This is a genomic window from Bradyrhizobium sp. Ses1 (assembly GCF_059512365.1).
In genome coordinates this window covers 1-113,681 of record NZ_JCAMOQ010000010.1, presented here as the reverse complement: position 1 = coordinate 113,681, position 113,681 = coordinate 1, and the positions used below count along the sequence as shown (strand labels likewise).

The window sequence follows — 113,681 nt, the reverse complement described above, 5'->3', positions numbered from 1 at the left end:
GGAGACGATGAAGTCGGTGCGGGAATAGCCGCTGCAGGACAGCGCCCGGTGGGCGCGGAGCGCGAGGTCCATGATCGCGGCGCTGATATCAGGCGAAAAGCGCCCGGGGCAGATCTCCTGGGTCGATTTGAGCAGGTATTTTGCGGTGTAGTCGAACGCGCCCTCCGCCGGCACGATCTCGATCGGCGGCAGCGAGAAGATTGCGCCGTCGGAGCGCTCCAGCACGCCGCAGGTTGCCTCCACGCCCGCAACGAACGGCTCGATCAGATAGTCCTCCGTCCTGGCGGCGTTGCGGACGGCAACGATGTCCTGCTTCGCATTGACGAAGATCAGGCCGTAGCTCGATCCGTCGCGCGCAGGCTTGGCGATCAGCCTGCCATATTCGGCGAAGGCAGCGTCAATCTCGTCCAGCGCGATGCAGCCCGGCGCCGGCACGCCCGCAATCGCCGCGAATCGCTTCGCCGCGACCTTGTCGAAGGCAAGATGCGAGGACGCCGAACCCGAACCGGTGAAGGGGATGCCGCGCATCTCGCACATCGCCTGCAATTCGCCGTTCTCGGCGCTCCCGCCGTGCAGGCCAAGCACCAGCACGCGATCCTCGCGGGCAGCCTGGTCAAGCGCTTGCGCGAGCGGGACGCCGCGGGTGCCGGGCCTGAACTCGTCCTGGAAGGGCCTCGCATGTTCGAGAAGCTGCTCGGACCGCACGACATGGACATTGTCGGCCACGTCCCAGAACCAGAGATCGGCTTCCGGCAAAGCCTGGTGCAGTGCCTGCGCGCTTGCCACCGAGACAAGGCGTTCCTTGTTGCTGCCGCCGAAGAGAATGGTCGTTCGCATCAGCTTCGCTCGATTCCGATTCGCTTGATTTCCCAGTGTAGCTCGATTCCCGACGTCTCTTTCACCCGCTGCCGCACGGTTTCGCCGAGCGTTTCGATATCGTGTCCGGTGGCATTGCCGGTGTTAATGAGGAAATTGCAGTGCATCGCCGAGACCTGGGCGCCGCCGACGCGCAGGCCGCGGCAACCGGCGGCATCGATCAATTTCCAGGCGCTGTTGCCCGGCGGGTTCTTGAACGTCGAGCCGCCCGTCTTCTCGCGAATCGGCTGCGCGGTCTCGCGGTGGGTCTGCACCTCGTTCATGCGCGCGCGGATCGCCTCGGGCGCGGTGATCCTGCCGCGAAAGCGCGCGGAGGTGAAGATGATCGAGGGATCGACGCCGCTGCTCCGGTAGACGAATTTCATGTCGGCATTGGTGAAGACATGCCTAGTGCCGTCGCGGCCAATGCCGGTGGCGTCCAGCAGCACATCCTTGGTCTCGCCGCCGTTGGCACCCGCATTCATGCGCAGCGCACCGCCGACAGTGCCGGGGATGCCGAAGAAGAACTCCATGCCGCCGATATTTGCAGCCGCCGCCGTCTCGGCCACGCGCTTGTCGAGCGCAGCAGTGCCGGCGCTGACGATGTCGCCTTCGGCCCTGGTCTCGCCGAATGCGCGCGGCGCGAGGCGGATCACGACGCCCGGCATCCCGCCGTCGCGCACGATCAGGTTCGAGCCGACGCCGACGACATAAACCGGCAAATCCTGCGGCAGGCGCGCCAGGAAATAAGCGAGGTCGTCCTCGTCCGCCGGCGTGAACAGCACCTGCGCCGGTCCGCCGACGCGAAACCACGTCAGTTCCGCCAGCGACTGGTTCGCCAAGAGGCGCCCGCGCAAGTCCGGCATCGCGGCTTTCAGTTCGAGGGTGATGTCGGGGAAACCGGCCACGCTAGCCCAGCGCCTTCAATTCGCCGGGCAATGCGTAAGCCCATTGCGTGATGTTGCCGGCGCCGAGGCACACGACGAGATCGCCGGGCCTCGCAAGGCCGCGAACGATCTTCGCAAGCTCGCCGGCATTCGGCAGCGGGATCACATCGCGATGGCCGTGCGCGCGCAGGCCGAGCACGAAATGATCGCGGTCGATGCCCGGGATCGGCGCCTCGCCGGCCGGATAGACCTCGGCGACGACAACCGCGTCGGCATCGTTGAAGCAGGTGCAGAATTCCTCGAACAGCGACTGCAGGCGGGTGAAACGATGCGGCTGCACCACGGCGATGATCTTTCCGCTGTAGGACTCGCGCGCAGCTTTCAGCACCGCGGCGATCTCGACGGGATGGTGACCGTAATCGTCGATCACGATGACGCCGTTCCACTCGCCGGTCCGGGTGAAGCGCCGCTTCACGCCGCCGAAGCCAGCGATGGCCTTGCGGATCGCTTCGTCGGAAATGCCGAGCTCATGCGCGACCGCGATCGCCGCGGTGACGTTCGACGCATTGTGGCGACCCGGCATCGGCAGCACGATGTCCGATATCTCGTGCGTCACGTCGGTCTTGCGGTTGCGGAAGGCGACCTTGAACTTGGAGCCGCCGGGTATCGGCTGCAGGTCGACCAGTCGCGCATCGGCCTGCGGATTCTCACCATAGGTGATGATGCGGCGATCCTCGATGCGGCCGACGATCGTCTGCACCACGGGATGGTCGATGCACATCACCGCAAAGCCATAGAACGGCACGTTCTCGACGAAGGCGCGGAATGCGTCCTGCACCGCCTCGAAGGTCCCGAAGTGATCGAGATGCTCGGGGTCGACATTGGTGACGATGGCGACGTCCGTCGGCAGCTTCAGGAACGTGCCGTCGCTTTCGTCGGCTTCCACCACCATCCAGTCGCCGGCGCCGAGCCGCGCATTGGTGCCGTAGGCATTGATGATGCCGCCATTGATCACGGTCGGATCGAAATCGCCGGCATCGAGCAAGGCTGCAACCATTGAGGTGGTCGTGGTCTTGCCATGGGTGCCGGCGATCGCAACGCAGCTCTTCAGCCGCATCAATTCGGCGAGCATCTCGGCGCGGCGCACCACCGGAATGCGCTGCGCCCGGGCGGCCATCAATTCCGGATTATCGCGCTTGATCGCGGTCGAGACCACGACGACGTCGGCGCCGTTGACGTTCTCGGCCTTGTGGCCGACCGAAACCTTGACGCCCTTCTCGCGCAACCGCGCGACATTGCCGCTCTCGGAAGCATCAGAGCCCTGCACGGTGTAGCCGAGATTGCAGAGCACCTCGGCAATCCCGCTCATGCCGATGCCGCCGATCCCGATGAAGTGGATAGGTCCGATCTCGCGCGGCAGTCTCATGAGACAATCCTTCGATATTCTGCGCAGCCCGAGAGATTCAAATCGGCTCTGCAAATTACTGGATGCCCCGCTTTCGCGGGGCATGACAAGGGCAATTTCTGCAGAATCGCCTAAATTCCAGCCACTTTCACCACCAGATCGGCGAGTCGCTCCGCCGCGTCGAGCCGACCGGCGCCGCGCGCGGCGGACGCCATTGCCGTCAATTTCGCGGGTTCGCCCGCCAAAGCAGAGATTTCGGCCGCCACCCGATCCGGGGTGAACTCGGCCTGTGGAATCCGCAATGCGCCGCCGGCCTGCGACAGCACGCCGGCATTGGCGAACTGGTCCTGGTCGATCGCGCCGGGCAGCGGCACCAGGATCGAGGGCCGGCCGATCGCGGCGAGTTCGGCGACGGTGCCGGCACCGGAGCGCGAGATCACGAGATGGCTGGCGGCTAACCTTGCCGGCAGGTCGGTGAAGAACGGCGCGAGCTCGACATTGATCTTGAGGCGGTCATAGACCGCACGCACCCGCGCCATGTCCTCCTCCCGCACCTGCTGCGTGAGGATCAGGCGGCTCCACAGCGCCGGCTCGAGCTTTTCGATCGCACCGGGCACGATGTCGCTCATCACCCGCGCACCCTGGCTGCCGCCGACCACAAGCAGGCGCAGCGGGCCGTTCGGTTCCGGCGAGGCAAACGGTACCGCGGCGGCTGCGAGGACGGTGGGCCGCATCGGCGTGCCGACGGTGGTGGTCTTAGCGGCCAGTGCCGGATCGCGGTCGAGCACGCCGGGCAGCGATGTCGCGATCGCATTGACGCGGCTGGAGAGGAAGCGATTGGCGCGGCCGAGCACCGCGTTGGCGTCATGGATAATGCCGGGCACGCCGAGCAGGCGCGCGGCGAGCAGCGGCGGCACCGTGGGATAGCCGCCGAAGCCGACGACCGCGGCCGGCTTCAATCGGCGCACCAGATTGGCGGCAACCACGATGCCATAGCCCAGCGTGAACGCGGTGCGGGCGAGCGAGATCGGATTGCGTCCGCGCACCGTCTCGCTCGGCACCACATCGATATTGTCCTTGGAGAACAGTCCGCTGTAGCGCAGCGCGCGTGCGTCGGTCGCGAGCCGCACGCGCAGGCCACGTCTGTTCAGTTCCACGCCGAGCGCCTCGGCGGGGAACAAATGGCCGCCGGTGCCACCGGCCGCAAGCAGGATGAGGGGCGCGTTGTCCATATCGGAGCTTCTACTGGCATTTAGCCGTCATTGCGAGCGAAGCGAAGCAATCCATTTCGTCACTTGCGACACTATGGATTGCTTCGTCGCTTCGCTCCTCGCAATGACGGCGGAATGAGCTACGCGTAGCCCGGCGCTGCGCTGGCCGCGTTGGTCGATTCGATCTCGGTGCGTGGGCGCTGCCGGGTCAAGGCCAGCATCATGCCGACGCCGTAGGCGAGCGAGACGATCGACGAGCCGCCATAGGAGATGAACGGCAGCGTCATGCCCTTGGCCGGGATCAATTGCAGATTGACCGCCATGTTGATCGCAGCCTGCACGCCGAACAGGATCGCAAGTCCCGACGCCGCAAAGCGCGCGAACATGTCCTCGGTCGTGTAGGCGCGCGAGAGCGTGCGGATCACGACGAAGGCGAACAGCGCCAGCAGCGCAAGGCAAAGGATGATGCCGAACTCTTCCGCGGCGACCGCAAAGACGAAGTCAGTATGGCTGTCCGGCAGGCTGCGCTTTGCAATGCCCTCGCCCGGCCCGAGCCCGAACCAGCCGCCATTCCAGAACGCCTCCATCGCCATGTCGACCTGGAAGGTGTCGCCCGAGGCCGGATTCATGAAGCGCTTGATGCGGCCGGCGACGTGCGGAACGAACAGATAGGCGCTGAACAGGCCAAGGCCCGCGGCGCCCGCAAGCCCGGCGACCCAGATCATCCGCATGCCTGCGATGAAGAATAGCGCGCCCCACACCATCAGGATAAGCATGGTCTGGCCGAAATCGGGCTCCATCACCAAGAGCGAGACCAGCATCAACAGCAGCACCAGCGCCATCGAGGTCGCCGGCATCTCGGGGCGCCTGGTCGATTCCGCAAACAGCCAGGCCGCGAGGATGACGAAGGCCGGCTTTGCCGATTCGGAGGCCTGGATGTTGACGCCGACCAGCGTGATCCAGCGCCGCGAGCCCTTCACTTCCGGGCCGATCAGGAGGGTCATCACGATCAGCGCGATGCTGACAAAGAACACCACCATCGCGGCGCGCCGGATCTGGCGCGGCGACAGGAAAGAGACCGTGATCAGCACGATGAAGGACGGCAGCAGGAACATCACGTGCCGGCTGAAGAAATGGAACGGGTCGAGCCCGATCCGGGTCGCGACCGGCGGGCTCGCCGCCAGCGACAGGATGACACCGCCGAACATCAGCGCGATGACCGCCGCCAGCAGCGGCTTGTCGATGGTCCACCACCAGTCGGAGAACGGGGTGCGTTGATCACGGGCGAGCATGGGCGTCCCCAGAATGCCGAGGTAACGGCCATTGGTGGACGAGGATGGTTTCCGAAGGGTTAATGGATTGAGCAACTTTGGAGATAGAGCGAACCTCTCTCCCGTCGTCATGCCCGGCCTTGTGCCGGGCATCCACGTCTTTGCCGCCGCAACGAAGGGAAGACGTGGATGGCCGGGACAAGCCCGGCCATGACGGGCTACATCACCACCGGCTTGACGCCGGGCAGTGCCGTGACGAGGTCGCGGAAGGCGGCGCCGCGGATTTCGAAATTGCGGTACTGGTCGAAGGAGGCGCAGGCCGGCGACAGCAGGACGACCGCGTCAGTGAGGCCGGAGGCTTCCGCATCGCGCGCGGCGTTGGCGACTGCGACATCGAGCGTCTGCGAAATCTCGTGCGGCACGGCCTCGCCGAGCGTGCCGGCAAATTCCTGCGCCGCCTCGCCGATCAGATAGGCTTTGCGGATGCGCGGGAAATAACCGGTCAGGCTGGTGATGCCGCCGGCCTTCGGCTTGCCGCCCGCGATCCAGAAAATGTCAGTGAAAGACGACAGCGCATGCGCTGCCGCATCCGCATTGGTGCCCTTGGAGTCGTTGACGAACAGCACATTGCCGCGGCGGCCGACCTGCTCCATGCGGTGGGCGAGGCCGGGAAAGCTACGCAGGCCGTTCTGCAGCACATCCGTCGAGATGCCCATCGCCAGCGCGCAGGCCGACGCGCACGCCGCGTTCTGGGCATTGTGCAGGCCGCGGAGCGAGCCGATGCCGCCCAGCCGCGCGATCTCGCTGCGCGCGGCGCCGGACGCCAGCACGATGGTCTCGTGCTCGACATAGACGCCGTCGGGCAGCGGGTTCTTCACGGACACACGCACCACACGCTTGCCCGCCCGATCGAGGCGATCGGCGATGTTGCGGCAGAAGATGTCGTCGACGCCGACGATCGAGGTGCCACCCGGCTGCACGCCCGCGACCAGCCGCTCCTTGACCGCGGCGTAATTCTCCAGCGTGCCGTGGCGGTCGATGTGGTCCTCGCTGACATTGAGCAGGATACCGACGGACGGATCGAGCGAGGGTGTGAGGTCGATCTGGTAGGACGACATCTCGATCACATGCACGCGGCCCATCCGCGGCGGTTCCAGCGACAGGATCGCAGTGCCGATATTGCCGCCCATCTGGGTGTCGTAGCCGGCGACCTTCATCAGATGGGCGATCAGCGCTGTCGTGGTCGACTTGCCGTTGGTACCGGTGATGGCGACGAACGGCGCTTGCGGCGCGTGACGTTGGCGCTCGCGGCAGAACAGTTCGACATCGCCGATCACCTCGACGCCGGCCTGGCGTGCCAGCAGCACGCTCCAATGCGGCGCGGGATGGGTCAGCGGCGCGCCGGGGGTCAGGATCAGCGCGGCGAAATTCTCCCAGGAGACCGAGCGCAGGTCCGCGGTGACGAAGCCGGCCTGCGCGGCTTTGGCGACGTTGTCGGAGTTGTCGTCGCCGGCAATCACCTCCGCCCCACCCGCCTTCAGCGCATGGCAGCTCGCAAGCCCCGAACCGCCGAGGCCGAACACGGCGACCGTCTTGCCCGCGAAGGAGGTGACAGGGATCATCGCAGCTTCAACGTGGAGAGGCCGGCGAGCGCCAGCATCACGGCGATGATCCAGAAGCGGATCACGATCTGCGGCTCGGTCCAGCCCTTCTGCTCGAAATGATGGTGCAGCGGCGCCATCCGGAACACGCGCTTGCCGGTGAGCTTGAAGGAGGCCACCTGCACGATCACCGAAACCGCCTCCAGCACGAACAGGCCGCCGATCACCGCCAGCACGATCTCGTGCTTCACGGCGACCGCCGTTGCCCCGAGCATGCCGCCAAGCGCGAGCGAGCCGGTGTCACCCATGAAGATCGACGCCGGCGGCGCGTTGAACCACAGGAACCCGAGACCAGCGCCCAGCACGGCGCCGCAGAGCACTGCGAGCTCGCCGGTGCCGGCGACGTAGTTGATCTGCAGGTAATCGGAGAACACCGCATTGCCGGTGAGATAGGAAATCATGCCGAAGCTGGCGGCCGCGATCATCACCGGAACGATGGCGAGACCGTCGAGGCCGTCGGTCAGGTTCACCGCGTTGCCCGCGCCGACCATGACGAAGGCGCCGAAGATCACGAAGAACCAGCCGAAATTGAACACCACATCCTTGAAGAAGGGAATCGCGAGCGAGGTCGAGGACACGTCGCGCCCGAGCCGCACCAGCGCGTAACAGGCGGCGAGCGCGATGATCGCCTCGATCGCAAGGCGCAGCTTGCCGGCAAAGCCACTGTGGCTCTGCTTGGTGACTTTCAGATAATCGTCATAGAAGCCGACGAAGCCGAAACCCAGCGTCACCGCCAGCACGATCCAGACATAGGGATTGATCGGGTTGGCCCAGAGCAGCGTCGCCACCACCACGCCGGACAGGATCATCAGCCCGCCCATGGTTGGCGTGCCCTTCTTCGTAATCAAGTGCGATTGCGGACCGTCGGTGCGGATCGGCTGGCCCTTGCCCTGGCGCAGCCGCAAATGATCGATGATCCAGGGCCCGAACAGGAACACAAACAGCGCACCCGTCACCATCGCCCCGCCGGTGCGGAACGTGATGTAGCGGAACACGTTGAGCGCCCCCCTGAACACCCCGAAGCCGGGCACCGTGTTGGAAAGGTCGATCAGCCAATAAAACATTCAATATGCCTATACCGCTTCTTCATGCGCGGCTTTGCCGGGAAAGCGCTTTTCCAGCGCGTTGACGATCCGCTTCATCTTCGAACCCAGCGATCCCTTGACCATGATAGCGTCGCCGGGGCGGATGGCCGCGACCGCCTGGGTCTCCAGACTCGCCGAGCTATCGGCATAGCCTCCCCGCCTTCCCGTGGAAAGAGCGTCCCAGAGGTTGCGCATCAGCGGACCACAACAATAAACGAGGTCGATATTGTTGGCGTTGACAGCCTCAGCCAGACCGCGATGCAGCGCAGGGCCGGTCGGCCCGAGCTCGAGCATGTCGCCGAGCACCGCGATGCGGCGGCCCTGCGCACCCAGCTGCGCCTGCCCGAGCACGTTCAGCGCAGCCGCCATCGACGCCGGATTGGCATTATAGCTCTCGTCGATCAGCGTCGCCTCGCCAGCGCCGATCTCGAGGGTGCGCCGCGCACCACGACCCGCCGGAGCCTCGAGCTGCGACAGCGACAAGGCTGCACGCGCAAGATCCGCCCCGATCAGCGATGCGCCGGCGAGTACGGCGAGCGAGTTCATCGCCATATGGCGGCCGGGCATGCTGATCTTGTAGGTGACGTCGTGGCCGAGGATGTTGACATGTACGACGGAACAAGTCGCGTGCAGCGACACGTCGATAAGCCGCGCATCGGATTGCGTGTCCATGCCGAAGGCGACGATGCGTGAAATGCCGAGTTCCTTCGCGCGGGCTTCCAGCCTTCCAAATTGCGCATTGTCGCGGTTGAGCACCACGGCGCCATCGGGCTCAAGACCCAGAAAGATCTCCGCCTTGGCGTCCGCGATCTCTTCGATGCCGGAGAAGAACTCCAGATGCACCGGCTCCACGGTGGTCACGACGGCAACATGCGGCCGCACCAGCTTCACCAGCGGCGTGATCTCCCCGACATGGTTCATGCCGATCTCGAACACCGCAAACCGCGCCGACGCCGGACAGCGCGCCAGCGACAGCGGCACGCCCCAGTGATTGTTGAAGGAAGCAACCGAGGCATGCGTCTCGCCTTGCGCCGAGAGCACGTGCCGCAGCGCTTCCTTGGTCGAGGTCTTGCCGACCGAGCCGGTGACCGCGATGATCCTCGCGTTGAGCCGCGCGCGAGAGGCATCGGCAAGATCGACGAGACCCGCGAGCACGTCGTCGACGATCAAGAGCGGTGCATCGGCGGGGAACTTGTCGCGCTGCGCGCTTTCGACCACCGCGAGGGCGGCGCCCGCCTTCAATGCGGCCTCGACAAAATCGTGGCCGTCATGCACGTCGCCCTTGATGGCGAAATAGGCCTCGCTTGGCCGCAGGGTGCGGCTGTCGATGGAAAGGCCGGTGACGCCGGAGGGCAAGGTCCCTTGCGTTGCGGCGCGCATCGCATCCGCCATTGCCGCCGACGTCCACAGTGGTGTGCTCATGCGCCCCTCGCTTCCAGCGCCGCGGCCACGGCCTCATGATCGCTGAACGGCAGCGTCTTGTCGCCGATGATCTGCCCGACTTCATGCCCCTTGCCGGCGATCAGGAGCGCATCGCCCGGCTGCAATGCAGCTATGCCGGCCCTGATCGCTTCCGCGCGATCGCCGATTTCGCTCGCGCCCTTCGCGGCGGCGAGGATGGCAGCACGGATCGCCGCCGGATTCTCGCTGCGCGGGTTGTCGTCGGTGACAATGACGCTGTCGGCATTATCAGCGGCAATCGCGCCCATCAGTGGACGCTTGCCCGCGTCGCGGTCGCCGCCGGCGCCAAAAACGACGATCAGCTTGCGCTTCGCATAGGGCCGCAGCGCCTGCAGCGCCTTGGCGAGCGCGTCCGGCTTGTGCGCATAGTCGACGAAAATCGGCGCACCGTTGCGCTCACCGACACGTTCGAGCCGTCCCTTGGCGCCCTCGAGATGTTCGAGGTTTGCAAAGACGGCATCGGCATCGCTGCCGGTGCCGATCGCAAGGCCGGCGGCCACCAGCGCATTCTCGATCTGGAACTCGCCGACCAGCGGCAAATGGATAGCGCGCTTCCGGCCACGGTGTTCGATCGTCAGCTTCTGCGAAAAACCTTCGATCGAAGCGTCGAGCAGGCGAATGCCATCTCCGCCGTCGCCCTTGCGGCCAACCGTGATGGTCCTGAGCTTGCGCGTGCGCGCCGCATCGATCACCTCAGGCGAGCAATCATGATCAGCCGAAATCACGGCTGCCCCGTCGGGCATCACCAGATCACGGAACAGCCGCAGTTTCGCGTTGAGATAGTGCGCCACGTCGGGGTGATAATCCATGTGGTCGCGAGACAGATTGGTGAAGCCGCCGGCGGCAATGCGCACGCCTTCAAGCCGATATTGGTCGAGCCCGTGCGAGGACGCTTCGAATGCCAGATGCGTGACGCCATCGCGGGTGATCTCGTCGAGCTGGCGATGCAGCGCGATCGGATCAGGCGTGGTCAGCGAGCCGTAGACCGTGCGTTTCGGCGACACCAGGCCGATGGTGCCGATGCTCGCGGCATCGTGCCCCAGTCGCTGCCAGATCTGCCGCGTGAAAGCCGCCACCGATGTCTTGCCGCTGGTGCCGGTCACAGCTGCGATCGTCTCGGGCTGGCGCGGGAAGAACTTCGCCGCGGCCAGTGCCAATGCGCGGCGCGGATTTGCCGTCACGACCAAAGGCGCGCGCGGAGCGCCTTGCGGCCGATGATCGACGGCGACCGCGGCCGCGCCTGCGGCAATCGCGGCATCGATGAAGCGCACCCCATCGGTCTTGTAACCCGCGAGTGCGAAGAACAGATCGCCCGGCTTCACCGCGCGGCTATCAGCCGTCACCCCTCCGATCTCGATGGCTTCCGCCTGCGGATCGATCGTGGCATCAGCGCTGAAAAGGTCGCGAAGTCTCATGATCTTCCAGTCCGGCCGGCTGCTCGCACGCTTAGATCATGATCCTCGCGGAAACCCCGTATCCACGCTTCCGGATCATGCCCTGCCCCCACGCCTTACTGGGTTGTCCTCGATGCCGCAAGAATAAGGCGGTCGGACGGCGGCAGGTCGAACCGCGGCTCGAGCCCCAAAAGCGGCGCAATACGGGCGATCACCTTGCCGCCGGTCGGCACCGCGTTCCAGCCCGAGGTGATGAAACCATGGGTCTCCGGCAGCGCCTTCGGCTCATCCAGCATCACCAGAAGCTGGTACTTCGGATTATCGGCTGGGAGGATGGCGGTGAAGGAGTTCAGCACCTGTTTCTTGGAGTAGCGGCCATTGACCACCTTTTCCGCAGTGCCGGTCTTGCCGCCGATATAATAACCCTTCACGTCGGCCGACTTGGCGGTTCCGATCTCGGCATTGAGCCGCATCAGATACCGGATCTTGTCCGACGTCTCAGGCTTCACCACCCGCTTGGCGATCGCCTTGGCGTCTTCCTCCGAGCGCTTGAGGAAGGTCGGCGGGATCAGATTGCCGCCATTGACCATCGCATTGATGCCCATCACCGCCTGCAGCGGCGCAACCGCGATGCCGTGGCCGAAGGAGATGGTGATCGTGTTCAGTTCACCCCAGCGCTTCGGCACGATCGGCGATGCGCTCTCCGGCAATTCGGTGCGGAGACGGTCGAGCTGGCCGACCTTCTTCAGGAACGCCTTGTGCGCCTCGACTCCTTGCGCAAGCGCGATGCGCGCCGCGCCGACATTGGAGGAAAAGGTGAACACTTCCGACAGCGAGATCGCCCGGCCGAGCGGATGGGTGTCGTGGATCGCGAACTTGCCATAGTGCAGCGCGCCGCGCGCATCATACATGGTGTGGAGCGTGGCCTTGCCGGAATCCAGCGCCATCGCCAGCGTCAGCGTCTTAAAGGTCGAGCCCATCTCGAACACGCCCGTGGTCAGGCGGTTGATGCGATCGGGATCGTGCGCTTCCTTCGGATTGTTGGGATCGAAATCGGGCAGTGAGACCAGCGCGACGATCTCGCCGGTCCGAACATTGGAGACGAGGCCCGATGCCGCCTTGGCCTTGTACTTCTCCTTGGCCTTCAGGAGCTCGTCGCGCAGCGCATGCTCGACGCGCAGATCGATCGACAGTTCCACCGGCTTCTGCAAGCGGTCGGTGGCAAAGCCCGCGCGATGCAGATCGGCCAGACCGTTATTGTCCAGCCACTTCTCCATGCCGGCGATGCCCTGGTTGTCGATGTTCACGAGGCCGATCAAATGGGCAACGGTGGGGCCGGTCGGATAGATGCGCCTGTTCTCGCGCAGGAAGCCGATGCCGGGAACGCCGAGGCGATGGATATCCTGCTGCTGTTGCGGCGTGATCTCCCGCTTCAGCCAGACGAAACCTTTTCGCGACGACAGACGGTCGCGCACTTCGGCGGTGTCGAGATCAGGCAGCGTCGCGGTCAGAAGCTCGATCGCCTCGTCCTTGTCGATGATGCGGCGCGGCTCGCCAAACAGGCTCGGCGCTTTGACGTCGGTCGCGAGGATTGCGCCATTGCGGTCGATGATATCAGGGCGCGCGGTGGCGATCGCATCCTGCGAGGCGGTGCGGCGCGCGCCGTGGCTGTCGGCGCCCATCGCGAACATCACGAGCCGCCCGGCAATGATGGCGTAGACGGCGGCAAACGCGATGATCGCGAGACCGACCCGGGCGCGCGCCTTCGCGCTGCGGTCGACATTCCGCCCGTAGAGCAGGCCGCGGATCAGCCGCTGCCGCCACGGCTCGGCCGGCTTTGTGCTTGGCGCGCGGTCGGTCATTGCTGATCTCCCTGCTGCGCGGGATCTGGTACCGACCCGGTCACGCTCTCCTGGTCGGCGGCGGCCTCGATGGTGTTGATCATCGCGCCGATCGGGTCAGGCGCGCCCGGCCGCGCGAAGTTCGGCGGACGTTCGGGCAAGTTCTTCAACGAGTCATATTGATTGGCGATGAGCGGCTTCAACGCGAGATGACGCTCGGCCAATCCCTGCAGCCGAAGCGGCGAGTCGAGCTTGGCCCATTCGGCGCGCAGGGTCGCGATCGCATCGCGCTGCTCGCGGATTTCCGCATTCAGCCGCAGCACTCGCTCGGTACGGGCCGTCGATTCCATCTTGATGCGGTAGACATAGGCCGCACAGGCTACGAGGAAACCGATCACGAGGAAATGGAGGATGCGCATGCGCTAGCCTCCCCTCATCACGCGTTCGAGCGTCGGCCATGACGGCGGCTCACCCTCGGCATGCACTGGCGCTTCGGTGCGCTCGGCGGCGCGCAGTTTGGCCGACCGCGCGCGAGGATTGGCCGCGATCTCGTCCTCGGACGGCGTCAGCGGGCGCTTAGTCAAAATCTTCAAGCTCGGCGCCATCTGCGCCACTTCGGGCAGATGCCGCGAACCGCTGGAAACCTTGCCGCGCTCGCCGAAGAAATTCTTGACGATGCGGTCTTCCAGCGAATGGAACGAAACAACCACGAGCCGTCCGCCCGGCTTCAGCACACGCTCGGCGGCGGTGAGCCCACGCAGCAACTCATCGAGCTCTTCGTTGACGAAGATGCGCAGCGCCTGGAACGTCCGCGTCGCCGGATGGATCTCGTTCGGCTTGGAGCGGACGACCCTGGCGACGATGTCGGCCAGCGCTTGCGTCGTCTCGATCGGCGCTTCCTTGCGCGCGGCCACGATGGCGCGCGCTACGCCGCGCGAGTGCCGCTCCTCGCCGAAGAGATAGATGATGTCGGCAAGATCGCGCTCCGACGCGGTTGCGATCACGTCCGCCGCGGTCGGCCCCGCACGCCCCATCCGCATGTCGAGCGGGCCCGCCAGACGGAACGAGAAGCCGCGCACAGCCTGGTCGAGCTGCATCGAGGAGACGCCGATGTCCATCACCACGCCGTCGACGGCCTCCACACCTTGGGCGGCACAGATGTCGGCGAGATTGGAGAAGCGGTCCTCGACCAGCGTCAGCCGGCCTTCGGAGCGATCAACCAGATCGAAGCCGCCCGCGATCGCCGACCGGTCGCGATCGAGGCCGATGACGCGGGTTCCAGCCACGTCGAGAATCAGGCGGCTGTAGCCACCGGCGCCGAAGGTGGCATCGATATAGATGCCGCCGGTGCGCGGATTCAGCATGTCGACCGCCTCGCGGCCGAGCACGGAAATGTGCGGCGCAGCAGGCGTCATGCGCCGGCTCCGAATGTTGTCCGGCGTAGGGGATCGAAACTGGACACGGACCAGCCCATGGCGCCTCGAATAGTTACGCGTCACGCCGCGGTTCCGTCCGAGCAGCCGCGGCACGGAGCACGCGCCGGTTCCCATATCAGGTCGCAAATCCTGATTCCCGACTGGAGTTTGCTGGGCTGCCATGGGATTTCGCGCGCAAGCGGGCCTCGGCCGCCCCTCAAAAACCGGTTCGGCTATTCACCACTTAGTAACGGCACTTAGCGTTAAGAAAGCGTTGCCGAATCCTTCACGGTTTATTTTGCTTTTTAGTCACATGTGGAACTCGCTGATGCGCACCGTCCACAGGCGGACCTAAAATTCGCGGGATGGCGCCGATGTGATTGCACCCGCGACAGGGTAAAGGAATAGTAAATTGAAGGCTGTCCGGAAATTGCAGGACTGCCGTTTTGAATTTGAGATTTGGGATGTCGTCTGGTTCGTTCGCGTCTGCTGATTCGAAGCGTCAACGCGCCCTTCCCGTTCCGAGGGCCATCGCCGACATGAAGATTTTTACTCCGGACTCCTCGATCGTCTCCGACGTCATCCCTTCGGTGAATTTCGGCGAACGCGCCAACGACCGGCAGCCCGACATGATCGTGCTGCATTACACCGGCATGCCCGACGTCGAGGGCGCCATCGCCCAGCTCTGCACCGCCGGCACCGAGGTCTCCGCACATTACATTGTGCTGGAGGATGGCCGCATCGTGCAATGCGTGCCGGAGAGCAAGCGCGCCTGGCATGCCGGCGTCTCCTGCTGGGCCGGCGAAGAGGACATCAATTCCTGCTCGATCGGCATCGAGATCATCAACCGCGGCCATGACTGGGGCTATCCGGATTATCCGCTGCGCCAGATCGCAGCGGTGATCGCGCTGTGCCGCGGCATCATGCTCCGCCGCAACGTGCCTTCGTATCGCGTGCTCGCTCATTCCGACGTGGCGCCGGCGCGCAAGAAGGACCCCGGCGAAAAGTTCCCGTGGCATTCGCTGGCCAATTCCGGCGTCGGGCATTGGGTTCAGCCGGCGCCGATCGTACGCGGGGAGACGCTCCAGCTCGGCGCGATCAACGATAACGTCACCAACATGCAGCAGGCATTCGCCCGCTACGGCTACAACATCCCGACCAACGGCAAGTTCGACGGCCCCACCATGGAAGTCGTCACCGCCTTCCAGCGCCATTTCCGCCAGGAGCGCGTCGACGGCATCGTCGATCGCTCGACCATGACCACGTTGCATGCGCTGCTGGAGAGCCTGCCGCCGGAAGCAACCGCGACAGTGGTTGCGGAGAAGTAGGCAAGTCTCTCGTCATTGCGAGCGGAGCGAAGCAATCCATCTCGCCACTTGTTGAAGCATGGATTGCTTCGTCGCTACGCTCCTCGCAATGACGGAGGCCATCACCCCATCTCCGCGATGCGCCGCGCATAGAGCCGGCGCAGCGGCTCCAGTTGCGTCGCGGCGGTTGCCGCCCGATACGCTTGACGCGCGGCGTCGGTGCGGCCGAGGCGGCGCAGCAGATCGGCGCGGACAGCCGGCAGCAATTCGTAACCCTTGAGGCTGCCGCGCGCTTCCAGCGCGTCGATCAAATCGAGTGCGCGCGCCGGGCCGTCGACCATCGACACCGCCGCGGCATGGTTCAGCTCGATCACCGGTGAGGGGCTGATGCGGAGCAGCACTTCATAGAGGCCGGCGATCTGCGGCCAGTCGGTGTCATTATAACTCGGCGCGCGGGCATGCAGCGCCGCGATTGCGGCCTGCACCGTGTAGGATTGCGGCCGGCCGGGCATGCGCAGCGCTTCCTCCACCAATCGCAAACCTTCGGCGATCTGGCTGATGTTCCATAGCGAGCGATCCTGCTCCTCCAACAGCACGATGTCGCCGCCTGCGGTTTCGCGGCCGGCGCGGCGCGCGTCGTGCAGCAGCATCAATGCTAGCAGTCCCTTGATCTCGCCGCGGGCAGGCATCAGCGCATCGATCAGCCGCGCCAGCCGGATCGCCTCGCGCGCCAGATCCGGGCGCATCAGGTCCTCGCCGGAGGTCGCCACATAGCCTTCGGTGAAGACGAGATAGATCACCGCCAACACGCCGCGCAGCCTCGGCTCCAGCGCCTCGCGCTCCGGCACCTCATAGGGAATGCCGGCGAGGCGAATCTTCTGCTTCGCGCGCAAGAGCCGCTGCGCCATTGCGTCCTCGCTGACGAGGAAGGCGCGCGCGACCTGGGCCGTCGAGAGGCCGCAAACCGTGCGCAGCGTCAACGCGACCTGCACCTCGTCGGCAAATGACGGATGACAGCAGGTGAAGATCAACCGCAGCATGTCGTCGTCGAGCGTGGCATCGACGAGCTCGGAGGGAGCGGACGCGTTGAGCAGAAGTTCGTGCGTCAGCTCCTGCTGCTTGCCGCGGAAGACGGCGTTGCGGCGGATGCGATCGATCGCCTTGTTGCGGCCGACATTGACCAGCCACGCCCGTGGATTCTCCGGCAGCTCGCCCGCATACCAACGCTCCAGCGCCACCGCGAACGCCTCCTGCAGCGCGTCCTCCGCAAGATCGAAATCGCCGACGAGGCGGATCAGCGTCGCCAGCGCCCGGCTCGCCTCGTCGCGGAAGATCTTTTCGATCTGGGTTGGAGTCATACGGTGACGCCATTACCCCGGAGTGGCGGCGCTAGGCCATCACTTATCATACACCCAGATCGGCCTCACCTCGATCGCGCCGAGCCTCGCACTCGGGATGCGCGCGGCGATCGCGAGCGCCGTGTCGAGGTCCTTGGCTTCGATCAGATAGTAGCCGCCGAGTTGCTCGCGCGTCTCCGCGAACGGGCCATCCGTCGTCAGCGTCTTGCCGTCGCGCACGCGCACCGTGGTCGCGGTCGTCGTCGGCCGCAGCCGGTCGCCGGCCTTGAAATTGCCGCTCTGGATGATGGACTGGGTGAACTTGCCGTATTCCTCCATCATCTTCTGACTCGTTGCCGCGTCGAGTTTCGCGTACTCGACCTCATTCTGGTAGATCATCAACAGATACTGCATCGCGAAGTCTCCTTTTCATCGGCTGGATCGCCGACATCCAGTCGAGCGGGGCGGACGCAAAACGACATCTTCAGGATAGTTTATTTTAGTGAGGTTCCGCAGGCCGCTTTCGCCTTGACCTTGCGGCCACAAACCCCCATGCCTACTGGCGTCAGTCGGCCGGACGGCCGCTCCCGCAAGCGCCGAAAGGCCGCGGGGGAGGAAAGTCCGGGCTCCATCGACATGCGGTGCCGGATAACGTCCGGCGGGGGCAACCCCAGGGAAAGTGCCACAGAGAACGAACCGCCCGCCTTCGCCCTTCGGGGCTCCGGCGCGGCAAGGGTGAAAAGGTGCGGTAAGAGCGCACCGCGTTTCCGGCAACGGAGACGGCATGGCAAACCCCACCGGGAGCAAAACCGAATAGGGACGGCACCGCAGGCTGTTCGCGCAAGCGATAACGCTGCAGGGCGATGTCAGGCCCGCCGTCCGGGTAGGTTGCTCGAGGCCGTCTGCAAAGGCGGTCCCAGAGGAATGGCCGTCACGTACCATTCGCGAGAATGGTGCCCTACAGAACCCGGCTTACAGGCCGGCTGATGTTCTAAAGCGTTTTCAAGCGAAGTGGGTTTCCGGTTCGCGTGAAGAAAACGCCTCTTGGTGGACCAAATGAGGGGTTCGGCGCAACACGCCGGACCCCTCGCCATTTTTGGGGCGCCGTGAAATGACATCGCGAGTCACGGCCATGGTACCTACCGGGCACGTCGTGTAAACGTCGGGCCAATGACAATGAGAACAAGACGATGATGGGCGGATTCGCGCTGGCGGTGCTGTTTGTCGGCGCGTTGGCCGGGGGCTTCGTATCCGGCCTTGCCGGCTTCGGCACCGCGCTGATGGCGCTGGGGATCTGGCTCTACGTTGCGCCGCCTGCGGTTGCCGTGCCTTTGGTCCTGATCTGCTCGGTCGTCGGCCAGCTCACGACCCTGCCCTCGATCTGGCGCTCGATCGATTTCAGGCTGGTCTGGCCATTTGTGGTCGGCGGGCTGGCCGGCGTGCCGCTCGGCACGCTGCTGATTGCCCATGCCGATCCCAGCACCTTCAAGCTGACCATCGGCGTGTTTCTGCTGGTCTTTCCCACCGCGCTCTATTTTCAGCGCAGGCCAATGGCGATCAAGTTTGGCAGCAAGCCGTTCGACGGCGCCATCGGATTTGCCGGCGGCATCCTTGGCGGCCTCGCCGGCCTGTCCGGCCCACTTCCGATTCTTTGGGCCAGCGTGCGCGGCTGGACCAAGGAGCAGCGGCGCGGGATTTTCCAGACCTTCAACTTCACGGTGCTGGCGACGGCGCTGGTGCTTCAGGCATTCGCCGGCTTCGTCACAAAGCAAGTTCTCACGCTGGCTGTCGTGACCTTTCCGGCGACGGTGGCCGGCGCCTGGCTCGGCGCGCGAATCTATCATGCGCTGAGCGACCGGAATTTCACAAACATCGTGCTCGGGCTTTTGTTTCTCTCCGGCATCGGGCTGTTGTGGAGCGGAATTGCTCCGAGGTAGCGCGCGCATGGCTGCCATATGCACCGAGTAGATTGCTGTACGCGGGGCAGTGAACCCGCTATCCACGCCTATCATGTCCTCGTCCTCCTCGCGCGAACGTTTCGGCCTGTTGCTGGGCTTCATCGGCATGGCGATCTTCGGCGGCACGCTGCCGGCGACGCGGCTTGCCGTCGCGGAAATTGATCCGATTGCCCTGACCGCGATCCGCACCGCAGTCGCCGGTCTATGCTCGCTCGCGCTCCTGCTCGTGTTGCGGCGGCCGCTGCCGCGGCGGGCGCTATGGCCGCAGCTTGCGCTGGTGATGCTGTGCGTCGCCATCCTGTTTCCACTGCTGATGGCCGAGGGCATGCAGCGGGTTGATGCCTCCCATGGCGGCGTCGTGCTCGGCGTGCTGCCGATCGCGACCGCGCTGGTGGCGGTCGCCATCACCCACGAGCGGCCGCGGCCGTTGTTCTGGGTCGCCGCTGTCGTCGGCGCCGCGCTTGTGATCGCCTTTGCGCTGCGTGACGGCGGCGGCACGCTGTCGACGGGCGACCTCTTCCTGTTCGCCTCCGTTGCGGTTTCCGCCGTTGGCTATGCCTTCTCCGGACGGCTCACCGCGGAGATGCCGGGCTGGGAAGTCATCAGCTGGGTGCTTGTGATTGCGTTGCCGTTCGCGCTGCCGGCGGCGGCGCTGACGATGCCGGCCGATCCGATGCACATCTCGCTTAAACCCTGGCTTGGTCTGCTCTACGTCGCGCTGTTCTCGCAATGGATCGGCTTCTTCGCCTGGAATGCCGGCATGGCGATGGGCGGTATCGCGCGGGTGTCGCAGGTGCAATTGTTGCAGCCCTTCGTCACCTTCGTGCTCGCCTCGCTGTTCAATGGCGAGACGATCACTTGGCAAGTCGTGCTGTTCGCCGCCGCCGTGGTGGCGACGGTCGCGATCAGCGCGCGCACGCGGGGGCGAAAGGCTGTCGTTCCGGGGCGGCGCAAAGCGCCGAACTATGGTGCGCACTTGCGCACCTGAGAACCTCGAGATTCTCAGATGCGCAATTGCGCATCGTAGTTCGCGCTCACGCGCGCCCAGGAATGACGGCGACTACTCCGCCGCGGAGACCTCGTCGAACTCCATCGTCTGCCGCTCGAACAGGCTGCGATAGATGCCGCCCGGTCGCGCGGTCAGCGTGGCATGGGTGCCCTGCTCGACGATCTCGCCGCGATCGAACACCAGGATGCGGTCGAGGCCGCGCACCGTCGACAGCCGGTGCGCGATCACGATCGAGGTGCGGCCCTTCATCAGCCGCTCCATCGCCTCCTGGATCAACGCCTCCGATTCCGAATCCAGGCTCGAGGTCGCCTCGTCCAGGATCAGGATCGGCGCATCGGCGAGGAACGCACGCGCCAGCGCGACGCGCTGCCGCTCGCCACCGGACAGTTTGACGCCGCGCTCGCCGACCAGCGTGCCGTAGCCCTTCGGCAATCGCATGATGAAATCGTGCGCATTGGCAAGCCGCGCCGCGTGCTCGATCGCCGCCATGCTGGCGCCCGGCCGACCATAGGCGATGTTCTCGGCCAACGAACGGTGGAACAGGATCGGCTCCTGCTGCACGATCGCGATCTGGCTGCGCAACGATTGCTGCGTCGCGTGAGCGATATCCTGGCCGTCGATCAGAATTTGGCCGCCCGAGACGTCATAGAGCCGCTGCACCAGTTTCACGAACGTGGTCTTGCCCGAGCCGGACCTGCCGACCAGGCCGACACGCTCGCCGGCGCGGATATCGATCGACAGCGCGTCATAGAGCGGCGTGCGATGGCCGCCGTAGAGGAAGGTGACGTTGTCGAAGGTGATCCTTCCGCCCTGGACGTCGATCGTCTTTGCGTCAGGCGCATCGACGATGCCGAGCGGCTCGCCATGGATGGTGACGAGTTCCTCCATGTCGTTGACCGAACGCTGCAGGTTGTTGATGTGCATGCCGACGTCGCGCAAGTATGCGTGGATGACGTAATAGCTCGTCAGCACATAGGTGACGTCGCCCGGCGAGGCGCGGCCGGCGAGCCACAGCAGGATAGCGCCGCCGATCACCGACGCGCGAAAGCACAGGAGCACCGCGAGCTGCGCCATATTGGTTGCGTTGTAGCGCAGCCAGGTGCGCAGCACCCGCCTGCGCCAGCGGGCGATGACACCGGCAAGCCGCACATCCTCACGCGCTTCCGCGCCGAACGATTTCACCACCGCGTTGCAGGTGAGCGCGTCCGCCAGCGTGCCGCCGACCTTGGTGTCCCAGGCATTGGAGACGCGCGCGGCCGGTGCGATATAGTTCACCGAGAGCACGACGGTCATCACGACATAGATCACCGCGCCGACGCCGATCACGGCGCCGAGCACGGGCCAGTGCAATCCGAGCAGGATCATCGAGCCGACCAGCACCATCAGCGACGGCAACAACGCCATCAGAACGGTGTCGTTGAGCAGATCGATCGCCCACATGCCGCGGGTGACCTTGCGCACGGTCGAGCCGGCAAACGAATTGGCGTGCCAGTCGGTCGAGAACCGCTGCACCCGCGCGAACGCCTCGCGTGCCACGTCCGACATCGTCGTCAGCGTGAACGGCACGATCGCCTGCAATCCCATAAGCCGCAGGATGATCGACAACAGGCCGAGCGCGACGATGCCGCCGAATGCAACCATCGCCGCATGCCGCGCCGCCTGGTCCGCGGTGCCGAGCGTAAGCGCATCGACCAGATGGCCGGAATAGACCGGCATGAAAAGGTCGGCGACAGTGGCGCCGAGAAAGCCGACCAAGACGGTCGTGGCGCGATAGGGCTGCCTCAGCCAGTGGCGGAATACAAACGGGATCACGACGCGGATCGCGGCGGGACGTTTGCTAGTCGAAAGAGTCATGGCGCAATCCGGCCGCGCTCGTCGCGCAGGCGGCTCCATCTGAATTGACGCGCGACGGCGCAAAAGCGCGCGAGACGGACGTCTTTGAATGATCGGTAAGTTGTTGGAAGGCTTGGAGGACCGGGACGTCAGCCCCGATCAGAACCGGCGGTCAGTGGTGCGACCGAATACCCAGCACAAGCATCGAACGGGGGCGCGCGATCTGCGAATAAGCCAAAATCATGCAAATCTCCCCGGTTCGAGCGACGACGCGTTGCTTATAAATGCGTCACGCCTGATTTGCAAGATGACAAAGCCGTGAGCTGCGCCTTCGCGCTAATGCCCGCCGCCGCCAGGTGCCGCCGCCGACGGCTTGTTTAGGAGCAGCACGAGAAGACTGAGGCCGACATAGAACACCGTCAGCATGAAGAAGGCGTCGCCATAACCCATGACCGCGGCCTGGCGGTGCACGATCTGCGACAATTGCTTCAGCGCCATCATCGCGGAATCGCCCATGCCCTGCATGCGCTGGGTGAACATGTTGAGCGTCTCGACCGCCGTCGCATTGCCCCAATGCACCCGATCGTGCAGACGCGAAATGTGCAGGTCGGTGCGCTCGTTCAGCACCTGGTTGATGATGGCCAGTCCCACCGCGCCGCCGAGATTGCGCATCAGGTTGAACAGGCCGGAGGCATTCTTGACCAGATGCGGCGCCAGCGTGCCCAGCGCAATGTTGTTGGTCGGCACCATCGCGCACATCATGCCGATGCCGCGCAGGATCTGCGGCACCAAGAGTTCGTAGAAGTCATAGTCGCGCGTGATCCAGGTCATCTGCCAGGAGCCAAGCGCGAAGGTGACGAGGCCGAAGGCGATGATGTAGCGCAGATCGACCTTCTGCATCAGCTTCCCGACGACCGGCGCCATCAGGAACATCGTGATGCCGGAGACGAACATGGTCTCGCCGATCATCAGCGCGCTGTAGCCGCGGACCTCCGCGAGATAGCGCGGATAGATATAGGTCAGGCCGTAGAGGCCGATGCCGATGCAGAACTGCAGCACGCAGCCGATCGCGAAATTGCGGTTGCCAAACGTCCTGAGATCGACGATCGGCTCATCGACGCTGAATACCCGCCAGAAGAAAGCAATCGCTGAGACGAAGCATACCGCGGCGAAGATCGCGACCGACGTGTCCTGCAGCCACTCATATTGCGGTCCTTCCTCCAGCACATATTCGAGCGAGCCGAGGAAGCCCGCCATGAACAAGAGGCCCCACCAGTCGAAGCGCTCGAGCAATGCGAAATTCGGCTGGTCGAAGTCGATCAGCGCGAGCACGCCAAGCGTGATGCCGATGCCGGGCACGATGTTGATGAAGAACAGCCAGTGCCACGACATCAGGTCCGTGATGTAGCCGCCCACCGTGGGTCCCACGGTCGGCGCCAGCGTCGCCACCAGCCCGATGATCGGCGCGACGATGTGGAACTTCGAGCGCGGAAAGATCGTGTAGGCCGAAGCGAACACCGTCGGGATCATGCCGGCGCCGAGAAATCCCTGCAGGGCGCGCCAGAGGATCATTTGCTCGATCGAGGTGGCAAAACCGCACAGGAAGCTCGAGACGGTGAAGCCGAAGGCGGAGATCGCGAACAGCAGCCGCGTGCCGAGCGCGCGCGACAGGAAGCCGGACAACGGAATGGCGATGACCTCGGCGATCAGATAGGCAGTCTGCACCCAGGAGACTTCGGTCGAGCTCGCCGAGAGGCCGGCCTGGATGTCCGAGAGCGATGCGGAGACGATCTGGATGTCCAGGATCGACATGAACATCCCGAACACCATGATGACGAAGGCGACCACCCGCTTCGGCTCGATGCGCTCGCTGGCGGCCGCGGCATTCATCATGTTCGGCGAAGCGGTGGTGGCGTCGGCCATATCTGCTCACCTGCGCCCGGAGCGTTCTCCGGGCTCAAACTATCACTGCGGATGAATCATCATCGGTGCATCGAGATCGGCATCATTGTCGGCGTCGTGTGCGCCCTCGCTTGTATCCACGGTGGTGTAGACCGACATGCCTGCGCGCAGCAGGTTCTGTCGCGCGACACTCTTCGGCACGCGGATGCGGACCGGCAATCGCTGCACGATCTTGGTGAAATTGCCGGTGGCGTTGTCCGGCGGCAGCAGCGTGAACACCGAACCTGCGGCCGGTGAAATGCTGTCGACCACGCCCTTGAACTTGCGGTGGCCGTAGGCGTCGACCGAGATCGTCACCGGCTGGCCCGGGCGGACGCGCTTGAGCTGCGTCTCTTTATAATTGGCGTCGATGAAGACATCGTCGAGCGGCACCACATTGCCGAGCCGCTGGCCGACCTGGATGAAGTCGCCGACATTGACGAGACGGTTGGAGAAGGTGCCGTCGACCGGCGCGCGCACCGTGGCGAAATCGAGATCGCGCTCGGCCTTGGCGAGCTGGGTCTGCAGTTCGGCGAGCGTGGCGCGGGCCTCGTTCTGCTGCGCCTTGGTCACCTCGACATTGTCGCGCGCAGCGTCATAGGCGGCCTGCGCCGACTTCACCGCGGCAACGCCCTGGTCACGGTTTGCCTCCGAGACTTCGAAGGTGGCGCGCGAGGCAAAGCCCTTGGTGCTCAGCGCCTGCTGGCGGTCGAAATCGAGGCCGAAGCGCTTCAGGTTCGCTTCGGCGGAGGCGAGTTGTGCCTGCGCCTGCTCGACTGCGCTTTCCAACGCGGTGACCTGGCGGCCGATGCGCTCGATGGTCGCCTGCTGGGTGGCGATCCTGCTGCGCGCCGCGTCGACCGCGATCCGGTAGTCGCCGTCGTCGATCCGGAAGATCACTTCGCCGGCGCGAACGATCGCGTTGTCGGCAGGCAGGATCGCCGCCAGATGGCCGGAGACACGCGCGCCGAGCATGGAGTTGTTGGCGCGCACATAGGCGTCGTCGGTCGAGATGTAGAAGCGTCCGGCAACGAACCAGTAGACGCCGTAGCCGACGGCGGCGAGTGCGAGCAGGCCGAGCACACCCATCATGACGAATCTGCGCTTGGCGGGTTTTGGCGCGGCGGCTGGCGCTGCCGGCTGCTCCGGTGCTGGCGCGACCGGCGTTTCGGCAGGCCGGCGCTTGGCTTCTTCGGGAGCGGGGCCACGAAGCTGCTCTGCCGGCTGAGCTGATGTGTTGCGCACGGACTCGCCCTCGACCTCCGGCTCGGAGCGAACGACGCGTGCAGCCTGATCTCTCGCCGCGGCCATAGCCGGACTCCTCATTTACCCCGTCACGACGCAAGCGAGGCCCGGCGGCCGCTGCGGCATCGTGTCTTAACATCTATCATTGACCGAACGGTTCGGTCAAGTTACATTACTTTGGAGGAATCCTAAGGAGAAAATCGCTTCCGGACAGTAGCCCGGACGGAAATGTTCTCCGAGAGACTAAACCAATGGTTGCAGGCCGGACATCCCCGCTTCAGATCGTTGCCGAGGAGGACTCCTCCAAGCGGCGACAGATTCTCGACGGTGCCCGCAAGGTGTTCCTGGAATTGGGTTTCGACGGCGCCAGTATGGGCGAGATCGCCCGCGCCGCCGGGGTCTCCAAGGGCACGCTTTATGTCTACTTCGACGACAAGTGCCGGCTGTTCGAGGCGATCGTCGAGGAAGAGAAGATCGAGCAGAGCAAGGCGGCTTTCAATTTCGATCCGCAGCGCGACGTCGATACCACCCTGCCCGAATTCGGGCGGGCCTACATCGCCCTGCTGTGCCGGCCGGGCGGCGGCTCGGCGATCCGCACGGTGATGGCGATCGCCGAGCGGATGCCGGAGGTCGGCAGCCGATTTTACGAACAGGTGATCGCGAGCAACGTCAAACGCTTTGCGACCTATCTCGAAGCTCGCGCCGGGCACGGCGAGCTTGCGATCGACAATTTCGAGCTCGCTGCCTGGCAATTCATGCAGATGTGCCAGGCGACGCTGTTCCAGGCTTTCATCTTCCAGGCCAAGCCCTCGCCATCGCCCGAGCAGATCGCCACCGTCGTCGACAGCGCAACGCGCGTGTTCCTGGCGGCGTATCGGCCGAAGCCGGCGTAGCGGCGACGCCGGTTTTGCCCCTCATGGTGAGGAGCGCGTAGCGCGTCTCGAGACGATGCTTCGCATCGCTCGGAGAACCATGAGGCCCCGCTAGTGGCCTCGCCCTTCGAGACGGCCGCTGCGCGGCCTCCTCAGGGTGAGGAGATAGACTGGGATCACAACCCTCTCCATCGTCCCTGTTCGCAATCACCGAGAGCCGTCGTTCCGGGGCGATGCAAAGCATCGAGCCCGGAATCCATTTCGTCGCTTGCGCCTGTGGCCTGATGGATTCCGGGCTCGCGCTACGCGCGCCCAGGAATGACATCGGAGGTGCTCACGGCTTGAAGACGTAGCCCGGACCGATCGCCACGGCCTCCGGGATTGGCGGCAGGTCGGAGAACAGTTCGGGGTGATCCTTCATCACCTTCAGGATGTATTTCGGCTCGATATGCTTGTTGACGTCGAACGTCGCCTTGATGATGCCGAGCCGCGACAGACGGTCTTCGGCGCCAAAGAGCGCGCGATAATTGTTCGCTGACAGACGGCGGTCCGCCTGCTGGATGTTGAACTGCATCGCGGCTTCGGCGATTTCCTGCTTGAGGCCAGGGATCCAACGGGTTGCGACCTGCGCGGCCAGCTTCGGGTTCTTGCGCATCCACTGGTCGGCCTCGGAGACCGCAGCCAGGAATTTCTCGATGGTGTCGCCGTTGGCCTGCACCCATGGACGCAAGGCGACGTTGAAGCCGAGATAGGAGATGACGTCGCCGCCGCGGATGATCTCGACTGCACCCGGCACATCCTTGCCCGCCACGATCGGCCACGGATCCCAGCCGGAGAAGGCGTCGATGCCCTTGGCGAGCAGCGCGACGGTCATGTCCGGCGGCGGCGTGTTCACCAAGGTGACCTCCTCCGGCTTCAGGCCGGCCTTCTCCAGGATGCCAAGAATATAGAGGTGGTTGATCGTGCCGAAGGACGCCGCGATCTTCTTGCCCTTCAGGCTGGCAAGGTCGCCCTTGACGATCCCTGAGCCTTCGCGTGCGACGATCGCCATGGTCGCATCCGAGCCGGCCTTGGTTGCGTTGCCGCTGTAATTGCCGAGCGCAACGAGATCCATGCCGCGCAGCACCGCACCGATCATGGGCACGCCGACCTGCACGATCTCGCTCTCGCCGGCCTGCAGCGCGTTGAGGGCATCGACGCCTGTGGCGTAGGGCCGCGCGATGGTGACGTCGAGGCCGTATTTCTCGAAGAAGCCGCGCTCGAGCGCGATCGGCAATCCGATCTGGTCGATGCCGGTGACCATGCCGGCCTTCAGCTTGGTCAGCGTCTGCGCGCCCGACGGCGTGCAGAGCAGCGCGAACGCCATCGCGAGCAGCAATAATCGTTTCATTCTCCTACCCTCCCGGTTTTATCGGCCCCACCGCCGTCACCCAGTACGGCCGGGCGACGGCGTTGAGGTCCGTTCGTTTGACGCCACGCAGTTCAATGAAATGCTCATTAGTGCCCGAGACACGTCCATATTGCTGGAATGCGAGCACGTGGAAACGCTCGGGCGTGAATGGCAGCTCGATCTGCACATTGACCTTCTCGGACGTGCCGGCGAGCTCCGCCGAAATCTTGCCGGGCGCGGCCAGGGTCAGCCAAAGCTGAAAGCCGGCCCAGGCGGCGATGACGCCGAGCACGATGCGGCCCTTGGTCGAGCGGAAGGCTTGCGCGACGAGGCTCATGCGGCGCGCACCATCTGCAGCACGCGCGCGGAGAGCTGTTTGAACTTGTCGTCCTTGACCAGATCATCCCACACCCGCGGCCGCGGCAAATCGATCTCGATCTGGTCGAGGACGCGCCCCTTCGAAAGCACGACGACGCGGTTGGCAAGGAACACCGCCTCCGGCACGTCATGGGTGATGAACAGCACGGTCGGCTTGCGCTCCTGCCAGATCCGCGTCAGCTCCTCCTGCAAGGTCATGCGCGTCTGCGCGTCGACGCTGGCGAAGGGCTCGTCCATCAGCAGCACATCCGGATTGTTGGCGAGCGCGCGCACCACGCCGACGCGCTGCTGCATGCCGCCGGACAATTCATTGGGGTGGCGATGCGCCGCATGCGAGAGGCCGGCGAGCGCGAGATATTCGCGCGCGATGCGGTCGCGCTCGGCCTTCGGCACGCCGCGCATCTTCGGGCCGAAGCCGACATTGTCGAGCACGGTCTTCCAGGGAAACAGCGCAAACGACTGGAACACGACGCCGCGCTCCGGGCCCGGTCCCTTGACCGGCTTGCCGTCGAGCAGGATCTCGCCGCCGGTATAGGGAATGAAGCCGGCGATCATGTTGAGGATGGTGGTCTTGCCGCAACCGGACGGGCCGACGACGGAGACGAACTCGCCCTGCTCGACGTCGATCGAGACGTCGTGGACGGCGTTGACATGCGAGCCGGCATAGGGATCGAAATAGGTCTTTGCGAGGTTCTTGAGCGAAAGCGTCTTCATGATGTCACCAATCCCCAGCGCTGGCCGGTCGCGCGCTCGAGCGGCGCGAGGATCCAGGCGTCCACGATGTACCAGAGCAGTCCGAGAATGATCATGCCAAGCAGGATCTCGACGGTGGAGCCGGAACGGCGCGCATCGAACATCATGAAGCCGATACCGCTGGTGCCGACGATCATCTCGACCGCGATCAGCGCGCGCCAGCCATAGCCGAGGCCGTTGCGTAGGCCCGTAATGATGTTGGGCAGCGCGCCGGGCAGCGTCACCTCCCAGAGCACGCGCGCCGGCGAGGCGCCGAGACTGCGTGCGGCGCGCGCGAGATCGCGCGGCACCGATTCGACGCCGAGCACGGTGTTGAGCACGACCGGGAACAGCACGGTGTAGACAATGACGAAGGTCATCGTCGTGAGCCCGAAACCGAACCAGATCAGGAGGATCGGCAACCAGGCGATGTCGCCGATCGCTTGGAAGAACAACAGGATCGGCCAGCAGATGCGATGCGCCCAGCGGCTGGTGCCGATCAATACGCCCAAGGGAATCCCGAGCGCCATGCCGACGGCGGCGCCGGTGAACAGGCGGATCACGCTGTCGCCGAGATAATCCGGCAGGATGCCTTTGTAGGTCAGCGTGACGAAGGAGTTCACGACATCGACCGGGCCGGGGAAGAACACACGCGGAAAGATGCCGGCTGCGGCAACCGCGCTCCAGAGCGCCACCACCGGAATGAAGGGGATGATGGCCGCGAGCGCGGGCCAGCGCCGCGTCATCCGTGCGTAGCCGCTCCAGAATTGCAAGAGAACATTCATGCGCGCCTCACCATGCCCCAGCGCTCGATGGTCGCCCGCTCCAGCGGGACCAGCAGCAGACGGTCGATCAAGAGCCACAGCACGCCGATCACGATCATGCCGAACACGATGACCTCGGTGCGGTAGAAATCGCGGGCGACGAACAGCATGTAGCCGAGCCCGACATTGGTCGCGATCATCTCGGCCGCGATCAGGCCGCGCCAGGCAAAGCCGAGCCCGGTGCGAACGCCGGTGACGATGTTCGGCAGCGCGCCCGGCAGCAGCACTTCCGTCAGCAAGGCCCAGCGGCCGGCGCCGAGCGAGCTTGCGGCGTTACGCAGCGTGTGCGGGATGGTCTTGACACCGAGCAGCGTGTTGTAGGCGACGACGAAGAACACGGCGTTGAAGATCACGAAGACGATGGCGCCGAAGCCATAGCCGAACCAGAGCGTGGCGATCGGAATCCAGGCGATGCCGGCGAGCACGGAGAAGAAGCGGAACAGCGGCGTCAGGAACGCGGCAACCGTCGGGCTCACGCCCATCGCGATCCCGAGCGGTACGGCGGTGACGACGCCGATCAGCGTGCCGAGGCCGACGCGCAGCAGGCTCGCGCCGATATGGGCAAGCAGCGTGCCGTCGCGGATCGAATCCATCGCGGCCGTGCCGACCGCGCCAACAGAGGGGAAGACCCGCGGATTGATATCGAACAGCGGAACGACGATGGCCCAGATCGCAACCAGCGCAAGCAGCGGGGCAACGAACATCGCAGCCCCCGCGAGCGAATTGACGCTGCGCGCAAGCCACGGCGATCGCCGCTTCAGACTGCGCGTCACCTCCATGCCGCCTCCCCTGATATGATGCAGCCTTTGCCGGCCTTTATTGTCGTTTATCGCGTCCGTGCCGCCTTAGACACGCGACGCCATGCCTCATGTTGCGCAAATTGTGATGTCGCGCAATCGCCTATCCTGCGTAGATCACCCAGGCGGGAGCCGGACGCCCGGTAAACAACCAAAGGATGTGCGCAGCATCGGATCTCGGCGATCCCTGCACTGCCTCAGCGCGCTACCCTCACACAAGCGAGCAAAGGCTATTCGTCGGTGAATTCATCTTCTTCGTTGACCTTGGCCTTGCGGCTGAACCAGGAGGACTTCTTGCCGCCGAGCGAGCCCGTGACATTGGGGTCGCGCGAGGCATAGGGGTTGCGCGAATTGGCGCGCGCGGCGATCTGCTCGCCGGAGACGGCGGCGGGCTCGCAGATGACGCGGCGGCTGGCGCGGCGCATCAGGTCAACGTGAATGTGATCGTAGTGGAAGCGGTTGGAGCCCGGCGCCAGCACGGTGTTGAACTGCTGGCAGGCCCCGCCCTGGACGTCGCGCAGGAATCCCTGCTCTTCCGGCAGGCCGCGCCAGCCATCCTTCACCGAGATGCGGCGGCCGTCGGCGAGCGTGAAGCCGGCGATGTCGAGCGCATTGCCGAAGGCGTGCTCGGAAATATGCGCACTCGGATTGCCGTTCATGCCGCGGCAGGAATAGGCGGAAATCTGCTTGATCTCGACCACGCGCGCACCGAACCAGCGCGTCGCCGCGGGCTGCACGGAATCGGCAAGCCAGCGGTCGAGCGCGGAGACGATCGGACAGGCGAGCGTCGCGGTCGGTTTCAGCGTGACCGGGCCGACCGCGGTGACGGGATTGCCGCGCTCCGGGCCGAGCCGCGGCAACGGCCCGGCGGCGCCTTGCGACGGCGAATAAGGCCCGGGGGAATAAGGTGCGGAAGCGCGATCGCGCGGCGGATAGCCTTGCGGTGTGCCATAGGCCGGACCGCCCGGCGGCTCCGGGGAGCCCTCCGCCGGCAAATCGATGTCGTCCTGCTGCGGCGCGACGCCGGGAGCGCTCAGCGAGATCGGCCCGTTCGACGGCGCGCCGTAGCTCGGCTGGCTTGGCGTCGAGTTTGAATAATAAGGCGCCTGCTGCGGCCGCGGGGCCGGTTGCGGCGCGATCGGCCAGCGCGGCTGGCTCCGGCTCGAGCCAATATCGGCCGGCGGACGCAGATCGTCGGCAAAGCCAAAGCTCTGGCTGCCCTCACCGAGCGCAGCGACCTTAAGCGGGAATTGCGCACCGCACGCGCCGGGACCCGAGATCGGGTCGATGCGCACGAGGTCCGGCCCTTCCTTCACCGCTCCGGATTTCAGGCAAGCGACTTCGGCCTCGGCCCGCCAGGGTTCGCGCTCGGCCTGGAAGAAACCGCGACCGCAACCTACCAGCGAAACAAGGACGACGGAGCCGACGAGATACAAACGAACTCCACGCGTCATGCGCGGCAGATTCGGCGAATTTATTTAAGGACTCTTCAACGCGTTGTTTTTACACATCTTTAACCATACGGCCGCCGGCCCGGGACGCCTCAGGCAGGACGGACAGCATCGCTGGCTTTTTCGGCCGGGAACGGTTTGGTAAATTTCTGCGTTCTATGCGGGCAGGCGCAAACGCTGGGAGCGTTCTCGATGGCTATGAGTCTTCTCGTCAGCCGGCTGAGTGTCGTCGCCGCCTATGTTGCGCTCGCCTTTGTCGGCGCGATCGTGCTTGGCCTGCTATAGGCTTTCCCTGGAAACCTGGATTGGACTTGCGCCCGGCGGCTCTCCCGCCGGGCGCCAGCTTGATTGCTACCAGCTATAACGCACGACGCCCTTGCCGGCGTAGGAGCGCGTAACGTCGGAGAACTCGCCCTCGAAGGTCGCGGCTGCCGACCAGCCGTTCATCCAGTTCAATTCGGCAGACGCGGTGGTGAGCGCGGCATCATGCGCTAGCGCCGCGCCGCCTACGACAAAGGACGCGCCGGGCAGCGTCTGGAAGGTCGCTGCGACATTGCGATCGGTGTTGAAATCATGCGCCCAGGCAACGCGGCCGCGCAAGGTGAGCACCGCATCCGGTATCGCGAAGGACTTGTCGGTTCGCACGCCCAATTCGCTGCGCGGCGCGGTGACGGTCTTGGCGCCGTAGGCCAAGGCGAACGCACCGACGCCGGCCACGACCTGTTCCGTATAGGCCGGCAGATCGAACGTCGTGAACTGTGCGGCGGCATAGGGCGTGACCGCTCCGATCCACGGCGTCAGCAGCCGATAGCCGCCCTCGATGCGGCCCGAATAGGCATTGGCGTTGAACTCAGCGTGCAATCGATGGAGGCCGGCGCCGATCACGGTGCGATCGGTCGTGATGTCCTGCCAGCCATAGGCGAGCGCGCCCAGGACATAGGCCGCACCGACATCGTGGCGCGCGAAGACGCCAGCCTGAAACAGGTCGGAGCGACCGCTGCCGAGCGAATTGGCGACCGAGAAATTGGTGCCACCGCCGGCGAGCGTGAAGCCTACAAGCGTGTTCGGCGCGATCCGGTAGTCGGCGCCGACAGCCGCGCCGTAGATGCGGCTGGACGTGTTGTTCGATCCAAGCGCGGCGTTGCCGTCGGTCGTCTGCGAGCCGCCGAAGCCGGACGCCCAGACACTCCAGCGTTGCAGGGCCTGCACCGGCGGCGGCGCCTTCCGATACACGGCGGTATAGGCATCGCGTTCGGCGTGCGATCGCGGCTTCCGCGCCGACGCATAGGCGTTGGCGCTCTCGGAATCATCATCGGCGAACTGCGCGGCGCCGGGCGATGGAGATACCTTGTCGCCACGTCCGGCGATGGTGGGATCTGTCATGATCCCCATGAACATGTTCATCGCGTTGAAGGTGGTCTGCTGCGAGCCGGTCGACGTCTCGCCTGAGGCCTGCGTCAACCCAGCCGGCGTCAGGCCGCCGAAAGCGACGGGGATGCTGCCGCCGGCGTTGAAGAAGCCGGTCAGCACGTTCGCCAGCCTGGCCTGATTGATGTTGAGGCCGGAGTTGGGCGCAAAGTTGAGCGCAAGGTCCAGATAGACGTTGTTGGCGTCATAGTTCAGGCCGCCGCTGACCGAAGGCAGGTTCGTCGCGACTGATGAAGCAAAGGTGCCGCTGACGCCGCCGCTCGCGTTCAGGATGGTGTAGTGCTTCTGCAGGGACGCACCGAGCAAGGACACGTTCACAGCCGCGCCGCCCGGCGTTGCGGTGCCGGTGACGTTGGTTCGACTGGCGCCTGTGCCGTCGACCTGCACCAGATAGGTCGAGGCCGCCGTGAAGCTGAGATTGCCCTGCACCGTGAGCGTGCCTGACGTCGTGGTCCCGGGCGCGAGGACACCGCCGCTGACCGCGGTGTTGCCGACACTGCCGATGCCGCCGAGCGTACCGCCATTATTGACCGTCACGTCGCTGGCCAGCGCGCCGTTCACGAGCAAGGTGGCGCCGGCGAACACGCCGGTGCCGTTCTGATAGGTCTGTGCGTCGGTGATGGTCCACCTGCCGCCCTGCACGTTCAACGCCTGGAAGTTGATGACGTTCGACAGCGTGCCCGAGCCCGGGCCGAACAGGTTGATGGTGTTGGTGCCGACGCCGCCGTCGATCCGGCCGACGATGCTGGAACCGCCATACAGATTGAGCGTGTCGTTGCCGCCTTCCATGCTGATGGCACGGCCGGAATTGCCGATGATCACGCCGTAGTTGGAGAGAACGTCATCGCCCTCGCCGGTCTGGATCGCCGCGCCGTCGCCGCGAATGAAGCGGGTCGAGCCGGTGCCGGTATAGGTCACGCCATTGAGCGTGCCGACCGAACCGGGATCGGGATTGCCGTTCTGCAGCAGCGTCGTTCCGTTCGGGTCCGGGATCGTGCCATTGCCGATGATGGTGCCGTAGTTGACGATGGTGTCCTTGTCGGCGGCGGTACCGGTCTTGTTCTCGGAACGGATTGCATAGCTGTTGTTGCCGACAATTATGCCGCCGGCATAGTTGATCAGATCAAGTGCGGCCGATCCGCTGCGCGAACCACCGGGATTGGAATCATTGTTGACGACGATACCCGCAGCGGCCCCCGAAATGGTGCCATAGTTGCGGATCGTGCCGCCGCCGATCGCAAGGCCTTCGCTGTTGTTGAAGCGGAGGCCATCATCCGCGCCTTTCGCGCCCGTGCCCTGGATGGTGCCGTAGTTCGTCAACGTGAGCGCGAAGTCGACATCGATGCCGTCGCCGTCGCCGCGCGCCGACGTGGTATCGATCGCGCCCGTGATGGTACCGTAGTTGGTGACGACAGCATTGCCGCCGGACCCGACGCCCGAGCCGTCGCGGCCGATGATGGTGGCTCCGGCCTCGTTGTAGACTGTGATGTTACTGCCGACGTCGCCAGCGGTGCCACTCTTGGCGCCCGAGATCAGGCCGCCCGCGTAGTTGTAGACGGTGCCGCTATGCCCGAGCTGCAGGTCGATGCCGTCGGCGCCGGGACGGTCCGTCGGCTCTGGCGCCGAATTGGCGACGATCTGGCCGTAATTATAGACCGTGAAGTTCTGGCCCGGCCGCATCGCGTCGGCATTATCGGAAGTGATAAGGCCGCTGGCACGGTTGGTGATGGTGACCGTCGCAGCGCTCGAGGTCAGGTTGTCGAAGTCGAGCGCCTGGCCGGTCGCCGACTTGATGGTGCCGGCGTTGTCGATCGAGAACGATGCCCTCGTGCTCGAATTGGTGCTGCCGGAGCCGTTGATCTGGATGGCATCGTCAACCGACTGGATGATCGCACCGGCATTGTTGACGATCGCGAGCGAGGCGACGTTGTCGAGGTTGGTATTCGCGCGAATCGCGCGGGCGGAGCCGTCGATCAATCCGGAATTGGTGATGGTGGTGGTGCCCGCACCGATCCGCATCACGTCATTGCCGAGCGCCTTGAGCGTGCCGCCGGCTTCGTTCGTGATCGAGAACACCGCCGTATTCGAGGTGACCGAGTTGAAGTCGAACACACGACCGTTGTTCGTCGACTGGATGGTCCCGAAATTGTCGACCTTGACCGTTCCGCTGGTGAGACCGCTCTGGATCCGGAACGCATCGTTGGACGATGTGAACAGCGCATCCTTGTTGTTGATCAGCGTGAAGTTGCCACTGATCGCGCTGTTGGAGGTATCGATGCCGCGCGACGTCGCGGAAATCGTGCCGTCGTTGGTGATGACCACGCCGGGCGAAGCAAGCCCGGTGGTCCATGTGATCGCCGTCCCGATGACCGAGAGCGTGCTTCCATCCGCGACAAAACCGGTATCGGTATTCGAGACCGTCTTCGCGGTCGCCGGATCGTCCGGTGGCACACTGAAGCTTGCAGCTAAGGCAGAACCAAACGCGATAGACGACGCAGCAACAACCAATGCGAGCTTGCTCGCATGGCTCAACAATTCAACTTTCACCACCAGTCCCCTGAAACCTGCAGTGCGCGGCAATCTGGAGTCCGCATGTAACAGTTTGATAACAACGCATTTGCGTGTAAGACATGCGTGGGCACTTGTGATATAATTACAACGAGCGAAGATCTGACTTGTCTTCAAAGCCTGAACGACCCGGCGTCGCCGACCAGACGTTGCAGCGCGCCGCGTTGGCGCTGCAGATGCAGCGGCCCGACGAGGCCGAGAGATTGGCGGCAGCGGTGTTCAAGGCGAACCGCGGCAACGTGGCGGCCGCGGCGCTGCTTGGCCGCGCGCTGATGCTACAGAACCGCTTCGATGAGGCGATCACTCCGCTGCAGAAGGCCTCGCGTCGCGGCGACGACCCCGCAGCCGAGACCCTGCTTGCGGCGGCGTTTGCGGCCACCGGCCGGCGCGACGACGCGCTTGCTCTCCTGCGCAAAGCGATCACGCGACGGCCTGCCTTCCCGCCGGCTTTCCTTGAATATGCCGGCCAGCTCGCATCGGGCGGAAAGATCGACGAGGCGATCGCCGCGCTCCAACAGGGTCTTGCGCTCGCGCCTGGAATCGTCGAGCTGCAACTTCGTTTGGCAACCCTTTACATCGGCCGCAACAAGCGTGCCGAGGCGCGCGCGTTGCTGCAGCAGTCGGCAGCTGCCGCGCCTGCGCGCCCCGACGTGCTGGCCGAACTCGCCCGCGTGATGGTGCTGGACGGCGACTACGCCGCGGCCGTCGATGTCTTCCGCCGCGCGTTCGCGCTGCGCCCGGATGATACGCTAACGCGCGCCAACCTCGGCATCTGCCTGATGGAGATGAATGAACGCGCCGCCGGCGAGGCAAGCCTGCGCGAAGCCGCACGCGGCAGGCCGGACATGACCGGTCGGGCGATCATGTCGCTCGCCGCCGCCTCGCACGGCCGCTTCTTCCTGCGCCCCAGCGCCGCGGCGAAATTCTTGACCGGCTAGCGCCTGTACGGACAAATCCGGTTCTGCGCGTCAGAAACTCACCAATCGCACCATCGCTTGCTTGCGGCGTATGACCGATGAAACGATTGGTCCGAGCAAATGAAATACTTCAGCAACAGCATTTGTGCAAAAAGCAATAAAATCGGGAGCTCGGCGACAACTGCGGATATGCCGAGACGCTTTACGATGTGACGGCAGCGTTGGGGCGATATCTCGTCCAGATAGCCGCAATCAGCGATGAGGCAGGTTTTCTGTGAGCAGCTTACGAAACATCATCGACGTTCATTCGCATCCCATTCTGCCCATTGGCAAAAAATTACCCGTCGGCTCGCCAGAAAAGATGCCTCAGTGGTCGGTCGAACGCGCGCTATCTTTTATGCAGGAACACGGCATAGCCGCTTGCATTCTCTCAGTCCCGGATGCGGCCAACTACGCAACGGGCAAAGATGGGCGTGATATCTCGAGACGAATAAACGAAACCTTGGCAGACATTGTCTCGCGACATCCAAGCAGATTCGGAGCGCTCGCCACCATACCCGGCTTGGATGCTGAAGCAGCGTTGGCCGAGATTGAGTATGCGCTAGATGCACTGGAAATGGACGGTGTCGCGACGTCAACGAGCATCAATGACGTGTATCTCGGCGACCGGCTATTTGATCCTTGGTTCGCAGAGTTGGATCGGCGGGGCGCAACCCTGTTTGCGCACCCCACGTTCACGAAGGCGTCACAGCCGGTGCTGAATGGCTTGAACCCTAGCGTGCTTGAATTTGTGTTTGATACCACGCGCATGGTCACGAACTTGGTCGTTACCGGCACCAAGAAACGCTTCTCAGACGTCAAAATCATTGCGACACACGGCGGCGGCACAATTCCATTTCTCGCATCAAGGATTCAGGTACTTGAACACACGTTTGGAGTAGGACCCGGACTGCTTGAACTTTCCCCACAGGATGTGAACGACGGTCTTGCCTCATTCTACTATGACTTAACGGGCGCTACGTCCGAGGCTCAATTATCAGCGATTCTAAAGCTCGTTCCGGTCTCTCAATTGTTAATTGGCCTTGATTTTCCTCTGATGCCGCGGTCCAGCTTTGCGCCGGCGCTCGATGACATAGCCGGATATCCACAGTTCGACGCAGATGATTTGCAGAGTCTTTGTTTCGGCAATGCCGGACGATTGTATCCAGCCTTAAGGGCGCGGGTGGAGCGACAACGTTAGCGCGAAGCGAGCCTGCGAAGCATGCGCGGCAGGCCGGAGATGACAGACCGCGCGATCATGTCGCTCGCCGCCCCCTCGCGCGGCCGCTTGTTCCTGCGCCCCAGCGCCGCGGCGAAGTTTTTGACCGGCTAATCCGGGAAGCCTGCTGAGCCGAACCAGACCTGTTGCGTGCTCAGTGCAGCGGCGCGATCACACGAACGGGGCGCTCAAACCCAGCCCAGTTCCTTCAGCGCCAAGCCTGAATGCCATATCTTCGTCATATGGCTGATCTTGTCGCCAGTAAATTGCATCACGTAGACGTAGTCCGAATTCGTCTTTTTGCCGGTCGGCTCACATGGACCACCGGGACCGGTATGGGTGCCCGAAAAGACGGCATAGGCTGCGACGTTGTTCCGTTCGGTGTCGGTGGCGAAGGATTTCACCTGATAGCTGCCGTCCGGCAAGGTGGTCATTACCCCCTTCATCCAGTCAGTATATTCCGCAAGAGTCTTGATACCGGCAAGCGGTTCGGCCTGAGCGGCGAAAGTCGCATCTGGAGCACAGTAGATCTTGCAGATCTCCCAACCCTTTCCAGTTTCGCAAGCGGCAAAGAAATCCTTGGCAATTGCCGTGATGGACACCATGACTGCTTCCCCTGTGTGCTTGGATGGATGTCTCTTGTTTGGCACTTCGGCCGTTGCTGGCCGCGAACGAATCGAAGTCGATCAGCGTTTCGCGACTTTGTCGTACGTTGCAATGATGCGCTTTAAATCGTCATATTCGTTGCATTGTATCAGGCAGATTCGTTCCAGAGCCGCGAGATGCTCCTTGGCTTTGGCAGCATCGCCTTGGGTCAGGTAGGCTTCACCCAAATGTTCATGTGCGCTGCGGTGCCGGGGATTTAACGCCAGAGCCTGCTGATAATGCCGGATTGCCGGATCGAACTGCCGCAGGCGCCGATAGGCGTAACCAAGGTAGTTCTGAATGTCGGCATTGCGGTCATCACGGAGCGCAGCGGATGTAAGCGCCTTGATTGCTTCATCCCATTCGCCCGCGACGATCGCTCGTTTCCCCGCCGCGAAATCCGGATCGAGCACCGCCCAATCCGCGGTCTCCACCATCGATCCCATCGTCGAGCAGATCGGCCAGGCGTCGACTGCAATCGCCGCGTCGGAACGGACCGCGTCTCCGCGGACGGCCGCGACCTGATCGTGGCGACCGGATGCGGTCAGGATGTACGCCGCCGCCACTGCGGTCATCACGCCCATCACGGCGGCGATTAGGATTGATCGCATCATGGTCATCATGCCGGTTAGCCGGTTGCCGCACATCTGTGCGCGGCAACCGTCCCATTCACTGCTGCATCAACGATGCCTTGGCCTCGCTGATCTCCAGCCGATCCGTGTCCGCGTCTTTCGTCATCTCGGCAAGCTTGCGGTAATACCGCGCGGCTTTCTCCGGCTGATTTATGGCCTTCGCCGCGGTGGCTGCACCGTACAAGCCGCGCAGCCGATTGGGCGCCGACACCAGCGACGTCTCGTACTCCGTCAGCGCTGCTCCCGGTTGCTGCTGTTGAAGCAGCAGGTCGCCCAACAATTCCCGCATCGGATACAGTCGGTTCTCCATCGCGATGTGCTTTTCGCTGTCATCCTCCAGGTCCGCCGCCGTTCGCATCAGCTTCAGCGACATCTCCTTCTCGCCCTTGGCCTGCGCAAGCCAAGCCGATGCCGCCAACATCTGGATTTCGACTTGGCCCGCCCAATAGGACTGACTTGCGTTGTCCAGCGCAGCGTGAAGCTCCTTAAGTTTGGCGACATCGCGCTCGGCGGCGGCAAGTTCGCCGCTGCGGGCCGATCCCATGGCGCGGGCAAAATAGGTGATGGCCTCGGCCTGTGGAAATTGGCTGCCTCTCGGCTCGAGCGCTGCCGCTTCCGTCCATGCCTGACGTTCCAACGCAAAACGCGCCGGCACCGCCGCAAGAGCGGTATAGCTGGCGAGATAGTCAAACCCGAGCTTCTTTATCGCATTACTCTCGTCGCGTAGCTGCTTCGCTGGTCCCTCCTGTCCCATCTGCAGCAGGGCGTACTCCATGAAATCCAGATGGTGCGGCTGACCTGGATGTGCCGCCCCAGGCCAGAGCTTGGCGGCTTGCGCTTCGGCGAGCGCGAGCGATTTCGTGTTCGATGCGACCGATTGTGTCCACATCCCGAGCATGGAATAGGTGTGCGAAGGCATGTGCTGGGCGTGCTGAGACGCGGGGGCGACCTCGGCATATCTGTTGGCGGCATCAAGACCGCGCTGCGCAAGCGTCGGATAATCGTAGGTGTGGATCAGGTAGTGCAGCACGCCCGGATGCTCCGGCAGCTTCGCCTCGACCTTTTCGAGGATCGTGCCGGCCTTGAGCTGATTGGCAAAGGTCTTGTCGCTGTGCAGGGCCGTCTCGTTGAGGGCGAGCGCATAAAAAACGGCCGCCTCCGGATCATCCGGATATTTCTGCATCAGCGCTTCCATCGCCTTTTCGTAGGCAAGCCCGCGCTTGGTTTGATCGACTTTGTCAAAGTCCTTGTAGTAAACCTCGATCGCGTTGAGCCAGTCGCGCTCGCGCTCGGTCTTGGCACCGATCGCCTTGCCCTTCTCCACCGCCTCCCATCCATTCTTCAAAGCGGCGGCGGTGAGCGGCAGGATCAATGGGTTGGGACGGCTGCTTATGGCGATGCCCCAGTACGCAATGGCACATTGCGTATCGGCGGTCGCCGCTTCGGTGAAAACCTGGATGCTGTCCGGATAAAAGAATGAATGCACCATCGCCAGGCCGCGATCGAATTTCTCTTGCGCCTGCGGCGTACACGAGGTCTCGAAGTGCACGCGGCCAAGTCCTTGCGCCCAGGCCGCGGTGGCGAAGGTGCTTGCCAACAGCGCTGTGACGAACGTTCCCAAATTCGGTCTCATGGCGCTCTCTCCTTTGGGTCGAAATGGCAGTTTCAGCGCAATCACCGCCGCGCGGTCGTGCGCAGTGCAAATGCTCAGTGAGAGACCGGCATAAAAGGATTGTCGGTTTTAGGAGCGTGCGATGCCTGCCGACAGCATCTTTCGCTGCCCATTCGGCTCTAACGGAGACGTCGGCAAATCCCGTCTCGAAAGGCAGCTCTAGGAAAGGAGGGTACACGATCTCGCGCCCAGCCAAAAGAGGTTGCATGTCGTGCCGGGCGCGGCCTATTCGGCCGAACTGATAGCCGAAACGTCCATTGGGGCTCAAAAGGCGAAGCGGGCGGGCGCGTCTAACGAGCACAGTCTCTGATGTCGTGCATTCAGAAAATCGCAGCGTTCACTTTCGGAGTAAGCTTGATGATCCTGGCTGCCGGTCTGAGCGAGCTGGGCCTGTAGCACGACCGTCGCCTGCGAGTGGCTCACGATCGGGCGACGAAGATGAGCTTCAAGACATCCATCGAGTTCAACCGAAGGAGTTAGCATGTCCCCGCTCACCTCGCAGATCCTCTCACGGCGCGGCTTCTGCGTATGCTGTGCCGTCGCCGCCGGCTTCGCCACCAGTCGTGGTTGGTTGAGGCCCGCCGAAGCCTTCGCGGAGGCGCGCAACATCGTCGATACGATCCGTGACGCAGCCGCGACGATGCCCATCGAGGTCCACAAGCTGCGCGGCAATGTGACGGTCATCGAAGGCTCCGGCGGCAATATCGCCGTTCTCACCGGCGAGGACGGCAAGCTGTTCGTCGATGCCGGCATTACCGCGACGCGACCGCGCATCCTGGAGGCTGTCAACAGCCTAAGCCGCGATCCGATCAAGCACCTGATCAACACCCACTGGCACTTCGACCACACCGACGGCAATCAGTGGCTCAACGAGGAAGGGGCCGCCATCCTGGCTCACGAGAACACACACAAACATCTGCTGTCCACTCAGAGGGTGGAGGATTGGGACTACACGTTTCCTTCTCCGCCCTTGGCCGCGGTGCCGACCGAGGTGTTCTCTTCGGAAAAGCGCATCAGCATCAACCGCTCCACGCTCAATCTGAAGCACTATGGCCCGGCGCATACGGACAGCGACATCTCGGTCAGCTTCGCCGAGGCTGACATCCTGCATTGTGGGGACACCTATTGGAACGGCATCTATCCGTTCATCGACTATTCGACCGGCGGCAATATCGACGGGATGATCAAGGCGGCCGAGCAGAACATAGCCGCCGCCGGAAGCAACACCATCGTCATCGCCGGCCACAACCTGCCCAACCGTGCCAGCGCCGTGAGCAACAAGGACGAGCTGATCGCCTATCGTGACATGCTCGTCGCCATCAGAGAGAAGGTCGCAACGCTCAAGCATTCGGGCCGCGCGCTCGATGAGACTATCGCAGCCAAGCCAACCGAGCAGTTCGACGCGAAATGGGGCCAGTTCCTGATCACGCCGGCCCTGTTCACCCGGCTGGTCTACGAGGGCGTCTGATACCCCTCAGCGCAGGAGCGTTGCTAGCACGCTCGGCTCGCTTTGAGGTGCAACGAGCTCAAGCTCGGCGCCTCCTCGATGCGGATGGTTTGGACCTAAAGGCGATTTCGGGCGCACAAACTGTGACGTGCAGCGCTCGGTTGTTATCTTAGAATAGTTCTTATTTCTTTTCGCACTCCTCGCCAAAGCAACTTCGAACGATTCAAAATTTCGGAGGTGGAATTGCACCGTTCGCCTCGTGTTTAAGTGTTGGTCGCCGCGCGCCATGAAGCGCGCGGCCAACAAGATTATTGGGGCGTAGAGAAACATGATGAGAGTATCGCAGGCGAGGCTTCGGCTATTCGCCTCGGCTAGCTATGTCGCGTTCTGTCTGTCCATCGGCGCAGCGGACGCACAGGCACAGACAGCACCGAGCCAAGGGGGAGCATCCTCTCTGCCTGCAGTTACAGTCGACCCGCCAGAGGCGCGGCGACGTCCTGCGTCGCCGGCCGCGCGCAGTTCCACGAGCGCAGGACGGACGCGGCGGACCCAAGCCGCACGCCGGAACGAAACCGCGCCGGCCGCGAGCCCGCCGCCGGCGCCCAGTTTCGGCCCCAGCCAGGACGCTCGCACCGGCACGGTCGGCGTCTATGCCAACAGCACGTCGGTCGCCACGAAGACGAACACGCCTTTGATCGACATCCCGCAGTCCGTCAGCGTCGTGACCAAGGAGTTCATCCAGGACCAAGGATTTCAGACCCTGACCGATGTGACGCGCTACGTTCCCGGCGTGGCCATCCACCAGGGCGAGGGCAACCGCGACGAGCTTGTCATTCGCGGTGTGGACTCCAGCGCGAACTTTTATGTCAATGGCTTCCGCGACGATGTGCAGTATTTCCGCGACCTCTACAACGCCCAGAGCGTCGAGGTGCTGAAAGGGCCGAGCGCACTGACCTTCGGACGCGGCGCCGGCGGCGGTCTCGTGAACCGGACGCTGAAGGAGGCGGATGGCACGAGAATTTACCAGGCGGCGGCGCAGACCGGCTCCTACAACGACAGGCGCGTGTCACTCGACGCGGGACAGGCCGTGAACGAGAACGTCGCCGTACGGCTGAACACTTTCTACGAGAACAGCGATACGTTCCGCGACTATGGCCACTTCGAGCGATACGGTTTCAATCCGACCGTGACGCTGAAGCCGACCGACGACACCAAGATCAAGCTCAGCTACGAATACTACCACGATGAGCGCCTTGCGGATCGCGGTAACCCGTCGCTGGGTATTCCAGGCGGCGCCACGCGCTTCAACCCGACGGTACCGTTCGCGCCCAATGGCGATTTGACGACGTTCTACGGCAGCCCAATCTACAACCAGGCAAGGGTCGACGTGCAGACCGGCATTGCCGTGATCGAGCATGATTTCGGCAACGGACTGACGGCAAAGAACTCCACGCTCTACGCCGACTACAACCGTGGCTATCGCAACGTCTATCCCGGTGGCACCGGCGGCGGTCCAGGCGGCGGCGCGGTGACGCCGGATCTTACGCAGGTGTCGCTCAACGCGTACCAGAACGACACCCCCCGCGAGAACGTCTTCAACCAAACCGACTTCATCTACAAGACGGCGACGGGGCCGGTCTTTCATACGATCGCGTTCGGCACCGAATTCGGTCGAGAGACCGGCCTGTCCAGGCGCGACTCCGGCATCTTCCCGAACAACGGGAACAGGGCTTTCGATGTCGTCAATCCATTCAACCCGACCTATTTCGGACCGGTGCTGTTCACCCACCTTCCGAGCGACGCCAACAGCAAGTACCGGCTGAATATCGCCTCAGGCTATGTGCAGGACCAGATCGAGGCGACCCGCTGGCTGCAATTCTTCCTCGGCGCCCGCTACGACAGCTTTGACCTGTCAGCGTTCGATTTCAACACCAACATCAACCGCAGCAGGGTCGATGAGAAGGTCTCTCCGCGCGTTGCAGTTATCGTGAAGCCGATCGACAACCTTTCCGTCTACACCGCGTACAGCACCTCCTTTTTGCCCGCGTCCGGAGACCAGTTCAGCGCGCTGAGCCCGGGGACGCTAATCTTGCAGCCGCAGAAATTCGAGAACACCGAGGTCGGGGTCAAATGGAACATCCAGCCCAAGCTGCTGTTCACGGCGGCCCTGTATGAACTCAATCGTACGAATGTGCCGATTGCCGATCCGAACAACCCCGGGTTCTTCTTCGCCAACGGCGCCAACCAGATCCGCGGATTCGAGACTGCGGTCACGGGTTACATAACGCCCGATTGGCAAACAGTTTTCGGCTACGCCTATACCGACGCGCGCGTCACCAGCGCGACCTCGCCAACGATCGTGCCCGGCAATCGCGTACAGCTCGTGCCCTTCAATCAGTTCGCCTGGTGGAACAAGTATCAGATCGATCAGCGATGGGCCGCTTCTCTCGGCATCATTTACTTCTCGGATTCATTTGCCTCGTCCGACGATACCGTGCGGCTGCCGGGCTTCTGGCGTTTTGATGCGGGCCTGTTTGCAAAGATCGACGAGACGTGGAGCGCCCAGCTCAATGTCGAGAACATCTTCAACACGGGCTACTGGGCGACCGCCGACGGCAACAACAACATCTCGCCGGGCCAGGGTCGCACGTTCCGCGTGCTGGCGCGGGCGAGGTTTTAGGTTCGCTGCCGGTCGCATCGTGTTCACAGCCGCAATCCCGGCCGGCCGCGCCGCATAGCGGTCGGCAGGGGTGCGCATGACTCCTGTGCAACGCACACACGTTTGTACCAGCGAATCGGCGGGGCGTTGTGATAACATCGGCCCACAATCACGGGGAGTATCCAGATGCCCGAAGCAGAGATTGGCTGGATTGCAGCAATCATAATTGGTGGCTTGGCCGGTTGGTTCGCCGAGATGTTCATGAAGTCCGGCACCGGCATTCTGATGAACATCATCCTTGGTATCGTCGGCGCCGCGTTGGCAAACTGGCTGCTCGGCCTGTTTGGCATCGCGCTCGGCGGATGGATCGGCTATTTGATCGCCGGATTCATCGGCGCCTGCATCATCATCTTCCTGTGGCGGGCGATCAGGGGCCGCACCGTTTAGACGTGAGAGCGTGATGACTTTCTTCGAATCGTCATCCCGCTCTAGCTCTTTATTTGAGCATGATCTCCGCGCAAACGCTTCGCGTTTGTCGCGCGGGAAAACCGGTCTCCACTTTTCCGGATCATGCTCTAGGGCATCGGTTCTGGTTGAATCAGAGCCGAGCTCTGGATTCGTCTTTTGACGCGTTTCCTTCACGCGAACGGCCATCTACTTCGCTCGAAGCGCTCTAGCTCTGCATCTGAACAACTAAAAATCGTTCTGCGCAGCACTTAAGGGGAGGATTTCGTGGAGCAGATTCTTATCAATCTGGTCGCGGGTGCGATCGGCGGAAACGCGGTGGGAAAGGCGTCCCCGAACTTCGATTTGGGCACGCTGGGCAACACGATCGCCGGCCTCGTCGGCGGCGGTGTTCTGGGTCAGATCATCACGCTCGTATGGCCGGCGATCGCCACATCGATCCAGAGCGGGAATTTCGACATTGGGTCAGTCATTGCCCAGCTAGTCGGTGGCGGCGCAGGTGGTGCGATCCTCACGGCCGTCGTCGGAGCCATCAAAAACCGATCCGCCTGAAAGCTGAGGCCAACGGCGAGCGCGCGCTATTCTTCTGGCGCCAGACGGACGATCTGGCGCCCGCCATTCATCGCCTTGAGATTGTTGACGTACTCCTCAGGACGCTGCCAGCGGTGAGGAACTTTCAATCCCATGAAACTGGCGATTTCACCGATAAACCCGGTGCAATTGAATGTTTCAGCGTTCCAGACCGGTGAATTGGCCTGCAATTTCTTGATGTATGCGAACACGCGTTGTGCGTCCGCCTCATTCAGGTAAACCCGGTAATTCGCGGTCAGATAGTCCGGATCAAGATCGCCATAGCTTGCCCCGGTCTCTGCTGGCACCAAGGTCAAATGACCGAGGACATAGGCAAAGGTCTCTCCCGCAGGGGTCAGGCCCGCAACCTCGACCGCCCGCTCGCTCGTCTTTCCATACCAGACGAAAGCGTGCCCCCAGCTCGCCGCCGTTCGGGCTCTGAAATCAACGTAGTATGGACCCTTTTCGGATCTCGACGCCGACTTACGTGCCGACCGCGGCGCCGGTTGCGATTCTGTGACCGCGTCATTGGAAACAAGCGCATTCGCGTTGGCGGTGCGCTTGTAGGCCTCCTCCTGAGCAGAAGCCGATTGGATCGTGGTTGGGAGCAAAACAGCGAGAGCTAATCCCGCAAGTAAGCATCGTCCTGATCTCGTCAGGCTGTTTACCACGCTTTGCCCCCTTAACCGTCGACGATAAAGCTCAGGATTCAACGAGAGCCGAATCAGTAGCGCGGCGCGACGATAGGCGTCTTGCCGACGGGGGTCTTCCCGACCGGGGTCTTGCCAATCGGCATCTTGCCGATCGGAGCCGCCGGATAGGCGGGCACGGGCTCACGGCGCGGAAGGTCGGCCGCGCTGGCGGCGGTCACCAGGGCGAAGGTCGCGCCCACTGCAATCATAATCTTCTTCACGGTACTTCTCCCCAACTTAGAACGAACCAGGCGGTAACCTGCGCTCCTCCCGACCATGCACGACGGAATGCGACGGCAGTGCGGCAGATCGGACCGGATTGAGGAATAGCTTCATAGTGCGGCACATATGACACACACCCGATGCCATCCTGGCGCGGGCAAGACGCAGCAGCGGCACTCACGCAACAGTGAACGTGACGATTGGAGGGATTTCTGATCATGGGTGCCTCCGGATGAATGGAGGTTTGGAATGCCCCCCTACGCGGTCCTCGCGCTCGCTATTGTTGTCGAGGTTGTCGCAACGAGCGCGATGAAAGCCTCCGCGGGATTCACCAGGCTGGGCCCTTCTCTGTTGGTGGTAATTGGCTACGCTGTGGCCTTCGTGTTACTCGCCAAAACCCTTGATCGCATACCGCTCGGCATCGCCTACGCTGTTTGGGCAGGCGGCGGTATCGTATTGGTCGCGCTCATTGCGTGGGCGATCTATGGACAGCGCCCCGATTTTGCGGGTTTTGTCGGGATGGGCCTGATCGTGGCCGGCGTCCTGGTTCTGAACCTTCTGTCGAAGACATCCGTCCACTGACCGGCCGGGAGCTACTACACCTCAAGCCATTCCTTGCGGACGGCTTCGTTGGCCCGGAGCTCGTCCGGCGTGCCTTCGAACACGATCCGGCCATGGCCCATGATGTAGACCCGGTGCGAAATCCTGAGCGCGATGGACAGCTTCTGCTCGACCAGCAGGATGGCAACGCCCGCCTTTGCGATATGCGCGATCAGGTCACCGACCTGCTGCACGATCAGCGGGGCCAGTCCTTCCGTCGGCTCATCGATCATGATGAGCTCGGGGTCTCCCATCAGCGTCCGGCAGGTCGTCAGCATCTGCTTCTCGCCGCCGGACAGCACACCGGCGGGCGTATCGGCGCGCGCCGCGAGGTTGGGGAACATGTCGAGCATGTCCTGCAATCGCCATTTACCGGGTCGACGCGTGTTCTTGATGCCGAGCAGCAGATTCTGGCGGACTGTCAGCCCGGGGAAGATGTCGCGATGTTCCGGCACATAGCCGAGGCCTAAGCGCGCGATCTTGTGGCTCGGCAGCCCGGCAATGTCCTGGCCCTTGAAACGGATGGTCCCCTGCGGCGCCACCTCGCCCATGATCGCCTTGACGGTGGTGGAACGGCCGACGCCGTTGCGGCCAAGCAGGCTCACCACCTCACCGGCTGCGATGTCGAGATCGACACCCTGCAGGATGTGGCTCTTGCCGTAATAGGCGTGCAGATCCCTGACCTCGAGCATCAATGCGCCTCTTCGCCGAGATAGGCTTCCTTGACCTTCGGGTTGGCCCGGATCTCCTCGGGCGTGCCGGAGGCGATGATATGGCCGTAGACCAGGACCGAGATGCGGTCGGCAAGGCCGAACACCACGCTCATGTCGTGCTCGACGATCACGAGCGTACGCCCCTCGGTGAGGCGGCGGATCAAGGCGACGGCGCGTTCGGTTTCCGCGTGGCTCATGCCCGCGGTCGGCTCGTCCAGCATGATGACATTGGCGCCGCCCGCGATGGTGATGCCGATCTCGAGTTCGCGCTGTTCGGCATAGGTGAGCAGTCCCGCCGGGACGTCGCGGCGGTGGCTTAAGTGAATGTCCTCCAGGATTTCGGCGGTGCGTCGCCGAACCTCCGGCAGGTCGTCCACATTCTTCCAGAATGCGTAACGATGGCCCGTGGCCCAGAGCACGGCGCAGCGGACATTCTCCCACACCGTCATGCGGGCGAACACGTTGGTCACCTGGAACGAACGCGACAGGCCGCGCCGATTGATCTCGAACGGCCGCAATCCTGAAATCACATTGCCATTCAGCCGGATCTCACCCGAACTCGGGCTGAGATAGCCGCTGATCAGGTTGAATGTCGTGGACTTGCCGGCGCCGTTCGGACCGATGATGGCGTGGCGCTCCCCCTGCGCGACGCTCAGATTGAGGTCCTTGATGATGCTCACATTGCCGAAGTGCTTTTCGACGGCACGAACTTCGATGGCTGGCGTCACGCGAGATACCCCCGGTCACGGGCGATGCTGGCGGCACGGTCCCAGGCCTCGGCGATGCGCCGCCAGGTGATGCGGGCGACGATGAAGCCGCCGACGACGAGGACGGCCGCTATGCCCCAGGTCGCAGGCGCAGTGGTGTTGAAGGGAATGCCGAGCAGCTTGACGATGTTGCCTTCGCCGCCGGTGACCGTGTAACGCGCCACGGTCTCGATCGACAGGATCACGCCGCAGGCCAGTGCCAGCGTCGGCAGCGCCGCGACCAGATAGGACGGGATCACCATGCCGAGCGTCCCCGCGCGGATCAGCGGCCGGTGCATCATCAGGAGGCCGGCGATGCCGCCCGGCGCGAACATCACGATGCCGATGAAGATGATGCCGAAATAGAGCTGCCACACGCTGGTCAGGCTGGTCAGCCCGAGTTGCAGATAGGTGACGAGGATCGCGCCCAGGATCGGACCGAAGAAATAGGAAGCGCCGCCGATGAAGGTCGCGAACAGCACCATGCCGGACTGCACCGCGCCGAGATAGGCGGAGTTCGCGATCTCGAAATTGATCGCGGCGAGACCACCGGCGATGCCGGCGAAGAAGCCAGCGAAGCAATAGGCGAGATAGCGGACGACGTGAGGATCGTAGCCGATGAACTCGACCCGCCCGGGATTATCGCGGACCGCGTTGCAGATCCGCCCGAGCGGCGTGCGGGTCAGCGCGTACATCGCCACCGCCGACACTAGCACCCAGAACGCGATCAGATAATAGACCTGGATTTGCGGCCCGAAGGTCCAGCCGAAGATATGCGGCAGCGCCGTGCGATCAGTGCTGATCCCGGATTCGCCCCCGAAGACGCTGCGCAGGATCAGCGACGAGGATGCGACCAGTTCGCCGATGCCGAGCGAGATCATCGCGAACACCGTGCCGGCGCGGCGGGTCATCACCCAGCCGATCAGGAGCGCGAAGGCGAATCCGCCGAGGCCGCCGACCAGCGGAATCAGGGGCAGCGGGATCGGCCATCCATGCGCGGTGACCGCATTCATGGCATGGACGGCAGCAAAGCCGCCGAGGCCGTAATGAACCGCATGGCCGAACGACAACAGCCCGGTCTCGCCAAGGAGGATGTTGTAGGACAGCGCGAAGATGATCGCGATGCCGATCAGGCTGAACGAGGTGAGCGAACCGCCGGAGGAGAAGATCAACGGCAATACGACGAGCGCGATCGCGGCGATCACCCACAGGCCGTAGAAGCGCAGGTTTTGGCCGGATGGCTTCGGAGCGATATCAGACGCGGAGGTCACGGTGCTGGTCATGTTTCGCGCGTCCCGAGAAGACCCATGGGACGGACGATCAGGATGACCACCAGCAGCACATAGGGCAGAACCGGCGCGATCTGGGCGATGGTGACATTCCAGATATCGGTGAGGACCGAAGGCCCGATGCTTGGATCCAGCGGCCCGAACGTGCTGGCGAGCGAGCCGTTCAGCGCCACCGCAAAGGTCTGCACCAGCCCGATGAAGAGCGAGGCGATGAATGCGCCCGGTAGCGAACCGAGCCCGCCGAAGACGATCACGACGAACAGAATGGGGCCAAGAAGAGCGGCCATGTCGGATTGCGTCACCAGCGCCGGACCGGCGATGACGCCGGCAAGACCGGCAAGCGCGCTGCCGACGCCAAATACAAGCATGAAAATGCGACCGACATTATGGCCGAGATGCCCGACCATGTGGGGATGCGTCAGCGCCGCCTGCACGATGAGGCCGATCCGGGTGCGCTTGAGCGCGATCAACAGCGCGACGAAGATCAGCACCGAAATCGCCAGCATGAAAATCTTGTAGGCGGGATAGTTGGTGGAGAAAATCGTGAAGGCCGGAAAGTCGAGCGCCGCCGGCACGCGATAGTCCACCGGGCTCTTGCCCCAGATCATCGAGACGATTTCCTCGATGGCGAAGGCGAGCCCGAACGTCAAAAGCAATTCGGCGACATGTCCGTGCTTGTGGGTGTTGCGCAGTCCGTAACGCTCGACCGCCATGCCGACCGCACCCACCAGTAACGGCGCCAGCACCAGCGCAGGCCAGAACCCGATCCACTTCGTGAGCTGATAGCCGAAGAACGCGCCCAGCATGTAGAAACTGGCGTGGGCGAAATTGAGCACGCCCATCATGCTGAAGATCACGGTCAGGCCGCTGGACAACAGGAACAACAGCATCCCGAACAGGACGCCATTGAGCGTGGAAATCACGATCAGCTCAAGCACGGTTCATCCATTAGCATCTGTCCCAGCGTGATCGCTGGACAGAGACTCGAAGGCCCCCATTCACTCCGGCAAACAGCCGGCGGCGCAAACGTCCGTCCCGCTCCGATATCGGAACGGGACGGATGCGCCTATCACGGCCGCGTCATCTTGCAGGTGGTCGGCAGCATGGTCTGTGGCGTGTCGATCTTTGCCGCCAGCCGCCAGCCCCAGCCGGTGTTCTCCTCGTCGAACGGCTCCTTCTCGCTGCGGGTGCCGAACGAAGAGATGTAGATCGGCTGGAAGAACTGATGGTCGTCCTTGCGCATCACGCCGCTGCCGCCATCGAGAACATCGAACTTCAGGTCCTCAAGCGCGGCGGCGACCTTCACCGGGTCGATCGAGTTGGCTTTCTCGGCGGCGGCCTTGAACATGCGCATCTCGTTCACCGCGCGCGGATACCAGAGTGACAGGCCGACCTTGGCGCGGAACGCCTTCTCGAATTCCATCGCCGCCGGGTTGTCCGAGTTCGGGATGCCCTCGCTGATCTGGAACACCTGATGATCGAGACCGGTCTGCTTGATCGCAGTCGGGCCGCCGGCGCCGCCGGCATAATAGGTGTACCAGTTGACCTTGAGCCCGGCATCGGCGGCCGCCTTGAGCAGCAGCGCGAAATCCTGTCCCCAATTGCCGGTCACCACGCTATCGGCGCCCGAAGCCTTGATCTTGGCGATATAGGGCGAGAAGTCGGTGACCTTGAGCAGCGGGTGCAGCTCGTCCCCGACGACCTGGATGTCGGGCCGCTTCTCTCCCAGCATCTTGCGGGCCTGGGTCCGTACCGACTGGCCGAACGAATAGTCCTGGTTGATCAGGTAGACTTTCTTGATGGCCGCATTGCCCTTCATGTAGTTGGTCAGCGCTTCCATCTTGACGTCCGAGTTGGCATCCCAGCGGAAGTGCCAGAAGCTGCACTTCTCGTTGGTCATGCTCGGATCGACCGCGGCATAGTTGAAGTAGAGCACTTCCTTGCCGGGGTTGCGCGTGTTGTGCTTGGTCACGAAGTCCGCCAGCGCCGCGCCGACCGAGGAGCCGTTGCCCTGGGTGATGTAGTGGGCGCCTGCATCGATGGCCTTCTGGGCCTGGATGAGGCTTTCCTGCGGATTGGTCTTGTTGTCGAGCGGTATGATCTCGACCTTGTGGCCGAGAATACCGCCCTTGGCGTTCAGCTCATCGGCCAGATATTGGAACGTCTTCAGCCCGCCTTCGCCGACACTGGCGCCGCCTCCGGAGAGAGGATCGATGTAGCCGATCTTGACGGTCTCCTGCGCATAGGCGGCACCATTGAGCATCGGCAGGGCCAGGGCAATGACCCTCGTTATTTTGAGCATTTTTTGTTTCCTCGCTTGCGTCTACTCTAGCGCTAGCGCCTGTTGCGCAGCACAATTTCGGTCATACTGAGCAGAATGATCCTGCGTTGACAAGCCCGACGTCGGGCGGATTCCACTACCGCGGGCAGAATGGCTCGCGCGGGATCTAAATGGCGTAGCTCTATCGGTAGTTCGCGTGCCGTGACCTCGCAATCGCGAGGTGCGAGCGCCGCCCGTCCCGAGTGGATGACGTCAGCGGCAGCGGTTCAGGCGCGTGCCCCCAGTCTGGCTCACGCGCGAAACTGGCGTCGGTAGAGGCCGGGTTCGCGATCGATGCGGGTGGTGAGGTCGTGCGCCCGCTGCGTCTCTTCTGATGTGAACGGCACGGTGCGCGCCGTCCAGTTCTCGCGCCTCACCGGAATGCATTGCGCGATCGGCGTGCCCTTTGGCAGCACGCCGCAGAAATTCACGTCGTGCCAGTAAGCGGGAAAGTGAATCCAGTTGTCGTGATAGCGATCGCAATCGACGAGGCCCGTCAGCGTGGTGAACGGCAGGTCGGGGCGATTGAACGGATGCGTAAAGAGCACCGCATAGCCTTCCGGCGCTTCGATCGTCCAGAGATTGTGCAATTTGATCAGGAAGCGATCGGCCTCGAACAAGGGCGAGCCAGTCACCTGGCTCGCATCATGAAATCCGATCGGCGAACGCACGAAGCTGACCGAGCCGCCCGGTGGCAGCTCGTTGTCCCAGGTGATCTCGCCGTTCTCGAATCTGAGGTCGCACATCAGCGGGATCAGGAAGCCTGAGGTCATGGCATCGACAAAGGGCGGACAGCGCTTGACGGTGTTCTCTTCGCGCAGGTTGAGCGCGTTGAATGCCTGTGCCGGCATCGTCTTCAGCCAGTCCGGCAGCCCAAGCGCGGCCCGGATCGGCGGCGGCAGCACCCCCTCCAATTCCGCGGGGCAGCGGAAGGTCAGTGTCTGGGAGAGATCGGTATCGGGCACTTTTCTTGGTTATCGTTATGTGCGCTGTCGCTGGTTCGGCGCGCGACGAGGCTGCGCTGCTCCGGAAATCCGCGGCATACTGCCACACGCGGAACCGGACGGAAGATGGGGAGGCGTGAGGCCTGCCATGCGTGAGGCACGCCGAACATGAATTGTCGGTAATGAAATCCGCGGCAGCGGTCGCGCTTGCGGCTGGCGAGAGTCCGGTGAGAGGTAACGCAGGGTGGATGCGCATGGCCGCCGGCCGCATCCATGATCCGCACAGCGGCCGCAACTCGACGATCGCGATGAAGGGTGCAAACGCGCTGCGCGTCCAGGGCTGCGCCTTCGGCGGCATGTTCTGCGGCGGCCAGACCTGGAAGCGCGTGAGCTGATTGCTCCCACATCGTCATTGCGAGCGCAGCGAAGCAATCCATCTCTCCGCGCAAGTGCAAGCATGGATTGCTTCGCTGCGCTCGCAATGACGGCTGAGGGGTGGCGCGCCCATTCATCCGGCGTTCAGCCCCGCGCGGCTGATATCGCTGCCCTCGCCTGTGGTCTCTCGGGGATCTCTTGTGACGCCGCATCGGTTTTCTCTCGCACTCCTGTTTGCGATCGGCTTGTTGTTGGGCGGCACGGTGCACACGCCAGCCGCCGCGGCCGATTCGACGCAGCTCGCGCAGACGCAGCCCGTCCCTGCTCCAGCGCAGGCGCCGGCAACACAGGCACCGGACGCGCCGGCGGCAGATGCGCAGCAACCCACCGCCGAGCCGATCGGCAATGTCGCCGATCTCACCGGCAGCGCCAGCGTTATCAGAAACAACGCGACGACGGCGCTGCAGATCAGGGACGACATCTTCGCGGGCGACGTCGTGGAGACACGGGCCAAGTCGACGCTCGGCATCACCTTCAACGATGCCACGACGTTCAAGCTGTCGGCGAGCGCCAGGATCACGATCGACCGCTATGTCTATGACGAAGGCGGCAAGCAGAATGCCGGGATGTTCGACGTCGCCAAGGGCACGCTCGCCTTCGTTGCCGCAGGCGTCGCCAAGACCGGCGACATGCGGATATCGACGCCGACCGCGACGCTCGGCATTCGCGGCACCACCGGCCTGGTCGAGGTGCCCGAGGGCGCGACCGCGACGTCCAACAACGTTGCCATCAAACTCTATCCGGACGCCGACGGCCGCGTTGGCCGGATCGAGATCAATGACCGCGGCGGTGCGCAACTCGGCACGCTGACGCGCGGCGCCAGCGGTTTCACGATCCGGCCCGACGGAGTTGGTGGTGCGCGTTTCGCCGCGGTGCCTCTGACGATGTCGGCGCTGCAGATCCAGCGCGACCGCGGCTTCGTCCGCCAGCTCTACACCACGCAGAATTTCGGGCGGCAGCTCGTCAACGAGCAGCGCGCGTTCCGCCGTGCCAATCCCGGCGTGCCCTATCCGAACCGCGGCCAGCCGTTCCGGCCGGGTCCCCAGCGGCAGAACATGTTGCCGGGCCGGCAGCAACCCGGCGGGCCCGGCCGGCAGGGCCTGCAGCAGCGACCGGGCTCGCCGCAGCAGGCGCGGCCGTCGCGCGGCGACCAGCACGGACCGCCCGGTCAGCCCGGCGGCGCCGCCTTGCCGCGTAGCGGACAGCAAGGAGCTCCGCAGCAGGGTGGACAGCCACGCGCGCCGCAGCGCGTTGGTCAACCGCCATCGATCCGCCAAGGACAACCGCAACGCGGCGGATTCAGGCAGGGAGCACCCGGCGTGCAACGCCCCGGATTGCTGAACCGCCCCACGGTGCAACCACGACGGCAATTTCCATTGAGAGACGGCAGGAGAGAACGGCGCGGCGATTGAAATTCCGCTCGGAACTCAGCCCGGGTGCAGCGAACGCGTAACCTGGGACATCTGCGGCAACGTTTACGAGCGGTCCCGGGTTACGCTGACGCTCCACCCGGGCTACGGCGCAGTTCGTGTGGAGAGAGTTTGGCGCGCTCAGGCTGCGCGGCGGAGCCAGTCCCTGATGCGATCGATGAAATTCCTGCGCGGACGGTGGGCATCGATGACAACAGGCTCGATGTCAGGCGCAAACGACGGCTCGAGCTCGGCCTCGGGCGCTGGAGCCGACATCGCGGGCTCCACCGCCTCGGTGGCAGAGAGCGGCTCCTCCTGCGCGATGGGCGCATCGAGCTGCGCGGGCTCGGGCACAGTTGTCGGTTCGCTGACCGAAGGCGGCGTGACTGTGCGACGGGGCCGCCGCGTTGCCGGCTTGGCCGCCTTGCGTCGCGTGGCTTCGCTGAGGGCCGCGGCCTGCAGCGCGATCGGACCGACATTCTCGAGGAACGCACGCTCATGATCGCGCGACAGCCGCTCGAGAGCTTCGTCGAGCGGCAGCCAGTCGACCGCCTTGATGTCATACATCAATTCGTAAGCCTGCTCGTCGCCCGCTTCCATACGCCAGTAATGCACGACCTTGTAGCGACCGCCGGAATCGTAGACCAGCGTGCCCAGGAATTCGTGCACGGACACCGCATGCCCGGTCTCTTCCAGCACCTCGCGCTCGGCGGCCGCGCGCGGCGTCTCGCCGTCGTCGAGCTTGCCTTTGGGCAGCACCCATTCGTTCCGCTTGCGCAGGCGCACGACCGCGATCAGCGGCGTCGCTTGCCGCCGCAGCACAATGCCTCCCGCCGCCAGAACAGGCGCCCGTGCCATCCTTGCTCCCGAATTGCCCGAATGCCGAATCGTGTCGGGAGCATATAGGAGCTTCCGGCGGCAAAATCGAGATTGGATTCTCCGTCATTGCGAGGAGCGACAGCGACGAAGCAATCCACGTTTCCGCAAGTGGCGGCATGGATTGCTTCGCTTCGCTCGCAACGACGGGAGAGAGTGAGTGCCGCGGCTCTACGCCGAAGGCTTTCGTAGCAGCGGCTCGCCGGCGCGGATGCGGGCGCCGTCGGTAACGTTATCGCAAAATTCGAAATGATCGGGGGCGAGCACGATGATGGTGGAGCCGTGCTCGAACCAGCCGAGCTCGTCGCCCTTGTGCGCACTGGCGTCGCACGGGAACGTGACCGGGCCCTTGGTCTGCGCATTCAGCGTGCGATCCAGGAAATGCAGGCGGATGCTCGCGACCAGGATCGCGGCGACCGGCACCAAGGTCAGCGGCTCGCCGGTGGAGAGACGGGCCTCAAGCACCGCGCGCTCGTTCTTGCAGAACAGACGCTCGACCCGCTTCAGCGCGATCGGATTGACGTTCCAGACGTCGCCATGGATGAAGGTGACCTTCTCGATCCGGCAGTCCGCGGGCGCATGGAACCGGTGATACATGCTCGAGGTCAGCCGCAAGGTGATGAAGCGGCCGTTGCGGTGCTGCTCGACCAGAGCGGGATCGCCGAGCAGGTCGAGAAGCGCATAGGGCGCGCCCTTGATCTGAAATAGTTTGGAGTCCTCGATCCGGCCATGGGCGCCGATGATGGCGTCCGACGGGCTGGCGATGACCGCGGGGTCGGGATCGAACGGCCGCAGCCCGGGCCGCAACTCTCGCGTGAAACAGTCGTGCAGGCTCTTGAATTCGGTCTTCTTGGCCTCCGACAGGTCGAGGTCGGAGAACAGCCGCCAGCAGGCGATCGAGAGGTCACGCACCACCGGGTTCTCGATCTTGGAGAACCAGCCCATGAAACGGGTCACGGCCGCCCGGGGGATGCGGTTGGTCAGCAGGAAATTCAGGTCCTCCTGCTGGGTTATCGACGAAATCAGGCCTCTGGCTGTCATGAATCTGTTAGCTGCCGACGTTAGCGCTTCTGGCATGGAAACATCCCTTCCGATTCTCTCGCTGTCCGCCGCCGCGATTGCCGGCGCCGCTGCAGCTTTCCCCAAAATTCAGGCCCGCCTGGCGCTGTCGCGCGCCAAGCATCGCTCGCTGACCGGACATTCCAAGATGTCCAAGATGGTCGCGCGGCTGGTGCCTCATTACGAATTCGACATCGACAAATTCTTCGCGGTCGATGGCGCGCCGCGCGAGATCGCGATGCAGCGGCAGGACGGCTTCTTCCGCCTCGCCGGCCTCTACGGCCAGCGCTATGCCAAGGGCCGGCAGATGACGGCGGAGGCCGCGCAGCGCATCTCCGACCTGCAGTTCACCGAGAGCTACCGCGTGCCGTTCCAGTTCAGCCGGCTGGTGCGCGAGCATCTGAGCACCAGTTCCTTCATGCAATCGTCCTCGGGCGTCACCGTTACCGATGTCGACGGCAACGTGTTCTACGATCTCACCGGCTCCTACGGCGTCAACATCTTCGGCAATGACTTCTACAAGGAGTGCATCGCCGAGGGTGAGAAGCGCGCCCACGCGCTCGGGCCGGTGCTCGGCCCCTACCACCCTGTTATCCTCGACAACGTCAAACGGCTCTGCGCGATCTCGGGCCTCGACGAAGTCTCGTTCCACATGTCCGGAACGGAAGCCGTGATGCAGGCGGTGCGGTTGGCGCGCTACCACACCCGCCGCACGCATCTTGTCCGCTTCGCCGGCGCCTATCACGGCTGGTGGGGCGACGTGCAGCCCGGCGTCGGCAACCCGGTCTCGCCGCACGAGACCTATACGCTCGCCGACATGTCGGAAAAGACCCTGCATGTGCTCCGCACGCGGCGCGACATCGCCTGCGTCCTGGTCAATCCGCTGCAGGCGCTGCATCCGAATTCCAACGCGCCCGGCGATTCCGCCCTGGTCGACAGTTCCCGCAGCGGCAGGTACGACCGCGACGCCTATACCGAATGGCTGAAGAAGCTGCGCGAGGTCTGCACCGAGCGCGGCATCGTCTTGATCTTCGACGAAGTATTTGTCGGCTTCCGTATCGCCGCCGGCGGCGCTCAGGAATATTTCGGCGTCCGCGCCGACATGGTGACCTACGGCAAGAGCCTCGCCGGCGGCCTGCCGGTCGGCGTGGTCTGCGGCCGCAAGGATCTGATGCGGCGCTTCCGCGACGACAGGCCCGCCGACGTCTGCTTCGCCCGCGGCACCTTCAATTCGCACCCCTACGTGATGACGGCGATGGATGAATTCCTGAGCCGGCTCGCCAGCCCGAATTTCCGTTCGGTCTATAACGGGCTGGACGAGACCTGGAACGGCCGCGCCAAGCAGCTCAACGACCGGCTGACCGCAGCGGAGCTCCCGGTCCGCGTCTCCAATCTCTCGTCGATCTGGATGGTCCATTATACTGAGCCGTCCCGCTACAATTGGATGCTGCAGTACTACCTGCGGGCCGAAGGGCTGGCGCTGAGCTGGGTCGGCACCGGGCGCCTGATCTTCGGCCTGAACACCAGCGACGCCGATTTCACCGAAATCGCCGACCGCTTCGTCGCCGCCGGCGAGAAGATGAAGCGCGACGGCTGGTGGTGGCAGAAGCCCGGCGTCACCAACAAGGACATCAAGCGGCAGATCCTGCGCGAGATGGTCGCCGGGAAGTTCGGGCGCTAGGCGCCTTTCTCTCCCCCTTCGCTTGTCATTCCAGGGCGATGCGAAAGCATCGAGCCCGGAATCCATTGCGCCGCCCGCGCCTGCCGCCAGATGGATTCCGGGTTCGCGCTGCGCGCGCCCTGGAATGACGGTGCCAGTGACAGGGCCTGAGACAAGCATGCCCGGGACTGGCCCGGGCATGACGCGAGTGAACACAGCGAAGTCAATTTGTTATCGGCAGTAGGCGCTCAGGCGTGCTTCTGTTCCAGCTCGCCAGCGAGGTGCAGGCCGGGATCGATCAGCTCGCCCTTCAGGAGCGCCAGCGGCGCCTTGTGATAGAGCATCAGGTCGTGGAAGGGGTCGGTGATGATCTTGGTCATCCAGACCAGGCCGGTCTCGATGTCGCGGATGAAGAACAGGTGCACGGTGCGGAAGAGGAGACCGCCGAGGCCGACCGCTAGCCAGATCTTGGCGACCTGACGGGTGAAGTCGAACACCGTTTCCCAGGGCGCGAACAGGCCGAACAGGGTCGGATCGGCGAACAGCACCAGCGGCGACAGGGCCCAGATCGCCATCAGCACGACCTTGCGCTGCAGGTTGTAGCCGACCTTGATCTCTTCCTTGTGCTCATGGGTGGCCTGGTTGATGTGGTCGTAGCCCCGCGGCTCGAAGAAGAAATGACCGGCCTGGCGCGAGGTCATCGAGACCAGCCAGCCGACCAGCGCCGAGATCGCCGGATCGAAGAACAGCATCACATAGGCAAACAGGAAGCTCAGGGCGCTGACGAAGTGCAGGCTCTGATTGATGCGGCTGTGATGATAATAGCGGTGGTCGTCCCAGCGCTGGGTACGCAGTTCCTGCAGAAAATTCTTGATCATTCTTTCCCCCAAGAGGATTTCGGGACGTGCTTACAGAGATTCGATGTACGCCGTGTGACATCATCATAATGACATATGACACGACGCAGCGACGCGGTGACGCAATGAGGCGATGGACTCCCCTCATCAAGGACTGACTCTCTCCCCTCATCCTGAGGAGCGCGGAACGCGCGTCTCGAAGGATGAGGCCACCTGCGGGGCCTCATGGTTCTCTAGGCGAAGCGAAGCTTCGTCCGGAGACGGCGCCCAAAGGGCGCCTCCTCACCATGAGGGTCAGGCAAAGTCAGGCGGCCTTAGCCACTTCAGCCTTGCGGAAGCGGACCAGCGAGAAATGGCCGAGCGGCGGGATCAGGCGACGCTCCGCCAGCTCCACGCCCTTGGCGCCGGCAAGCCACTTGGTGTAGCGCGACCAGGCGAACTCGGCGGTGCGGAAGCCGAGCGGACGCACGACCGGCTGCAGCTTCTGCTCGATGAAGCGGCGTACGCCGGCATCGGCGCTGACGCGGGTCAGGATGATGAGCTCACCGCCCGGGCGCAGCACGCGCGCGAATTCGTCGAGCGCGGCTTCCGGATTCGGCACGGCAGTGACGACATATTGCGCCATCACCACGTCGAACGAGTTGTCGGGGAATTCGAGCTTCTCGGCGTCCATCACCGCGAGCCCCTCGATATTCTTCAGGCCGAGCTCAGCAACGCGCTTCTTCGCCTTGTCGAGCATCGCTTCCGAAATGTCGGTGCCGAAGATGCGGACATGCGGCGCGTAAAGCGGCAGCGAGATGCCGGTGCCGACACCGACCTCGAGCACACGGCCGCCGATCTTGTTGGTCGCCTGGATCGCCGCGGCCCGGCCCTTCTTGAACACGCCGCCGAACACGAGATCGTAGACCGGAGCCCAGCGGTCATAAGCCTGCTCGACCGTCTCGCGATCAAAATCCAACTGGCTGCTTCCGTCGAGTTTGATGATGTTGTCTGCCATCGAAGATACGCCTTCTAGTTCGAGAGCGGGGGTGACTCTTCTGCGAAACGTCGTCCCACTCTCTCCTCTTGTTTAAGCATGATCTCTTCGGAAAACCGGTTCCCGCTTTTCCGGATCATGCTTGAATTAACCTTGCACCGCACTCCGGCCGGCGACGCGCCGGGTCGAACGCAACACCCTGCTCGGCTGCAACGCCGAGAGATTGCCGATGAATTGCCGCGCGCTGTTCTCCCAGGAACGTTGCAGCGCGAAGTTCCTGCACGCCGCTCGCGACATCGTGAGCGCGCGCAGGCACGCGCTGCGCAGATCGTCATCGATCGCGCCGATCGGATGATCCGAGATCACGTCCTTCGGGCCGGTGACCGGAAACGCCGCCACCGGCGTGCCGCAAGCCAGCGCTTCGAGCTGAACCACGCCGAAGGTGTCGGTGAGACTCGGGAAAACGAACACGTCAGCCGCGGCGAGGTGCGAGGTGAGGTCCTGCCCGGTCTTCTCGCCGAGGAAGACGACGTTCGGATATTTGCGCGCGAGTTCCGCTCTCTGCGGGCCGTCGCCGACCACGACCTTGGTGCCCGGCAGATCCAGCGACAGGAACGCTTCGAGATTCTTCTCCACCGCCACGCGGCCCATGGCCATGAAGATCGGCCGCGGCAGATCGAGCTCGGCCGGACGATCGGGATTGAACAATTCGGTATTGACGCCGCGCGTCCAGAAGCCGAGCTTGCGAAAACCGCGTTCGGCCAGTTCCTGGCGGAGCGAGACCGTCGCCACCATCGTCATGGCGCCAGCCGCATGGAAGCGGCGCAGTATCCAGTAGCCGACGCTGGCCGGAAGCCCCGTACGGACCGACACATATTCCGGAAAGCGCGTCGTGTAGGAGGTCGTGAAAGCAAGCTTGTGGCGCAGGCAATAGCCGCGCACCGCCCAGCCGATCGGGCCTTCGGTCGCGATATGGATCGCCTCCGGCTCGGCCGCCTCGATCCGCCGCGCTATTTCGCGCCGGTTCGGCAGCGCCATGCGCAGCCCGGGATAGGTCGGCACGCCCAGGGACGGAAACCCTTCCGGTGTCAGGAAAGTGATCTCGGCGCCGAGGCCTGCCGCGCTACGCTGCAGCGACGTCAGCGTGCGCACCACGCCATTGACCTGCGGATGCCAGGCGTCGGTTGCAACTAATATCCGCATCTCGAAAACCCGAAGTGTTAATGATTCTTCGGGGCAGAAGTTCTGACATTGATATTTCAGGCGTATGACGTCATCGATATGTAAGGAAGGTTTTTCGGGCGGCTCACACGCTTTTTCGGCCAACATGACAGAACGATGTCAGAGACAAGCGAAGATCTGGCTCCAAAGCGCCCGCGGCGGAAGCGAAAAAACTATTCGCTGCTGATCCTCGCGGCCGGCCTCTTCCTGTTCGGCGTTGCCGCCAGCACGCTGTATTATTTTCTGCGGCCCGTGACGCTGACGATCGCGGTCGCCCCTCCCGGCAGCGACGACCAGAAGCTGATCCAGGCGCTGGCGCAGACCTTCGCCCGCGATCAGAGCCCGGTGCGCCTGTCGACGGTCGTGACCGAGAACGCCGCAGAAAGCATTGCGGCGTTGACCAGATCGAAGGTGGACATGGCGGTGGCGCGCGCCGACCTCAACCTGCCCGCCAACGCCGATGCAGTCGCGATCCTGCGCAAGAATGTCGTGGTGCTGTGGGCGCCTTCCGGCCTGCGCGCGAAGGGATCGAGGCGACCGCCGACGCCAAAGGTCAAGAGCCTCGACGATCTCGACGGCCATCGCATCGGCGTGATCGGACAGACGGACGCCAATGTCACGCTGCTGCGCGTGATCCTGAAGGAGTCCGGCGTCAATCCCGACAAGGTCGCGGTGACGCAATTCGCCGTCAACCAGACCACCGAAATGGCGCGCGATATGACGCTCGATGCCTACATGGCGGTCGGCCCGCTCGACAGCAAGATCACCGCGGGCGCGATCGCCGCGACGGCCGCCGCACGGGGCGCGCCGAAATTCCTGCCGATCGACGTTTCCGAGGCAATCGCCGCGAAGCATCCGCTCTATGAATCGGCGGAGATCGCGGGCAGCATCTTTTCATCCTCGCCGGCCTGGCCCGACGACAAGGTCGAGACCGTCAGCGTCGATCATCTCATCATCGCGCTGCACTCGTTCTCGGACACCTCGATCGGCGCTTTCGTCCGCCAGCTCTTCAACGTGCGCCAGCAGCTCGCGCGCGACGTGCCGGCGGCCGCGAACATCGAGAAGCCCGACACGGACAAGGACGCAGCACTGCCGGCGCATCCGGGTGCAGCCGCCTATATCGACGGCACCGAGCGCACCTTCCTGGACAAATACAGCGACTACATCTGGTTCGCGATCCTGGGCCTGTCGGGCCTCGGATCGGTCGGCGCCTGGCTGCGGCATGCCTGGCGCCGCAACGAGCGCGACCGCTATCTCGATCATCGCGACAGCCTGCTGGCATTGATCACCAAGGCACGGCAGGCAGAGACGCCGGACGCGCTCGAGAAGATGCAGAGCGAGGCCGATGGCGTGCTGCGCGAGGCGCTCGACTGCTACGACGACGGCGCTATCGAGGAAGGCGACCTTTCCGCGATCGGGCTCGCGCTCGACCAGCTTCACCACGCCGTCGCCGACCGCCGCGCCATGCTCGGCATCGCTCCGCCGGACGCGCCACGAATGCGCGACGCACTTCCCCCTCTCCCCGTTCTTACGGGGAGAGGGTCGGGGTGAGGGGCTCTCTCCGCGAACGCGGTTGGCGAATGGATTCGCGGAGGCCCCCTCACCCGAAATTCAAGCTGCGCTTGAATTTCGACCTCTCCCCGCAAGCGGGGCGAGGTGAAGCCGAGCTCGCCCCCTCGGCCTGCTCAAACACCCAGATACACCTGCCGGATATATTCGTCGCCGGCGAGTTCCTTGGCGCGGCCTTCGCGGACGGTGCGGCCGTGCTCGAGCACATAGACGCGGTCGGCGATGCGCAAGGTCGCGGTGGCGTCCTGCTCGACGATCAGGATCGCGGTGCCGTCCTTCCTGATCTTCTCGATGGCGTCGAAGATCAGGCCCTTCAGCCGCGGCGCGATACCGACCGAGGGTTCGTCGAGCAGCAGCAATTCCGGGCGGCCCATCATGGCGCGGCCGATCGCCACCATCTGCTGCTCGCCGCCCGACAGCGTGCTCGATTGCTGCTGCTGGCGTTCCTTCAACACCGGGAACAGCGCGAAGACGCGTTCGAGGTCTTCGGCGATCTCGGCCTTGTTGCTCCTGAGATAGGCACCGAGCTGCAGGTTCTTCAGGACAGATAGTTCCGGGAACAGCCGCCGCCCCTCAGGGCAGTGGCAGATACCGCGGGCGACGACGTCATAGGGCGGCAGACGCTCCAGCGTCTCACCCTTGAATTTCAGCGTGCCGGTCGAGCCGATCGCCCGCGAGATCGCTTTCAACAGCGTGGTCTTGCCGGCGCCATTCGGGCCGAGCACGCCGACCAATTCGCCCTTGTCGACGGTGACGCTGACCTGCTCGACGGCCAGCGCCTTGCCGTAGCGCACGCTGAGATCTCTGACTTCAAGCAGAGGCATGCGCGGCCTCCGTCTTCCCGATATAGGCCTCGATCACGCGCGGGTTCCGCACGATCTCGGCCGGCGGCGCGATCGCGATGATCTCGCCGAAATCGATCGCGATGACGCGAGAGACCAGCGCCATGAACTCGCGCAGCTTGTGCTCGATCAAAAGGATCGTCAGCTTCTGCTCGCGGTGCAGCCGCTTGATCAATTGCGCCAGCGGCTCGATCTCGCTGCTGCCGAGCCCCGCGAAGGGTTCGTCAAGCAGCAACAGGTTCGGCTTGGTCGCAAGCGCACGCGCGATCTCCAGCCGCCGCAGATCGCCATAGGGCAGCGTCTCGACCGGCTCGCGCGCCTTGGCGCCGAGCCCGACCTGGTCGAGCAGCTCCTGCGCACGCGCCTCCTTGTCATGCGCATCGCGCGCCCGCGGCGACAGGCAGGCGACGACGACATTCTCAAGCACCGTCATACCGAGGAAGGGACGCGTAAGCTGGAAGGTGCGGGCGACGCCGCGGTTGACGATCTTGTGCGGCGCCAGCCCGCGGAGTTCCTGCCCCTCGAACAGGACGCTGCCGGTGTCCGCCGCAATGAAGCCGGTGAGCAGGTTGAACAGCGTGGTCTTGCCGGCGCCGTTCGGCCCGAGAATGCCGGTGAGTTCGCCGGGCTCCAGCGAGAAGCTGACGTTCTTGGTGGCCGTGAGACCGCCGAAGCGCTTGGAGAGGTCTTTCACTTCAAGAATGGCGCTCATCGGAAGCGCTCCGTCAGCCGCCGCCACAGCGGTGCGATCAGCCCGTTGGGCAGGAAGAACAGGATCAGCATCAAGGTCAGCGTATAGACCCAGAGCCGGTATTCGCCGAACGTGCGCAGCAGCTCGGTCAAGAGCGTCAGCATGATCGCCCCGAGCGCCGGCCCATAGATCGAACCGATGCCGCCGACATAGACCATGATGATCACCGTGATCGACACCACGACGGAAAATAGCGGCGGGCTCACCTGCAACTGGTAATGCGCGTAGAGCGCGCCGCCGAGGCCGGCGAAGGCCGCGCTGATGGTCAGCGAAGCGATCTTGTAGAAGGTGACGTTGATGCCGGCGGCCTGACAGGTCGCTTCGTCGCCGCGGATCGCGCGCAGCAACAGTCCCCAATGCGACTGCGCAAGCGCGGTGAGGATCGCCACTGCCGCGACCAGGATCGCGAGCACAAACCAGTAGTAGTGCAGCGGCGACTGGATCAGCGGATCGAGGCCGTAAAGTCCTTCCTCGCCACCGCTATACTCCCAGAAGATCAGGCAGAGCCGCTGCATGATGGCGGAGGCCGACAGCATGGCAAGCGCAAAATACGGCCCGCGCAGCCGCAGCGTCGGGAAGCCGACGATCAGGCTGAAGGCGACCGCGACCACCACCGCCGTCGGCAGGCTGTACCAGGGATTGGCGTACCAGGCGGTGGCGAGAAAGCCCGCGGTATAGGCGCCGGCGCCGATGAACAGCGAGTGTCCGAAATTCTCGCGGCCGGTGAGGCCGGACATGAAGTCCCAGCTCGCCGCCCAGATCGCGTAGATCACGCAGACGGTGAGGACGCCGGTGAAATAGCTGCTGTTGAGCAGGACCGGCGCGAGCGCCAATAGCGCCACGACGACGATGGCGCCGGAAAGGTCGACGATAGAAAGCTGCTTCATCAGAACGCCGCCCGCCGACCGAGCAATCCGGACGGCTTGATCATCAATGTCGTGACGACGGCGACCAGCGACACCAGTTCGGTCCATGAGGACGAAATGAGGTAGGCGACGATGGTCTCGGAATAGCCGAGCAGGAGCGCGGCCAAGATGCTGCCCGGGATCGACCCGAGCCCGCCGACGATGACGATGGCGAAGGCCTTCACCATCGGCAATAAGCCCATGGTCGGCTGCACCGTGAGGAACGGCGAGACCAGCACGCCCGCCAGCGCCGCGGTCCCGGCCGAGATCGCCATCACCACCGAGAAGATGCGGTTGGTGGGGATGCCCATATATTGCGCGGCCTCCGGATCCTGCGACACCGCGAGGATCGCAGCCCCAAGCCGCGTGCGCTGGATGAACAGCCACAGCAGGAGGAGTACCAGCACGCCGGCGATCAAGGCAAGCAGCCGTTGCCCGCCGATGTCGACGCCACCGATGGAAATCTTGTCCGCCACGAAGGACGGCACGTTGCGGTATTCGGAACCGAAGGTGATGAACAGCCCCTGCTCGACCGCGAGCGACACCGAGAGTGTGATCATGAGGACCGCGAGCTGCGAATAGCGCAGCGGACGGACCAGGAAACGCTCCATCAACACGCCGAACAGTGCAACCACCAGCACCGCGAGCGGTGCCGCGATGAGCAATGGCCAATGCAACAGGCCGGTGAAGACATAGGCCGCATAGGCGCCGAGCGCGTAGAACGCGCCGTGGGCGAGGTTGAGGATCCGCGCCACACCGAAGATCAGCGTGAAGCCGACCGCGAGCATGGCGTAGATCGCGCTCGACACCGCGCCATAGATCAGAATTTCAAGCATGCTATCCCTGTCGAACGTCGCGAGTCAGGGCGACCGGCCACACCACTAGGTGAGCCGATCGACCAACGAGAACAGACGCGATCAGTTGCTCATCCAGGGCGGAGCGATCATCTTGCCGGTGGCCGCTTCCTTTGGCCAGACCACGACGCGCTCGCCGTTCGGCTGCCACTGCACGAACAAGAGGTTCTGCAGGCCGGGGCCGGTCTTGACATCATGCAACTCGTCGAACACCAGCTTGCCGGCGATGCCGACATGGTCGGTCTTCTCAAGTTCCTTGATGACGGCGTCGGCTTCGGTCGACTTGGCGCGGGCAACCGCGTCGGCATAGACGTAGACCGCATCATAGGCGCCGATGCCGGTGTAGACAGGCGCGGTGCCGTAGCGTTTGACGAATTCATCCCAGAACGGAATGGTCTTCGGCGTCAGCGGCGCGCGGATCGCGAACATGCCAACCGTTTCGCTGTTGGCCTTGCCGCCGACGCGGCTGAAGAAGTCGGCGTCCTGGCTCTTGACGTCGATACCGCCGATCGGGATCGGCACCTGCGCGTCATGCCACTGCTTGACGAACACGTCCGACGAGGCGTGCGAGAGGATCACGATCAGGTATTGCGCGCCGCTGTCCTTGACCTTGGCAAACAGCGGCGAGAAGTCCGCGGTCGAAGTGTCGAAGAATTCGGCGAGCTTCACCTCGGTGCCACCGTCGATCGCGCCCTTCTTGAGGATCGGCACCAGATCCTGCACCCATTTGGCGTTCTCGCCGACGATCGCGATCTTGGTGTACTTCATGTCACCCTTGAGCTTGCCGTTGATGAAGTCGACAAGCGCGCGGGCCTGGTGCGCCGCGTTGACCGGGAAGGCGCGGAAAATATATTTGTAATTGTCGTAGTCGGCCTTCACCTTCGCGGTGATTGCGGGCGAAGCGGCACCGACGCCGATATAGATGGTCTTGGCGCGGGAGATGTGCGGCAATTGCGCCAGCGTGACGCCGGAGGTGTAGCCGCCGATCAGCACGTCGACCTTGTCGTCGGCGGTGAGCTTCTTTATCGCGGCAATCCCCTGCTCGGGGTTCTCGGTTTCGTCGGCGACGACGATCTCGAGCTTGCGGCCGAGCACGCCGCCCTTGGCGTTAATCTCGTCGGCCGCCAGCTTCGCTGCATTCTGGGTGTCGCGCCCGACCTGGAGCTGGATGGAGGTCGGCACACCGATACGGATGGGCTGCTGGGCTAAAGCGGTTTGGGCGGAAAAACCGAGACCGAGAATGCTCGCGGCTGCGAGCCATTTCAAGAATGGCTTCATTTCTAAACTCCCTGCCGCAACAGGTCTTTTTGCCTGATGCGTTTGTTTTTCTTTTAATTGGACCAACAGTTTGCCCGCGACGCAAACGGCAAGTCAAGAACGTAGGTTGGGCAGCCGGCGCGCAGCGACGAAATCTTAACGAAACAATTCCTTACCCCCACGAAACCATTTTGGCGATTTCGTGCAAATGTCCCGAAACGCTTGACCTGTATTGGATCACATCAACGAGGCGCTAAACCGCAAGCGGCGCCACAGGGTGTAGTCAGACAGGGGTCGATAATGTTTAATTCCATTAAGCGAAACTCGCGTCTCGCCGCCGCCGCATTTGGCGCGCTGGCGATTGGCACCATTGGTTTTTCTACATCGAGCGCGGCCGCACCGCTGCCGTTCTTCCCGTTCCTCATGACGCCGCCGACCGAAGCCGCGCCGCCGCCCTCCGTCGAGGCTGCGCCGCCGCAGGGTGAGGGCCGGTTCGAACTGCCCGCGCGCCTGCGCCGTCAGGTGGTCAATTACGCAACGCGTGAAGCGCCCGGCACGATCATCATCGATACCCCGCACACCTATCTCTATTATGTGCTCGGCAACGGCCAGGCGCTGCGCTATGGCATCGGCGTCGGCCGCGACGGCTTCACCTGGTCCGGCGTCCAGACCATCACCAAGAAGGCGGAATGGCCGGATTGGACGCCGCCACCGGAAATGATCGCCCGCCAGCCCTACCTGCCGCGCTACATGGCCGGCGGCCCCGGCAACCCGCTCGGCGCCCGCGCCATGTATCTCGGCGGCACCGTCTATCGCATCCACGGCACCAATGCGCCGGAGACGATCGGCACCCACGTTTCCTCCGGCTGCCTGCGGCTGATCAACGAGGACGTGATCGACCTCTATTCTCGGGTCAACGTCGGAACCAAGGTGATCGTGCTGCCGATGACCGACCGCCGCGCCGATCTCGGTACGACGGTGCGATAAGCGCTGAAAGACTGGATTCAAGAGCGGCTCCGGCATTGGCCGGAGCCGTTTTCATTTCGCGGGCTCTCGTAGCCGGGGTGGAGCGCAGCGCAACCCGGGACGTCTGCATCCGCGCCGCAGGTCCCGGGTTACGCTGACGCTTCACCCGGGCCACGGACGGCCATGTTCAGCCAAACGGCGCGCGACCCAGAAACGCCGCAACACGGACACCGACCCGCCGCACTGGCGCATCTTTCCCCTTCCCTATAATAAGCGAATCGGGGGTTTCTCGATCCGGGGGAATGATGCGTCTGCCGATGCGTCCGAAGACGATAGTGATTGGCGTCGTGGTGATTGCGGCGTCGTTCCTGATCAGCCTGAAGGCTATGGACTGGCTGTCGCCGCATGCCGCGGTGCCGGCACCGCCGCTGGCCGAATTGCCGCCGCTGCCGCCGGCGCCGCGCAGCTCGGTGGTGATGGCGCCGGTCGCCATTGCGCTGTCAGCGATCCGCGACGTCGCCGACCGCGGTACGCCGAAGAATTTCAACGGCAAGGCCGACAATCCGGTGCCGCAGATCCTGCAGAATGCCGATATCGGCTGGACCGCCTCGCGTGGGCCGATCGCGGCGACCGGAGCAGAGGACGTGCTGTCGCTCACCACGCCGCTGACGGGTGCGCTGAACGTCACAGGCTCGCTGTCGGCGAAGGCGACGGGCGCGATCGGCGACGTGCTCGGTAGCCTGCTCGGCGCCAATGCGGCCAAGCAGATCGGCGACATCAACATCAAACAGATCAATGCCAACGCCGAGATCAAAGGCAATGTGGTCGTCACCTCGCGGCCCCGGCTGGCCGCAGCCTGGCGTATCGAGCCAAATCTACAGGCGCAGGTCAATCTCGGCGACACCGGCCTGTCGGTCGCAGGCGTCCGCGTCAACGTGCCGGCGCAGGTCAAGCCGCTGATCGATAAGACCGTCGCCGACCAGTTGACCGCCGTGCAGACGAAGATGCGCAACGATCCGACCTTCGAGCAGAATGCGCGCGCGCAATGGGCGAAAGCCTGCCGCTCGATTCCGCTGCAGGGCGCGGGTGCGGTCGCCAACATGCCGCCAATGTGGCTGGAGCTTCGCCCGATCCGTGCGCTGGCGGCGCAGCCGCGTGTCGACGCTTCCGCGGTAACGCTGACGCTCGGCATCGAAGCGGAGACCCGGATCACGGAGGCGCCGACCAAGCCGGACTGCCCGTTCCCGGCGACGATCCTGATCGGACCGCAGACGCCGGGCCATGTCAGCATCGGCATGCCTGTCGATATGTCCTTTGTGTCGCTGACAAAGCTTTTGGAGGCGCAGCTCGCCGGCAAGACCTTCCCGGAGGATGGCTCCGGTCCGGTCGACGTCACGGTGAAGCACGCGAGCGTGGCGGCCTCCGGCGATCGCCTTCTGATCTCGCTGCTGGTGAACGCGAAGGAGAAGAAGAGCTTCTTCGGCTTCGGCGCCGAGGCAACCGTGCACATCTGGGGACGGCCGGTGCTGGACCAGGCGCAGCAGATCGTGCGGCTGACCGATATCGAGCTGGCGGTCGAATCCGAGGCCGCCTTCGGCCTGCTAGGTGCTGCGGCGCGCGCCGCCGTGCCGCAGCTGCAGCGCGCACTCGCGGAGAAGATGACCGTCGACCTGAAGCCGTTCGCGAGCAACGCCCGCGAGAAGCTCGCCGCCGCGATCGCCGATTACCAGAAGAACGACGACGGCGTGAAGGTTTCGACCGAGATCACGAGCCTGCGACTCGCCGGCATCGCCTTCGACTCCAAGACGCTGCGCGTGATCGTGGAAACCGAAGGCGCGATCGACGTCTCAATCAAGAAGCTGCCGACCCTTTGAGGTTCTCCCTCGCCTCGCTCTTGTGGGGACCGCCGTAGCCCGGGTGGAGCGAAAGCGTAACCCGGGGCGCCGCTCGTCAGTGCTGATACAGCCGTCCCGGGTTGCGCTGCGCTCCACCCGACTACGGGCTGCGCGTGAGCAAACCTCCCCTGCGGCCTTGTTCTCGGTCCAGGGCTTTGCCGCCGTGATGGCACCGGATAGAACTGGCGGCGTTAATGATAATCCTCAACAAGAAGCCAGGGAGAAGAAACGATGAAACCGCTTGCGGCCGCCCTTGCGGCGGGTCTCGCGCTTGCCGCTTCCGGCGGCGCGGCCAACGCCCAGATTTCCGACGACGTGGTCAAAATTGGTGTGCTCACCGATATGTCCAGCCTCTATGCCGATGCCACCGGCAAGGGCTCGGTCGCCGCGGTGCAGATGGCGGTCGCCGACTACGGCGGCAAGGTGAAGGGCAAGCCGGTCGAGGTGGTCTCGGCCGACCATCAGAACAAGCCGGACGTCGGCGTCGCCATTGCCAGGAACTGGTACGATAACGAGAAGGTCGATGCGATCTTCGACGTGCCGACCTCCTCGGTCGCGCTGCCGATCTCGGCGCTGACGCGCGAGAAGAACAAGATCAATATCAATTCCGGCGGCGGCACGTCCGACCTCACCGGCGTTGCCTGCTCGCCCAACACCGTGCACTGGACCTACGACACCTACGCACTGTCGAACGTCGCCGGCAAGGCGATGGTCAAGCGCGGCGAGGACACCTGGTTTTTCGTCACCGCCGATTATGCGTTCGGCATGGCGCTCGAGCGCGACGCTGCCAACGTCGTCAAGGAAAGCGGCGGCAAGGTGCTCGGCGAGGTGCGCCACCCGCTCAACACCTCCGACTTCTCCTCCTTCCTGCTGCAGGCGCAGGCCTCGAAGGCCAAGGTCGTGGCGCTCGCGAATGCCGGCGGCGACACCACCAACGCGCTGAAGCAGGCCGCCGAATTCGGCCTCACCCAGGGCGGCCAGAAGATGATCGCGTTGTTGCAGGAGATCACCGACACCCATTCGCTCGGTATCCAGGCAACCCAGGGCCTGATCGTGACGGATGCCTTCTACTGGGACATGAACGACGAGACGAGGGCCTTCTCGAAGCGCTTCAATGAGAAGGTCGGGCACATGCCGACCATGATCCAGGCCGGGCTCTATTCGGCGACGATGCATTACCTCAAGGCGATCGAGGCCATCGGCGCCGACGAGGCGCCGAAAGTGATGGCGCAGATGCGGGCGACGCCGGTGAACGATTTCTTCGCCAAGAACGGCAAGATCCGCATCGACGGGCGGATGGTGCACGACATGTACCTGTTCGAGGTGAAGAAGCCCTCGGAGTCCAAGGGCGAATGGGACCTCTACAAGCTGCTCGCCACCGTGCCCGGCGACGAAGCGTTCCGTCCGCTCGACAAGGGCGGCTGCCCGCTGGTGACGCACTGACGCGCACGACGTAGGCGAATGGCGGATGGACCGCCCCATCCGTCATTTGCGCATCACGCCAACCGGTATGTTCCCCCGATCACCGGATCGCCGTCGGTCGTGACGATCCCTCGGGCGACCAGATCCTCCAGATGCGCCAGCACGGAATAGCCGGCAGCGCCGGTTAGCCGCGGATCGAGGCCGATATAGATCGCCCGCACCATGGTCGGGATGTCGGCTTCGCCCTTGGCGAGGCGATGCAGGATCGAGGCCTCGCGCGCCTTCCGGTGCCGCGCCAGGAAACGGACGTAGCGCGGCCCTTCGGTGATTTCGGGGCCATGACCCGAGAAATAGAGTTCCTCCGGCCGCTGCTGGAGCCGTTCCAGCGAAGCCATGTAGTCGATCATCGATCCGTCCGGCGGCGCCACGATCGAGGTCGACCAGCCCATCACGTGATCGCCGACGAAATTGATGCCGCGCTCGGGCCAGGCGAACGCGAGGTGATTGGCGGTATGGCCCGGCGTCGCCACCGCCTCCAGCGCCCAGCCGGAACCTTCGATCACGTCGCCGCTCTTGACCTCGATGTCCGGCCTGAAGTCGCGGTCGGCACCGGACTCCGGATTATGCTTCTCGCTCTCGAACCGCGGCCGCGAAGCGCGGTGCGGGCCCTCGGCATAAACGGGCGCGCCGGTCGCCTGCTTGATCCGCGCGGTGTTCGGCGAATGGTCGCGATGGGTGTGGGTGACCAGGATGTGCGTCACGGTCTCGCCGCGCACGGCATCGAGCAGCGCCTTGGCATGCGCTTCATCATCCGGGCCGGGATCGATGATCGCGACATTGCCCTGGCCCACGATGTAGCTGACCGTGCCGGTGAAGGTGAACGGGCTCGGGTTGTTGCAGAGGACGCGCCGCACGCCGGGGCGGGCTTCGTCGACCACGCCGGGCTGCAGCGGAAAATCGCGGTTGAACGGGATGTCGTCGTTGTCGGCCATGGCTGCACACCTGACGCTGATTCCGTCATGCCCGGGCAAAAGCGCGAAGCGCGTCTTCGCGCAGATGTCCCGGGCATCCACGCGCTTTCTTTCCGGAAGCTCACACGTGGATGGCCGGGACAAGCCCGGCCATGACGGAGAAAGGGGTTACATATCGCTCCACAAGATCAGCGCTTACGAAAACGCCTGGATGCCGGTGATGGCGCGGCCCAGGATCAGCGCGTGCACGTCGTGGGTGCCCTCATAGGTGTTCACGGTTTCCAAATTCGCGGCGTGGCGCATCACATGATACTCGATCTGGATGCCGTTGCCGCCGTGCATGTCGCGCGCCATGCGGGCGATGTCGAGGGCCTTGCCGCAATTGTTGCGCTTGACGATGGAGATCATCTCCGGCGCCATCTTGCCCTCGTCCATCAGCCGGCCGACGCGAAGCGAGGCCTGCAGGCCGAGCGCGATCTCGGTCTCCATATCCGCAAGCTTCTTCTGCACCAATTGCGTCGCGGCGAGCGGGCGGCCGAACTGCTTGCGGTCGAGCGTATATTGCCGCGCGCGGTGCATGCAGTCTTCCGCGGCGCCCATCGCGCCCCAGGAGATGCCGTAGCGGGCGCGGTTGAGGCAGCCGAACGGCCCCTTGAGACCCGAAACATTGGGCAGCAGCGCACTCTCCGGAACCACCACACCATCAAGCACGATCTCGCCGGTGATGGAGGCGCGCAGCGACAGCTTGCCACCGACCTTCGGCGCGGAGAGGCCCTTCATGCCCTTCTCCAGGATGAAGCCTCGGATCTGGTTGTCGTGCGCGGCCGACTTCGCCCACACTACGAAGACGTCGGCGATCGGCGCGTTCGAGATCCACATCTTGCTGCCCGTCAGCCGGTAGCCGTCGGAAACCTTCTCGGCGCGGGTCTTCATGCCGCCGGGATCGGAACCCGCATCCGGCTCGGTCAGGCCGAAACAGCCGACCCATTCTCCGGTGGCGAGCTTGGGCAGATATTTCTTGCGCTGGTTATCATCGCCATAGGCATAGATCGGGTACATCACCAGCGAGGTCTGCACCGAGTTCATCGAGCGATAGCCGGAATCGACCCGCTCGATCTCGCGTGCGACCAGGCCATAGGCCACATAGCTCGCATTCGCGCAGCCATATTCCTCCGGCAGCGTGACGCCGATCAGGCCGAGTTCCCCCATCTCGTTGAAGATCTCGCGATCCGTCTTCTCTTCCAGATAGGCGTTGATGACGCGGGGCAGCAGCTTGTCCTGCGCATAGGCGCGCGCGGTGTCGCGGATCATGCGTTCGTCTTCGGTGAGCTGGTCATCGAGCAGGAACGGATCATCCCACTGGAAAGAAGCCGCAGCCGGCTTGTCTTTGGCCTGGGGGCGCACGCTCATGAAGATCCCTTTCGTCTCGTCGTTTCGGAATTACCCGATAAATTAAAGCGCCGTGAGTGGAAGCGCAATTGCATTGGGTTCCCCTGGTCAGCTTTCGAGTTTCTCGTTGGAGACAATCTCGATGCCGAAACCGGACAATCCCTTGTAGTCATGCACGGATGAGGTGAGATTGCGGATCGAGGTGACGCCGAGATCGCGCAGGATCTGTGCGCCGACGCCGACCTCGCGCCATTGCCGGTTGCGATCTGCCTCCGCAGTCTGCGTGCCAACGGGCTCAACGGGAACACCGGCCGCGCCGTCGCGCAAGTAGACCAGCACACCGCGGCCAGCGTTCTTGAATTGGCGCAGAACGGCTTCCATGCGCGCCCCACCGGTGAAGATGTCCTTGACGATGTTCGGCTTGTGCAGCCGCGTCAGCACGTTCTTGCCGTCGCCGATGCCGTTATAGACGAAGGCGGCGTGCATGATCTCGTCGAATGGCGAGCGGTAGGCGTAGCCCTGCAGCGGGCCGATCGGGCTGTCGGTCGTGAACGTCGCGACCCGCTCGATCAGTTTCTCGCGGGCCTGGCGATAGGCAATCAGATCGGCGATCGTGACGTGCTTGAGCTTGTTGGCGGCGGCAAAGCGGGCGACCTGCTCGCCCTTCATCACCGTGCCGTCGTCGTTCATCAATTCGCTGATCACGCCGACCGGCGGCAGGCCGGCGAGCTTGCAGAGGTCGACCGCGGCTTCGGTATGGCCGGAGCGCAGCAGCACGCCGCCGTCGCGGGCGATCAGCGGGAAGATGTGGCCCGGCCGGGCAAAATCATTGGCGCCGGCATTGGGATTGGCGAGCGCGCGGCAGCAGGAGGCGCGCTCGTCGGCCGAAATGCCGGTGCCGCCATCGGGCTTGTAGTCGATCGAGACGGTGAAGGCGGTGGTGTGGCTGGAATCATTGTGCGCGACCATCGGGTCGAGCCGCAGCCGCTTCGCGTCGTCGGTGGTGATCGGCGCGCAGACGATGCCGGAGGTGTGACGGATGATGAAGGCCATCTTGTCGGCAGTACAGAGCGAGGCCGCGACGATCAGATCGCCCTCGCCTTCCCGATCCTCGTCATCGGTGACGACGACGAGTTCGCCCTTCGCAAAGGCTTGCAACACTTCCTGGATCGTATCGGCCATGTGTCAAAATCTCGCTTCTTGCTGCCAGTGCATTAGCCGGAACCGGCAGCCCGCGCCAGCATCAATCCGCATGGTAGCAGGCATACCAGCATGCATTCCGCCCACCAGCATCTAGGGCAACACCTCGCGCCGCTCGGCGAGCTGCACATCCATCTCGGCGCGCTTCTCTGCCAAGAGACCGGCGTCCGCCGCTTCGATCACCGAGAACAGCTCGCTCGCGTCGCTGATCCGCGTCACCGTCACGTAGTCGGCTCCGGCGGCGTAGAGATCGTTCACGTCAGCCAGGAAATCGGCGGTCGCGACGATCTTGGCGGTCGGATTGAGGCTCCGGACATGGCGGACCAGCTTCTCATTATTGGCGCCGACCAGGAGCGAATCCGGCACGCTCAGGATGATGATCTCGGCCTTGCCGATGCCGGCATGCACCAGCGTATCGACGTTGCTGATATCACCATAGATCACCTGCAGGCCGCGATCTTTCAAGGTCCTGAACACCAGCGGGTTGAAGTCGATGACGCTGATCTGCTCCAGCAGCGCCTCGTTCTGCCGCTCGATCTGGCTGAGCAGGGCGCTGGCGGCGCGAAAAAAGCCGAGGATGACGATCCGGCGGGGCGCGCCGTGGCCGCCCTCGGGGCCATCCGCTTCCACAGGGTGGGCCTGATCGAGGTCGCGAAGCCCGATCCGCTTCAATGGCCCGATCAGGGATCGGGTGATCTCCCCGCTCCTGGTGATCGCGAAGGTGCTGAGCACCGCCAACACCACGAAAGCGAAGGAGGCGGCGCTCGAGGTCGCGGTGGAGATGTGCCCGGCGGCAACGCCGGTCTGGATCACCACCAGCGAGAATTCCGAGATCTGCGCCAGGTTGATCGCCGGCAGCAGGCTGGCCCTCAAGCCCTGCTTCATCAGATAGAGCGGCGTGAACGTCGTGACCAGGCGGCTCACCACGGTGAACGCCGCGATCACCAGCGCAAGCCCGATCACCGAGAGACCGGGAACCGGGATCGTCATCCCGAGCGCGACGAAGAACAGTGTGATGAAGAAATCGCGCAAGGTGGTGACCTTGGCGGTGACGTCGAGCGCATACGGGAAGGTCGACAGCGATACGCCGGCGACCAGCGAGCCCATCTCGCGCGACAGATGCAGGCGTTCGGCAACCTCGCCGATCAGGAAGCACCAAGCAAGCGCGCCGAGCAGGATCAGCTCGGGGCGGCGTGCGATCTGCTGGAACAGCCGCGGCAGCACGTAGCGGCTGAGCACCAGCGCGGTCGCCACCAGCACGCCGACGCGCACGATCGAGAGCAGGACGATGCCGATCTGGAGGTTATCGAGGCTCGGCTGCACGGCGAGGAACAGGATCGCGAAGATGTCCTGCAGCACCAATACGCCCAGCGTGATGCGGCCGGGCAGCGTATCGAGCTCGCGCTTCTCGTAGAGCACCTTGACGATGATCACGGTCGAGGAGAGCGCGCAGGCGACGCAGAGATAGAGCGCGTCGAACTTGCCGCCGCCGCCCATCGACAGCCCGATGCCGACGAAAAACAGGATGCCGAGCAGGCAGCCGCCCAGGAGCTGGCCGCCGGCCGCGAACAGGATCACCTTGCCGGCGCGGACGATCTTCTTCAGGTCGATCTCAAGGCCGATCATGAACAGCATGAAGATCAGGCCGAGCTCGGATATGACGCTGATCGATTCCTGGGACTTGACCAGACCCGTGCCGAATGGACCAATCAAAAACCCGGCGATAAGGTAGGCCAGGATCAGGGGTTGCCGGGAGAAATGAGCTAACAGGCCGAGCACCCAGGCGAACAGGATGCTTAAAGTAATATCACCTATAAGTTCATGCATGTCTTGGCGCTTCTCCTCAGCGCAACCTAGAGACCCAAGCACGGGGGTCAAACGAGCAATCTGTCACATCCGCGCCCTTAGCCTGTTTCTGGCGATTCTGGCATCGCTGACCGCATCCCGCCCCTCTGTGGCGCAAAGCGGCAGCATCGAGCAGGGTTTTGCGAGTTCGCTGACGGCTGTTCCCGCCGAGAATCTCGTCGTTTCCGGCTCTTTCTACGTCCCAGTCTATTCCAGTGTTTCGATGAGCCAAGGCAGGCTCAGGGCCGATTTCTCGGTGACATTGAGTGTCCACAACACCTCCGAGACCAAGCCCCTTGTATTGAAGCGGATCGCCTATTTCGACACCGAAGGCAAGCCGGTTGAAAGCTACCTCAAGGCGCCGATCGCGCTGAAGCCGTTCGCAACCATCGAGGTCTTCATCCCCACCTCCGACGTGCGCGGCGGCACCGGCGCCAATTTCGTGGTGGACTGGGCGGCAGCCGGCGAGATCGCCGAACCCGCTGTCGAAGCGCTGATGGTTGGCAGCGTCGGCCCGGGGCACTATGCCTTCATCAGCCAGGGACGACCGATCAGGATCATCAGTAAGAACTAGCAAGAGGGCCATCGACTTTCTCCGGGCCTTCTCAACGACAACAACACGGGAGTGAATGTCCATGTCGTCAGCCCAATTCGATTTCGCGCCGCTGTTGCCCGCCGGCCTGCCGGCACCGGCCGCCAAGTGGACCGGGCTTGCCAAGTACAGCTTTGTCGGCGGCAACAACGATCCGGACGGGGTTCCGGTCGACGGGCTGATCGAGGCGGTCAACGCGGTGCTGAGGCGCGAGGGCAAGGCGCTCGCGACCTATAACCTCGCCCACGGCCCGCAAGGGTATCGGCCCTTGCGCGAATTCCTGATCCATAAGCTCAAGCGCGATGCCGGCATCGACTGCACGGCCGATGACATCTTGATCGTCTCCGGCTCGCTGCAGGCGCTCGACCTCGTCAACCACACGCTGCTGGCGAAGGGCGACACCGTGCTGATCGAGCAGGAGACCTATCAGGGCTCGCTGAACCGGCTCACACGGCTCGGCATCAATGCCGTCGGCATTCCCCTCGACCAGGACGGCATCCGGATCGATGCGCTGGCTGCCGCGCTCGCCGACCACAAGCGGCGCGGCATCACGCCGAAATATATCTACACCATCCCGACCGTGCAGAACCCGACCGGCACGATCCTGCCCGAGAGCCGCCGCGCCGAGATGCTGAAGCTGTCGCGCGACTATGGCGTGCCGATCTTCGAGGACGATTGCTACGCCGACCTCACCTGGAGCGGCGAGCGTCCGCCCGCGATCTATGCCATGAGCCAGCAGGGCGGCGTGATCCATATCGGCTCGTTCTCGAAATCGATCGCGCCCGCCTTGCGCGTCGGCTTCATCGTCGCGCCCTGGGAGGTGATGTCGCGGATGCTGGCGCTGAAGACGGACGCAGGCTCCGGCGCGCTGGAGCAGATGGTGCTCGCGGAATATTGCGCGCCCCGTTTTGCGACCCATGTCCCGGAGCTGACGCGCGGCCTGCGTGCCAAGCTCGATACGCTGATGGAGGCGCTGAGCGAGCAGTTCGGCACCGTCGCGGAATTCGAGGAGCCGAAGGGAGGCATCTTCCTCTGGGTCAAGCTGCCGGATCATGTCGATACGCTCAAGCTCTATCAGGCGGCGCTCGCCGCAGGCGTCTCCATCAATCCGGGACCGGAATGGTCGACCAACAAGGCGTGGTCCGGCAGCCGGCTGCGGCTGTGCTTCGCGAGCCCCTCGCATCAGCAAATCCGCGAAGGTGTGGCAGTCCTCGCCGATGTCTGCCGGCGCGAATTCGGCGTGCCGACGCGCAGCGGCAATATCGAGCGCGCGCAGCGCTGAACGCAGTTGCTTGCTGAACAGTTGTTCAGAATTCTCCCCGAATTCCCACGGAACGTTTCCGCAGCAAGTGCCGTTTAGTCTCGGCACATGGAGGAGGACATTATGAAGAAACTTGCTTACGTCTTTGCAGCGCTCGGCGCGATTGCCGTTGCAATTCCGTCGATCGCCAATGCGGAGACGGTCGTGATCAAGCGTGGCGACCATCATCGTCATTGGCGCGGCGCTCACGCCGAGATGCGCGGCCCCGGCTGGCATCATCGCCATCACGACAAGGTGGTGATCATCAAGAAGCACCATCACAATTACGGCTACTGAGGTGCGACAGGAATGGCTCCGCAAGGGGCCATTCTTTTTTTGCGGGCAACACGAAGTGCGATGCGCGTAGGATGGGTAGAGCGAAGCGAAACCCATCGCGATGGAGCAAGCCGCGCGAGTCAAGCCTGGGAGACGACGGGAGGAGAGATCATGCCTCAAATGTCCAACAGCTCTCCGCTGTCATCATCCGCGAAGGCGGATGATCCAGTATTCCAGAGGCAGTCGTGCTTGGACCGAGAGGCTGCCGGATACTGGATGCCCGCCTTCGCGGGCATGACGGTGGAGTGAGTGGATATGCATCCGCATTCTCGCGGCGCCTTGCGCCCGAGCTTTGCGTCTCGTTTCACCCTCCTCGAAATAAAGAGGGCGCAGGGAAAGCCGGGTGCTGGTTGCACCCGTGGGTCCCGTGCAACAAAAAGCACGGGGGTAGGACCACAGGTTCAACCGAAGCATTCCGGCTTTCCCTGCGCGATGGTGTTACGGTTTCCTTCGCGCTCTCCTTGGTGACCGGGCTTTCTTGCCACCATCACTCGCGGATCATTCTCCGCCAGTTTAGCGCCAGCGTCGGGGCGCCAGGACCACGCGACTTCGCCGTCCGCGAGTGTCACGCTCGTCAGTCGCAACACTCTCGTCCACCGCATCTCACCGCAACGTTCGTGACGATCGCGAGCCGCCCCTCATTCGGATGAGACGCGCGGAGTTAAATCACTGATTTGCCCGACGACGGAAGCGGAATGTTTATTGCGCGGGGACTGGACAGACTTTTGGCTGATTTGCCCGTCGGGTTGATGTGTCGCACCCGAAGCAGCCACATCGTCGTTGCGAGCACAGCGAAGCAATCCATAGCGCCGCAAGCCGAGAGATGGATTGCTTCGCTCCGCTCGCAATGACGGGGACTTGTCATTCCGGGGCGATGCGCCAGCATCGAGCCCGGAATCTATCTCTCCACCTGCGCCTGCGGCCTGATGGATTCCGGGCTCGTCCTTCGGACGCCCCGGAATGACGGAGAGAGTCAAATGGGCTCGGCCAGGATCTCAGCGCCAGTTGCAGATGCCGCCGGAGCGGCAGGGCCAGGTCTGGATGCGGGTGTCGCGAGCCTGGGCGTTGAGCGGGTTGCCATGGCGGCGGGCAAGCTTGGCGCGGGCGGGAACGCGGCGCTCGGTGCGCACCGACCGCTCAGGCGCAGGCGCAGCACGCGCCGCCCTGACCCTTTTCGTCTCTACCGGCTTCGGTTCCGTGACCACATGTGCAGCATCATTGTGATCGCTCTTGGCTTCGACGGGAACCGGCGCGAACTCGGTCGGCGGGCCGAGGCGCTTGGGCGACAGCACGGCCTTGGAGAGGTCGAGATTGAAATAGTCGCCGGGGCGATAATCGTCCGCCAGCGCCGGGACGCTCAGGACCAGGGCGGCGGTGGCAACGGCGGCCAGAACTGCATTTCTGGAGCTCACCGAACGCCTCCGAAATGACTCCAAGTGGACACGCCCATCATGTAGGAAGCCGGCCGGACAATTCCAGCCGATCCTGTGGGCACGGTTACCGGTCAACGAAAACAATGGCCGCAGGTTGCTTCCTGCGGCCCAAGAATAGGCTCAAGAATCAGCCCAAGCACCGGACCGGATCGGAACCTACTCGGCCGCCTGCGCGACCGGCTGACCGATCGCAGCTTCGAGCCGCTGGCACTCCTGGCGATAGCGAGCGACGTTCGCTTCCTTGACGTGGCCGTAGCCGCGTACCAACTCCGCAGCCTTCGCCAGCGCCACCAAGCGCGGCAAATCGAGCGGCTTGTTGCCGAGATGGCGCAGGATCATCGCCGAATATTCGCCCGGCAGCGCCCGCTCCATCCGCCGCTCGGCGGTGTAGCCGAAGATATCGAGCGCGGAACCACGCAAGCGTTTCAGCCGCGCCAGCAGCCTGAACGCGCTGAACACCCAGGGCCCGAACTCGCGCTTCTGCAGATGTCCGGTGACCTTGTCGCGACGCGCGAACAGCGGCGGGGCGAGCAGCACCTTCAACCCGGGCTCGCCGTCGAATTGCTCCTTCAACGCCCTCGCGAATTCGCCATCGGTATAGAGCCGCGCGACCTCGTACTCGTCCTTGTAGGCCATCAGCTTGAACAGGCCTTTTGCAAACGCCTCCGTCAGCTCATGTGAGCCGGGGGCCGCTGCCGTCTCGGCGGCCCGCACCCGCGCGACGTCGGCGAGGTAACGCTGCGAATAGGCCTCGTCCTGATAGTCAATGAGAAACTTGGTGCGGAAGGCGATGGTCTCGTCGAGCGTGCGCCGTGCCGGCGCCGCGCTCGACGTTTTGAAGCGCGCGGCGCTGACGACGCGCGCCAGGTCGTGCGCGGCGAGCCGGCCCCATGAGAAGGCCATCTTGTTCATCTCGACGGCGGCGCCGTTCAGCTCGATCGCCTTCATCAGCACCTCCAGCGACATCGGCACCGCGCCGCGCTGGAAGGCGAAGCCGAGCAGGAAGGCGTTGGTGGCGATGCTGTCGCCCATCAGCGCGGTGGCAAGGCCGGTGGCGTCGAGGATGTCGAGGTCGGACGAGGTGACGGCTTGGCTCAGCGTGTCACGCATCGCGCCCGCCTCGAAATCGAGGTCGGGATTCATCACGAAGCTCGCGGTCGGCAGCAGGTCGGCATTGACGATCGCGCGCGTCACGCCGCGTTCGGCCCGGCTGAGCGCCGCGACGCTGGTCGCGACCACGATGTCGCAGCCGAGGATCAGATTGGCGCCGCCCGCGGCGATGCGGACGCTGGCGAGATCCTCCGCACGCGGCGCAAGGCGGACATGGCTCATGACCGCGCCGTTCTTCTGCGACAGGCCGGTGAAATCGAGCGTCGAGCAGGCGAGCCCTTCGACATGGGCGGCCATGCCGAGCAGCGCGCCGATGGTGATGACGCCGGTGCCGCCGATACCGGTGACGAGAATATTGTAGGGGCCGGACAGCGCCTGCGGCTTCGGCGTCGGCAAATCCTTAAACAGTGCCGACGGATCGGTAGCGGCGCGGTCGGCCTTGCGCAGCTTGGGATTGTTGACGGTGACGAAGCTCGGGCAGAAGCCCTCGATGCAGGAGTAATCCTTGTTGCAGTTGGACTGGTCGATGCGACGCTTGCGACCGAATTCGGTCTCGAGCGGCTGCACCGAGACGCAGTTCGATTGCACCGAGCAATCGCCGCAGCCCTCGCAGACGCGCTCGTTGATGAAGACACGCTTGGGCGGATCGGGATAGAGCCCGCGCTTGCGGCGACGGCGCTTCTCGGCCGCGCAGGTCTGGTCGTAGATCAGGACCGTGAGGCCGGCGATGTCGCGGAGCTCGCGCTGTACGGCATCGAGCTCGCGGCGGTGATGGATGGTGGCACCGGCGGGGAAATAGTTGGCGGGATATTTGGTCGGATCGTCGGAGACGATGGCGATGCGCTTGGTGCCTTCGGCGGCGACCTGATGCGCGATCTGCGACACGTTGAAGCTGCCTTCGGCGGGCTGACCGCCGGTCATCGCGACCGCATCATTATAGAGGATCTTGTAGGTGATGTTGACGCCGGCGGCGGCCGCGGCGCGCAGTGCGAGCAGGCCCGAATGGGTGTAGGTGCCGTCGCCGAGATTCTGGAAGACGTGCTTCTCGTCGGTGAACGGCGCCTGCCCGATCCAGGCCACGCCCTCGGCGCCCATATGCGAGATGGTGGCGGTGCGGCGCGCCGGGATCGACAGCGCCATGCCGTGACAGCCGATGCCGGCCATGGCGCGGCTGCCTTCCGGGATCTTGGTCGAAGTGTTGTGCGGACAGCCCGAGCAGAAATAGGGCGTGCGCTGCAGTTTTGCGGCGCCGATGCCCTCGGCCGGCCGATCGAAGGCCTCCAGCTTGGCGAGGCGTTGCTCCAGCATCGGGCTGCGGTGGCCGAGCTTGCGCAGCCGCCCGACGACAGCGGCAGCGACCATGGTCGGCGTCAATTCCCCTTCGCTCGGCAGCAGCACCGCGCCGCTCTCGTCGCGCTTGCCGACCACCGACGGCCGCCTGGAAGCATCCACATTGTAGAGGATGCGGATGAGCTGGTCCTCGATGAAGCCACGCTTCTCCTCGACCACGAGCACGTCCTGCAAGCCCTCGGCGAAGGCGCGGGCGCCGGATTCCTCCAGCGGCCATGTCAGCGCGACCTTGTAGATGCGAAGACCGAGCGCTTGCGCCTCGGCGTCGGTGATACCAAGCTCAGCCAGCGCCTGTCGCAGATCGAGATAGGCCTTGCCGGTCGCCATGATGCCGAGCCGCGCCGGCTTGGAGTCGAGCACGATGCGGTCGAAGCGGTTGGCGCGGGCAAAGGCGGCGACGGCCTGCATCTTCGGGCCGTGCAGGCGGCGCTCCTGTTCGAGCGGCGCATCCGGCCAGCGGATGGAGAGGCCATCCGGCGGCATCTCGAAATCATCCGGCGTGACGATGCGGATGCGGTCGGGGTCGCTGATGATCGAGGCCGAGCTCTCCACCGTCTCCGAGATCGCCTTGAAGCCGACCCAGCAGCCGCTGTAGCGCGACAAGGCGAAGCCAAGGATGCCGAGGTCGAGATAGTCCTGCAGCGTGGCCGGATTGACGACCGGCATCAGCGCCGATGCGAACACCTGCTCGCTCTGATGCGCCAGCGTCGAGGACTGGCAGCCATGGTCGTCGCCGGCGAGCGCGATCACGCCGCCATTCCGCGAGGTGCCGGCGGAATTGGCGTGCTTCAGCGCATCGAGCGAGCGGTCGACGCCGGGTCCCTTGCCGTACCAGATGCCGAACACGCCATCGACCTTGGCGCCCGGAAACATGCCGACCTGCTGGCTGCCCCACACCGCGGTCGCGGCCAGATCCTCGTTGAGGCCGGGGACGAAGGCGATGTCGTGCTGCTTGAGGAAAGATTTCGCCCGCCACAATGTGTGGTCGTACATGCCGAGCGGCGAGCCGCGGTAGCCGGAGATGAAACCCGCTGTGGTGAGTCCCTGCGCACGATCGCGTTCGCGCTGCAGCATGGGAAGCCGCACCAGCGCCTGGGTACCGGAAAGAAAGATGCGTTTGACGTCCAACCGGTACTTGTCGTCCAGGCCAACTTCCATCAGCGACATGCTTCGCTCCCCGTTCGTGCAAGCTTTTTATGGCTGCATAAAATGCACCGTTTTGCTATGCGTTGAAGGGCCTGCATTCATGGCCTGACAGCATATCTCCCGCCCCCTTGCCGGCCCCGCGCATCTTTGAAACGCTATCGTCAACGGGGAGAACCCCGATGGACAAGAACGAAAAGCGGGAGTGAAGCAGAGATGCGCCTTCAAGATCGTGTCGCCATCGTCGTCGGCGCCGGCCAGAGCCCCGGCGAGGGCATCGGCAACGGCCGCGCCACCGCGCTCACTTTCGCGCGCGAAGGCGCCAAGGTGCTGTGCGTCGACCACCATTTCGAATCGGCGCAGGAGACCGTCGACATGATCGCGGCGAAGGGCGGCACCGCTGTCGCCTTCAGGGCCGACGTGACGAAGAACGCCGAGATCAAAGCGATGGTGGCGGACGCGCATCGGCGCTGGGGCAAGGTCGATATCCTGCACAACAATGTCGGCGTCAGCCTCGCAGGCGGCGATGCCGAACTGCTCGAGATCAGCGAAGAGGCGTTCGACCGCTGCGTCGCGATCAACCTCAAGAGCTGCATCCTCGCGGCCAAGCATGTGATCCCGATCATGCGCGCGCAGAACAGCGGCGCCATCATCAATATCTCCTCGATGGCGGCGATCACGACCTACCCTTACGTCGCTTACAAGGCGACGAAGTCGGCGATGATCGCCTTCACCGAACAGCTTGCCTATCAGAACGCGCAATACGGCATTCGCGCCAATGTGATCCTGCCCGGCCTGATGAACACGCCGATGGCAGTCGACACCCGCGCCCGCGAATTCAACAAGAGCCGCGCGGAAGTCGAGGCCGAGCGCGACAGCAAGGTGCCGCTGCGCCAAAAGATGGGCACCGGCTGGGACGTCGCCAACGCCGCGCTGTTTCTGGCGTCAGATGAAGCGAGTTTTATTACGGGTGTCACATTGCCTGTGGATGGGGGTGCCAGCGTACGGCGCGGTTGACTGCTTTACCTCGCCCCGCTCTTGCGGGGAGAGGTCGGCGCGCAGCGCCGGGTGAGGGGTCTCTCCGCGAACGCATTTCTCTCAAAACCTAAGATGCGGAGACTCCCCTCACCCCGCCCCTCTCCCCGCAAGAGCGGGGCGAGGGAGAAGGGGCAGCACGGCTGTATCATCTGGTTAAGATTCAATGGATGGCTTGAAAATATTGAAGAATTCCAGCCACACGATGATGTGACGGTCTATCCCCGTAATTCGAAATCCTGACTCGTTCTGGTCGCATGTTCTTCACGAGCGCTGGGTAATACGCGCCCCGTCGATGGTTAACGAATCCGAGGGACCATGAACGACGAATTCGACTACGAGCTGACGACGGATCAGTGGGAAGTTCTCAAAGCGTTGCGTGCACCTGCAGCAAACCCTTCGAGAATAAGCAGGTTTGCGGTCGAAAGCCTGATCACGCTCGGGCTCGCCGCGATGCGGGGCGATTCGCTCGCGTTAACACCTGCCGGACGCAAGGTGCTGGTGCGCGGCTCGTCGAAACTGCTGCAGGACCTCGCCGCTTGAGGTGAGGACCGCAGCGGGATGATTTTTCCTCGAAACCATCCCGCTTCATCTTTTTGTAATGCGTGATCACGCTCCGGGCCCGCGCGGCGTCATGCCGCGTGGGCCTTTGTTGGAATGGTCGCTTCGCCGTGATGCGTCAGCGGCTTCATGCCGGTGGCGCTGCGGAGCAACACATAGAAGACCGGCGTCAGGAACAGACCGAAGATCGTGACACCGATCATGCCGGAGAACACCGCGACGCCCATCGCGCGACGCATCTCCGAGCCGGCGCCGGTCGAGAGCACCAGCGGCAGCACGCCCATGATGAACGCCATCGACGTCATCAGGATCGGGCGAAGCCGCAAACGGCTCGCCTCGATCGCGGCGCGGATCGGCGAACGCCCGGCGAACTCCAACTCGCGTGCGAACTCGACGATCAGGATCGCGTTCTTCGCCGACAATCCCACCAGCACAATCAAGCCGATCTGGGTGAAGATGTTGTTGTCGCCGCCGGAGAGCCAGACGCCGAACATCGCAGCCAATAGTCCCATCGGCACGATCATGAGGATCGCGAGCGGCAGCGTCAGGCTTTCATAGAGCGCAGCCAGCACCAGGAAGACCAGGAGGATCGCGAGCGGGAAGACCCAGAGGCCGGAATTGCCGGCGATGAACTCCTGATAGGTCAGGTCGGTCCATTCGAAGGCAAAGCCCGGCGGCAGCACTTCGGCGGCGATCCGCGTCGCCGCTTCCTGCGCCTGGCCGGACGAATAGCCGGGCGCCGCAGCGGCGTTGATGTCCGAGGACAAAAAGCCGTTGTAGCGGATCGCGCGCTCTGGCCCTGCGCTCTGGCGGATCTTCAGCAGCGCCGATAGCGGCACCATGTCGCCGGAGGCCGAACGCACCTTCAACTGCCTGATGTCGTCGGCGCGGGCGCGGAACGGCGCGTCGGCCTGGACATAGACTGAGTACGTACGACCGAATTTGTTGAAGTCGTTGACGTAGTACGAGCCCAAATAGATTTGGAGCGTGTTGAACACCTCCGTCACGGGCACGCCGAGCTGCAGCGCCTTGGTGCGGTCGATGTCGGCATAGAGCTGGGGAACGTTGACCTGGAAGCTCGAGAACAGGCCGGCGATCTCCGGCGCCTTCGACATCGCCGCCATGAACGCCTTGGTCGCCTCGTTGAGCGCGTCATAGCCGAGGCCAGCGCGATCCTCGATCTGCAGCTTGAAGCCGCCGATGGTGCCGAGACCGTTGACCGGCGGCGGCGGGAACATCGCGATGAAAGCTTCCTGGATGCCAGCATATTTCTTGTTGAGCTCGGCGGCGATCGCATTGCCGCTGAGCGAAGCGTCCTTGCGCTCGTCGAACGGCTTCAGCGTCGAGAACACGATGCCGGCGTTGGAGGAGTTGGTGAAGCCGGAGATCGACAGACCCGGGAAGGCCACCGAGCTTTCGACGCCGGGCTGGGTCAGCGCGATGTCGCTCATCTTGCGGATGACCTCCTCGGTGCGATCCAGCGTCGCGCCGTCGGGCAGCCGCGCGAAGCCGACCAGATACTGCTTGTCCTGGCCGGGAACGAAGCCGCTCGGCACCTGCTTGAACAGCACGGCGGTGACGCCGATCAGGAGCACATAAACGCCCATCACGGCGGCCTTGCCGAAGATCACCTTGGTGACGCTGCGGCCGTAATTCTCCGAGGAGCGCGTGAAGACGCGGTTGAAGCCCCGGAAGAACCAGCCCAGCCCCTTGTCCATGATCAGCGTCAGCCTGTCCTTGGGCTCGTGATGGCCCTTCAGCAGCAGCGCCGAGAGCGCCGGCGACAGTGTCAGCGAGTTGATCGCCGAGATCACGGTCGAGATCGCGATCGTCAACGCGAACTGCTTGTAGAACTGCCCGGTGAGGCCGGAGATGAAGGCGAGCGGCACGAACACCGCGATCAGGACCAGCGCGATCGCGATGATCGGGCCGGACACTTCCTTCATCGCCTGGTAGGTGGCCTCCCGCGGCGACAGGCCGGACTCGATATTGCGTTCGACGTTCTCGACCACGACGATGGCGTCGTCGACGACGATGCCGATCGCGAGCACCAGGCCGAACAGGCTGAGCGCGTTGATGGAGAAGCCGAACACATGCATCACCGCGAAGGTGCCGACGATCGACACCGGCACCGCGAGCAGCGGAATGATCGAAGCGCGCCAGGTCTGCAGGAACAGGATCACCACCAGCACGACCAGCACGATCGCTTCCAACAGCGTGTGCACCACCGCCTCGATCGAGGAACGCACGAACTGCGTGGGATCGTAGACGATCTTGAAGTCGACGCCATCGGGCATGTTCTTCTTGATCTCGGCCATGGTGGCGCGGACCTTGGTGGAGATATCGAGGGCGTTGGAGCCGGGCGCCTGGTTGATCGGGATCGCGACCGCCTGCTTGTTGTCGAGCAGGGAGCGCAGGCCATATTCGGAAGCCCCTAACTCAATGCGCGCGACGTCACGCAGCCGTACCACCTCGCCGCGCGCGCCGGTCTTCACCACGATCTCACCGAACTGCTCTTCGCTGGCAAGCCGGCCCTCGGCGTTGACGGAGAGCTGCAGGTCGATGCCCTTGACGCTCGGTGAGGAGCCGACCACGCCGGCGGCGGCTTCGACATTCTGCGCCTGGATCGCCCTGACGATATCGCTCGCGGTCAGGCCGTGCTCGGCGGCCTTCTGCGGATCGACCCAGACCCGCATCGAATAGTCGCCGGCGCCATAGAGCTGGACGTCGCCGACGCCGTCGATCCGCGCCAGCCGGTCCTTGACATTGAGCACTGCGTAGTTGCGCAAATACGTCATGTCGTAGCGGTTGTTCGGCGACAACAGATGCACGACCATGGTGAGGTCGGGCGAGCTCTTCTTGGTGATGATGCCGAGCTGGCGCACCACCGCCGGCAGGCGCGGCTCGGCCTGCTGCACGCGGTTCTGCACGAGTTGCGTCGCCTTGTCGGGGTCGGTGCCGAGGCGGAAGGTCACCGTCAGCGTCATCGCGCCGTCGGTGGTCGCCTGGCTGCTCATATAGAGCATGTTCTCGACGCCGTTGATCTGCTCCTCGATCGGGGTCGCGACCGTTTCCGCGATCACCTTCGGATTGGCGCCGGGATAGGTGGCGCGCACCACGACCGAGGGCGGCACGACATCGGGATACTCCGAGATCGGCATCGCGAGCAGCGAGATCAGGCCGGCGAGGAAAATCAGGACCGACAGCACGCCTGCAAAGATCGGGCGGTCGATGAAAAATTTCGAGAGATTCATGGGTGTGCCCCCGCCTGTGCGGAGCCTTCCAATGCGATCAATTCAGGAGTTGGGGAGTTTCTCCTTCTCCCCGCACGCGGGGAGAAGGTCGGGATGAGGGGAGCTTCCGCAAACACGGTGAGAGATAGACTCGTGGTTCCCCCTCACCCGGATCGCATCTTCGATGCGATCCGACCCCTCCCCGCGAGCGGGGCGAGGTGGAGTCCGGCGGATCGATCGAGCGCCAAGTCATCACGCATCACTGCTGCGCCAGATGCTGATTGTTGCTACCGGCAGCGGCCTGCTGGGTGCCCCGCGCGCCCATTTCGGCGATCTCCAATTTCAGGAGAGCGCCGGGGCGCACGCGCTGCAGGCCATTGACGACGATGCGCTCGCCGGGCTTCAGGCCCGAGGTGACGATACGCAGGCCGTCGACGGTGCCACCGAGCGCGACCGGACGGTAGACTGCGCGGCTATCCTCGCCGACCACCATCACGAATTTCTTGTCCTGGTCGGTGCCGATCGCGCGCTCATCAACCAGCACAAGCGTCTGCTTCTGCGGCTGGCCCATGCGCACGCGGGCGAACTGACCCGGGATCAGGCGCCCGTCTTCATTGCGGAACACCGCCCGCACGCGGATGGTGCCGCTCTGGCCGTTGACCTGGTTGTCGATGAGCTGGATATGCCCCTTGGCGGTCGTGCCGCCGGACGTCGTCATCTCCACCGGGATCCGGTCGAGATTGCCGCGCGTGCCGGAGGCATCTGCGATCGAGTTCAGCGCGCGCAGCACCACCTCTTCGTCGGCGTCGAAGCTGGCATAGATCGGATTGACCGAGACCAGCGAGGTCAACACCGGCGACGCGGTACCGGCCGCGACGAGATTGCCGACGGTGACCTCGAACTTGCCGACGCGGCCGTCCACGGGAGCGCGCACTTCGGTGTAGTCGAGATTCAGCTTTGCGGTTTGCAGCGTCGCTTCGGCGGCCTTGACGTTGGCGATGGCTTCGCGATTGGCATTGTCGCGCTGGTCATAGTCACGCCGGGTCACGACCGCGTTGCCGACGAGCTGCGCGCCGCGTTCGAGCTCGCTTGTGGTGAAGACCACACGCGCTTTGGCGGCCTCGAGCTGCGCCTTGGCCTTGTCGACCTCCGCGGCGTAAGGCGCGGGATCGATCTTGAACAGGACATCGCCGGCCTTCACCAGCGAGCCCTCGGTGAAGTTGGTCGCCAGGATCGCGCCGGCGACACGCGGCCGCAGCTCGACACGGTCGATGGCCTCGAGGCGGCCGGAGAAATCGTCCCACAGATTGGCCTGTCGGGGCTCGATGGCCGCGACCGTTACGGCGACGGCCTGCTCAGGCGCCGTGGCCGCGCTGGTCGCCTGCGCGGCATAAAAATATCGGCCGGAAAGAACCGATCCGGCCGCCGCGACGGCGCCAACGATCACAATACCGCCAACGATGCGTCGGAATCGGCCGGAACGGGGGGTAATACGGGCGGGGGGCATTTGCGCGCTCCATAATGTAGTGAGCGCTACAAATGTGGATCTGGACGCCGGTCCGCAAGATACTTATGTAGCGGATGTTAAGAAATTTTCAGGGAGCACGCAATGGCGATGGGCAGGCCCCGGGCGTTCGACGCCGACGCGGCGCTGGACCAGGCGATGGAAGTGTTCTGGCGGCACGGCTATGAGGGCGCGACGATCGCGCAACTCACTGAAGTTATGGGCATAAATCCGCCGAGCCTGTACGCGGCCTTCGGCAGCAAAGAGGGCCTGTTGAAGGCAGCGCTCGATCGTTATAGCGCCAAACGCGCCTGCTGGATGGAAGAAATCGTGAGCGCGCCGACCGCCCGCGGGGTGGCCGAGCGCATGCTGATGGGCACCGCCGATACCCAGACCGACCCGGCCAACCCACCCGGCTGCCTGCTGGTCCAGGGCGGTCTTGCCTGCGGCACCGGCTCGGCAAACGTTCCATTCGAACTCGCCGCCCATCGGGCGCAGACCGAAAACCAGCTCCGCGAGCGCTTCGTCAGGGCGAAGGCCGAGGGCGACCTGAAGGAAACCGCTGACCCCGCCGCGCTCGCGCGCTATCTCTCCGCAGTCATCGCCGGCATGGGCGTGATGGCCTCGTCGGGCGCCGACCGCGAGGCACTGCGGCAGGTCGCCGCGGTATCGGTGAAGGCGTTCGAGGAGCAGAGTAATTCGTAAGTCGCCTGCCCCGCTCCGTCCGCTCAGCTTGAACCTCTGCCGGGTTTGATCTGAAAATGGTGCGAGCCTGACCGGGTTGGGGAGTGACCGGCGATGAAGCATTGGAGCCGCTGGCTGCCAGGTCTCGACGCCATCAGTCGATATGAAGGGGCGTCGCTCCGCCACGATGTCTTCGCCGGGCTCGTGCTGGCGACCATGCTGGTCCCGGTTGGGATTGCCTACGCGGAAGCATCGGGCTTGCCCGGCATCTACGGTCTGTACGCAACGATCGTACCGCTGCTGGTCTACGCGTTGTTCGGGCCCAGCCGCATCCTTGTGCTGGGACCGGACTCGGCTCTCGCAGCCGTCATCCTCGGCGTCGTCGTTCCGCTGTCGGGTGGCGATCCTCTGCGCGCCGCAACCTTGGCCGGCGCAATGGCGATCGTATCCGGGACGGTATGCATTCTGGCAGGCATCGCGCGTCTGGGTTTTGTGACCGAGCTTCTCTCCAAGCCGATACGCTACGGTTACATGAACGGAATTGCCCTGACCGTGTTGGTCAGCCAACTGCCAAAGCTGTTGGGTTTCTCCATCGAGAGCGAGGGACCGTTGCGGAGCTTGTGGGCAATCGGCGATGCGATCCTTGAAGGCAAGACCAACTGGATCGCCTTCGGGATTGGTCTCGGCACCCTGATCATTATTCTCGTGCTCCGGAACAACAAGCGGCTGCCAGGTATCCTGATTGCAGTGGTCGCGGCGACGCTCATCGTCGGTGCGCTGGGTCTCGGGCCGCATTACGGCGTCACCGTCCTGGGTCCTCTTCCGCAGGGGTTGCCGGGCTTCGCCGTTCCTCTGATCGGCATCAATGACATAGTGCCGGTCGTGCTCGGCGGCTCTGCCGTCGCGCTGATATCGTTCGCCGACACCAGCGTGCTTTCGCGCGCCTTTGCCGCACGATTGGACACACAGGCCGATCCCAACCAGGAGATGGTGGGGCTTGGCGCCGCCAATCTGGCAGCCGGCTTTTTCCAGGGCTTTCCGATCAGCAGCAGCAGTTCGCGCACGCCGGTTGCCGAAGCCGCCGGCGCCCGCACCCAACTGACTTGTGTCGTCGGCGCGCTGGCCATCGCCCTTCTGCTGCTGGTAGCGCCAAACCTCCTTCAGCACTTGCCCAACGGCGCGCTCGCCGCCGTCGTCATCGCCGCCGCGATCGGGTTGTTCGAGGTCACCGACCTCAAACGGATCTATCGCATCCAGCAATGGGAGTTCTGGCTGTCGATCGTCTGCTTTGTCGGCGTGGCCGTGCTCGGGGTGATTCCGGGAATTGGCCTCGCGATCGCCATCGCCATCGCCGAATTTCTATGGGACGGGTGGCGCCCGCATTCGGCCGTGTTGGGCCGCGCCGACCGCGTCAAAGGTTATCACGACATCACCAGATATCCGGATGCACGCCAGGTCCCGGGGCTGGTGCTGTTTCGGTGGGACGCGCCTTTGTTCTTCGCCAACGCCGAATTCTTCAACGAGCGCATTATGGATGCCGTGGCGAAATCACCGACGCCCGTGCGCTGGCTGGTCGTTGCCGCGGAGCCGGTCACCAGCGTGGACGTCACCGCCGGCGATACACTTTCCCAGCTGGACGAGACACTGCACGCGCGGGGCATCGAGCTTCGTTTTGCCGAACTCAAGGATCCCGTAAAGGACAAGCTGAAGAAATTCGGATTATTGGCGCAGCTCGGCGAGGACAGCTTCTTCCCGACTGTCGGCGCCGCCGTTTCCGCCTACCTGGACATCAACAGTGATGTGGAATGGGAGGACTGGGAAGACCAAGCCGGCCGCTAGAGTGTGTGCTCACAAAGGCGCACATGTCAGCTTCTGACGACCAAGCGGAAATCTTATGATCAGTCGGAGCATTACCGCTCGTGACCCAAAGCGGACGTAAACCTTCGCCAGCTACTGAGCTTCAACGTATCGGATGATGCTCTGATTCTGGACGTTCGCGACCAATTCATCCGTGCGGGATAAAAGCCGACGTAGCAAGGGCGACGGATTTGCCTGATTGTATCCCAAGGCCAAATCGACCGTTGGAGTGCCGCCCTCAAGCGCTCTGGCGACGACGTTCGGTGCAAGCATGTTCTGCGCATAGAGCGGGACGAGGCTAATTCCGCCCGTGGAGGCCACGAGCGACATGGCCGATGATATGTTTTCACCTTCATACTTCGCCTTGAGGGTAATGCCGACTCGGGCTGCGTAGTTCTGTATGACATCCTGCAAGACCGGCGATGTTCTTGCCGAGCTGACATAGATCTCGCGGGCGAGATCCTGCGGACGAATCTTCTTCCGTGATGCCAAGCGGTGTTCGGCCGGCAGCACGGCAATTAAGGGCTCCTTTGCCAATATCTTGAAAACGACGCCGTCGTTGTCTTTTTCCGGACGAAGGAAAGCGATGTCCAGCTTTCCCCGCATCAATGCCAGTGCGAGTTCTGGCGAAGATTGCGTACTGAGCGTCACGTCGACATCGGGTGCTTCCTCGCGGAGCATACGCAGCAGCTGAGGGAGCCACATCACCTCCAGCCCGACGAGAAAACCCATCGAAAGGACGGGCCGTTGCGGTTGCGCTGTTTGCCGGGCGCCCTCCGTTGCGGCCGCAACCTGCAGCAGCGCCAGCCGCGCGTGATCAAGAAATACCCTTCCGGCGGCCGTCAGCGTCACGCCTCGCGCCTGGCGCTCCAATAGCTGGACGCCGACTTCGGCTTCTAGATCGCGGATCTGTCGGCTCAGCGATGGCTGCGAAGTGTTCAGTCGCCGCTGGGCGGCGGTCAGCAGGCTGCCTTCTTCAGCGACGGCAATGAAATAGCGCAGATGCCGGAGCTCCATGATCCCTCGTATGTCTTCCAGGCATAGCTTGAAGCCTACAAGGTCTTGGTCAGGAGCCAAAGAGGGATTTACCGTTTCGTAGTCTTCAACCAAGAAAAGGACAACGAACAATGTCTTCGCCGAAGCCTCGTATCGTCTTCAGCAAAGTGATCCCAGCACTCCTGGCCGATAGGCACGGCGTGATCGCAATTCGGTACGGCCTCAACAATTCTGCAGCGCGATCGAGAGTGATTTCCCTCATTTAGCGGGAAATGCGCGCGAACGCGCAAAAGCGGCGAATAGCGCCGCGCCGGAGCCGCCGACAACGCGTCGGCGATCGGGTGTTGCCACGGCAACGGGTTCGCCGGCGAGGCCGCTGAACATCGTGTCTTTTGGAAAGCCAGGAGGCGCGATCTGTGGCCTGATCAGCTCGGGCTCGCTTGCTTTCTTTAGACACCCGTCCGCTAACCTTTGAATAAATCCAATAGCGCAGATGGAGCACCTCGATGCCCAAGATCACGACGACAGACGGCGTAAAAATCTTCTACAAGGATTGGGGATCGGGTCAGCCGATCGTTTTCAGCCATGGTTGGCCGCTGACAGCGGACGACTGGGATGCCCAGATGACGTTCTTCCTTCATCACGGGTATCGGGTGATCGCCCATGACCGACGCGGCCACGGCCGGTCCGACCAGCCCGGCACCGGCAACGACATGAACCATTGGGTTGCCGACCTCGCGGCTTTGACTGAGCATCTCAACCTGCGCGACGCGATCCACATCGGCCACTCCACAGGCGGCGGTGAGGTGGCTCGCTATGTCGCTCGGCACCAGGATCGCGTCGCGAAGGCGGCGCTGGTCGCTTCGCTGACGCCGAACATGTACCGGAGCAAGGACAACCCGTCCGGTCAACCGCCGGAGTGGTTCGAAGCGATTCGGGCAGGCGTGCTGGGCAACCGGTCGGAGTTTTACCGTTTCGTCCCTGAGAATCCGTTCTACGGCTACAACCAAGAAGGGGCGAAGCCTTCGGAGGCGATCATTGCGAACTGGTGGCGCCAAGGCATGGCCGGCGGTGCCCTCGCTCATTACGCAACCGTCGACTCTTGGCTCGAAGATTATACCGAAGACCTCAAGAAGATCACCGTGCCGGTGCTGGTGATGCACGGCCAGGCTGATCAAGTCGTCCCGTTCGCAAGTTCAGTGCCGCGTGCGGTCGATTTACTTAAGAACGGCTCGCTGAAGACTTATGCCGGCTATCCCCATGGCATGCTCACCACGCATGCGGATGTCCTCAACCCCGACCTACTCGCGTTCATCAGGTCTTGACCCGGCATCTCTCCTCCGTCAATCGCCTTCCCGCACGAAGGAGATGCCGTTTGTAAGGCGGCGTCTCCTTCCAGTTCACGACACGGTATGCGACTGCCGCTTTTGGCCCAACTCGGACCTCTGGTGAGGTCAGCTATCGCACCGCTATCAGGGGTACAGCGGACCTCAAAGCGCCTTGATCTGCGGCGCGGAGGTTTCGTCCTGGTGTCTCGCGCACCGATGCAGTTCGAGCTGATCCATGATTCAGACCGCCTGATCCAGTGCAGCCTCGTCGCCAGACCATTGCCAGCGTCCGCCGCCGGCGCGCTTGGCGGCGTAGAGCGCGCGGTCGACCTGCTCCAGCAACGATGCCGTGCCGACCGCGGACTCCGAGGCAAGCTCGGTCACCAGGATGCCGGCGCTGGCGCCGATCCGTGCCGGCTCGTGCGAGACAAAGAAGGGCAGCGACAGCGCCTCGACCACCCGCTTGGCGAGCGCCACGGCCGCATCCTTCCCCGCCGGCCCCTCTTCCACCGGACGCAGCAGCATGAATTCATCGCCGCCGAAGCGGGCAACGGTGCCCTGCGGTCCGATGCATTGGGTCAATCGTTCGGCGACCTGGCGGAGCAGCGCGTCTCCGGCGTGATGGCCGAGGCGGTCATTCACCGATTTGAAACCATCAAGATCGATGGCGATGATGGCGATGCGCCCCGCCGCCTGCTCCAGCGCCGAGAGAAACGCGACACGATTCGGTAATCCGGTGAGGAAATCATGATGGGCCTGGCGCGCCAGCGCCTGCTGGGCCTCCAGCCGCTCGATGAAGGCCTTGCTGAGATGGCGAGAGGCCTCGCGCAGTGTGATCCAGAACAGGAACAGCATGCAGGAGCCGAGCTTGTAGGCGAGCTCCGGCCGCAGCAGGCCCGCCACGATGGTCGGCGCAAACAGCACGGCCGATGCCGACAGCACGATCCAAGGACGCACTGCCGCGCGCGACACCATGCCGACGCAGAAGGACATCGACAGTCCGAAGCTGATCCACGCCCCGGCCGCATCGCCGAGCCGGAGCGCGCGGTATGACAGTAAGCCGAGCCCCACCGAGAACGCCACCGCGCCGATGCCGTAGATGTGCTCCCAGCGCAGCACGTCCTGGTCGGAAAAATTCGTCGATCGCAGCTTATAGAGATGCAGGCTGTACAGCCGGGCGCCAGCGGTGATCAGAATGAGACAGGAAATCAAGGCATAGCCGATATCGCCGCTGACCAGGGCAAGCGCGATCGCACCGGTGCCCGATGTCACGGTAATCGCCATGACTTGCGGCATCGACGTGTACAGCAATTTGATCAGTTCGCGGCGAATGCCTGGCTGCACGGCGCTGGACAAGGCTGTCAGTCTCATGGACCGGCACCATGCCGTGGAGTTGCTAAGAAACGGTGAGGCGGATTGGTCCGGTCGTGGCCAGCTTCATGACAGGCTTAAGGGAGCATCAAGGCGGCGGTAGCCGCAGCAGGAGCTCCGTTCTGGAACGCCGTCATTCCGGGGCGCGCAAAGCGCGAACCCGGAATCCATCGGGCCGCATACGCAGGCGGAGAAATGGATTCCGGGCTCGATGCTTCGCATCGCCCCGGAATGACGGCGAGCTTTGTGCGGGGCTACCTCACCACATCGTCTGGCGGGCGCGCTCTGGCCATTCGCGGTCGTAGGTTTCGCCGCCGACCTTGTCCTCGCTCATGCCGGCGAGGATCTGGCCCGGAGTCGGCAACGTCCTGGGATCGACGCGCTTGTCGGGATTCCAGAGGTCGGCGCGGACGATCGCGCGGGCGCACTGGAAGTAGATCTCGTCGACGGTCATGACGATGACGGAGCGCGGCGCCTTGCCTTCCATCTTGAAGGAGGCAAGCAAATCGGGATCGATGGAGAGATGGGCACTGCCGTTGACGCGCAGCGTGGTGCCGGAGCCGGGGATCAGGAACAAGAGCGCGACGCGCGGGTCGCGGACGATGTTGCGGAGCGAATCGACGCGGTTGTTGCCGCGGCGGTCTGGCATCATCAGCGTCTTCTCGTCATGGATGCGGACGAAGCCGGGCAGGTCGCCGCGCGGCGAGCAATCGATGCCTTCGGGACCGACGGTGGCGAGCGCCGCGAACGGCGACGTCTCGATCAGGATGCGATAGGGCGGCGTGACGCGATCGGCGACCTTGACGGTGGAAGCATCGTTGGGGAAGCCGTAGATCGCCTCCAATTGCTCGATCGTCGCGATATTTGTCATCGGCTTCCCTTGTTTACTCGTCCCAGCGGCTGCCCTTGATGATCCGCGCGAGCTGGCCCGCGTGATAGTCAGCGGTGCCGACATTGACGATGGTGAAGTCGGGAGCGGCCGTCGTCTCATCGACGGTGCGGCCGAGCCGATGCTCGATCCGTCCGTCGCTCACGCGTCCGCGCATTGCGAGCCGTTCGGCCAGCACGTTCGGCGGCGCGGTGATCTGGACCACGACGACATTGGCGTAGGCGCGGCGGGCTACCGATATCACCGTGCGCGAGACGTTGGCGATCACGGTGCGGCCGGCGCGCAGATCCTCGTCGACCGCGCGCGGCAGCGCATAGCTGTGGCCATGTGCCTCCCAATGCATGGCATAGTCGCCGCGCGCGACTGCCTCGGCAAACGCGTCCGCGCTGACCTCCTCATTGTCCTCGGAGGCCGAGGAGGCGCGCGTGATCACGCGGCGCGCGAAGACGGCATTGCCGTCTTCGGCACAGGCCGCCTTGGCGAGCCCGAGCAGCGTATCCTTGCCGGCGCCGCTCGGGCCGACCACCAGCACCAGGCGGCCGGGGCCGATGGCTATGGGTGTGTCGATTGCGATTGCCTGTGCTTCCGTCATGCGACCCGCTCCCCTTCCCGCCAGACACTGCGCACCACCGGGAGGTCGCGCGCGATGTGCACGCGGATCAGGTCGGCGCGCTTGCCGACCGCGATCTCGCCGCGGTCCGTGAGCCCCACCGCCTCGGCCGCCGTCTTCGTGACCGTGCGCACCGCGGAGGCGAGATCGATCGCCGGGACATGCCGCGGCAATTGCAGCGCCGCCATCAACAGGCTCGAAGGAATGTAGTCGGACGACAGGATATCGAGCAACCCCTCGCGGGCGAGATCGACGGCGGCGATATTGCCGGAATGCGAGCCGCCGCGCACCACGTTGGGCGCGCCCATCAGGATGTCGATGCCGGCCGCGTGCAGGCCGCGGGCGGCTTCCATCGTGGTCGGGAATTCCGCGACCGAGACGCGGTCGCGCACGGCGTCGACGACGTTCTCCTCGGTGGTGTCGTCGTGGCTCGCGAGCGGGATATTGTATTCATGCGCGAGCGCGACGATGGCACGCATGTTGGTGGCGGCATAGGCCTTTTGGTTGGCGAAACGCCGCGCGAAGAGCTCGTCGAGCTGGGCGTCGGTCATGCCGCCGCCCTTGCCGCGATAGTAATCGCGCAGCTTCACTTCGTCGCGGAACTGGCGCTGGCCGGGGGTGTGGTCCATCAGCGACATCAGGCGGACGTCGGGCCGGTCGATCAACTCTTTCGCCTCGGCCACCACATCGGGCATCGGGATTTCGCAGCGCAGGTGCAGGAAGTGATCGGCACGGAGCAGATTGCCCTCGCGGGCCGCCGAGATCGCCGCCGCCAGAATGCCGGCACGGCCATCGACGTCCTCTGCACCGTCCTCGCGCCAGACCCTGAGCGAGTCGAGGACAGTGGTGATGCCCGAGGTCGCAAGCTGCGCGTCATAGGAGATGACGGAGGCAACCGGATCCCAGAACACTTTCGGGCGCGGCACGTAATGGGCTTCGAGGTGATCGGTGTGCAGCTCGATCATGCCCGGCATGATGAGATCGCTGCCGGCATCCTCGCTGCCATCGGGGGCGCTCCCCTCACCGAATTCGGCAATGCGGCCATCGGCGAGCGCGACCCAACCGCGCTCGATGACGCGATCGGCCAGCACAAGGCGCGCATTGCCGATGATGGTCTCTCTTGCGGTCATCTCACCCCTCTCATGCCGCCGCAGCGAATGACGTGACATCCACGATTCGGTCTGCAATCAGATGACGGATTTCATCGTCATGCACGATCGCGACCATTGCGACGCCGCGGCGTTTCTTCTCGCCGATCAGTTCTACCACCACGGCGCGGTTGGCCGCATCGAGCGAGGCCGTCGGCTCGTCCAGCAGCAGGATCGGCAGATCGGACACGAAGCCGCGGGCGATGTTGACGCGTTGCTGCTCGCCGCCGGAGAACGTCGAGGGCGGCAGCCGCCACAGCCGCTCGGGGATGTTGAGACGGCGGAGCAGCGCGGCGGCCTTGTCGCGCGCCTCGGCACGCGGCGTGCCGCCAGCGACCAGCGGCTCGGCGACGACATCGATGGTCGCGACCCGCGGCACCGCGCGCAGGAACTGGCTGACATAACCGACGGTGGCGCGGCGCACGCTCAGGACCTGCCGCGGCTCGGCGCTGGCAAGATCGATCACCTTGCCCTGGTGGCGGATGCCGATCCGCCCGGCATCGCAGCGATAGTTGCCGAAGATCATCTTCAGGATCGACGACTTGCCGGCCCCTGACGGCCCGGACAGCACGACGCATTCGCCCGGTTCGACATGGAACGAGACGTTGCTCACGACAGGCAGTTCGACCCCGCCCTGCAGATGCATGGTGAAGGTCTTTGCTGCGCTGGAGATTTCGATCATCGCAGTCATCGGCGTCCTTATGGCGGCAGGATCGAGGAAACGAGCAGCTGGGTATAGGGCTCGCGTGGATCATCGAGCACCTGGTCGGTCAGACCGGTCTCGATGACGCGGCCGCCCTTCATCACCATCACCCGGTGTGACAAGAGGCGCGCCACCGCGAGGTCGTGGGTGACGACGATGGCGGCGAGGTTGAGCTCGCTGACGAGATTGCGCATGAGGTCGAGCAGGCGGGCCTGCACGGAGACGTCGAGCCCACCGGTCGGCTCGTCCATGAACACCAGCCGCGGCGCAGTGACAAGGTTGCGCGCGATCTGCAGGCGCTGCCGCATGCCGCCGGAATAGGTCTTCGGCGCATCGTCGATGCGGCCGATGTCGATCTCGACGCGCTCGAGCCATGTCGTTGCGGTGTCGCGGATGCGGCCATAGTGATTCCAGCCGATCGCCATCAGCCGCTCGCCGACATTGGCGCCGGCGGAGACCGCCATGCGCAGGCCCTGTGCGGGATCCTGGTGCACATAGCCCCAATCGGTGCGGAACAGGAAGCGCCGCTCGGCTTCGCCGAGCGAAGCAAGATCACGCAGCACGCCATCGCGCATGCGATAGGACACGCTGCCCGCGCTCGGCGCAAGCTGCGCCGACAATAGTTGCAGCAAGGTCGACTTGCCCGAGCCGGACTCGCCGACGATCGCCAGCACCTCGCCGGGATGGAGCGAGAACGACACGTCGCGGCAGGCGGCCAGCCGGCCGTAATTCTTCGACAGGCCGTCCGCAACCAAGAGCGGCTGATCGTCGTCGAGCGTGGTCACCGGCTCAGACATGCGCCCTCTCCTTGTGCGGCGCTGCGCTCTGGTGCCCGCGATGGCCTTCGGCCTGGCGCTGCTCGCAATAGTCGGTATCGGAGCAGACGAACATCCGCCCGCCCTTGTCGTCGGTGACAATCTCGTCGAGATAGGAATTCTCCGCGCCGCAGAGCGCGCACGGCGCGTCGAAGCGGTAAGGCTTGAACGGATGGTCCTCGAAATCGAGGGAGACCACCGTCGTGTAAGGCGGGATCGCATAGATGCGCTTCTCGCGGCCGGCGCCGAACAATTGCAGCGCCGCGCAATTGTCCATCTTCGGATTGTCGAATTTCGGCGTCGGCGACGGGTCCATTACATAGCGCGCGTTCACCTTCACCGGATAGGCGTAGGCCGTGGCGATATGGCCGAAGCGCGCGATGTCCTCGTACAGCTTGACATGCATCAAGCCGTATTCGGCGAGTGCATGCATGCGCCGCGTCTCGGTCTCGCGCGGCTCGAGGAAGCGCAGCGGCTCGGGGATCGGCACCTGATAGACCAGCACCTGCCCCTCATGCAGCGACGCCTCTGGGATGCGGTGGCGAGTCTGGATTACGGTAGCTTCCGTGGTCGACGTCGTAGTCGCGACGCCCGCGGTCTTGCCGAAGAATTTGCGGATCGAGATCGCATTCGTCGTATCGTCCGAGCCCTGGTCGATCACCTTCAAGACGTCATCGGGGCCGAGGATCGCGGCGGTCACTTGCACGCCGCCGGTGCCCCAGCCATAGGGCATCGGCATCTCGCGGCTCGCGAACGGCACCTGGTAGCCGGGGATCGCGATCGCCTTCAGGATCGCGCGGCGGATCATCCGCTTGGTCTGCTCGTCGAGATAGGCGAAATTATACGACGGCGCGTTCATTCGGCGGCCTCCTGCAGCGGCTCCGATGCGTTGGCCTCAGTGAATTCTGTGCGCAGCCTGCGCAGCAGGCCGAGCTCGGACTGGAAGTCGACATAATGCGGCAGCTTGAGATGCTCGACGAAGCCGGTCGCCTGCACATTGTCGGAATGCGACATCACGAATTCCTCGTCCTGCGCCGGCGCCCTCACCTCCTCGCCGAGCTCGCGCGCACGCAGTGCACGATCGACCAGCGCCATCGACATGGTCTTGCGCTCGCTCTGGCCGAAGGCGAGCCCGTAGCCGCGGGTGAAGCACGGCGCTTCCGTCGCCGAGCCCTTGAACTGGTTGACCATCTGGCACTCGGTGAGTTCGATTCTCCCCAGCGGAACGGCAAAACCCGCATCCTCGGCGAAGAATTCGACATCAACCTCGCCGAAACGGATCTCGCCGGCGAAGGGATGGTTGCGGCCGTAGCCGCGCTGGGTGGAGTAGCCGAGCGCGAGCAGGAAACCTTCGTCGGCGCGCGCGAGATTCTGCAGCCGCAGATCGCGGTCGGCGGGGAAGCTGAGCGGCTCGCGCGTGAGATCGCCGATCGGCGCGTCCGCTTCTGCTTGCGGCGACGCTTCGATCAGACCATCGTGAGCGAGGATGTCGGTGACGCGCGGCGTCTCGGCGGACGATGTTTCGCCGGTCGCAGGCGCCTCCGGCACAAAACCCTCGGCAAGCTGCGGGTCGAGCAGGCGATGGGTATAGTCGAAGGTGGGGCCGAGGATCTGGCCGCCGGGAATGTCCTTGAAGGTCGCGGAGATGCGGCGGCGGATCTGCATGTTGCCGGTATCGACCGGCTCGGTGGCGCCGAAGCGCGGCAGCGTGGCGCGGAAGGCGCGAACCAGGAAGATCGCCTCGATCAGGTCGCCGCGCGCCTGCTTGATCGCGAGCGCGGCCAGTTCGCGGTCATAGAGCGAGCCTTCCGCCATCACGCGATCGACACCGAGCGCAAGCTGTTCGGAGATCTGCGCCAGCATAAGCTCCGGCACCTCCCGGTCGCCGCGCCGTTCATGCGCGAGCAGGCGATGGGCGTTCTCGATGGCGCGTTCGCCGCCCTTGACCGCAACGTACATCGTCAGTCCTTCCCATGAGCGAGCCGCGTGGTGCGCGGGATCGCAACAATCTCATCACCCGCGACCAGCACGACGTCGATGCCGCGCGGGAACAGCGTGGCGTTGACGGCGAGTTGATCGAACAGATCGTGCGGCTCGATGGTCGCTGTCAGCACGGTGGAGCCGTCGATGCCCGGCCCGCGCAGTTCGTAGGCCGTGCCTTGCGAGAGGCTGCCAATCTGCAGGATCAGCGTGGTCGAGCGATCGGGATATTCGCCGCTGCCGAGCGCGAAACGATCGAGCGCGGGAAGATTCTGGGGATCGCCGATCAGCGCAAAGCTTGCAATCGCGGGATCGCCGGTGATGGCCGCCCCGGTGTGGAACTTGAGCCATTTGGCGACTTCGGGGGTCGACATCGCGCCGTCGAGCCAGATCGGCGTATCGTGATCGAACAGCGTCAGCGCGATCGCGGCCGCGCCGTGCATCACGCCATCAGGCGCGCCGGCCGACGCCGCGATTCGCTCGACCTTCCCCGGACGCGCCATCGCGTTCATTACGGAACGGAATGTCGCCTGCGCCGACAAGACCTTGTCGGATAAGCCCGGCGGCAGTTCGGCAATCGCCGTCATGTCTTCAGCCCTCACCGCGCACCATCGTATAGAAATCAACCCGCGTCGCCGCCGTCTCCGCGGCCACCCGGTCTCGCTTGGCGATCATGGCCGTGCGCAGCGGCGCGATCACCTCCTGCTCAACCGCATCGGCAAAATCGTCCGATTGCGCCATGGCGTCGCACAACGCGATCAGCCGTGCCTTCTCATGGTCGCGTCCGAGCGTGTAGCCGAAACCGACCTGGCCGGTCGAAAGCAGCACCGCCGCGCGCGAGACGGTCGCCTCGCCAATATTGAAGGGCGCGCCATCGCCGCCGACCCGGCCGCGCACCATGACGAGGCCGTTTTCCGGCTCGCGCAGGGTCTTGTGAGCGGGCAGCGCCATCTCGCTGAGCCGGGCCGAAATGTCGGCAGCGTCCGACTGGGCGAGCACCGCCATTCCCGCCCGGCGCTGCGCCCGCCTGCTGTCTTGCTCGGTCTTCGTCATCTCGCGGAACCTTGCCTGACTGAAGTTGTCTATGATACTAGACAACTTGATAAGCAAACGCCATGACTGTTTCATGACAGGGGCATGATTTTCGACAGGACTGGGTTTCCGATATGAGTGTGCAGGACACCGCCTCATCGGGCGTCGCGCTGTGGCGCTTGGTCGCCGACGGCATCGAGCGCGGCATCGCCGAGGGCCGCTTTGCCGCCGGCGAGAAGCTGCCGGGCGAGATGGAGATCGCGGAGACCTACCGCGTGAACCGGCACACGGTGCGGCGCGCCTTGGCGGCGCTCGCCGAGCGCGGACTGGTGCGCGCCGAACGCGGCAGCGGCACTTATGTCGAGGTGCAGAAAATCGCCTATCCGCTGCGCTCGCGCACGCGTTTCTCGGAGATCGTCGGCGCCGGCGGCCGCGAGCCACGCGGGCAATTGATCGATGCCTCGGAAGACGTGGCGAGCCGGGAATTGGCGCGGGAACTCGGACTGAAGGTCGGCGCGCCACTGGTCCGGATCGAGTCGCTGCGGTTCGCCGACCGCGCGCCGATCTGCGTCTCCACCTCCTGGCTTTCGGCCGAGCGCTTTCCGGGCGCGGGAGAGGTGTTCGCCAGCGTCCGCTCGATGACGAAACTGCTCGAACATTTCGGCATCCGCGACTATCGCCGCACCTCGACGCGGATCACCGCCGGCATCGTCGACGCTACCGACGCCGCGCGGCTCGACCTGGCGCTCGGCCGCCCGATCCTGGTGGTCGACTCGACCGACGTCGATCTGGACGACAAGCCGCTGGTGACAAAGCGCTCGCGTTTTGCGGCGGAGCGCGTGGAGTTCTTGGTGGAGAACGGGTAATCCAGTTCTTCCCTCTCCCCGCTCTTCGCGGGGGCGAGACGAGCAAAGCTCACTCTGCGAGGGTTAGGGTGAGGGGCTGCTTCTGCAAATTCGATAGGCGAGAGTGCGCGGAGGGTCCCCTCACCCGGCGCTTCGCGCCGACCTCTCCCCGCAAGAGCGGGGCGAGGTGACTCCTACGCCAGCGCGCGCTGGCCGATGATGGCGAAGCGGAGTTTCGTCGAAATCCAGTCGATCACGGCGACCGCGATCAGGATCATCAAGATCAGGAACGACACCTTCTGCCATTCCAGCACGCGGATTTGTTCGGCGAGCTGCAGCCCGATGCCGCCGGCACCGACGATGCCGATGATGGTGGCCGAACGCGTGTTCGATTCGATGAAATAGAGCACCTGACCCGCGATCACGGGCAGGACCTGCGGGATCAGGCCGAAGCGGATCTCGTGCAGCACGCCGCCGCCGGAAGCTCTGATACCCTCGACCTGCTTCTTGTCGGCGCCTTCAATGGCCTCGGAGAACAATTTGCCGAAGGCGCCGAAATCCGACACCGCGATGGCGAGCACGCCGGCAAACGGGCCGAGACCGACGACATTGATCCACACCAAGGCCCAGATCAGCGTGTCGACGCCGCGGATCGTATCCAGGAAACGTCGCACCGGGAAACGGAAGATGGCGGAGGGCACGATGTTGCGCGCGGCGAGCAGGCTGACCGGCAGCGCCATGAACGCGGCCAGCGTCGTGCCGAGCAGCGCGATCGACAGCGTCTCGCCGAGCGCGGAGAGATAGGTCGGCAGCGACGAGCCGGGATCGGGCGGGATCATCATCAGCGTGATCCAGCCGAGCTCACGCAGCCCGCTCACCAGCTTGGTCGGCGAGAAGTCGAGATCGAACAGGCCGAAGGCGAAGACCGCTAATGCCGCCAGCAGCATCAAGGGCGTGGCGAGGCGCGCCGAGACCGGGCGGTCGAAAACGTCAGGGTATTTCGTCCGCAGCGCCTGCGAATCCGGCTTCGGCAACTGGCTCATGCCCGCCCCTCCTTGCCGAACAGTTTTGCGCGCAGCCAGCCGGTGGTGATGTCGATCACGAACACGGTCAGGACGATGGTGACCAGGATGGCGCTGACGTCGGAATAATAGAATTTGCGAATCGCGACCACGAGCTCCTGCCCGATGCCGCCGGCGCCGACAAAGCCCATCACGGACGCTTCGCGCACATTGATCTCGAAGCGCAGCAGCGCATAGCTGGCATAGCCCGCCGAGACCTGCGGCAGCACGGCGAACCGCATGCAGGACAGCCAGCTCGCGCCGGTCGAGCGGATGCCCTCCACCGGCTTCATGTCGGCATTCTCGACGATCTCGGAGAACAATTTGCCGAGCGCGCCCGTGGAATGCACGGCGATCGCCAGCACGCCCGCCATCGGCCCGAGCCCGAACGCGATCACGAACACCAGCGCGAACACGATGGCGGGCACGGTACGCGCAAATTCGAGCAGGCGGCGGACAACAAAGCGCAGCCAGGGCGCGGGCGAGGTGTTCTGTGCGGCGAAAAAGTTCAGCGCAAAGGCAAAGACGGCGCCGGTCAGCGTGCCGACATAGCTGATCAAGATGGTCTCGGCGAGCAGCTTCAGCCAATTCTTCCAGCCCCAGAACCATTCGCCGAAATCGGTCCAGACCCGCTGGCCGTTATCGAGCGTGAGGATGCGGTCGAAATAGGAGACGAAGTTGCCGAAATAGGTGAAGAGCGTGCGCAGGTTCACCTCGGCGCCGATGCCGGCAACGGTCAGCGCCGCGATGAACACCGCCGCCGCCAAGGCCATCTTCAACCGCTTGCGCGCGACTGCCTTGCGATAGCCATCGTTCAGCGCGGCGAGCTGCTGGGCGGGAAGGATGGATACGGCGGTGGCCATCTGCTCTGCTTGGGATCTGCTGCTTGTCCTCAACGGAACAGGCCGGGTCGCGATCGATCCGGCCTGCGTATTCGCGTCGATCGATCAGGAGGCCTTCTTCTTGCGCAGGGCGTCGACGAACTTGATCAGCTCGATCGTGCCGTCCCAATCCTTGGTGGTCGCGGGATGGAAGCCCTTCTTCTGGCCGTCGGAGAGCTTGTCGAACGCCGCCTTGTCCTTCGTCGGCACGTCGAAGAAGGCCTTGGCGATCGCGGCCTTGAGATCGTCGGGAAGGTCGGAGTTGTAGGCATAGGGTCCGTTGATGATCTCGGCCGACTTATGGACGATGCGGAAATCATCCTTCTTCATCGGCGAGCCGTCGGCGTTCTTCAGCATGCCCTTGTGCAGCATCTGGGCGAGCGTGGAGTCATCGTCGCTGGTCCACTGGTTGGCGGCAACATCAACCGTGCCCTGCGCCAGCGCGAGCATCGCGTTCTCGTGGCTGCCGGTGAAGACAACCTTGCTGAAATAGGCTTCGGCGTCCGGAATGCCCTTCTTGTTGAGCTCGAAGCGCGGCACGTTGTTGCCGGAGGTCGAGTTCGGATCGACGAGGCCGAGGTTCTTGCCCTTCACGTCCTCGATGGTCTTGTAGGGGCTGCTCGCCTTGACGAAGAACATCGAGTAGTAGCCGGTGGAGCCGTCGGCGTTGATGTCGTTGGCGAAGGCGTCGGTCTTGACGCCGGTCAGCCGCGCGCGGGCGAAGGAGGCCGAACCGTAGCTGGCGATCTGGATGTTGCCGGAGCGCTGGCCTTCGATCACCGCAGCATAGTCGTTGGCGATGCGCAGCGTGACCTTCACGCCGAGTTCCTTGGAGAGATAGTTGACGAACGGCGTCCAGCGCTCGGTGACACCGGACGCGTTTTCAGCCGGCACGACCGCGAAGGTCAGCTCCGGATATTTGGCCTTCCAGTCCTGCGCCGACGCGGACGCGGTGAGCGCGAGCGCGGCAGCGCCGGCGAGAACGATGCGACGAGTGATCATGGTTTACCCCTGCTGTTATGGTAGCGCCTGGATCACGATCCGAGACGCAACGGGATCGTGATCTCATCTCTTGTTTGAACACGACCGGTTTCCACTTTTCCGGACCATGCTCTAAAGGCCGACTGCACCTGCAGCGGCTTTCCCTGCATAAGGTTACGGCGTTCAGGCCGCGGCTGCGGTGCCGAGCGCCGGAGCTGTTGCGGCACCGGGCGCGGGCATTGGCGCCCCGCCGATGACATCATTGGCCTCGAGATCGTAGAGCTCGCGGGCGATGTGATCGGTCAGCGTCGACGGCTGGCCATCGAACACCACGCGGCCCGCCGCCATGCCGATCAGGCGGTCGCAATAGCTGCGCGCCAGATCGAGCGAATGCAGGTTGCAGAGCACCGTGATGCCGAAATGCTTGTTGATGCGCAGCAGCGCATCCATCACGATCTTGGTATTGCGCGGATCGAGCGAGGCGATCGGCTCGTCGGCGAGGATGATATCGGGCTCCTGCACCAGCGCGCGAGCGATGGCCACGCGCTGCTGCTGGCCGCCGGAGAGCTGGTCGGCGCGCTGGGCGGCGAACTGCGCGATGTCGAACTGCTCGAGCGCCGACATCGCCAGCGCCCTGTCCTGCTCGGGCCAAAGCTGGGTCAACGAGCGCCAGGCCGGGATTTCGGCAAGGCGGCCCATCAGCACATTGGTCAGCACATCGAGCCGGCCGACCAGATTGAACTGCTGAAAGATCATCGCCGAACGCGCGCGCCACTGCCGCAGCGCCTTGCCGCGCAGCGCGGTGACATCGACACCTTCGAACAGGATGCGGCCTTCGGTCGGATCGGCGAGACGGTTGACCATCCGCAACAAGGTCGACTTGCCGGCGCCCGAGCGACCGATCACGCCGACGAAACTACCGGGCTGGACCGAGAACGAAGCATTGTCGACCGCGGCTTTTGTGCCGAAACGGCACGTCAAACCTTCAACCACCAGCATGCAGTGCTCCGAACCCGTCACGTCGCGTAACGGCTAACGCCGCTGAATTACAGTTGTGTGACAAACGCGCTGCAGTGCGGCGATCCTCCACACCGCCGGCGATGTCACGCATCTGTCACGCTACTGTTATGAAGCGCATCGAAGACATGCGCTCCCCCACAACAATTCGACGAGGCGAAGAAGAAGATGGCCGGCAAGATGCTTTCCGTTGTACCAACGGTCGATCCCACCGCCGCGGTGCGCGATAGCCAGCTTGGGGCCTATACCGAGGTCGGAGCGCGCAGCATCCTGCTCGACGTCACGATGGGTGACTATTCATATGTCGTGAACGACGCGCAGCTCACTTACACCACGATCGGCAAATTCTGCTCGATCGCGGCAATGACCCGGATCAATCCGGGCAATCATCCGATGCATCGTCCGTCGCAGGCGCATTTCACCTATCGCGCCAGCGCATACTTCCCAGGCGAACATGACGAGGCCGAATTCTTCGCATGGCGCCGAGAGCACCGCGTGCATATCGGCCATGACGTCTGGATTGGACATGGCGCGATCATCCTGCCCGGACGCTCGATTGGAACCGGCGCGGTGGTCGCGGCTGGCGCGATCGTGACCAAGGATGTTCCCGCCTACGCCATCGTCGCCGGCAATCCGGCGCGGCCGCTCCGCAAGCGGTTTTCCGATGGCATCATCAGCCGCCTTGCGGCACTCGCCTGGTGGGATTGGGATCACGAAATGTTGCGCCAGGCGCTGCCGGATTTTCGCAAGCTGGTTGTCGAAGACTTCCTCGCCAAGTATGAAGCGCTGAACGCGCCAACAACCCGCCGGAGTGCCATCACGTGACTGACATTGTTATCGAAGACGGCAAGGCGCTCGTTGAAGGCGAACTCGTCGAAACACGGCTGCGGACCGCGGGCCGCGACATCGCAGCCCTCGATGGAGATGGAGACGGTCGCGATGCACTTGGCATCAATGCACGTGATCTCCTGGTGCTGCCCGGGATCGTTGACCTGCATGGCGACGCCTTCGAGCGGCAGATGATGCCGCGCGCTGGAGTCGATTTCCCGATCGACGTGGCGCTCGCCGACAGTGACCGGCAGGCGATCTCAAACGGAATCACGACGGTGTTCCACGCCACCACATGGTCGTGGGAGCCGGGCCTGCGCAGCGCCGAGAATGCGCGGAGACTGCTGGAGGCAATCGAGCAGATGCGCCCGCAGCTTGCCGCCGACACGCGCTTCCATCTGCGCCACGAGACCTACAATCTCGACGCCGAACCGGAGATCATTGACTGGCTCGCGGAGGGCCGCGTCGACTTGCTCGCGTTCAACGACCACATGGATGGGACGATCGGGGACCTGGCAAGGCCGCGCAAGCGCAACCGGATGGTGGAGCGCACCGGCCTTTCGCCTGAAGACTTCGACAAGCTGGTCACGCACGTGGTGTCGCGCGCGAACGATGTGCCTGCCTCGATCGCACGTCTCGCCAGTGCGGCGCGCTCGGCCGATGTCCGCATGCTCTCGCATGACGACAACAGCCCCGAGATGCGCAAGTGTTTTCGCGACCAGGGCGTCGGCATCGCCGAATTCCCTGTCAACGAAGAGACCGCGCGCGAGGCGGCGACGGCCGGCGATCACATAGTGTATGGCGCGCCGAATGTCGTGCGCGGCGGCAGTCATACCGGCTGGACCAAGGCGTCCGACATGATCGCGAAGGGCCTCTGCTCGGTGCTGGCCTCGGACTATTACTATCCGGCACAATTGCTCGCAGCCTTCCGGCTTGCCGCTGACGGCATTCTGCCGCTGGAAAAGGCGTGGGACCTGATCTCGGGAGCACCGGCACGTGCTGCCGGACTCGACGACCGTGGCGTGCTCGCCGAAGGTCGCCGCGCCGACATGATCATCGTCGATGACAAGGTGCCGCTGCGGCCGCGCATTGTCGCGGTGATATCGGCGGGACGTCTCGTGCATCTGGCAGACGCCAGCCGGCTCACCTATTCCACAGCGCCGCGCATGGCGGTTGCTGCCGCCTGACGCTCCCAGGTCTTACGACGATGGCCAACTATCCGCGTTACGCTCTCTACTACGCGCCGGCACCAGGCAGTGCGCTTGATCGCTTCGGCGCCAAGATGCTCGGCTACGATGTCTATGGTGGCAGCGACCTGTCCTTTCCCGATGGCGTGCCGCCGGACTGGCGCGAGATCACGCAGGACCCGCGCAAATACGGCTTTCACGCCACGCTGAAGGCGCCGATGGCGCTGGCGGAGGGCAAGAGCGAAGCCGATCTGCTTGGGGCATGCGAGGCTTTCGCCGATACGCCGCGGCCAATTCCCGTTATCGAACCCATCATCGATTCGATTAGCGGCTTCATCGCGATGATCCCGGGAAAGCCGTCGACGGAGTTGCAGCAGCTTGCGGCCGACGTGACGCGCGACTTCGATTCATTCCGCGCGCCGCTGACGCCGACCGATCGCGCACGGCGAAATCCCGAGCGCTTGACGCCGCGACAGGTCGAGTATCTCGACCGCTGGGGCTATCCTTACGTGATGGAAGAATTCCGCTTCCACATGACGCTGACCGGGCGATTGGAAGCCGAGCGGCGTGAGATCGTGGTGCCGATGCTGCGGGAACGCTTTGCCTCTGTGCGGCTCGCAACGCTCGCGATCGACCGGCTCGCATTGTTCCGCCAGGATGATGCAGCATCGCGCTTCCGCATCATCGCGCATTGGCCGCTGCGAGCACTCTAACTCGTCGTCGCCCGTATTGTGCGTCCGCTTGCTCGGACCGGCCTCTCCCCTTGTGGGAGAGGCCGGAGCGCATGCAGCGAAGCGGAATGCGATCCGGGTGAGGGGTGCCGGTCTCTCGAGGGACTTGCGCTGTCGGATGGACCTGAACCCCTCACCCGGAATTCAAGCTACGCTTGAATTCCGACCTCTCCCACAAGGGGAGAGGTGGAGTTTGCCGCCCGGACCTCGCACCACAACCCACATCGGTGGTTATGGGTCCTGGCGTTCGCCGGGACGACGTGGAGAGAGCGTCCCACGCGAAGGGTGGGCACGCTGCGCTTTGCCCACCCTACCGTTCTTCGCTTACTCGTCCGTCTCTTCCGGCCTTGTGCGGGCGATGATTTCGGCGGCGCCCTTGTCGAGCAGGTCCAGTCCGACGGCGCGGCCGAGTTCGCGGGGGCGGTCGGCGGGGCCGGTGCGCGAGGCCTCGATGAAGCGGTCGCCGGTTTCATCCAGCACCGAGGCGCGCAGAATCATCTCGCTGCCGGCAAGCGTGGCATGGCCGGCGATCGGCGAATTGCAGTGACCGTTCAGGATCCACAGCACCTCGCGCTCGGCTTCGGCCACAAGGCGCGATTGCGCGTCTTCGATCTTGGCAAGACGGGCGCGCGTCGCGAAATCGTTTGCCGCGCATTCGACGGCGACGATGCCCTGCCCGACCGCAGGCAGCATCTCGTCGACCGGGAAGTCATAGGCGATGCGCGATGCACGCCCGATGCGCTCGAGCCCCGAGCGCGCCATCACCAGCGCATCGGCCGGGCCGACCTCGCCGCCATCAGGCAGGCGCTGCTTGTCGCCACGATCGAGCTTGGCAATCCGGGTATCAGCGGCGCCGCGGAAATGGATCACGCTTGCTTCCGGAAACAGCCTGCGCAAGTAAGCCGCGCGGCGCACCGCGTTGGTGCCGATCTTGAAACCCTTGCCGCGGCTGGCGCGAAAGCTTTCCAGCGAAAGGCCGGGACGCAGCACCAGGCTGTCGGTTGCGGCGTCGCGCGGCAGGGTCGCGCCGATCACGAGGCCCGGCGTCTCCTCATTGCCCGGCACATCCTTCAGCGAATGCATCGCGGCCTGCAACTCGCCCGCACGCATCGCCTCGCGGATCTCGGCGACGAAGGCGCCGCCCTTGCCGCCATGACGCAGCAACTTGCTGGTCTGGTCCTGATCGCCGCGGGTCTCGAACCTGACGATCTCGACGGTCAGGTCGGAAGCCGACGCACGTAACAGGCGCGCAACTTCCTCGGTCTGCGCCATCGCCATGGCCGTCTTGCGCGTGCCGATGCGTAACGTCTGTCCCGCCACAATGTCTCCGTTCAAGCCGTCGATAAAGCCGAGGGATTAGGGTCTGTACCTAATTAGCGCACTCTGATTCCCTTGGACCGAACTGATTCGGCACGGGGGACTTCGATGCGCAAA

At 64.0% G+C, this 113,681-nt stretch carries 98 protein-coding genes, 1 other RNA gene and 1 pseudogene (1 of these 100 running past the window's edge); 31 read left to right on the top strand and 69 right to left on the bottom strand.

Going from position 1 to position 113,681, the window contains the following annotated elements; genetic code table 11:
* The 12 genes from AC5ZG5_RS14725 to rsmH form a co-directional block, all read right to left on the bottom strand.
* Positions 1 to 837 carry the 5' portion of a D-alanine--D-alanine ligase family protein gene (locus tag AC5ZG5_RS14725; RefSeq protein ID WP_456642446.1) on the bottom strand. The gene continues 156 nt to the left of window position 1, outside the view, so 837 of the gene's 993 nt are visible here — the first part of the coding sequence; the start codon lies at positions 835 to 837; its stop codon lies beyond the left edge, outside the window.
* Entirely contained in the window at positions 837 to 1,721 is an 885-nt protein-coding gene (murB, locus tag AC5ZG5_RS14720) for a UDP-N-acetylmuramate dehydrogenase (protein WP_456642509.1), read from the bottom strand. The genes AC5ZG5_RS14725 and murB overlap by 1 nt, the downstream gene beginning before the upstream one ends.
* A gap of 43 nt (positions 1,722 to 1,764) precedes the next feature.
* Positions 1,765 to 3,168 carry a UDP-N-acetylmuramate--L-alanine ligase gene (gene murC, locus AC5ZG5_RS14715; RefSeq protein WP_028167498.1) on the bottom strand — a complete coding sequence of 468 codons (1,404 nt, stop codon included), beginning with the start codon at positions 3,166 to 3,168 and terminating at the stop codon, positions 1,765 to 1,767.
* Positions 3,169 to 3,278: 110 nt separating this feature from the next.
* Positions 3,279 to 4,379, bottom strand: coding sequence for an undecaprenyldiphospho-muramoylpentapeptide beta-N-acetylglucosaminyltransferase (gene murG / locus AC5ZG5_RS14710; protein ID WP_456642445.1), 1,101 nt, complete (start codon positions 4,377 to 4,379; stop codon positions 3,279 to 3,281).
* Positions 4,380 to 4,498: 119 nt separating this feature from the next.
* A complete protein-coding gene (ftsW, locus tag AC5ZG5_RS14705) occupies positions 4,499 to 5,650 on the bottom strand; it encodes a putative lipid II flippase FtsW (RefSeq protein ID WP_028167500.1) in 1,152 nt (383 codons plus the stop codon).
* Between the two features lie 197 nt (positions 5,651 to 5,847).
* Complete coding sequence (gene murD, locus AC5ZG5_RS14700; RefSeq protein ID WP_456642444.1) at positions 5,848 to 7,251, bottom strand: UDP-N-acetylmuramoyl-L-alanine--D-glutamate ligase; 1,404 nt, start codon at positions 7,249 to 7,251, stop codon at positions 5,848 to 5,850.
* A complete protein-coding gene (gene mraY / locus AC5ZG5_RS14695) occupies positions 7,248 to 8,354 on the bottom strand; it encodes a phospho-N-acetylmuramoyl-pentapeptide-transferase (RefSeq protein WP_028167502.1) in 1,107 nt (368 codons plus the stop codon). The genes murD and mraY overlap by 4 nt, the downstream gene beginning before the upstream one ends.
* A 9-nt stretch (positions 8,355 to 8,363) precedes the next feature.
* The gene (locus AC5ZG5_RS14690; protein WP_456642443.1) at positions 8,364 to 9,797 is read right to left on the bottom strand and encodes a UDP-N-acetylmuramoylalanyl-D-glutamyl-2,6-diaminopimelate--D-alanyl-D-alanine ligase; all 1,434 of its coding nucleotides are present in this window, start codon (positions 9,795 to 9,797) and stop codon (positions 8,364 to 8,366) included.
* Positions 9,794 to 11,251 carry a UDP-N-acetylmuramoyl-L-alanyl-D-glutamate--2,6-diaminopimelate ligase gene (locus AC5ZG5_RS14685; RefSeq protein ID WP_456642442.1) on the bottom strand — a complete coding sequence of 486 codons (1,458 nt, stop codon included), beginning with the start codon at positions 11,249 to 11,251 and terminating at the stop codon, positions 9,794 to 9,796. The genes AC5ZG5_RS14690 and AC5ZG5_RS14685 overlap by 4 nt, the downstream gene beginning before the upstream one ends.
* A 95-nt stretch (positions 11,252 to 11,346) precedes the next feature.
* Complete coding sequence (locus AC5ZG5_RS14680) at positions 11,347 to 13,092, bottom strand: peptidoglycan D,D-transpeptidase FtsI family protein (RefSeq protein ID WP_130227673.1); 1,746 nt, start codon at positions 13,090 to 13,092, stop codon at positions 11,347 to 11,349.
* Positions 13,089 to 13,490, bottom strand: a complete 402-nt coding sequence (gene ftsL, locus AC5ZG5_RS14675) for a cell division protein FtsL (RefSeq protein ID WP_130227674.1) — start codon at positions 13,488 to 13,490, stop codon at positions 13,089 to 13,091. The genes AC5ZG5_RS14680 and ftsL overlap by 4 nt, the downstream gene beginning before the upstream one ends.
* 3 nt (positions 13,491 to 13,493) lie before the next feature.
* Entirely contained in the window at positions 13,494 to 14,669 is a 1,176-nt protein-coding gene (gene rsmH / locus AC5ZG5_RS14670) for a 16S rRNA (cytosine(1402)-N(4))-methyltransferase RsmH (protein WP_456642441.1), read from the bottom strand.
* A gap of 281 nt (positions 14,670 to 14,950) precedes the next feature.
* On the opposite strand from rsmH, the gene AC5ZG5_RS14665 reads away from it, so the two are divergent.
* Positions 14,951 to 15,814 carry an N-acetylmuramoyl-L-alanine amidase gene (locus AC5ZG5_RS14665; protein WP_456642440.1) on the top strand — a complete coding sequence of 288 codons (864 nt, stop codon included), beginning with the start codon at positions 14,951 to 14,953 and terminating at the stop codon, positions 15,812 to 15,814.
* Between the two features lie 101 nt (positions 15,815 to 15,915).
* Here the strand turns inward: AC5ZG5_RS14665 and AC5ZG5_RS14660 are convergent, their stop codons facing one another.
* Both AC5ZG5_RS14660 and AC5ZG5_RS14655 read right to left on the bottom strand, forming a co-directional pair.
* Positions 15,916 to 17,151 carry an RNA polymerase sigma factor gene (locus AC5ZG5_RS14660; RefSeq protein WP_456642439.1) on the bottom strand — a complete coding sequence of 412 codons (1,236 nt, stop codon included), beginning with the start codon at positions 17,149 to 17,151 and terminating at the stop codon, positions 15,916 to 15,918.
* A gap of 39 nt (positions 17,152 to 17,190) precedes the next feature.
* Positions 17,191 to 17,544, bottom strand: a complete 354-nt coding sequence (locus AC5ZG5_RS14655) for a YciI family protein (protein ID WP_456642438.1) — start codon at positions 17,542 to 17,544, stop codon at positions 17,191 to 17,193.
* Between the two features lie 151 nt (positions 17,545 to 17,695).
* Here AC5ZG5_RS14655 and rnpB point away from each other — a divergent pair.
* The 3 genes from rnpB (at position 17,696) to AC5ZG5_RS14640 (ending at position 20,076) form a co-directional block, all read left to right on the top strand.
* Positions 17,696 to 18,121: RNase P RNA component class A (gene rnpB, locus AC5ZG5_RS14650), an RNA gene on the top strand.
* Between the two features lie 202 nt (positions 18,122 to 18,323).
* Positions 18,324 to 19,067, top strand: coding sequence for a sulfite exporter TauE/SafE family protein (locus AC5ZG5_RS14645; RefSeq protein WP_456642508.1), 744 nt, complete (start codon positions 18,324 to 18,326; stop codon positions 19,065 to 19,067).
* 49 nt (positions 19,068 to 19,116) lie between these two features.
* Positions 19,117 to 20,076 (top strand): DMT family transporter, encoded by a 960-nt coding sequence (locus tag AC5ZG5_RS14640; protein WP_456642437.1) that lies wholly within the window; start codon positions 19,117 to 19,119, stop codon positions 20,074 to 20,076.
* A gap of 72 nt (positions 20,077 to 20,148) precedes the next feature.
* On the opposite strand, the gene AC5ZG5_RS14635 is transcribed toward AC5ZG5_RS14640, so the two are convergent.
* The 3 genes from AC5ZG5_RS14635 to AC5ZG5_RS14625 form a co-directional block, all read right to left on the bottom strand.
* On the bottom strand, positions 20,149 to 21,990 hold the full coding sequence (locus tag AC5ZG5_RS14635) for an ABC transporter ATP-binding protein (RefSeq protein ID WP_456642436.1): 1,842 nt from the start codon (positions 21,988 to 21,990) through the stop codon (positions 20,149 to 20,151).
* 276 nt (positions 21,991 to 22,266) lie between these two features.
* On the bottom strand, positions 22,267 to 23,853 hold the full coding sequence (locus AC5ZG5_RS14630) for a DHA2 family efflux MFS transporter permease subunit (RefSeq protein ID WP_130227678.1): 1,587 nt from the start codon (positions 23,851 to 23,853) through the stop codon (positions 22,267 to 22,269).
* Between the two features lie 42 nt (positions 23,854 to 23,895).
* Positions 23,896 to 25,182 carry an HlyD family secretion protein gene (locus AC5ZG5_RS14625; protein WP_456642435.1) on the bottom strand — a complete coding sequence of 429 codons (1,287 nt, stop codon included), beginning with the start codon at positions 25,180 to 25,182 and terminating at the stop codon, positions 23,896 to 23,898.
* Between the two features lie 185 nt (positions 25,183 to 25,367).
* Here AC5ZG5_RS14625 and AC5ZG5_RS14620 point away from each other — a divergent pair, with 185 nt between their 5' ends.
* On the top strand, positions 25,368 to 26,009 hold the full coding sequence (locus tag AC5ZG5_RS14620) for a TetR/AcrR family transcriptional regulator (protein ID WP_456642434.1): 642 nt from the start codon (positions 25,368 to 25,370) through the stop codon (positions 26,007 to 26,009).
* 313 nt (positions 26,010 to 26,322) lie between these two features.
* Here the strand turns inward: AC5ZG5_RS14620 and AC5ZG5_RS14615 are convergent, their stop codons facing one another.
* The 7 genes from AC5ZG5_RS14615 to AC5ZG5_RS14585 all read right to left on the bottom strand — a co-directional run bounded on the left by AC5ZG5_RS14615 (position 26,323) and on the right by AC5ZG5_RS14585 (position 35,535).
* A complete protein-coding gene (locus tag AC5ZG5_RS14615; RefSeq protein WP_456642433.1) occupies positions 26,323 to 27,378 on the bottom strand; it encodes an ABC transporter substrate-binding protein in 1,056 nt (351 codons plus the stop codon).
* Between the two features lie 4 nt (positions 27,379 to 27,382).
* Complete coding sequence (locus AC5ZG5_RS14610; RefSeq protein WP_456642432.1) at positions 27,383 to 27,715, bottom strand: hypothetical protein; 333 nt, start codon at positions 27,713 to 27,715, stop codon at positions 27,383 to 27,385.
* Positions 27,712 to 28,470 carry an ABC transporter ATP-binding protein gene (locus AC5ZG5_RS14605; protein ID WP_456642431.1) on the bottom strand — a complete coding sequence of 253 codons (759 nt, stop codon included), beginning with the start codon at positions 28,468 to 28,470 and terminating at the stop codon, positions 27,712 to 27,714. The genes AC5ZG5_RS14610 and AC5ZG5_RS14605 overlap by 4 nt, the downstream gene beginning before the upstream one ends.
* The gene (locus AC5ZG5_RS14600; RefSeq protein ID WP_456642430.1) at positions 28,467 to 29,273 is read right to left on the bottom strand and encodes an ABC transporter permease; all 807 of its coding nucleotides are present in this window, start codon (positions 29,271 to 29,273) and stop codon (positions 28,467 to 28,469) included. Before AC5ZG5_RS14600 ends, AC5ZG5_RS14605 begins: the two co-directional genes overlap by 4 nt.
* The gene (locus AC5ZG5_RS14595) at positions 29,270 to 30,091 is read right to left on the bottom strand and encodes an ABC transporter permease (protein ID WP_456642429.1); all 822 of its coding nucleotides are present in this window, start codon (positions 30,089 to 30,091) and stop codon (positions 29,270 to 29,272) included. Before AC5ZG5_RS14595 ends, AC5ZG5_RS14600 begins: the two co-directional genes overlap by 4 nt.
* Positions 30,092 to 30,339: 248 nt before the next feature.
* Complete coding sequence (locus AC5ZG5_RS14590) at positions 30,340 to 31,563, bottom strand: extensin-like domain-containing protein (RefSeq protein WP_456642428.1); 1,224 nt, start codon at positions 31,561 to 31,563, stop codon at positions 30,340 to 30,342.
* 348 nt (positions 31,564 to 31,911) lie between these two features.
* Positions 31,912 to 35,535: an autotransporter outer membrane beta-barrel domain-containing protein gene (locus AC5ZG5_RS14585; protein WP_456642427.1), complete on the bottom strand. Its 3,624-nt coding sequence runs from the start codon at positions 35,533 to 35,535 to the stop codon at positions 31,912 to 31,914.
* Positions 35,536 to 35,663: 128 nt separating this feature from the next.
* Here AC5ZG5_RS14585 and AC5ZG5_RS14580 point away from each other — a divergent pair, with 128 nt between their 5' ends.
* Positions 35,664 to 36,494: a tetratricopeptide repeat protein gene (locus AC5ZG5_RS14580; RefSeq protein ID WP_456642426.1), complete on the top strand. Its 831-nt coding sequence runs from the start codon at positions 35,664 to 35,666 to the stop codon at positions 36,492 to 36,494.
* Between the two features lie 253 nt (positions 36,495 to 36,747).
* The gene (locus AC5ZG5_RS14575; protein WP_456642425.1) at positions 36,748 to 37,713 is read left to right on the top strand and encodes an amidohydrolase family protein; all 966 of its coding nucleotides are present in this window, start codon (positions 36,748 to 36,750) and stop codon (positions 37,711 to 37,713) included.
* 206 nt (positions 37,714 to 37,919) lie between these two features.
* On the opposite strand, the gene AC5ZG5_RS14570 is transcribed toward AC5ZG5_RS14575, so the two are convergent.
* The 3 genes from AC5ZG5_RS14570 to AC5ZG5_RS14560 form a co-directional block, all read right to left on the bottom strand.
* The gene (locus tag AC5ZG5_RS14570) at positions 37,920 to 38,336 is read right to left on the bottom strand and encodes an ester cyclase (RefSeq protein WP_456642424.1); all 417 of its coding nucleotides are present in this window, start codon (positions 38,334 to 38,336) and stop codon (positions 37,920 to 37,922) included.
* An 81-nt stretch (positions 38,337 to 38,417) separates the two neighbouring features.
* Positions 38,418 to 38,999, bottom strand: coding sequence for a tetratricopeptide repeat protein (locus AC5ZG5_RS14565; RefSeq protein ID WP_456642423.1), 582 nt, complete (start codon positions 38,997 to 38,999; stop codon positions 38,418 to 38,420).
* A 46-nt stretch (positions 39,000 to 39,045) separates the two neighbouring features.
* Entirely contained in the window at positions 39,046 to 40,641 is a 1,596-nt protein-coding gene (locus AC5ZG5_RS14560; protein WP_456642422.1) for a hypothetical protein, read from the bottom strand.
* Positions 40,642 to 41,161: 520 nt separating this feature from the next.
* Between AC5ZG5_RS14560 and AC5ZG5_RS14555 the strand changes: the two genes are divergently transcribed.
* The 4 genes from AC5ZG5_RS14555 to AC5ZG5_RS14540 all read left to right on the top strand — a co-directional run bounded on the left by AC5ZG5_RS14555 (position 41,162) and on the right by AC5ZG5_RS14540 (position 45,803).
* Entirely contained in the window at positions 41,162 to 42,148 is a 987-nt protein-coding gene (locus AC5ZG5_RS14555; protein WP_130226440.1) for an MBL fold metallo-hydrolase, read from the top strand.
* A gap of 670 nt (positions 42,149 to 42,818) precedes the next feature.
* Entirely contained in the window at positions 42,819 to 44,807 is a 1,989-nt protein-coding gene (locus AC5ZG5_RS14550; RefSeq protein WP_456642421.1) for a TonB-dependent receptor, read from the top strand.
* A 165-nt stretch (positions 44,808 to 44,972) separates the two neighbouring features.
* Positions 44,973 to 45,233, top strand: a complete 261-nt coding sequence (locus AC5ZG5_RS14545; protein ID WP_028168090.1) for a GlsB/YeaQ/YmgE family stress response membrane protein — start codon at positions 44,973 to 44,975, stop codon at positions 45,231 to 45,233.
* A 285-nt stretch (positions 45,234 to 45,518) separates the two neighbouring features.
* Entirely contained in the window at positions 45,519 to 45,803 is a 285-nt protein-coding gene (locus AC5ZG5_RS14540) for a hypothetical protein (RefSeq protein ID WP_130226462.1), read from the top strand.
* 26 nt (positions 45,804 to 45,829) lie between these two features.
* Here AC5ZG5_RS14540 and AC5ZG5_RS14535 read toward each other — a convergent pair whose 3' ends face one another.
* Together AC5ZG5_RS14535 and AC5ZG5_RS14530 are read right to left on the bottom strand one after the other, a co-directional pair.
* Positions 45,830 to 46,492 carry a hypothetical protein gene (locus AC5ZG5_RS14535; RefSeq protein WP_456642420.1) on the bottom strand — a complete coding sequence of 221 codons (663 nt, stop codon included), beginning with the start codon at positions 46,490 to 46,492 and terminating at the stop codon, positions 45,830 to 45,832.
* A gap of 53 nt (positions 46,493 to 46,545) precedes the next feature.
* Positions 46,546 to 46,734 carry a hypothetical protein gene (locus AC5ZG5_RS14530; protein WP_028168093.1) on the bottom strand — a complete coding sequence of 63 codons (189 nt, stop codon included), beginning with the start codon at positions 46,732 to 46,734 and terminating at the stop codon, positions 46,546 to 46,548.
* A gap of 250 nt (positions 46,735 to 46,984) precedes the next feature.
* Between AC5ZG5_RS14530 and AC5ZG5_RS14525 the strand changes: the two genes are divergently transcribed.
* The gene (locus AC5ZG5_RS14525) at positions 46,985 to 47,317 is read left to right on the top strand and encodes an SMR family transporter (RefSeq protein ID WP_028168094.1); all 333 of its coding nucleotides are present in this window, start codon (positions 46,985 to 46,987) and stop codon (positions 47,315 to 47,317) included.
* A 14-nt stretch (positions 47,318 to 47,331) separates the two neighbouring features.
* Here AC5ZG5_RS14525 and AC5ZG5_RS14520 read toward each other — a convergent pair whose 3' ends face one another.
* The 6 genes from AC5ZG5_RS14520 to AC5ZG5_RS14495 all read right to left on the bottom strand — a co-directional run bounded on the left by AC5ZG5_RS14520 (position 47,332) and on the right by AC5ZG5_RS14495 (position 53,368).
* Positions 47,332 to 48,027: an ABC transporter ATP-binding protein gene (locus AC5ZG5_RS14520; RefSeq protein WP_028168095.1), complete on the bottom strand. Its 696-nt coding sequence runs from the start codon at positions 48,025 to 48,027 to the stop codon at positions 47,332 to 47,334.
* Positions 48,027 to 48,776, bottom strand: a complete 750-nt coding sequence (locus AC5ZG5_RS14515) for an ABC transporter ATP-binding protein (protein ID WP_028168096.1) — start codon at positions 48,774 to 48,776, stop codon at positions 48,027 to 48,029. Before AC5ZG5_RS14515 ends, AC5ZG5_RS14520 begins: the two co-directional genes overlap by 1 nt.
* Positions 48,773 to 50,077, bottom strand: coding sequence for a branched-chain amino acid ABC transporter permease (locus AC5ZG5_RS14510; RefSeq protein ID WP_456642419.1), 1,305 nt, complete (start codon positions 50,075 to 50,077; stop codon positions 48,773 to 48,775). Before AC5ZG5_RS14510 ends, AC5ZG5_RS14515 begins: the two co-directional genes overlap by 4 nt.
* Positions 50,074 to 51,021, bottom strand: a complete 948-nt coding sequence (locus AC5ZG5_RS14505) for a branched-chain amino acid ABC transporter permease (RefSeq protein WP_456642418.1) — start codon at positions 51,019 to 51,021, stop codon at positions 50,074 to 50,076. The genes AC5ZG5_RS14510 and AC5ZG5_RS14505 overlap by 4 nt, the downstream gene beginning before the upstream one ends.
* Positions 51,022 to 51,152: 131 nt before the next feature.
* Positions 51,153 to 52,385 (bottom strand): branched-chain amino acid ABC transporter substrate-binding protein, encoded by a 1,233-nt coding sequence (locus AC5ZG5_RS14500; protein ID WP_456642417.1) that lies wholly within the window; start codon positions 52,383 to 52,385, stop codon positions 51,153 to 51,155.
* A 269-nt stretch (positions 52,386 to 52,654) separates the two neighbouring features.
* Positions 52,655 to 53,368, bottom strand: a complete 714-nt coding sequence (locus AC5ZG5_RS14495) for a hypothetical protein (protein WP_456642416.1) — start codon at positions 53,366 to 53,368, stop codon at positions 52,655 to 52,657.
* 239 nt (positions 53,369 to 53,607) lie between these two features.
* On the opposite strand from AC5ZG5_RS14495, the pseudogene AC5ZG5_RS14490 reads away from it, so the two are divergent.
* Positions 53,608 to 53,742: pseudogene (locus tag AC5ZG5_RS14490) on the top strand (DUF2147 domain-containing protein); the annotation flags it as partial.
* A 180-nt stretch (positions 53,743 to 53,922) separates the two neighbouring features.
* The gene (locus tag AC5ZG5_RS14485) at positions 53,923 to 55,194 is read left to right on the top strand and encodes a FecR family protein (RefSeq protein ID WP_456642415.1); all 1,272 of its coding nucleotides are present in this window, start codon (positions 53,923 to 53,925) and stop codon (positions 55,192 to 55,194) included.
* A gap of 138 nt (positions 55,195 to 55,332) precedes the next feature.
* Here the strand turns inward: AC5ZG5_RS14485 and AC5ZG5_RS14480 are convergent, their stop codons facing one another.
* Together AC5ZG5_RS14480 and asd are read right to left on the bottom strand one after the other, a co-directional pair.
* Positions 55,333 to 56,049: an NUDIX hydrolase gene (locus tag AC5ZG5_RS14480; RefSeq protein ID WP_456642414.1), complete on the bottom strand. Its 717-nt coding sequence runs from the start codon at positions 56,047 to 56,049 to the stop codon at positions 55,333 to 55,335.
* A 189-nt stretch (positions 56,050 to 56,238) separates the two neighbouring features.
* On the bottom strand, positions 56,239 to 57,108 hold the full coding sequence (gene asd, locus AC5ZG5_RS14475; protein WP_456642413.1) for an archaetidylserine decarboxylase: 870 nt from the start codon (positions 57,106 to 57,108) through the stop codon (positions 56,239 to 56,241).
* Positions 57,109 to 57,142: 34 nt separating this feature from the next.
* Between asd and AC5ZG5_RS14470 the strand changes: the two genes are divergently transcribed.
* Positions 57,143 to 58,807 carry an aminotransferase class III-fold pyridoxal phosphate-dependent enzyme gene (locus AC5ZG5_RS14470; protein ID WP_456642412.1) on the top strand — a complete coding sequence of 555 codons (1,665 nt, stop codon included), beginning with the start codon at positions 57,143 to 57,145 and terminating at the stop codon, positions 58,805 to 58,807.
* 227 nt (positions 58,808 to 59,034) lie between these two features.
* Here the strand turns inward: AC5ZG5_RS14470 and AC5ZG5_RS14465 are convergent, their stop codons facing one another.
* The 3 genes from AC5ZG5_RS14465 to AC5ZG5_RS14455 form a co-directional block, all read right to left on the bottom strand.
* Entirely contained in the window at positions 59,035 to 59,664 is a 630-nt protein-coding gene (locus AC5ZG5_RS14465) for a hypothetical protein (protein ID WP_456642411.1), read from the bottom strand.
* 283 nt (positions 59,665 to 59,947) lie between these two features.
* Positions 59,948 to 60,640 carry a class I SAM-dependent methyltransferase gene (locus AC5ZG5_RS14460; RefSeq protein ID WP_028168106.1) on the bottom strand — a complete coding sequence of 231 codons (693 nt, stop codon included), beginning with the start codon at positions 60,638 to 60,640 and terminating at the stop codon, positions 59,948 to 59,950.
* Between the two features lie 126 nt (positions 60,641 to 60,766).
* On the bottom strand, positions 60,767 to 61,822 hold the full coding sequence (locus tag AC5ZG5_RS14455) for a glycosyltransferase family 4 protein (protein ID WP_456642410.1): 1,056 nt from the start codon (positions 61,820 to 61,822) through the stop codon (positions 60,767 to 60,769).
* 135 nt (positions 61,823 to 61,957) lie between these two features.
* Between AC5ZG5_RS14455 and AC5ZG5_RS14450 the strand changes: the two genes are divergently transcribed.
* On the top strand, positions 61,958 to 63,391 hold the full coding sequence (locus tag AC5ZG5_RS14450; protein ID WP_456642409.1) for a TAXI family TRAP transporter solute-binding subunit: 1,434 nt from the start codon (positions 61,958 to 61,960) through the stop codon (positions 63,389 to 63,391).
* 134 nt (positions 63,392 to 63,525) lie between these two features.
* On the opposite strand, the gene AC5ZG5_RS14445 is transcribed toward AC5ZG5_RS14450, so the two are convergent.
* The 5 genes from AC5ZG5_RS14445 to AC5ZG5_RS14425 form a co-directional block, all read right to left on the bottom strand.
* The gene (locus AC5ZG5_RS14445; RefSeq protein WP_028168965.1) at positions 63,526 to 64,233 is read right to left on the bottom strand and encodes an ABC transporter ATP-binding protein; all 708 of its coding nucleotides are present in this window, start codon (positions 64,231 to 64,233) and stop codon (positions 63,526 to 63,528) included.
* Positions 64,220 to 64,963 (bottom strand): ABC transporter ATP-binding protein, encoded by a 744-nt coding sequence (locus tag AC5ZG5_RS14440; protein ID WP_456642408.1) that lies wholly within the window; start codon positions 64,961 to 64,963, stop codon positions 64,220 to 64,222. Before AC5ZG5_RS14440 ends, AC5ZG5_RS14445 begins: the two co-directional genes overlap by 14 nt.
* Positions 64,960 to 65,889 (bottom strand): branched-chain amino acid ABC transporter permease, encoded by a 930-nt coding sequence (locus tag AC5ZG5_RS14435; protein WP_028168963.1) that lies wholly within the window; start codon positions 65,887 to 65,889, stop codon positions 64,960 to 64,962. The genes AC5ZG5_RS14440 and AC5ZG5_RS14435 overlap by 4 nt, the downstream gene beginning before the upstream one ends.
* Positions 65,889 to 66,743 (bottom strand): branched-chain amino acid ABC transporter permease, encoded by an 855-nt coding sequence (locus tag AC5ZG5_RS14430; RefSeq protein WP_028168962.1) that lies wholly within the window; start codon positions 66,741 to 66,743, stop codon positions 65,889 to 65,891. Before AC5ZG5_RS14430 ends, AC5ZG5_RS14435 begins: the two co-directional genes overlap by 1 nt.
* Positions 66,744 to 66,824: 81 nt before the next feature.
* Positions 66,825 to 68,039, bottom strand: coding sequence for an ABC transporter substrate-binding protein (locus AC5ZG5_RS14425; RefSeq protein WP_456642407.1), 1,215 nt, complete (start codon positions 68,037 to 68,039; stop codon positions 66,825 to 66,827).
* Positions 68,040 to 68,318: 279 nt separating this feature from the next.
* On the opposite strand from AC5ZG5_RS14425, the gene AC5ZG5_RS14420 reads away from it, so the two are divergent.
* From AC5ZG5_RS14420 to AC5ZG5_RS14410, 3 genes are all read left to right on the top strand, one after another.
* Entirely contained in the window at positions 68,319 to 69,005 is a 687-nt protein-coding gene (locus tag AC5ZG5_RS14420; RefSeq protein ID WP_028168960.1) for a L,D-transpeptidase, read from the top strand.
* 284 nt (positions 69,006 to 69,289) lie between these two features.
* Positions 69,290 to 70,858: a DUF4403 family protein gene (locus AC5ZG5_RS14415; RefSeq protein ID WP_130226463.1), complete on the top strand. Its 1,569-nt coding sequence runs from the start codon at positions 69,290 to 69,292 to the stop codon at positions 70,856 to 70,858.
* A gap of 252 nt (positions 70,859 to 71,110) precedes the next feature.
* Positions 71,111 to 72,322 (top strand): ABC transporter substrate-binding protein, encoded by a 1,212-nt coding sequence (locus tag AC5ZG5_RS14410; protein WP_456642406.1) that lies wholly within the window; start codon positions 71,111 to 71,113, stop codon positions 72,320 to 72,322.
* Positions 72,323 to 72,375: 53 nt separating this feature from the next.
* Here the strand turns inward: AC5ZG5_RS14410 and AC5ZG5_RS14405 are convergent, their stop codons facing one another.
* The 4 genes from AC5ZG5_RS14405 to AC5ZG5_RS14390 form a co-directional block, all read right to left on the bottom strand.
* The gene (locus AC5ZG5_RS14405) at positions 72,376 to 73,293 is read right to left on the bottom strand and encodes an MBL fold metallo-hydrolase (RefSeq protein WP_456642405.1); all 918 of its coding nucleotides are present in this window, start codon (positions 73,291 to 73,293) and stop codon (positions 72,376 to 72,378) included.
* 174 nt (positions 73,294 to 73,467) lie between these two features.
* Positions 73,468 to 74,682 carry an acyl-CoA dehydrogenase gene (locus AC5ZG5_RS14400; RefSeq protein ID WP_028168956.1) on the bottom strand — a complete coding sequence of 405 codons (1,215 nt, stop codon included), beginning with the start codon at positions 74,680 to 74,682 and terminating at the stop codon, positions 73,468 to 73,470.
* Between the two features lie 87 nt (positions 74,683 to 74,769).
* Positions 74,770 to 75,843 (bottom strand): 3,4-dihydroxy-2-butanone-4-phosphate synthase, encoded by a 1,074-nt coding sequence (ribB, locus tag AC5ZG5_RS14395; RefSeq protein WP_028168955.1) that lies wholly within the window; start codon positions 75,841 to 75,843, stop codon positions 74,770 to 74,772.
* Positions 75,844 to 75,954: 111 nt separating this feature from the next.
* Positions 75,955 to 77,688: a cation:proton antiporter domain-containing protein gene (locus tag AC5ZG5_RS14390; RefSeq protein ID WP_456642404.1), complete on the bottom strand. Its 1,734-nt coding sequence runs from the start codon at positions 77,686 to 77,688 to the stop codon at positions 75,955 to 75,957.
* Positions 77,689 to 77,815: 127 nt separating this feature from the next.
* On the opposite strand from AC5ZG5_RS14390, the gene AC5ZG5_RS14385 reads away from it, so the two are divergent.
* From AC5ZG5_RS14385 to AC5ZG5_RS14375, 3 genes are all read left to right on the top strand, one after another.
* Positions 77,816 to 78,280: a DUF3124 domain-containing protein gene (locus AC5ZG5_RS14385; protein WP_456642403.1), complete on the top strand. Its 465-nt coding sequence runs from the start codon at positions 77,816 to 77,818 to the stop codon at positions 78,278 to 78,280.
* A 61-nt stretch (positions 78,281 to 78,341) separates the two neighbouring features.
* Positions 78,342 to 79,580, top strand: coding sequence for an aminotransferase-like domain-containing protein (locus tag AC5ZG5_RS14380; RefSeq protein WP_456642402.1), 1,239 nt, complete (start codon positions 78,342 to 78,344; stop codon positions 79,578 to 79,580).
* 102 nt (positions 79,581 to 79,682) lie between these two features.
* On the top strand, positions 79,683 to 79,895 hold the full coding sequence (locus AC5ZG5_RS14375; RefSeq protein ID WP_456642401.1) for a hypothetical protein: 213 nt from the start codon (positions 79,683 to 79,685) through the stop codon (positions 79,893 to 79,895).
* A 1,034-nt stretch (positions 79,896 to 80,929) separates the two neighbouring features.
* Here the strand turns inward: AC5ZG5_RS14375 and AC5ZG5_RS14370 are convergent.
* Both AC5ZG5_RS14370 and AC5ZG5_RS14365 read right to left on the bottom strand, forming a co-directional pair.
* On the bottom strand, positions 80,930 to 81,346 hold the full coding sequence (locus AC5ZG5_RS14370; protein ID WP_456642400.1) for a hypothetical protein: 417 nt from the start codon (positions 81,344 to 81,346) through the stop codon (positions 80,930 to 80,932).
* A gap of 177 nt (positions 81,347 to 81,523) precedes the next feature.
* Positions 81,524 to 84,994, bottom strand: a complete 3,471-nt coding sequence (locus AC5ZG5_RS14365) for an indolepyruvate ferredoxin oxidoreductase family protein (protein WP_456642399.1) — start codon at positions 84,992 to 84,994, stop codon at positions 81,524 to 81,526.
* A 192-nt stretch (positions 84,995 to 85,186) separates the two neighbouring features.
* Between AC5ZG5_RS14365 and AC5ZG5_RS14360 the strand changes: the two genes are divergently transcribed.
* Entirely contained in the window at positions 85,187 to 85,987 is an 801-nt protein-coding gene (locus AC5ZG5_RS14360) for an SDR family NAD(P)-dependent oxidoreductase (RefSeq protein ID WP_456642398.1), read from the top strand.
* A gap of 336 nt (positions 85,988 to 86,323) precedes the next feature.
* Positions 86,324 to 86,548, top strand: a complete 225-nt coding sequence (locus AC5ZG5_RS14355; protein WP_130226165.1) for a hypothetical protein — start codon at positions 86,324 to 86,326, stop codon at positions 86,546 to 86,548.
* An 89-nt stretch (positions 86,549 to 86,637) separates the two neighbouring features.
* Here the strand turns inward: AC5ZG5_RS14355 and AC5ZG5_RS14350 are convergent, their stop codons facing one another.
* A complete protein-coding gene (locus tag AC5ZG5_RS14350; protein WP_028169158.1) occupies positions 86,638 to 89,820 on the bottom strand; it encodes an efflux RND transporter permease subunit in 3,183 nt (1,060 codons plus the stop codon).
* A gap of 238 nt (positions 89,821 to 90,058) precedes the next feature.
* Entirely contained in the window at positions 90,059 to 91,306 is a 1,248-nt protein-coding gene (locus AC5ZG5_RS14345) for an efflux RND transporter periplasmic adaptor subunit (RefSeq protein ID WP_456642397.1), read from the bottom strand.
* Positions 91,307 to 91,408: 102 nt separating this feature from the next.
* Here AC5ZG5_RS14345 and AC5ZG5_RS14340 point away from each other — a divergent pair, with 102 nt between their 5' ends.
* Together AC5ZG5_RS14340 and AC5ZG5_RS14335 are read left to right on the top strand one after the other, a co-directional pair.
* Positions 91,409 to 92,008: a TetR/AcrR family transcriptional regulator gene (locus AC5ZG5_RS14340; protein ID WP_130226168.1), complete on the top strand. Its 600-nt coding sequence runs from the start codon at positions 91,409 to 91,411 to the stop codon at positions 92,006 to 92,008.
* 93 nt (positions 92,009 to 92,101) lie between these two features.
* Complete coding sequence (locus tag AC5ZG5_RS14335; protein ID WP_456642396.1) at positions 92,102 to 93,826, top strand: SulP family inorganic anion transporter; 1,725 nt, start codon at positions 92,102 to 92,104, stop codon at positions 93,824 to 93,826.
* 111 nt (positions 93,827 to 93,937) lie between these two features.
* Here AC5ZG5_RS14335 and AC5ZG5_RS14330 read toward each other — a convergent pair whose 3' ends face one another.
* Positions 93,938 to 94,861, bottom strand: coding sequence for a LysR substrate-binding domain-containing protein (locus AC5ZG5_RS14330; protein WP_130226202.1), 924 nt, complete (start codon positions 94,859 to 94,861; stop codon positions 93,938 to 93,940).
* 485 nt (positions 94,862 to 95,346) lie between these two features.
* On the opposite strand from AC5ZG5_RS14330, the gene AC5ZG5_RS14325 reads away from it, so the two are divergent.
* Positions 95,347 to 96,165 carry an alpha/beta fold hydrolase gene (locus AC5ZG5_RS14325; protein WP_130226170.1) on the top strand — a complete coding sequence of 273 codons (819 nt, stop codon included), beginning with the start codon at positions 95,347 to 95,349 and terminating at the stop codon, positions 96,163 to 96,165.
* A gap of 243 nt (positions 96,166 to 96,408) precedes the next feature.
* Here the strand turns inward: AC5ZG5_RS14325 and AC5ZG5_RS14320 are convergent, their stop codons facing one another.
* The 10 genes from AC5ZG5_RS14320 to phnG all read right to left on the bottom strand — a co-directional run bounded on the left by AC5ZG5_RS14320 (position 96,409) and on the right by phnG (position 104,737).
* Entirely contained in the window at positions 96,409 to 97,539 is a 1,131-nt protein-coding gene (locus tag AC5ZG5_RS14320; RefSeq protein WP_456642395.1) for a diguanylate cyclase domain-containing protein, read from the bottom strand.
* A 259-nt stretch (positions 97,540 to 97,798) separates the two neighbouring features.
* The gene (locus AC5ZG5_RS14315; protein WP_456642394.1) at positions 97,799 to 98,410 is read right to left on the bottom strand and encodes a pyridoxamine 5'-phosphate oxidase family protein; all 612 of its coding nucleotides are present in this window, start codon (positions 98,408 to 98,410) and stop codon (positions 97,799 to 97,801) included.
* 13 nt (positions 98,411 to 98,423) lie between these two features.
* Positions 98,424 to 99,020, bottom strand: a complete 597-nt coding sequence (gene phnN, locus AC5ZG5_RS14310) for a phosphonate metabolism protein/1,5-bisphosphokinase (PRPP-forming) PhnN (protein ID WP_028165313.1) — start codon at positions 99,018 to 99,020, stop codon at positions 98,424 to 98,426.
* Positions 99,017 to 100,168 carry an alpha-D-ribose 1-methylphosphonate 5-triphosphate diphosphatase gene (locus AC5ZG5_RS14305; protein WP_456642393.1) on the bottom strand — a complete coding sequence of 384 codons (1,152 nt, stop codon included), beginning with the start codon at positions 100,166 to 100,168 and terminating at the stop codon, positions 99,017 to 99,019. Before AC5ZG5_RS14305 ends, phnN begins: the two co-directional genes overlap by 4 nt.
* Before the next feature lie 10 nt (positions 100,169 to 100,178).
* Entirely contained in the window at positions 100,179 to 100,877 is a 699-nt protein-coding gene (gene phnL / locus AC5ZG5_RS14300) for a phosphonate C-P lyase system protein PhnL (protein WP_456642392.1), read from the bottom strand.
* An 8-nt stretch (positions 100,878 to 100,885) separates the two neighbouring features.
* A complete protein-coding gene (gene phnK / locus AC5ZG5_RS14295) occupies positions 100,886 to 101,686 on the bottom strand; it encodes a phosphonate C-P lyase system protein PhnK (RefSeq protein WP_456642391.1) in 801 nt (266 codons plus the stop codon).
* Positions 101,679 to 102,563 carry an alpha-D-ribose 1-methylphosphonate 5-phosphate C-P-lyase PhnJ gene (locus tag AC5ZG5_RS14290; RefSeq protein WP_028165309.1) on the bottom strand — a complete coding sequence of 295 codons (885 nt, stop codon included), beginning with the start codon at positions 102,561 to 102,563 and terminating at the stop codon, positions 101,679 to 101,681. The genes phnK and AC5ZG5_RS14290 overlap by 8 nt, the downstream gene beginning before the upstream one ends.
* Positions 102,560 to 103,663: a carbon-phosphorus lyase complex subunit gene (locus tag AC5ZG5_RS14285; RefSeq protein WP_456642390.1), complete on the bottom strand. Its 1,104-nt coding sequence runs from the start codon at positions 103,661 to 103,663 to the stop codon at positions 102,560 to 102,562. The genes AC5ZG5_RS14290 and AC5ZG5_RS14285 overlap by 4 nt, the downstream gene beginning before the upstream one ends.
* 2 nt (positions 103,664 to 103,665) lie before the next feature.
* On the bottom strand, positions 103,666 to 104,271 hold the full coding sequence (gene phnH / locus AC5ZG5_RS14280) for a phosphonate C-P lyase system protein PhnH (protein WP_456642389.1): 606 nt from the start codon (positions 104,269 to 104,271) through the stop codon (positions 103,666 to 103,668).
* A gap of 4 nt (positions 104,272 to 104,275) precedes the next feature.
* On the bottom strand, positions 104,276 to 104,737 hold the full coding sequence (gene phnG / locus AC5ZG5_RS14275) for a phosphonate C-P lyase system protein PhnG (protein ID WP_028165306.1): 462 nt from the start codon (positions 104,735 to 104,737) through the stop codon (positions 104,276 to 104,278).
* 113 nt (positions 104,738 to 104,850) lie between these two features.
* Between phnG and phnF the strand changes: the two genes are divergently transcribed.
* Entirely contained in the window at positions 104,851 to 105,582 is a 732-nt protein-coding gene (phnF, locus tag AC5ZG5_RS14270; protein ID WP_130226179.1) for a phosphonate metabolism transcriptional regulator PhnF, read from the top strand.
* Between the two features lie 173 nt (positions 105,583 to 105,755).
* Here the strand turns inward: phnF and phnE (AC5ZG5_RS14265) are convergent, their stop codons facing one another.
* The 4 genes from phnE (AC5ZG5_RS14265) to phnC form a co-directional block, all read right to left on the bottom strand.
* Complete coding sequence (gene phnE / locus AC5ZG5_RS14265; RefSeq protein ID WP_456642388.1) at positions 105,756 to 106,604, bottom strand: phosphonate ABC transporter, permease protein PhnE; 849 nt, start codon at positions 106,602 to 106,604, stop codon at positions 105,756 to 105,758.
* Positions 106,601 to 107,485 (bottom strand): phosphonate ABC transporter, permease protein PhnE, encoded by an 885-nt coding sequence (gene phnE, locus AC5ZG5_RS14260; protein ID WP_456642387.1) that lies wholly within the window; start codon positions 107,483 to 107,485, stop codon positions 106,601 to 106,603. Before phnE (AC5ZG5_RS14260) ends, phnE (AC5ZG5_RS14265) begins: the two co-directional genes overlap by 4 nt.
* Before the next feature lie 84 nt (positions 107,486 to 107,569).
* A complete protein-coding gene (gene phnD / locus AC5ZG5_RS14255; RefSeq protein WP_456642386.1) occupies positions 107,570 to 108,505 on the bottom strand; it encodes a phosphonate ABC transporter substrate-binding protein in 936 nt (311 codons plus the stop codon).
* A 162-nt stretch (positions 108,506 to 108,667) separates the two neighbouring features.
* Positions 108,668 to 109,483 (bottom strand): phosphonate ABC transporter ATP-binding protein, encoded by an 816-nt coding sequence (gene phnC, locus AC5ZG5_RS14250; protein ID WP_456642385.1) that lies wholly within the window; start codon positions 109,481 to 109,483, stop codon positions 108,668 to 108,670.
* Between the two features lie 186 nt (positions 109,484 to 109,669).
* Here phnC and AC5ZG5_RS14245 point away from each other — a divergent pair, with 186 nt between their 5' ends.
* Genes AC5ZG5_RS14245 through AC5ZG5_RS14235 form a run of 3 tightly spaced genes read left to right on the top strand, consistent with a single transcriptional unit; the run spans position 109,670 to position 112,229 of the window.
* Positions 109,670 to 110,326, top strand: coding sequence for an LbetaH domain-containing protein (locus AC5ZG5_RS14245; RefSeq protein WP_130226184.1), 657 nt, complete (start codon positions 109,670 to 109,672; stop codon positions 110,324 to 110,326).
* On the top strand, positions 110,323 to 111,516 hold the full coding sequence (locus tag AC5ZG5_RS14240; protein ID WP_456642384.1) for an alpha-D-ribose 1-methylphosphonate 5-triphosphate diphosphatase: 1,194 nt from the start codon (positions 110,323 to 110,325) through the stop codon (positions 111,514 to 111,516). The genes AC5ZG5_RS14245 and AC5ZG5_RS14240 overlap by 4 nt, the downstream gene beginning before the upstream one ends.
* Before the next feature lie 20 nt (positions 111,517 to 111,536).
* On the top strand, positions 111,537 to 112,229 hold the full coding sequence (locus tag AC5ZG5_RS14235) for a DUF1045 domain-containing protein (RefSeq protein WP_456642383.1): 693 nt from the start codon (positions 111,537 to 111,539) through the stop codon (positions 112,227 to 112,229).
* A 342-nt stretch (positions 112,230 to 112,571) separates the two neighbouring features.
* On the opposite strand, the gene hemC is transcribed toward AC5ZG5_RS14235, so the two are convergent.
* Complete coding sequence (gene hemC / locus AC5ZG5_RS14230) at positions 112,572 to 113,567, bottom strand: hydroxymethylbilane synthase (RefSeq protein WP_130226187.1); 996 nt, start codon at positions 113,565 to 113,567, stop codon at positions 112,572 to 112,574.
* Positions 113,568 to 113,681: the final 114 nt, after the last annotated feature.

Excerpts from the sequence above, each read along its gene's own strand:
- murB (WP_456642509.1), bottom strand. The coding sequence starts at position 1,721 with ATGCCGGACTTGCGCGGGCGCCTCTTGGCGAACCAGTCGCTGGCGGAA.
- murC (WP_028167498.1), bottom strand. The coding sequence starts at position 3,168 with ATGAGACTGCCGCGCGAGATCGGACCTATCCACTTCATCGGGATCGGC.
- murG (WP_456642445.1), bottom strand. The coding sequence starts at position 4,379 with ATGGACAACGCGCCCCTCATCCTGCTTGCGGCCGGTGGCACCGGCGGC.
- ftsW (WP_028167500.1), bottom strand. The coding sequence starts at position 5,650 with ATGCTCGCCCGTGATCAACGCACCCCGTTCTCCGACTGGTGGTGGACC.
- murD (WP_456642444.1), bottom strand. The coding sequence starts at position 7,251 with ATGATCCCTGTCACCTCCTTCGCGGGCAAGACGGTCGCCGTGTTCGGC.
- mraY (WP_028167502.1), bottom strand. The coding sequence starts at position 8,354 with ATGTTTTATTGGCTGATCGACCTTTCCAACACGGTGCCCGGCTTCGGG.
- AC5ZG5_RS14690 (WP_456642443.1), bottom strand. The coding sequence starts at position 9,797 with ATGAGCACACCACTGTGGACGTCGGCGGCAATGGCGGATGCGATGCGC.
- AC5ZG5_RS14685 (WP_456642442.1), bottom strand. The coding sequence starts at position 11,251 with ATGAGACTTCGCGACCTTTTCAGCGCTGATGCCACGATCGATCCGCAG.
- AC5ZG5_RS14680 (WP_130227673.1), bottom strand. The coding sequence starts at position 13,092 with ATGACCGACCGCGCGCCAAGCACAAAGCCGGCCGAGCCGTGGCGGCAG.
- ftsL (WP_130227674.1), bottom strand. The coding sequence starts at position 13,490 with ATGCGCATCCTCCATTTCCTCGTGATCGGTTTCCTCGTAGCCTGTGCG.
- rsmH (WP_456642441.1), bottom strand. The coding sequence starts at position 14,669 with ATGGCAGCCCAGCAAACTCCAGTCGGGAATCAGGATTTGCGACCTGAT.
- AC5ZG5_RS14665 (WP_456642440.1), top strand. The coding sequence starts at position 14,951 with ATGTCGTCTGGTTCGTTCGCGTCTGCTGATTCGAAGCGTCAACGCGCC.
- AC5ZG5_RS14660 (WP_456642439.1), bottom strand. The coding sequence starts at position 17,151 with ATGACTCCAACCCAGATCGAAAAGATCTTCCGCGACGAGGCGAGCCGG.
- AC5ZG5_RS14655 (WP_456642438.1), bottom strand. The coding sequence starts at position 17,544 with ATGCAGTATCTGTTGATGATCTACCAGAATGAGGTCGAGTACGCGAAA.
- AC5ZG5_RS14645 (WP_456642508.1), top strand. The coding sequence starts at position 18,324 with ATGGGCGGATTCGCGCTGGCGGTGCTGTTTGTCGGCGCGTTGGCCGGG.
- AC5ZG5_RS14635 (WP_456642436.1), bottom strand. The coding sequence starts at position 21,990 with ATGGAGCCGCCTGCGCGACGAGCGCGGCCGGATTGCGCCATGACTCTT.
- AC5ZG5_RS14630 (WP_130227678.1), bottom strand. The coding sequence starts at position 23,853 with ATGGCCGACGCCACCACCGCTTCGCCGAACATGATGAATGCCGCGGCC.
- AC5ZG5_RS14625 (WP_456642435.1), bottom strand. The coding sequence starts at position 25,182 with ATGGCCGCGGCGAGAGATCAGGCTGCACGCGTCGTTCGCTCCGAGCCG.
- AC5ZG5_RS14620 (WP_456642434.1), top strand. The coding sequence starts at position 25,368 with ATGGTTGCAGGCCGGACATCCCCGCTTCAGATCGTTGCCGAGGAGGAC.
- AC5ZG5_RS14615 (WP_456642433.1), bottom strand. The coding sequence starts at position 27,378 with ATGAAACGATTATTGCTGCTCGCGATGGCGTTCGCGCTGCTCTGCACG.
- AC5ZG5_RS14610 (WP_456642432.1), bottom strand. The coding sequence starts at position 27,715 with ATGAGCCTCGTCGCGCAAGCCTTCCGCTCGACCAAGGGCCGCATCGTG.
- AC5ZG5_RS14605 (WP_456642431.1), bottom strand. The coding sequence starts at position 28,470 with ATGAAGACGCTTTCGCTCAAGAACCTCGCAAAGACCTATTTCGATCCC.
- AC5ZG5_RS14600 (WP_456642430.1), bottom strand. The coding sequence starts at position 29,273 with ATGAATGTTCTCTTGCAATTCTGGAGCGGCTACGCACGGATGACGCGG.
- AC5ZG5_RS14595 (WP_456642429.1), bottom strand. The coding sequence starts at position 30,091 with ATGGAGGTGACGCGCAGTCTGAAGCGGCGATCGCCGTGGCTTGCGCGC.
- AC5ZG5_RS14590 (WP_456642428.1), bottom strand. The coding sequence starts at position 31,563 with ATGACGCGTGGAGTTCGTTTGTATCTCGTCGGCTCCGTCGTCCTTGTT.
- AC5ZG5_RS14570 (WP_456642424.1), bottom strand. The coding sequence starts at position 38,336 with ATGGTGTCCATCACGGCAATTGCCAAGGATTTCTTTGCCGCTTGCGAA.
- AC5ZG5_RS14565 (WP_456642423.1), bottom strand. The coding sequence starts at position 38,999 with ATGATGACCATGATGCGATCAATCCTAATCGCCGCCGTGATGGGCGTG.
- AC5ZG5_RS14560 (WP_456642422.1), bottom strand. The coding sequence starts at position 40,641 with ATGAGACCGAATTTGGGAACGTTCGTCACAGCGCTGTTGGCAAGCACC.
- AC5ZG5_RS14555 (WP_130226440.1), top strand. The coding sequence starts at position 41,162 with ATGTCCCCGCTCACCTCGCAGATCCTCTCACGGCGCGGCTTCTGCGTA.
- AC5ZG5_RS14545 (WP_028168090.1), top strand. The coding sequence starts at position 44,973 with ATGCCCGAAGCAGAGATTGGCTGGATTGCAGCAATCATAATTGGTGGC.
- AC5ZG5_RS14525 (WP_028168094.1), top strand. The coding sequence starts at position 46,985 with ATGCCCCCCTACGCGGTCCTCGCGCTCGCTATTGTTGTCGAGGTTGTC.
- AC5ZG5_RS14520 (WP_028168095.1), bottom strand. The coding sequence starts at position 48,027 with ATGCTCGAGGTCAGGGATCTGCACGCCTATTACGGCAAGAGCCACATC.
- AC5ZG5_RS14510 (WP_456642419.1), bottom strand. The coding sequence starts at position 50,077 with ATGACCAGCACCGTGACCTCCGCGTCTGATATCGCTCCGAAGCCATCC.
- AC5ZG5_RS14500 (WP_456642417.1), bottom strand. The coding sequence starts at position 52,385 with ATGCTCAAAATAACGAGGGTCATTGCCCTGGCCCTGCCGATGCTCAAT.
- AC5ZG5_RS14480 (WP_456642414.1), bottom strand. The coding sequence starts at position 56,049 with ATGGCACGGGCGCCTGTTCTGGCGGCGGGAGGCATTGTGCTGCGGCGG.
- asd (WP_456642413.1), bottom strand. The coding sequence starts at position 57,108 with ATGACAGCCAGAGGCCTGATTTCGTCGATAACCCAGCAGGAGGACCTG.
- AC5ZG5_RS14470 (WP_456642412.1), top strand. The coding sequence starts at position 57,143 with ATGGAAACATCCCTTCCGATTCTCTCGCTGTCCGCCGCCGCGATTGCC.
- AC5ZG5_RS14465 (WP_456642411.1), bottom strand. The coding sequence starts at position 59,664 with ATGATCAAGAATTTTCTGCAGGAACTGCGTACCCAGCGCTGGGACGAC.
- AC5ZG5_RS14460 (WP_028168106.1), bottom strand. The coding sequence starts at position 60,640 with ATGGCAGACAACATCATCAAACTCGACGGAAGCAGCCAGTTGGATTTT.
- AC5ZG5_RS14455 (WP_456642410.1), bottom strand. The coding sequence starts at position 61,822 with ATGCGGATATTAGTTGCAACCGACGCCTGGCATCCGCAGGTCAATGGC.
- AC5ZG5_RS14450 (WP_456642409.1), top strand. The coding sequence starts at position 61,958 with ATGTCAGAGACAAGCGAAGATCTGGCTCCAAAGCGCCCGCGGCGGAAG.
- AC5ZG5_RS14445 (WP_028168965.1), bottom strand. The coding sequence starts at position 64,233 with ATGCCTCTGCTTGAAGTCAGAGATCTCAGCGTGCGCTACGGCAAGGCG.
- AC5ZG5_RS14440 (WP_456642408.1), bottom strand. The coding sequence starts at position 64,963 with ATGAGCGCCATTCTTGAAGTGAAAGACCTCTCCAAGCGCTTCGGCGGT.
- AC5ZG5_RS14435 (WP_028168963.1), bottom strand. The coding sequence starts at position 65,889 with ATGAAGCAGCTTTCTATCGTCGACCTTTCCGGCGCCATCGTCGTCGTG.
- AC5ZG5_RS14430 (WP_028168962.1), bottom strand. The coding sequence starts at position 66,743 with ATGCTTGAAATTCTGATCTATGGCGCGGTGTCGAGCGCGATCTACGCC.
- AC5ZG5_RS14425 (WP_456642407.1), bottom strand. The coding sequence starts at position 68,039 with ATGAAGCCATTCTTGAAATGGCTCGCAGCCGCGAGCATTCTCGGTCTC.
- AC5ZG5_RS14420 (WP_028168960.1), top strand. The coding sequence starts at position 68,319 with ATGTTTAATTCCATTAAGCGAAACTCGCGTCTCGCCGCCGCCGCATTT.
- AC5ZG5_RS14415 (WP_130226463.1), top strand. The coding sequence starts at position 69,290 with ATGCGTCTGCCGATGCGTCCGAAGACGATAGTGATTGGCGTCGTGGTG.
- AC5ZG5_RS14410 (WP_456642406.1), top strand. The coding sequence starts at position 71,111 with ATGAAACCGCTTGCGGCCGCCCTTGCGGCGGGTCTCGCGCTTGCCGCT.
- AC5ZG5_RS14405 (WP_456642405.1), bottom strand. The coding sequence starts at position 73,293 with ATGGCCGACAACGACGACATCCCGTTCAACCGCGATTTTCCGCTGCAG.
- AC5ZG5_RS14400 (WP_028168956.1), bottom strand. The coding sequence starts at position 74,682 with ATGAGCGTGCGCCCCCAGGCCAAAGACAAGCCGGCTGCGGCTTCTTTC.
- ribB (WP_028168955.1), bottom strand. The coding sequence starts at position 75,843 with ATGGCCGATACGATCCAGGAAGTGTTGCAAGCCTTTGCGAAGGGCGAA.
- AC5ZG5_RS14390 (WP_456642404.1), bottom strand. The coding sequence starts at position 77,688 with ATGCATGAACTTATAGGTGATATTACTTTAAGCATCCTGTTCGCCTGG.
- AC5ZG5_RS14380 (WP_456642402.1), top strand. The coding sequence starts at position 78,342 with ATGTCGTCAGCCCAATTCGATTTCGCGCCGCTGTTGCCCGCCGGCCTG.
- AC5ZG5_RS14375 (WP_456642401.1), top strand. The coding sequence starts at position 79,683 with ATGAAGAAACTTGCTTACGTCTTTGCAGCGCTCGGCGCGATTGCCGTT.
- AC5ZG5_RS14365 (WP_456642399.1), bottom strand. The coding sequence starts at position 84,994 with ATGTCGCTGATGGAAGTTGGCCTGGACGACAAGTACCGGTTGGACGTC.
- AC5ZG5_RS14360 (WP_456642398.1), top strand. The coding sequence starts at position 85,187 with ATGCGCCTTCAAGATCGTGTCGCCATCGTCGTCGGCGCCGGCCAGAGC.
- AC5ZG5_RS14355 (WP_130226165.1), top strand. The coding sequence starts at position 86,324 with ATGAACGACGAATTCGACTACGAGCTGACGACGGATCAGTGGGAAGTT.
- AC5ZG5_RS14350 (WP_028169158.1), bottom strand. The coding sequence starts at position 89,820 with ATGAATCTCTCGAAATTTTTCATCGACCGCCCGATCTTTGCAGGCGTG.
- AC5ZG5_RS14345 (WP_456642397.1), bottom strand. The coding sequence starts at position 91,306 with ATGCCCCCCGCCCGTATTACCCCCCGTTCCGGCCGATTCCGACGCATC.
- AC5ZG5_RS14340 (WP_130226168.1), top strand. The coding sequence starts at position 91,409 with ATGGCGATGGGCAGGCCCCGGGCGTTCGACGCCGACGCGGCGCTGGAC.
- AC5ZG5_RS14335 (WP_456642396.1), top strand. The coding sequence starts at position 92,102 with ATGAAGCATTGGAGCCGCTGGCTGCCAGGTCTCGACGCCATCAGTCGA.
- AC5ZG5_RS14330 (WP_130226202.1), bottom strand. The coding sequence starts at position 94,861 with ATGGAGCTCCGGCATCTGCGCTATTTCATTGCCGTCGCTGAAGAAGGC.
- AC5ZG5_RS14325 (WP_130226170.1), top strand. The coding sequence starts at position 95,347 with ATGCCCAAGATCACGACGACAGACGGCGTAAAAATCTTCTACAAGGAT.
- AC5ZG5_RS14320 (WP_456642395.1), bottom strand. The coding sequence starts at position 97,539 with ATGAGACTGACAGCCTTGTCCAGCGCCGTGCAGCCAGGCATTCGCCGC.
- AC5ZG5_RS14315 (WP_456642394.1), bottom strand. The coding sequence starts at position 98,410 with ATGACAAATATCGCGACGATCGAGCAATTGGAGGCGATCTACGGCTTC.
- phnN (WP_028165313.1), bottom strand. The coding sequence starts at position 99,020 with ATGACGGAAGCACAGGCAATCGCAATCGACACACCCATAGCCATCGGC.
- AC5ZG5_RS14305 (WP_456642393.1), bottom strand. The coding sequence starts at position 100,168 with ATGACCGCAAGAGAGACCATCATCGGCAATGCGCGCCTTGTGCTGGCC.
- phnL (WP_456642392.1), bottom strand. The coding sequence starts at position 100,877 with ATGACTGCGATGATCGAAATCTCCAGCGCAGCAAAGACCTTCACCATG.
- phnK (WP_456642391.1), bottom strand. The coding sequence starts at position 101,686 with ATGTCTGAGCCGGTGACCACGCTCGACGACGATCAGCCGCTCTTGGTT.
- AC5ZG5_RS14290 (WP_028165309.1), bottom strand. The coding sequence starts at position 102,563 with ATGAACGCGCCGTCGTATAATTTCGCCTATCTCGACGAGCAGACCAAG.
- AC5ZG5_RS14285 (WP_456642390.1), bottom strand. The coding sequence starts at position 103,663 with ATGTACGTTGCGGTCAAGGGCGGCGAACGCGCCATCGAGAACGCCCAT.
- phnH (WP_456642389.1), bottom strand. The coding sequence starts at position 104,271 with ATGACGGCGATTGCCGAACTGCCGCCGGGCTTATCCGACAAGGTCTTG.
- phnG (WP_028165306.1), bottom strand. The coding sequence starts at position 104,737 with ATGACGAAGACCGAGCAAGACAGCAGGCGGGCGCAGCGCCGGGCGGGA.
- phnF (WP_130226179.1), top strand. The coding sequence starts at position 104,851 with ATGAGTGTGCAGGACACCGCCTCATCGGGCGTCGCGCTGTGGCGCTTG.
- phnE (WP_456642388.1), bottom strand. The coding sequence starts at position 106,604 with ATGAGCCAGTTGCCGAAGCCGGATTCGCAGGCGCTGCGGACGAAATAC.
- phnE (WP_456642387.1), bottom strand. The coding sequence starts at position 107,485 with ATGGCCACCGCCGTATCCATCCTTCCCGCCCAGCAGCTCGCCGCGCTG.
- phnD (WP_456642386.1), bottom strand. The coding sequence starts at position 108,505 with ATGATCACTCGTCGCATCGTTCTCGCCGGCGCTGCCGCGCTCGCGCTC.
- phnC (WP_456642385.1), bottom strand. The coding sequence starts at position 109,483 with ATGCTGGTGGTTGAAGGTTTGACGTGCCGTTTCGGCACAAAAGCCGCG.
- AC5ZG5_RS14245 (WP_130226184.1), top strand. The coding sequence starts at position 109,670 with ATGGCCGGCAAGATGCTTTCCGTTGTACCAACGGTCGATCCCACCGCC.
- AC5ZG5_RS14235 (WP_456642383.1), top strand. The coding sequence starts at position 111,537 with ATGGCCAACTATCCGCGTTACGCTCTCTACTACGCGCCGGCACCAGGC.